General features: G+C 53.6%; 105 protein-coding genes, 2 tRNA genes, 1 rRNA gene, 3 pseudogenes, 2 riboswitches and 1 other annotated feature. Of the genes and pseudogenes, 39 read left to right on the forward strand and 72 right to left on the reverse strand.

Annotated elements, in window-relative coordinates:
• The first annotated feature begins 77 nt into the window (after positions 1-77).
• The 4 genes from BMZ81_RS08375 (at position 78) to BMZ81_RS08390 (ending at position 1,624) form a co-directional block, all read left to right on the forward strand.
• Positions 78-152, forward strand: a tRNA-Glu gene (locus tag BMZ81_RS08375).
• Positions 153-223: 71 nt separating this feature from the next.
• A 5S ribosomal RNA gene (gene rrf / locus BMZ81_RS08380) occupies positions 224-339 on the forward strand.
• A gap of 313 nt (positions 340-652) precedes the next feature.
• Positions 653-1,291, forward strand: a complete 639-nt coding sequence (locus tag BMZ81_RS08385) for a VanW family protein (protein WP_242942597.1) — start codon at positions 653-655, stop codon at positions 1,289-1,291.
• Between the two features lie 66 nt (positions 1,292-1,357).
• The gene (locus BMZ81_RS08390) at positions 1,358-1,624 is read left to right on the forward strand and encodes a magnetosome magnetite crystal formation protein family (protein WP_091130873.1); all 267 of its coding nucleotides are present in this window, start codon (positions 1,358-1,360) and stop codon (positions 1,622-1,624) included.
• A gap of 527 nt (positions 1,625-2,151) precedes the next feature.
• Here the strand turns inward: BMZ81_RS08390 and glyA are convergent.
• From glyA to BMZ81_RS08415, 4 genes are all read right to left on the reverse strand, one after another.
• Complete coding sequence (gene glyA / locus BMZ81_RS08400; RefSeq protein WP_278308883.1) at positions 2,152-3,402, reverse strand: serine hydroxymethyltransferase; 1,251 nt, start codon at positions 3,400-3,402, stop codon at positions 2,152-2,154.
• Between the two features lie 263 nt (positions 3,403-3,665).
• Entirely contained in the window at positions 3,666-4,253 is a 588-nt protein-coding gene (locus tag BMZ81_RS08405; protein WP_091130876.1) for a 5-formyltetrahydrofolate cyclo-ligase, read from the reverse strand.
• Complete coding sequence (gene dinB, locus BMZ81_RS08410; protein WP_091130879.1) at positions 4,250-5,464, reverse strand: DNA polymerase IV; 1,215 nt, start codon at positions 5,462-5,464, stop codon at positions 4,250-4,252. The genes BMZ81_RS08405 and dinB overlap by 4 nt, the downstream gene beginning before the upstream one ends.
• A 116-nt stretch (positions 5,465-5,580) precedes the next feature.
• Positions 5,581-6,285, reverse strand: a complete 705-nt coding sequence (locus tag BMZ81_RS08415; RefSeq protein WP_091130881.1) for an ECF transporter S component — start codon at positions 6,283-6,285, stop codon at positions 5,581-5,583.
• Positions 6,286-6,388: 103 nt separating this feature from the next.
• Positions 6,389-6,515, reverse strand: a riboswitch (FMN riboswitch).
• A 133-nt stretch (positions 6,516-6,648) separates the two neighbouring features.
• Between BMZ81_RS08415 and BMZ81_RS08420 the strand changes: the two genes are divergently transcribed.
• The 5 genes from BMZ81_RS08420 (at position 6,649) to BMZ81_RS08435 (ending at position 9,349) form a co-directional block, all read left to right on the forward strand.
• Positions 6,649-7,161, forward strand: a complete 513-nt coding sequence (locus tag BMZ81_RS08420) for an SLOG family protein (RefSeq protein ID WP_091130883.1) — start codon at positions 6,649-6,651, stop codon at positions 7,159-7,161.
• 217 nt (positions 7,162-7,378) lie between these two features.
• Positions 7,379-7,768 carry a helix-turn-helix domain-containing protein gene (locus BMZ81_RS08425; RefSeq protein WP_207645619.1) on the forward strand — a complete coding sequence of 130 codons (390 nt, stop codon included), beginning with the start codon at positions 7,379-7,381 and terminating at the stop codon, positions 7,766-7,768.
• Between the two features lie 20 nt (positions 7,769-7,788).
• Positions 7,789-7,938 (forward strand): hypothetical protein, encoded by a 150-nt coding sequence (locus tag BMZ81_RS14045; RefSeq protein ID WP_177187257.1) that lies wholly within the window; start codon positions 7,789-7,791, stop codon positions 7,936-7,938.
• Complete coding sequence (locus tag BMZ81_RS08430; protein ID WP_091130887.1) at positions 7,935-8,489, forward strand: hypothetical protein; 555 nt, start codon at positions 7,935-7,937, stop codon at positions 8,487-8,489. Before BMZ81_RS14045 ends, BMZ81_RS08430 begins: the two co-directional genes overlap by 4 nt.
• Before the next feature lie 14 nt (positions 8,490-8,503).
• Complete coding sequence (locus BMZ81_RS08435) at positions 8,504-9,349, forward strand: magnesium transporter CorA family protein (RefSeq protein ID WP_091130890.1); 846 nt, start codon at positions 8,504-8,506, stop codon at positions 9,347-9,349.
• Positions 9,350-9,380: 31 nt separating this feature from the next.
• Here the strand turns inward: BMZ81_RS08435 and BMZ81_RS14050 are convergent, their stop codons facing one another.
• The 4 genes from BMZ81_RS14050 to cysK all read right to left on the reverse strand — a co-directional run bounded on the left by BMZ81_RS14050 (position 9,381) and on the right by cysK (position 12,860).
• Positions 9,381-9,527 carry a hypothetical protein gene (locus BMZ81_RS14050; protein WP_177187258.1) on the reverse strand — a complete coding sequence of 49 codons (147 nt, stop codon included), beginning with the start codon at positions 9,525-9,527 and terminating at the stop codon, positions 9,381-9,383.
• Between the two features lie 11 nt (positions 9,528-9,538).
• Positions 9,539-11,542 carry a ferrous iron transport protein B gene (gene feoB / locus BMZ81_RS08440; RefSeq protein WP_091130893.1) on the reverse strand — a complete coding sequence of 668 codons (2,004 nt, stop codon included), beginning with the start codon at positions 11,540-11,542 and terminating at the stop codon, positions 9,539-9,541.
• On the reverse strand, positions 11,539-11,769 hold the full coding sequence (locus tag BMZ81_RS08445) for a FeoA family protein (RefSeq protein ID WP_091130894.1): 231 nt from the start codon (positions 11,767-11,769) through the stop codon (positions 11,539-11,541). The genes feoB and BMZ81_RS08445 overlap by 4 nt, the downstream gene beginning before the upstream one ends.
• 158 nt (positions 11,770-11,927) lie before the next feature.
• On the reverse strand, positions 11,928-12,860 hold the full coding sequence (gene cysK, locus BMZ81_RS08450) for a cysteine synthase A (RefSeq protein WP_278308884.1): 933 nt from the start codon (positions 12,858-12,860) through the stop codon (positions 11,928-11,930).
• 288 nt (positions 12,861-13,148) lie between these two features.
• Here cysK and BMZ81_RS08455 point away from each other — a divergent pair, with 288 nt between their 5' ends.
• Together BMZ81_RS08455 and BMZ81_RS08460 are read left to right on the forward strand one after the other, a co-directional pair.
• A complete protein-coding gene (locus tag BMZ81_RS08455) occupies positions 13,149-13,517 on the forward strand; it encodes a VOC family protein (RefSeq protein WP_091130899.1) in 369 nt (122 codons plus the stop codon).
• 9 nt (positions 13,518-13,526) lie between these two features.
• A complete protein-coding gene (locus BMZ81_RS08460; RefSeq protein ID WP_091130902.1) occupies positions 13,527-14,054 on the forward strand; it encodes a DUF4352 domain-containing protein in 528 nt (175 codons plus the stop codon).
• 36 nt (positions 14,055-14,090) lie between these two features.
• On the opposite strand, the gene BMZ81_RS08465 is transcribed toward BMZ81_RS08460, so the two are convergent.
• Positions 14,091-15,347, reverse strand: a complete 1,257-nt coding sequence (locus BMZ81_RS08465) for a diaminopimelate decarboxylase (RefSeq protein WP_091130904.1) — start codon at positions 15,345-15,347, stop codon at positions 14,091-14,093.
• A gap of 325 nt (positions 15,348-15,672) precedes the next feature.
• Here BMZ81_RS08465 and yedF point away from each other — a divergent pair, with 325 nt between their 5' ends.
• From yedF to BMZ81_RS14260, 9 genes are all read left to right on the forward strand, one after another.
• On the forward strand, positions 15,673-16,296 hold the full coding sequence (yedF, locus tag BMZ81_RS08470; RefSeq protein ID WP_091130906.1) for a sulfurtransferase-like selenium metabolism protein YedF: 624 nt from the start codon (positions 15,673-15,675) through the stop codon (positions 16,294-16,296).
• A complete protein-coding gene (locus BMZ81_RS08475; protein ID WP_091130909.1) occupies positions 16,293-17,435 on the forward strand; it encodes an aminotransferase class V-fold PLP-dependent enzyme in 1,143 nt (380 codons plus the stop codon). Before yedF ends, BMZ81_RS08475 begins: the two co-directional genes overlap by 4 nt.
• 1 nt (position 17,436) lies before the next feature.
• On the forward strand, positions 17,437-17,673 hold the full coding sequence (locus BMZ81_RS08480; RefSeq protein WP_091130911.1) for a putative Se/S carrier protein: 237 nt from the start codon (positions 17,437-17,439) through the stop codon (positions 17,671-17,673).
• Positions 17,674-17,685: 12 nt separating this feature from the next.
• Positions 17,686-17,859: a DUF6472 family protein gene (locus BMZ81_RS14055; RefSeq protein ID WP_177187259.1), complete on the forward strand. Its 174-nt coding sequence runs from the start codon at positions 17,686-17,688 to the stop codon at positions 17,857-17,859.
• Positions 17,860-17,870: 11 nt separating this feature from the next.
• A complete protein-coding gene (locus tag BMZ81_RS08485) occupies positions 17,871-18,389 on the forward strand; it encodes an NUDIX hydrolase (RefSeq protein ID WP_091130914.1) in 519 nt (172 codons plus the stop codon).
• 38 nt (positions 18,390-18,427) lie between these two features.
• The gene (locus tag BMZ81_RS08490) at positions 18,428-18,682 is read left to right on the forward strand and encodes a MurR/RpiR family transcriptional regulator (RefSeq protein WP_091130917.1); all 255 of its coding nucleotides are present in this window, start codon (positions 18,428-18,430) and stop codon (positions 18,680-18,682) included.
• A 75-nt stretch (positions 18,683-18,757) separates the two neighbouring features.
• Positions 18,758-19,267 (forward strand): recombinase family protein, encoded by a 510-nt coding sequence (locus tag BMZ81_RS14250; RefSeq protein WP_242942598.1) that lies wholly within the window; start codon positions 18,758-18,760, stop codon positions 19,265-19,267.
• A gap of 57 nt (positions 19,268-19,324) precedes the next feature.
• The gene (locus tag BMZ81_RS14255) at positions 19,325-19,903 is read left to right on the forward strand and encodes a recombinase zinc ribbon domain-containing protein (RefSeq protein WP_242942599.1); all 579 of its coding nucleotides are present in this window, start codon (positions 19,325-19,327) and stop codon (positions 19,901-19,903) included.
• A complete protein-coding gene (locus BMZ81_RS14260) occupies positions 19,840-19,995 on the forward strand; it encodes a DUF4368 domain-containing protein (protein WP_242942600.1) in 156 nt (51 codons plus the stop codon). Before BMZ81_RS14255 ends, BMZ81_RS14260 begins: the two co-directional genes overlap by 64 nt.
• Before the next feature lie 71 nt (positions 19,996-20,066).
• Here the strand turns inward: BMZ81_RS14260 and BMZ81_RS14060 are convergent, their stop codons facing one another.
• The 3 genes from BMZ81_RS14060 to BMZ81_RS08505 form a co-directional block, all read right to left on the reverse strand.
• Positions 20,067-20,222 carry a hypothetical protein gene (locus BMZ81_RS14060; protein ID WP_177187260.1) on the reverse strand — a complete coding sequence of 52 codons (156 nt, stop codon included), beginning with the start codon at positions 20,220-20,222 and terminating at the stop codon, positions 20,067-20,069.
• Positions 20,223-20,870: 648 nt separating this feature from the next.
• Positions 20,871-20,990 (reverse strand): hypothetical protein, encoded by a 120-nt coding sequence (locus tag BMZ81_RS13900; protein WP_143072758.1) that lies wholly within the window; start codon positions 20,988-20,990, stop codon positions 20,871-20,873.
• Positions 20,987-21,172 (reverse strand): hypothetical protein, encoded by a 186-nt coding sequence (locus tag BMZ81_RS08505; RefSeq protein WP_091130921.1) that lies wholly within the window; start codon positions 21,170-21,172, stop codon positions 20,987-20,989. Before BMZ81_RS08505 ends, BMZ81_RS13900 begins: the two co-directional genes overlap by 4 nt.
• Before the next feature lie 304 nt (positions 21,173-21,476).
• Here BMZ81_RS08505 and BMZ81_RS08510 point away from each other — a divergent pair, with 304 nt between their 5' ends.
• Positions 21,477-21,695, forward strand: a complete 219-nt coding sequence (locus BMZ81_RS08510) for a hypothetical protein (protein ID WP_091130923.1) — start codon at positions 21,477-21,479, stop codon at positions 21,693-21,695.
• Positions 21,696-21,779: 84 nt separating this feature from the next.
• Positions 21,780-22,376, forward strand: a complete 597-nt coding sequence (locus tag BMZ81_RS08515; protein ID WP_091130926.1) for a helix-turn-helix transcriptional regulator — start codon at positions 21,780-21,782, stop codon at positions 22,374-22,376.
• Between the two features lie 175 nt (positions 22,377-22,551).
• Here the strand turns inward: BMZ81_RS08515 and BMZ81_RS08520 are convergent, their stop codons facing one another.
• Complete coding sequence (locus BMZ81_RS08520) at positions 22,552-23,514, reverse strand: DMT family transporter (RefSeq protein ID WP_091130928.1); 963 nt, start codon at positions 23,512-23,514, stop codon at positions 22,552-22,554.
• A 240-nt stretch (positions 23,515-23,754) separates the two neighbouring features.
• On the opposite strand from BMZ81_RS08520, the gene BMZ81_RS08525 reads away from it, so the two are divergent.
• Positions 23,755-24,531 carry a DeoR/GlpR family DNA-binding transcription regulator gene (locus BMZ81_RS08525; RefSeq protein WP_091130930.1) on the forward strand — a complete coding sequence of 259 codons (777 nt, stop codon included), beginning with the start codon at positions 23,755-23,757 and terminating at the stop codon, positions 24,529-24,531.
• 94 nt (positions 24,532-24,625) lie between these two features.
• Here the strand turns inward: BMZ81_RS08525 and BMZ81_RS08530 are convergent, their stop codons facing one another.
• From BMZ81_RS08530 to BMZ81_RS08555, 6 genes are all read right to left on the reverse strand, one after another.
• The gene (locus tag BMZ81_RS08530; RefSeq protein ID WP_091130932.1) at positions 24,626-25,561 is read right to left on the reverse strand and encodes a transporter substrate-binding domain-containing protein; all 936 of its coding nucleotides are present in this window, start codon (positions 25,559-25,561) and stop codon (positions 24,626-24,628) included.
• 103 nt (positions 25,562-25,664) lie between these two features.
• On the reverse strand, positions 25,665-27,203 hold the full coding sequence (locus tag BMZ81_RS08535; protein ID WP_091130935.1) for an FGGY-family carbohydrate kinase: 1,539 nt from the start codon (positions 27,201-27,203) through the stop codon (positions 25,665-25,667).
• A 30-nt stretch (positions 27,204-27,233) separates the two neighbouring features.
• Positions 27,234-28,019 (reverse strand): BtpA/SgcQ family protein, encoded by a 786-nt coding sequence (locus BMZ81_RS08540; protein WP_091130938.1) that lies wholly within the window; start codon positions 28,017-28,019, stop codon positions 27,234-27,236.
• Between the two features lie 62 nt (positions 28,020-28,081).
• Positions 28,082-28,918 (reverse strand): sugar phosphate isomerase/epimerase family protein, encoded by an 837-nt coding sequence (locus BMZ81_RS08545; RefSeq protein WP_177187261.1) that lies wholly within the window; start codon positions 28,916-28,918, stop codon positions 28,082-28,084.
• A gap of 48 nt (positions 28,919-28,966) precedes the next feature.
• Positions 28,967-29,707: an amino acid ABC transporter ATP-binding protein gene (locus tag BMZ81_RS08550; RefSeq protein WP_091130942.1), complete on the reverse strand. Its 741-nt coding sequence runs from the start codon at positions 29,705-29,707 to the stop codon at positions 28,967-28,969.
• The gene (locus BMZ81_RS08555) at positions 29,704-30,471 is read right to left on the reverse strand and encodes an amino acid ABC transporter permease (protein ID WP_177187262.1); all 768 of its coding nucleotides are present in this window, start codon (positions 30,469-30,471) and stop codon (positions 29,704-29,706) included. The genes BMZ81_RS08550 and BMZ81_RS08555 overlap by 4 nt, the downstream gene beginning before the upstream one ends.
• Positions 30,472-30,823: 352 nt before the next feature.
• On the opposite strand from BMZ81_RS08555, the gene BMZ81_RS08560 reads away from it, so the two are divergent.
• Entirely contained in the window at positions 30,824-31,276 is a 453-nt protein-coding gene (locus BMZ81_RS08560; RefSeq protein ID WP_091130946.1) for a hypothetical protein, read from the forward strand.
• 410 nt (positions 31,277-31,686) lie between these two features.
• On the opposite strand, the gene BMZ81_RS08565 is transcribed toward BMZ81_RS08560, so the two are convergent.
• The gene (locus tag BMZ81_RS08565; RefSeq protein ID WP_091130948.1) at positions 31,687-32,301 is read right to left on the reverse strand and encodes a single-stranded DNA-binding protein; all 615 of its coding nucleotides are present in this window, start codon (positions 32,299-32,301) and stop codon (positions 31,687-31,689) included.
• A gap of 175 nt (positions 32,302-32,476) precedes the next feature.
• Between BMZ81_RS08565 and BMZ81_RS08570 the strand changes: the two genes are divergently transcribed.
• Positions 32,477-33,652, forward strand: coding sequence for a DUF2974 domain-containing protein (locus BMZ81_RS08570; RefSeq protein WP_091130951.1), 1,176 nt, complete (start codon positions 32,477-32,479; stop codon positions 33,650-33,652).
• A 284-nt stretch (positions 33,653-33,936) separates the two neighbouring features.
• Here the strand turns inward: BMZ81_RS08570 and BMZ81_RS08575 are convergent, their stop codons facing one another.
• The 8 genes from BMZ81_RS08575 to BMZ81_RS08610 all read right to left on the reverse strand — a co-directional run bounded on the left by BMZ81_RS08575 (position 33,937) and on the right by BMZ81_RS08610 (position 41,951).
• The gene (locus BMZ81_RS08575; RefSeq protein ID WP_091130954.1) at positions 33,937-34,971 is read right to left on the reverse strand and encodes a zinc-dependent alcohol dehydrogenase; all 1,035 of its coding nucleotides are present in this window, start codon (positions 34,969-34,971) and stop codon (positions 33,937-33,939) included.
• A 46-nt stretch (positions 34,972-35,017) separates the two neighbouring features.
• A complete protein-coding gene (locus tag BMZ81_RS08580) occupies positions 35,018-35,566 on the reverse strand; it encodes a YcxB family protein (protein WP_091130957.1) in 549 nt (182 codons plus the stop codon).
• Between the two features lie 6 nt (positions 35,567-35,572).
• On the reverse strand, positions 35,573-36,850 hold the full coding sequence (locus BMZ81_RS08585; RefSeq protein ID WP_091130959.1) for a TRAP transporter large permease: 1,278 nt from the start codon (positions 36,848-36,850) through the stop codon (positions 35,573-35,575).
• A complete protein-coding gene (locus BMZ81_RS08590; RefSeq protein ID WP_091130961.1) occupies positions 36,847-37,362 on the reverse strand; it encodes a TRAP transporter small permease in 516 nt (171 codons plus the stop codon). Before BMZ81_RS08590 ends, BMZ81_RS08585 begins: the two co-directional genes overlap by 4 nt.
• A gap of 142 nt (positions 37,363-37,504) precedes the next feature.
• Positions 37,505-38,566, reverse strand: coding sequence for a TRAP transporter substrate-binding protein (locus BMZ81_RS08595; protein ID WP_091130963.1), 1,062 nt, complete (start codon positions 38,564-38,566; stop codon positions 37,505-37,507).
• 47 nt (positions 38,567-38,613) lie between these two features.
• The gene (locus tag BMZ81_RS08600; protein WP_091130965.1) at positions 38,614-39,570 is read right to left on the reverse strand and encodes a transketolase family protein; all 957 of its coding nucleotides are present in this window, start codon (positions 39,568-39,570) and stop codon (positions 38,614-38,616) included.
• Between the two features lie 3 nt (positions 39,571-39,573).
• Positions 39,574-40,470 carry a transketolase gene (locus BMZ81_RS08605; RefSeq protein WP_091131096.1) on the reverse strand — a complete coding sequence of 299 codons (897 nt, stop codon included), beginning with the start codon at positions 40,468-40,470 and terminating at the stop codon, positions 39,574-39,576.
• Positions 40,471-40,508: 38 nt separating this feature from the next.
• A complete protein-coding gene (locus BMZ81_RS08610; protein WP_091130967.1) occupies positions 40,509-41,951 on the reverse strand; it encodes an aldehyde dehydrogenase family protein in 1,443 nt (480 codons plus the stop codon).
• A gap of 232 nt (positions 41,952-42,183) precedes the next feature.
• Between BMZ81_RS08610 and BMZ81_RS08615 the strand changes: the two genes are divergently transcribed.
• Positions 42,184-42,603, forward strand: coding sequence for a winged helix-turn-helix transcriptional regulator (locus BMZ81_RS08615; RefSeq protein ID WP_091130969.1), 420 nt, complete (start codon positions 42,184-42,186; stop codon positions 42,601-42,603).
• 145 nt (positions 42,604-42,748) lie between these two features.
• On the opposite strand, the gene BMZ81_RS08620 is transcribed toward BMZ81_RS08615, so the two are convergent.
• The 18 genes and pseudogenes from BMZ81_RS08620 to BMZ81_RS08700 form a co-directional block, all read right to left on the reverse strand.
• A complete protein-coding gene (locus BMZ81_RS08620; RefSeq protein ID WP_091130971.1) occupies positions 42,749-44,131 on the reverse strand; it encodes a TrpB-like pyridoxal phosphate-dependent enzyme in 1,383 nt (460 codons plus the stop codon).
• Between the two features lie 85 nt (positions 44,132-44,216).
• Positions 44,217-44,464, reverse strand: a binding site (T-box leader).
• Between the two features lie 114 nt (positions 44,465-44,578).
• Positions 44,579-45,862 carry a GTPase ObgE gene (gene obgE, locus BMZ81_RS08625; RefSeq protein ID WP_091130973.1) on the reverse strand — a complete coding sequence of 428 codons (1,284 nt, stop codon included), beginning with the start codon at positions 45,860-45,862 and terminating at the stop codon, positions 44,579-44,581.
• A 147-nt stretch (positions 45,863-46,009) separates the two neighbouring features.
• A complete protein-coding gene (rpmA, locus tag BMZ81_RS08630; protein ID WP_091130976.1) occupies positions 46,010-46,291 on the reverse strand; it encodes a 50S ribosomal protein L27 in 282 nt (93 codons plus the stop codon).
• Positions 46,292-46,333: 42 nt separating this feature from the next.
• Positions 46,334-46,666 carry a ribosomal-processing cysteine protease Prp gene (locus BMZ81_RS08635; RefSeq protein ID WP_091130978.1) on the reverse strand — a complete coding sequence of 111 codons (333 nt, stop codon included), beginning with the start codon at positions 46,664-46,666 and terminating at the stop codon, positions 46,334-46,336.
• A 3-nt stretch (positions 46,667-46,669) separates the two neighbouring features.
• Positions 46,670-46,981, reverse strand: a complete 312-nt coding sequence (gene rplU, locus BMZ81_RS08640) for a 50S ribosomal protein L21 (protein WP_091130981.1) — start codon at positions 46,979-46,981, stop codon at positions 46,670-46,672.
• A 153-nt stretch (positions 46,982-47,134) separates the two neighbouring features.
• Complete coding sequence (locus BMZ81_RS08645) at positions 47,135-47,851, reverse strand: hypothetical protein (RefSeq protein WP_091130983.1); 717 nt, start codon at positions 47,849-47,851, stop codon at positions 47,135-47,137.
• Positions 47,806-48,570: a recombinase zinc beta ribbon domain-containing protein gene (locus tag BMZ81_RS14265; RefSeq protein ID WP_242942603.1), complete on the reverse strand. Its 765-nt coding sequence runs from the start codon at positions 48,568-48,570 to the stop codon at positions 47,806-47,808. Before BMZ81_RS14265 ends, BMZ81_RS08645 begins: the two co-directional genes overlap by 46 nt.
• Positions 48,480-48,854, reverse strand: coding sequence for a recombinase family protein (locus tag BMZ81_RS14270; RefSeq protein WP_242942604.1), 375 nt, complete (start codon positions 48,852-48,854; stop codon positions 48,480-48,482). Before BMZ81_RS14270 ends, BMZ81_RS14265 begins: the two co-directional genes overlap by 91 nt.
• 36 nt (positions 48,855-48,890) lie before the next feature.
• Entirely contained in the window at positions 48,891-49,406 is a 516-nt protein-coding gene (locus BMZ81_RS14275) for a recombinase family protein (RefSeq protein ID WP_242942605.1), read from the reverse strand.
• A gap of 107 nt (positions 49,407-49,513) precedes the next feature.
• Positions 49,514-49,849, reverse strand: coding sequence for a hypothetical protein (locus BMZ81_RS08655; protein WP_091130985.1), 336 nt, complete (start codon positions 49,847-49,849; stop codon positions 49,514-49,516).
• Positions 49,850-49,864: 15 nt separating this feature from the next.
• A pseudogene (gene mobQ, locus BMZ81_RS08665) lies at positions 49,865-51,319 on the reverse strand (MobQ family relaxase).
• A 2-nt stretch (positions 51,320-51,321) separates the two neighbouring features.
• Positions 51,322-51,633 (reverse strand): DUF3847 domain-containing protein, encoded by a 312-nt coding sequence (locus BMZ81_RS08670; protein ID WP_091130990.1) that lies wholly within the window; start codon positions 51,631-51,633, stop codon positions 51,322-51,324.
• Positions 51,634-51,957: 324 nt separating this feature from the next.
• Entirely contained in the window at positions 51,958-52,758 is an 801-nt protein-coding gene (locus tag BMZ81_RS08675) for an IclR family transcriptional regulator (protein WP_091130993.1), read from the reverse strand.
• 507 nt (positions 52,759-53,265) lie between these two features.
• A complete protein-coding gene (locus tag BMZ81_RS08680; protein WP_091130994.1) occupies positions 53,266-54,225 on the reverse strand; it encodes an AEC family transporter in 960 nt (319 codons plus the stop codon).
• A 24-nt stretch (positions 54,226-54,249) separates the two neighbouring features.
• Entirely contained in the window at positions 54,250-55,752 is a 1,503-nt protein-coding gene (locus tag BMZ81_RS08685) for a tripartite tricarboxylate transporter permease (protein WP_091130997.1), read from the reverse strand.
• Between the two features lie 14 nt (positions 55,753-55,766).
• The gene (locus BMZ81_RS08690; protein ID WP_091131000.1) at positions 55,767-56,201 is read right to left on the reverse strand and encodes a tripartite tricarboxylate transporter TctB family protein; all 435 of its coding nucleotides are present in this window, start codon (positions 56,199-56,201) and stop codon (positions 55,767-55,769) included.
• Positions 56,202-56,331: 130 nt separating this feature from the next.
• Positions 56,332-57,351, reverse strand: coding sequence for a Bug family tripartite tricarboxylate transporter substrate binding protein (locus tag BMZ81_RS08695; RefSeq protein ID WP_091131002.1), 1,020 nt, complete (start codon positions 57,349-57,351; stop codon positions 56,332-56,334).
• 69 nt (positions 57,352-57,420) lie between these two features.
• The gene (locus BMZ81_RS08700) at positions 57,421-58,089 is read right to left on the reverse strand and encodes a hypothetical protein (protein ID WP_091131005.1); all 669 of its coding nucleotides are present in this window, start codon (positions 58,087-58,089) and stop codon (positions 57,421-57,423) included.
• Positions 58,090-58,365: 276 nt separating this feature from the next.
• Here BMZ81_RS08700 and BMZ81_RS08705 point away from each other — a divergent pair, with 276 nt between their 5' ends.
• Positions 58,366-59,574, forward strand: coding sequence for an IS110 family RNA-guided transposase (locus tag BMZ81_RS08705; RefSeq protein WP_091131008.1), 1,209 nt, complete (start codon positions 58,366-58,368; stop codon positions 59,572-59,574).
• 127 nt (positions 59,575-59,701) lie between these two features.
• Here BMZ81_RS08705 and BMZ81_RS08710 read toward each other — a convergent pair whose 3' ends face one another.
• From BMZ81_RS08710 to BMZ81_RS08725, 4 genes and pseudogenes are all read right to left on the reverse strand, one after another.
• The gene (locus BMZ81_RS08710) at positions 59,702-60,424 is read right to left on the reverse strand and encodes a 4Fe-4S binding protein (RefSeq protein ID WP_091131009.1); all 723 of its coding nucleotides are present in this window, start codon (positions 60,422-60,424) and stop codon (positions 59,702-59,704) included.
• A 256-nt stretch (positions 60,425-60,680) separates the two neighbouring features.
• Positions 60,681-60,962: pseudogene (locus tag BMZ81_RS08715) on the reverse strand (hypothetical protein); the annotation flags it as partial.
• 263 nt (positions 60,963-61,225) lie between these two features.
• Positions 61,226-62,002 (reverse strand): enoyl-CoA hydratase-related protein, encoded by a 777-nt coding sequence (locus BMZ81_RS08720; RefSeq protein ID WP_091131012.1) that lies wholly within the window; start codon positions 62,000-62,002, stop codon positions 61,226-61,228.
• Positions 62,003-62,448: 446 nt separating this feature from the next.
• On the reverse strand, positions 62,449-63,177 hold the full coding sequence (locus BMZ81_RS08725) for an ABC transporter permease (protein ID WP_091131013.1): 729 nt from the start codon (positions 63,175-63,177) through the stop codon (positions 62,449-62,451).
• A gap of 713 nt (positions 63,178-63,890) precedes the next feature.
• Here BMZ81_RS08725 and BMZ81_RS08730 point away from each other — a divergent pair.
• Entirely contained in the window at positions 63,891-64,730 is an 840-nt protein-coding gene (locus BMZ81_RS08730; RefSeq protein ID WP_091131016.1) for a helix-turn-helix domain-containing protein, read from the forward strand.
• Between the two features lie 57 nt (positions 64,731-64,787).
• On the opposite strand, the gene BMZ81_RS08735 is transcribed toward BMZ81_RS08730, so the two are convergent.
• The 5 genes from BMZ81_RS08735 to BMZ81_RS08755 form a co-directional block, all read right to left on the reverse strand.
• Positions 64,788-65,033: a DUF6061 family protein gene (locus BMZ81_RS08735; RefSeq protein ID WP_091131019.1), complete on the reverse strand. Its 246-nt coding sequence runs from the start codon at positions 65,031-65,033 to the stop codon at positions 64,788-64,790.
• Between the two features lie 79 nt (positions 65,034-65,112).
• Positions 65,113-65,244: a helix-turn-helix transcriptional regulator gene (locus BMZ81_RS08740; protein WP_091131021.1), complete on the reverse strand. Its 132-nt coding sequence runs from the start codon at positions 65,242-65,244 to the stop codon at positions 65,113-65,115.
• A gap of 80 nt (positions 65,245-65,324) precedes the next feature.
• Complete coding sequence (locus BMZ81_RS08745; protein ID WP_091131024.1) at positions 65,325-65,783, reverse strand: S-ribosylhomocysteine lyase; 459 nt, start codon at positions 65,781-65,783, stop codon at positions 65,325-65,327.
• Between the two features lies 1 nt (position 65,784).
• A complete protein-coding gene (locus tag BMZ81_RS08750; protein WP_091131026.1) occupies positions 65,785-66,471 on the reverse strand; it encodes a 5'-methylthioadenosine/S-adenosylhomocysteine nucleosidase in 687 nt (228 codons plus the stop codon).
• Positions 66,472-66,586: 115 nt separating this feature from the next.
• Positions 66,587-67,789, reverse strand: coding sequence for an acetate/propionate family kinase (locus tag BMZ81_RS08755; protein ID WP_091131028.1), 1,203 nt, complete (start codon positions 67,787-67,789; stop codon positions 66,587-66,589).
• Between the two features lie 198 nt (positions 67,790-67,987).
• Here BMZ81_RS08755 and BMZ81_RS08760 point away from each other — a divergent pair, with 198 nt between their 5' ends.
• From BMZ81_RS08760 to BMZ81_RS08780, 5 genes are all read left to right on the forward strand, one after another.
• Positions 67,988-69,196: a tRNA(Met) cytidine acetate ligase gene (locus BMZ81_RS08760; RefSeq protein WP_091131030.1), complete on the forward strand. Its 1,209-nt coding sequence runs from the start codon at positions 67,988-67,990 to the stop codon at positions 69,194-69,196.
• Between the two features lie 41 nt (positions 69,197-69,237).
• A complete protein-coding gene (locus BMZ81_RS08765) occupies positions 69,238-70,128 on the forward strand; it encodes a DUF3298 and DUF4163 domain-containing protein (RefSeq protein WP_091131033.1) in 891 nt (296 codons plus the stop codon).
• A gap of 109 nt (positions 70,129-70,237) precedes the next feature.
• On the forward strand, positions 70,238-70,573 hold the full coding sequence (locus BMZ81_RS08770) for a PadR family transcriptional regulator (RefSeq protein ID WP_091131035.1): 336 nt from the start codon (positions 70,238-70,240) through the stop codon (positions 70,571-70,573).
• A gap of 40 nt (positions 70,574-70,613) precedes the next feature.
• Positions 70,614-71,315 (forward strand): permease prefix domain 1-containing protein, encoded by a 702-nt coding sequence (locus BMZ81_RS08775; RefSeq protein ID WP_143072760.1) that lies wholly within the window; start codon positions 70,614-70,616, stop codon positions 71,313-71,315.
• The gene (locus BMZ81_RS08780; protein ID WP_091131040.1) at positions 71,312-71,971 is read left to right on the forward strand and encodes a hypothetical protein; all 660 of its coding nucleotides are present in this window, start codon (positions 71,312-71,314) and stop codon (positions 71,969-71,971) included. The genes BMZ81_RS08775 and BMZ81_RS08780 overlap by 4 nt, the downstream gene beginning before the upstream one ends.
• A gap of 67 nt (positions 71,972-72,038) precedes the next feature.
• Here the strand turns inward: BMZ81_RS08780 and BMZ81_RS08785 are convergent, their stop codons facing one another.
• The 4 genes from BMZ81_RS08785 to BMZ81_RS08800 form a co-directional block, all read right to left on the reverse strand.
• Entirely contained in the window at positions 72,039-73,103 is a 1,065-nt protein-coding gene (locus BMZ81_RS08785) for an NAD(P)H-dependent oxidoreductase (RefSeq protein WP_242942606.1), read from the reverse strand.
• A gap of 78 nt (positions 73,104-73,181) precedes the next feature.
• Complete coding sequence (locus tag BMZ81_RS08790; RefSeq protein ID WP_091131044.1) at positions 73,182-74,429, reverse strand: lactate dehydrogenase; 1,248 nt, start codon at positions 74,427-74,429, stop codon at positions 73,182-73,184.
• 151 nt (positions 74,430-74,580) lie between these two features.
• Positions 74,581-79,404 (reverse strand): nicotinate-nicotinamide nucleotide adenylyltransferase, encoded by a 4,824-nt coding sequence (locus BMZ81_RS08795; protein WP_091131047.1) that lies wholly within the window; start codon positions 79,402-79,404, stop codon positions 74,581-74,583.
• Between the two features lie 136 nt (positions 79,405-79,540).
• On the reverse strand, positions 79,541-80,830 hold the full coding sequence (locus BMZ81_RS08800; protein WP_177187263.1) for a lactate racemase domain-containing protein: 1,290 nt from the start codon (positions 80,828-80,830) through the stop codon (positions 79,541-79,543).
• A gap of 334 nt (positions 80,831-81,164) precedes the next feature.
• On the opposite strand from BMZ81_RS08800, the gene BMZ81_RS08805 reads away from it, so the two are divergent.
• Entirely contained in the window at positions 81,165-82,142 is a 978-nt protein-coding gene (locus tag BMZ81_RS08805) for a hypothetical protein (protein WP_091131052.1), read from the forward strand.
• 165 nt (positions 82,143-82,307) lie between these two features.
• Here the strand turns inward: BMZ81_RS08805 and BMZ81_RS08810 are convergent, their stop codons facing one another.
• On the reverse strand, positions 82,308-83,189 hold the full coding sequence (locus tag BMZ81_RS08810; protein ID WP_091131054.1) for a rhomboid family intramembrane serine protease: 882 nt from the start codon (positions 83,187-83,189) through the stop codon (positions 82,308-82,310).
• A gap of 170 nt (positions 83,190-83,359) precedes the next feature.
• Positions 83,360-83,452: riboswitch (SAM riboswitch) on the forward strand.
• A gap of 95 nt (positions 83,453-83,547) precedes the next feature.
• Between BMZ81_RS08810 and metK the strand changes: the two genes are divergently transcribed.
• Positions 83,548-84,735, forward strand: coding sequence for a methionine adenosyltransferase (gene metK, locus BMZ81_RS08815; RefSeq protein ID WP_091131056.1), 1,188 nt, complete (start codon positions 83,548-83,550; stop codon positions 84,733-84,735).
• Positions 84,736-84,794: 59 nt separating this feature from the next.
• Here metK and BMZ81_RS08820 read toward each other — a convergent pair whose 3' ends face one another.
• A complete protein-coding gene (locus BMZ81_RS08820; protein WP_091131058.1) occupies positions 84,795-85,007 on the reverse strand; it encodes a cold-shock protein in 213 nt (70 codons plus the stop codon).
• A gap of 275 nt (positions 85,008-85,282) precedes the next feature.
• Between BMZ81_RS08820 and BMZ81_RS08825 the strand changes: the two genes are divergently transcribed.
• The 3 genes from BMZ81_RS08825 to BMZ81_RS08840 all read left to right on the forward strand — a co-directional run bounded on the left by BMZ81_RS08825 (position 85,283) and on the right by BMZ81_RS08840 (position 88,698).
• On the forward strand, positions 85,283-86,299 hold the full coding sequence (locus BMZ81_RS08825; RefSeq protein ID WP_091131061.1) for a glycosyltransferase family 2 protein: 1,017 nt from the start codon (positions 85,283-85,285) through the stop codon (positions 86,297-86,299).
• 21 nt (positions 86,300-86,320) lie between these two features.
• Positions 86,321-87,835, forward strand: a complete 1,515-nt coding sequence (locus BMZ81_RS08830; RefSeq protein WP_091131062.1) for an O-antigen ligase family protein — start codon at positions 86,321-86,323, stop codon at positions 87,833-87,835.
• Between the two features lie 787 nt (positions 87,836-88,622).
• Positions 88,623-88,698, forward strand: a tRNA-Pro gene (locus BMZ81_RS08840).
• A gap of 66 nt (positions 88,699-88,764) precedes the next feature.
• Here the strand turns inward: BMZ81_RS08840 and BMZ81_RS08845 are convergent.
• From BMZ81_RS08845 to BMZ81_RS08875, 8 genes are all read right to left on the reverse strand, one after another.
• Positions 88,765-90,474, reverse strand: coding sequence for a recombinase family protein (locus tag BMZ81_RS08845; protein WP_091131067.1), 1,710 nt, complete (start codon positions 90,472-90,474; stop codon positions 88,765-88,767).
• Between the two features lie 94 nt (positions 90,475-90,568).
• Positions 90,569-90,712: a hypothetical protein gene (locus BMZ81_RS14065; protein ID WP_177187264.1), complete on the reverse strand. Its 144-nt coding sequence runs from the start codon at positions 90,710-90,712 to the stop codon at positions 90,569-90,571.
• 624 nt (positions 90,713-91,336) lie between these two features.
• Positions 91,337-91,756, reverse strand: coding sequence for a sigma-70 family RNA polymerase sigma factor (locus BMZ81_RS08850; protein ID WP_091131069.1), 420 nt, complete (start codon positions 91,754-91,756; stop codon positions 91,337-91,339).
• A 518-nt stretch (positions 91,757-92,274) separates the two neighbouring features.
• On the reverse strand, positions 92,275-92,448 hold the full coding sequence (locus tag BMZ81_RS08855; protein ID WP_091131071.1) for a cysteine-rich KTR domain-containing protein: 174 nt from the start codon (positions 92,446-92,448) through the stop codon (positions 92,275-92,277).
• A gap of 45 nt (positions 92,449-92,493) precedes the next feature.
• On the reverse strand, positions 92,494-93,279 hold the full coding sequence (locus tag BMZ81_RS08860; RefSeq protein WP_091131074.1) for an ABC transporter permease subunit: 786 nt from the start codon (positions 93,277-93,279) through the stop codon (positions 92,494-92,496).
• 12 nt (positions 93,280-93,291) lie between these two features.
• The gene (locus BMZ81_RS08865; protein WP_091131076.1) at positions 93,292-94,086 is read right to left on the reverse strand and encodes an ABC transporter permease subunit; all 795 of its coding nucleotides are present in this window, start codon (positions 94,084-94,086) and stop codon (positions 93,292-93,294) included.
• Positions 94,087-94,100: 14 nt separating this feature from the next.
• A complete protein-coding gene (locus BMZ81_RS08870) occupies positions 94,101-94,988 on the reverse strand; it encodes an ABC transporter ATP-binding protein (RefSeq protein WP_091131079.1) in 888 nt (295 codons plus the stop codon).
• Complete coding sequence (locus BMZ81_RS08875; RefSeq protein WP_091131081.1) at positions 94,985-95,602, reverse strand: TetR/AcrR family transcriptional regulator; 618 nt, start codon at positions 95,600-95,602, stop codon at positions 94,985-94,987. Before BMZ81_RS08875 ends, BMZ81_RS08870 begins: the two co-directional genes overlap by 4 nt.
• 252 nt (positions 95,603-95,854) lie before the next feature.
• On the opposite strand from BMZ81_RS08875, the gene BMZ81_RS08880 reads away from it, so the two are divergent.
• Positions 95,855-96,214: a helix-turn-helix transcriptional regulator gene (locus BMZ81_RS08880; protein WP_091131084.1), complete on the forward strand. Its 360-nt coding sequence runs from the start codon at positions 95,855-95,857 to the stop codon at positions 96,212-96,214.
• A 190-nt stretch (positions 96,215-96,404) separates the two neighbouring features.
• On the opposite strand, the gene BMZ81_RS08885 is transcribed toward BMZ81_RS08880, so the two are convergent.
• The 3 genes and pseudogenes from BMZ81_RS08885 to BMZ81_RS14280 all read right to left on the reverse strand — a co-directional run.
• Complete coding sequence (locus tag BMZ81_RS08885; RefSeq protein WP_091131086.1) at positions 96,405-97,760, reverse strand: relaxase/mobilization nuclease domain-containing protein; 1,356 nt, start codon at positions 97,758-97,760, stop codon at positions 96,405-96,407.
• Between the two features lie 144 nt (positions 97,761-97,904).
• The gene (locus BMZ81_RS08890; protein WP_091131089.1) at positions 97,905-98,198 is read right to left on the reverse strand and encodes a CD1845 family protein; all 294 of its coding nucleotides are present in this window, start codon (positions 98,196-98,198) and stop codon (positions 97,905-97,907) included.
• Between the two features lie 274 nt (positions 98,199-98,472).
• A pseudogene (locus BMZ81_RS14280) lies at positions 98,473-98,647 on the reverse strand (IS110 family transposase); the annotation flags it as partial.

Genomic DNA, 98,647 nt, shown 5'->3' on the forward strand with positions numbered 1-98,647 from the left:
TGACTCTTAATCAGTGGGTCCCCGGTTCGAGTCCGTGAAGGCGCACCAAACGGTGTACCGAAAGGCACACCGCATCTGGCCCGTTGGTCAAGTGGTTAAGACAGCGGCCTCTCACGCCGTTAACATCGGTTCGAATCCGGTACGGGTCACCATTTCCTTCTTGACACAGAGCGCGAAACACAATATAATACAGTTGTTTTCCGGTTTTTCCGGATGACATATAGTTGGTGCTGATTAGAATGAGGGTCCACCCGTTCCCATTCCGAACACGGTAGTTAAGCTCATTTCTGCCCACAATACTTGGCTGGTGACGGCCTGGGAAGATAGGTAGCGCCAACATCTGAGACTCACACACTTGTGTGAGTCTCTTTTTTGTTACTTTTTTGAAAAGAAATTTCCTTTCTGTGTGTGGTAGAATGGCAAAAACGGAGGAGATGGAGAAATGGTGAATCCAAGAGATAAAGCTCTGAGACCACCGCTCCGCCGGAGCTGGTTGCGTTTGCGGCTTGGGAAGGCGTGTTATGCGGGAAGACGCTATCTGCTGTGGTGTTCGCCCCAATTTCAATGGGCGCGGGAACAGAGGCGAGAGTTCCTTCCATGTATTCAATTTACCCATGCAACCCCACTGCTGCGGCAGTTGCGAGGAGAAGAGATGATACTGCAGGAAAATAAGATTGTCAATTTAAAGCTGGCCGTGGCGCGGCTGGACGGAGTTGTTCTGCATCCCGGTGAGACATTCAGCTATTGGAAGCTCATTGGCAAGCCCACTCGCCGAAAGGGCTATCAGGAGGGGATGGTGCTGTTTTTGGGACAGATTGGAAGAGATGTGGGTGGAGGGCTATGCCAACTTTCCAATTTGATTTTTTGGATGACACTGCATACACCTTTGACAGTGGTGGAGCGATACCGCCATTCTCATGATGTATTTCCGGATGCCAACCGGACACAGCCCTTTGGCAGCGGTGCTACTTGCGCGTATCCACATCGGGATTTGATGATCCGCAATGATACAGACCAGGATTTTCAGCTGTGTCTGCGGGTAGGGGCGACCCATCTGGAGGGAGAGTGGCGTGCCATGCGTCCGCCGGAGGTACAGTATAAAATCATAGAACGGAATCCCAGACTGGATCAGGCGGCCTGGGGAGGCTATATTCGGCACAATGAGCTCTTTCGCCAGAGCTTTGATGAAAGCGGGCTGCTGGAAGAGACATTTTTGTTTGCCAATGATGCCATCATGATGTATAGCCCGCTGCTTTCAGAACAGAGCGAAGAGGAGGCTTGTATTTTTTGAGACCTGGTGGTAAACTATATTCCATACGAGATACAACAGCGATGCGCTGGAAATGAGGGATTAGAAATGGATGCAAAGACAACGGGAATTGTTGCGTATTTAACCTGGATTGGCTTGGTGATTGCACTGGTTCTGGGGGATCGGGAGGGGGCAAAGTTTCACCTGAATCAAGCACTGGTTATCTGGCTGGCAGGACTTCTTGCGGTGATTCCGTGCATCGGCTGGATTTGGGGAATTTTTTGTTTCATCTGTGCGGTCATGGGATGCATTTCTGCTATCAATGGCGAGGAGAAAGAGGTTCCGCTGCTTGGAAGCATTAAACTTTTAAAATAATAATGAGGAGGCCGCGCAGCTGCGCGGCCTTTGCTTTTGAAGGGGGCTTATGGAAAAGATGACAGACCGGGAAGCATATCCAGCGGCTTGGGTGACACTGGCAATGCTATTAGGTATTTTCCTGTCCTGGAGGTATGTGCTGGGTGCACCTGCCATCAGTGGGTGCTGGATTTGGGAGCATCTTCACGTCTATTGCCCGGGCTGCGGAGGAACCAGAGCACTGATAGCTTTGGCTCACGGCCAACTACCGCTCGCCTTTTATTATCATCCGGCAGTTCCGGTGACAGCAGCTTTAGCGGCTGTATATCTGATGTCTCAAACGGTTTGGCGATTGCGTGGACAGCGTGGATGGGTCCTTCATTATAGCCCCAAGTGGCCGATTATGCTGGTGGGGCTGTTCCTTATGAATTGTGCGATACGAAATGTGCTATGGCTGGGATTTGCAATACCGATTTCATAGCAGTACAGAAAACGCAGAATGCCAGAGACAAACGAGGCACAGCCATCAGGCTGTACCTCGTTTAAAATTAGTTGTGATAAATGGGAAACTGCTGACAGAGGGTATTTACCGCACACCGGACGGTGTCGGCAGTACCTTCGAAATCTCGGGCAACCTCTCCCATCCATGTGGCAATCTTCCGCATCTCTGCCTCCTGAAAGCCGCGGGAAGTGACGGCAGGAGTGCCGACACGGATTCCACTGGTGACAAAGGGCTTTTCAGGGTCGTTGGGGATCGAATTTTTATTAACAGTAATGAAGACCTCGTCGAGGCGATGCTCAAATTCCTTGCCGGTGATACTGAAATTCCGAACATCTACCAGGCACAGATGGTTATCAGTACCGCCGGATACCAGACGGAATCCTTGCTCAACCAGCCCGTCAGCAAGGGCCTGGGCATTTTTGACAATCTGATGGGCATAGGTTTTAAATTCCGGTTTCAGTGCTTCCCCCAAACAGACAGCTTTGGCGGCAATAATGTGCATGAGTGGGCCGCCTTGCGTACCGGGAAAAACAGCGGAGTTGATTTTTTTATAAAGTGCTTCGTCATTGCAGAGAATCATACCTCCACGGGGGCCACGCAGAGTTTTATGAGTCGTGGTAGTTACCACATCTGCATAAGGAAAGGGGGAGGCATGGACGCCACCTGCAACCAGACCCGCGATATGGGCGATATCTACCATCAAATAGGCACCCACGGCGTCAGCCACTTCCCGGAACTTCACAAAATCAATGGTGCGCGGGTAGGCAGAGGCGCCGGCGAGAATTAACTTTGGCTTGCATGCCTTGGCAAGATCCATCAGCTTGTCGTAGTCAATGGTCTCGGTTTCGTCATCCACGCCATAGGGAACAATATGAAAATACTTTCCGGAGATATTGACAGGACTGCCGTGAGACAGGTGGCCGCCGTGGGCCAGACTCATACTCAAAACGGTGTCACCGGGCTGGAGAAGGGCAAAGAAAGCCGCCAGATTGGCATTGGCACCGGAGTGAGGCTGGACATTGGCATATTGACAGCCAAAGAGCTGGCAGGCGCGTTGACGGGCAATTTCCTCCACCACGTCGACTGCATAACAGCCGCCATAATAGCGCTTTCCGGGATAGCCCTCGGCATATTTGTTGGTTAGGCAGGTACCCATGGTCAGCATGACGGCCTCGCTGACGATATTTTCTGAGGCAATCAGCTCAATATTGCGGCATTCACGGGCATATTCCTCACGAATGGCCGCCCCCACCTCAGGGTCAAATTGGGAAATAAAATCCATAGTATCCTGAATCACAGCTGGGGCCCTCCTTTGTCATCAAGAAAAAATAATTGTTCAGTAAGTATGCCCGGTAAAAGGTCATAAAAAGCAAGGGCTCCGAAGATTAAGGTAATAACCTCCGAACCCTTTGTTTTCCAACTGAAAACACCTAATTTCTACCTTTAGCGTAGCAAATTTCCCCATTGCTGTCAAGACGAGGAAAGGTAATACCATTACAAAAAAGTAAAAGAAATTTCGACAGAATTTGACGCTTTTTCCAATCACTGGCCCCATGTTGCTCAGCCAAGCCTGGCCGGAGTGCCATCCTCATAAAGGCCAACCTCTGTCAGAACCCAGGGAACGGGGTAGTCGTGGGGTTCTACGGGAATTTCTTCTCGAATCAACTGTTCCCGACAAATCAAAACAGCACTGCTCCGATAGCCGGCAAGAAAACGATCGTAATACCCGAATCCGCGCCCCAGCCGCTGTCCTAAATGGTTGCAGGTCATGCAGGGGAGGATGGAAAAGTCCACTTCATCGACAGAGAGAAGCGGAGCTTCTGCCGGTGGCTCAAGAATGCCATAAGCACCTGGTACCAGATCGTCCAGACTGCAGATTTGCCGCAGCACCATGGTGCTGCGGTCAAGACAGGCGGGAAGGCAAAGGACTTTTTTTTGAGCCAGGGCATCCGCCAGGATGGGACGGGTGTCGATTTCACGGCTGGTGCCCACAAAGCAAAATACGGTTTCAGCCTGCTGGTATTCGGGCATGGCCAACAGATGGGCGACAATTTCCCGATCAGATTTTTGACGATACCGGGATGAAAGCTGTGTATTCAATGCGCGGATGGTTTTCCGCAGAGACTGTTTTTCCTCCTGCCTGGTCATGCCAAGGGATCCTCCTCATTTTCTAATTGTGTAGTGCCGAAGCAAATAGCACCAGTGCCATATTTCCCGCGGATGCGCTCCATGGCGGATTCCAGCTTTTCCTGCTTCTCGCGGTTGGGAGCCAATGCGGCGGTGAAGAGATTCATCTGCTCATATGCGTCCTCCGCTGGAAGCAGATGAATGGCAGTCACGGTCAGCATCCGAACGGGGAATGGCGGCTTCCATAGGGCAAAAACCAATTCGGTGGCAGCTGCTGCCAAGTCCCGGATTAGACAAGTGGGAGAAGAGAGCTGCTTTTGGCGGGAACGATCGTGAAATTCCGGATCCCGAACAGTTACATGGATTCCACAGGCATATAACCCGGCATGCCGCAGACGGCTGGCCACAGAATCTGCCAGAACCGCAATACTGTTGTGGACTTGTTCCGCAGTGGTAAGGTTTTCCGGGAATGTAGTCCCGTTGCCGATAGATTTTACAGGTTCCCGGTTTTCACGGGAGCGCACCGGTTCCCGATCTAGGCCATTGGCATATTCATGCAGTTGAAGTCCCATTTTTCCCATCAGGGAGGACAGCATGTCCTGCCGGCAGGCAGCCAGGGCGCCAATTGTGTCAATTCCGTATTGGTGCAGCAGTTTTTGAGCGGCTCCACCGACAAACAGCAAATCTCCTACCGGAAGGGGCCAGACAAGCTGCTTCCAGTTTTCCCGGGAAATGACCGTGGTTGCATCTGGCTTTTTATAGTCGCTTCCCAGCTTTGCAAAGACCTTGTTGAAAGAGACGCCCACAGAGAGGGTAAGCCCCATTTCACGTTTCACGCGCTCCCGCAGCTTGTCCGCCAGCGCTTTGGGATCACCGCCGAAAAGATGAATACTGCCGGTGACATCCAGCCAGCTTTCATCAATCCCAAAGGGCTCCACCAGATCCGTATACTGCTCATAAATTGCGTTCACCATGCGGGAATACTGTCGATACAAATCATGGTGGGGGGGAAGAAGCACCAGATCCGGACACTTTTTCTTCGCCTGCCAGATGGTCTCCGCTGTTTGAACGCCGAGCTTTTTGGCAGGTTCATTCTTTGCCAGAATAATACCGTGGCGGGAGGCGGGATCTCCACAGACAGCCACGGGAATTTTTCGCAAGTCCTCATGGGAGAGCATCTCTACAGAGGCGTAAAAACAATTTAAATCGCAATGTAAAATGATACGATCCATAGAGCATACCTCCTTTTCCAACCTATCATAGCGCATTTGGCTGTATTTGAAAAGAGTGGAACGGCGGCGTGGGCAAGCACGCCGCCGTTCCGAAGTAAAATGGATGAATTTTTCGCTTACAGAATCCCCATCAGCACCAGCGCCAATACCACAAAGGTGGCCAGCAGCGCCAGGGAAAACAGGATGAAACCGCTGTTGACTTTACGGCTTTGCTGCAGATCCGCCTGAGACTGGGGAACCAGCTTGGCTTTCCGCAATGCGATGACCACAGGCTTATAGAGCAGCAGAATCACGGCCATGTTCAACCCGCCCTTGACCAGGTTAAAGGGCAGGAATACAGTGGGCAGCATAGCGGCCACCATCTCCCGGGTAGCGCCGGGCATATACAGCGGTGTAATGAGATAGTTCCACAGCAGCATCACGGCAGTCAGCACTGCCACTCCTAAAGTCAAACCGATGATAGCGCCCTTTTTGGTATGGACCTTCTTATAGACGAAGGAGGCGGTGCAGCAGAACGCGCAGGTAGCCAGCACATTCATGATCCAGCCGATGATGCCGGTGTCGCTGACGGTGAACATCTCCACAGTGGCCACCACAATGGAGATCACAGCGGCAGACACGGGACCAAAGACGAAGCCGCCGATGCAGATGACCGTATCCTTCAGGTCCAGCTGAAGAAAGCCGGATACCTGAGGAAGCGCCTTGGAGAGGACCATCACCACATAGGCAATGGCGGTCAGCATCGCCAGGGAGGTAACGGTTTTGACATCCGTTTTGGAACGAACGCTGGCTTTGATGGCATTGGTATTGGGATCAGACATAAAAACAACACTCCTTTGTTTTGTTTGAAAACCCCTGGATCCGTTGTCTTCCCAGGTGAACAAACAACAAAGAAGTGCATCAAAAAAACGCACGTTTTGCCGTACCCATCTTCTTCCATCCAGACTGTAACTGTTGGTCCCGGAGTTTCACCGGGTCAGCGGACACGCTTGCGCGGCCGGTCGCGGACTTTACCGCCAGTGGGGAATCACACCCCGCCCTGAAGACAAACTATGCAGTTGTTCTCTGAAGATAGTATACGATAGCCCTTCCCAAAATGCAACCCCCAAATTTTGTTTCCGTTCTCTTTACAAAAGAGAACGGGTGTTCTATACTGAAAAAAGAACAGGAAAGAGGGGGACACCATGCGCGGAAGACAATCAGCTTGCTGCTTCACCGGGCATCGGCCTGGAAAATTGCCCTGGAAATACCAGGAGGACGATCCGCGCTGCCTTGCACTGAAGCAGAAAATGGCAGATGCAGTGGAAACGGCCTATGAAGAAGGCTACCGTCATTTTATCTGCGGAATGGCAATGGGATGCGACTTATACTTCTGCGCCTGTGTGCTTGAACTGCGGCGGCGGTTTCCGGATGTGACGGTGGAGGCGGCCATTCCTTGCCCAACCCAAGCGGATGCCTGGCCGGAGACACAAAGGCAGCGATATCTGCAAATGGTGGCTGACTGCGATTTTGAAACGCTGGTGTCAGAGCAGTACAGCCCATCCTGTATGCAGCGGCGGGATCGATATATGGTGGATCATGCCTCGCTGCTGATTGCCGCATTTGACGGATCTGCCGGCGGCACCCGCTATACGGTAGAGTATGCGATGCGCCGCGGGCTGGAGATTGTCGATCTGCCGATTCCGACGGAGCTGTGACGGCAAGGAATATGGTGCCCGGGACGGTGCTGTCAACAGGCGTATGGGCAGTATGCATGGTTTTAACCTAAGCGGAGTTTCACTGCAGGAAAGAAAGTGCACTGCCGCAATTCGCTGGCGTGCAAGGAGTGCAACTTCTGATTGCGAAGATGCTCAGGATAGTTTCTGGACGATGGATGCTGAATTTGATAGGATGGAACTATCAAATCAGGAGGAGATGACATTTGGAGAGAAGCTGCAGGGGTTGCGGCAAAAAGCGGGCCTGTCGCAGGATACGCTGGCGGAACAGCTGGAGGTGTCCCGGCAGGCGGTCTCCCGCTGGGAGCGGGATGAGACCATGCCGGAACCGGAAAAAATTGTTGCGCTGGCGGATCTGTTCGCTGTTACCACCGATTATCTGCTTCGCCGGACCGAACAGTGGGAAACGCCCCAACAGCCAAGCCGGGAGCGCAGGAGCGGACGTGATATCATGGACCGTCTTGGGTACCTGGCCAAAACGCGAGGCTATCTTCTGGGCTGGATACTGGTGGTCTGGGGTATTTTGGATTTGGTAGTATTGCTGCTGATGTGCCTTGGCATGACCGGGGTTGTGTCCGCTTTTTGGTGAAGGAGAGGCGTATGGTGAGTATGGATGCATTTGGACCGCTGATTGGAACCAGAGTGGGAGCACTGCTGCTGATTCCGGTTTTATATGCCATTTTGAAAATTGCGGCGGGGGCTCTGATTTTGCACTATGGCAAACAGTACGCGGACAGAGTAAAGGAGGATGAACAGTGAACCAGCTGTTTTGGGGATTTTTTTTCATTTTTGTGAATTTTAATTTGAATATCAATGCGCACACGCTCAACATTCTCCCGCCCTTTGTGGGGTATCTTTTCCTGTTACAGGGGATGAGGAGTTTGGAGACGGAAAGCGGGCTGTTTCAGACGCCCCGGCCCTTTGCTGTGGCGATGGCGGTCTATACCGGACTGGTGTGGCTGGGGGATCTGCTGGGGATACTCTCCAATGGAAGCTGGCTCGAAACAATACTTGGCGGGATTTCTGCTGCGGTCTCCCTCTATGTTTCCTGGTCTGTGATCCAAGGAGTCCGGGACATCGAGAAATGCCGGGGAACAGAATTGAATGGAGCAGCGATGCAGCGGGCTTGGGCGGTGCTCGCAGTGGCGGAGATTACTTGCTATGCCATGCTGTTCTTGGTCCCGGCCATGGCTGTGGTAGGGGCGGTTGCGTCTCTGGTTGGAATTATCATGATGCTGGTGGCGTTCTGGCGTGGAAAAAAACTGTATGAGCGGATCCCGCCTCTATCTGCACCGGGGCCGGAACTGTAAGGAAGTGAGTAAATATGCAGATGGTTCTGCCGTTTCGCAGAATGGCGGAAGCGGAGCCCTATATGGATGCCAAAGTGCTGGCATATCTCAATGAAGGGCAAATCGAGAGTTTTGAGAGTTTTGAGACGTTTGATATTGTGGCGTTCGACTGGTATGATGTGCACAGCGAACGGACGAAGAATGCACAGATGCTGCTGTATCTGGATCGGGAGGATCTGTTTATCTTCTGTGAGGACGATGCGGCTGAAGCCAAGGCGAGCGTGATTTTAAAAGAACTGACAGCAGAAGAACCAAGCGGAAATGAGCAGATGCTATATCGCTTTTTTGCCCGCCTGCTGAAGGGAGATATGGTTCACCTGGACTGGATGGAGGCGGAAATCAATGATGCAGAGGAGGGAGTACTCTCCGGTGTCCAGCCCAGCTATTTGAAAAAGATTACCGGATGGCGCGGAGAACTGCTGCGGCTGAAGCGGTATTATGAACAGCTGGACATGATTTTTGATGAAATGGCGGCTAACGACAATGGCCTTTTAAGCAGAGGAAGTGTCCAGCGGATGGTCATCCTAGGAAGGAGAACTGACCGATATCTGGATGCTGTCCAGAATCTGCGGGAGGCCGTATCTCAACTGCGGGAGGCCTATCAGTCCCAGCTGTCTATTCAGCAAAACGATTTGATGAAGCTCTTTACTGTGGTGACGGTTGTGTTTTTACCACTGACACTGTTGGCAGGCTGGTATGGAATGAACTTTGTGAATATGCCGGAGCTTACCTGGAAATACGGTTACCCGGCAGTGATTGGATTTAGCGCAGCAGTCGTAATTTGGCTGCTATGGTATTTCAAACGGAAAAAATGGCTGTAAAAAAAGCCGGACCGTATAACGGTCCGGCTTTTTAAGTGCGTTCATGGAGGCCGCGGCTGCTGCAGGAACCGCTGCAGCCAGCACAGTTACTGCTGCAGCCACAGCGGTGGTGGACACAGCTGCGCAGGGCAGCCATCAGCCAAAGGGTGAGGCCAATTAAAATCAAAAGCTCCAGCATCAGATGCCTCCTCAACCAAGTAATAGAACAAAGTGATACAGTAAGAAGGCAACCGCCCAGGCCACCATACACTGGCTGACAGCCACCCCGGCGGCCTTCCACCCCGAGTGCAACTCCCGCTTGACCGCCGAGATAGCGGCCACACAAGGGGTATACAGCAGAGTGAAGACCAAGAAACTAACGGCAGTAGCAGGGGTGAACAGACCGCTCAGGGCAGCACCGACATTGGCCGTGGAACCGGTAAGGATGCCCAGTGTGGAAATGACGGATTCCTTTGCGATGAAACCGGTAATCAGGGCAGTGGAAACACGCCAGTCGCCAAAGCCCAACGGCGCAAACAGCGGTGCGATCCAAGCACCCACTGTAGCCAGAAGGCTTTCAGCACTGTTATTTACCAAATTCAGCCTGGTGTCAAAGGTCTGCAGGAACCAAACAATAATGGTAGCCACAAAGATAATCGTAAAAGCCCGCGTCAGAAAATCCTTGGCCTTGTCCCAGCACAGCTGCCATACACTTTTGGCGGAGGGAAACCGGTAATTGGGCAGTTCCATGACAAAGGGAATCGGATTTCCACGGAAGAGCGTGGCGCCCAGAACCTTGGCGGCGATGATGCCAACCAAAATGCCGGTCAAATACAGGCCAATCATCACAAGCGCTTTGTAACGTGGGAAAAAGGCGGCAGTGAAGACCGCATAAATGGGGATCTTTGCAGAGCAGCTCATAAACGGGGTCAGAAGAATGGTCATTCGCCGATCTCGCTCCGAGGCCAGCGTCCGGGTGGACATAATCGCAGGTACAGAACAGCCGAAGCCCACCAGCATGGGAACAATGCTCCTGCCAGACAGCCCAATTTTCCGAAGCAGCTGATCCATGACAAAGGCCACACGCGCCATATAACCGGTGTCCTCCAAAATGGATAAAAAGAAGAAAAGGACCACAATAATGGGCAAAAAGCTCAATACACTGCCTACTCCCGCAAATACCCCGTCAATGACCAGACTGTGAACCACGGGATTCAGGCCATAGGCGGACAGCCCTGCATCCACAGCGGCGGTAAGAGTGTCAATTCCCATCGCCAAAAGGTCTGAGAGGAAAGCACCGAAGATATTAAAGGTCAGATAGAAAATGGCCAGCATCATGCCAAAAAACAGCGGGAGAGCCAGGTACTTGTTGGTAACGATGCGATCGATGGCTTCACTGCGGGCACGCTCCCTGGATTCACGGCATTTGACCACCGTATCCTGGCAGACCGATTCAATAAAGCAGTACCGCATATCTGCCAAAGCGGCATTCCGGTCCATACCGCACTCGGCTTCCATCTCCTGAACACTGTGCTCGATTAACTCCTTTTCATTTTGATCCAGTTCCAGTCTCTGATCAATGTCGGTGTCGCCCTCAATCAGCTTAGTGGCGGCAAAACGGACGGGAAGGCCGGCCATTTCCGCATGATCCTCAATCTGATGGACGACTGCATGAATGCAGCGGTGGACCGGGCCGGGCGAACAGAAATCATACACCGTTGGATAGACACGGTTTTTGGCTGTGGCCACAGCGATGCGGATTAATTCCTCCACGCCCTCATTTTTGACTGCAGAGATGGGGACAACCGGAATTCCAAGAGCTTTGCTCATGCCTTGCACATCGATGGTGCCGCCGTTGGCGGAAACCTCATCCATCATATTCAGGGCAAGAACCATGGGAATCCGCATTTCCATCAGCTGCAGCGTCAGGTAGAGATTGCGTTCAATATTGGTGGCGTCCACAATGTTGATCAGGCCGTCAGGGCGCTGGTTCAGAATAAAGTCCCGGGTGACAATTTCCTCCGGCGTATAGGGACGAATCGAATAAATGCCGGGCAGGTCCACCACAGTGCAGTCCTTCTGCCCGCGGATGGCCCCGGACTTTTGATCAACCGTGACGCCAGGGAAGTTTCCCACGTGCTGGTTAGAGCCGGTAAGCTGATTGAATAAGGTCGTTTTGCCGCAGTTTTGATTTCCAGCCAGTGCAAAGATCACGGTTCCTGTACCTCCACCTCAATATTCCGGGCGTCTTCCTTCCGCAACGAAAGAGAGTAGCCTCTTACCCGCAGTTCAATGGGGTCTCCCAGCGGCGCAATTTTTTCCACCTGAACAGTCGTTTTGGGGATAAGTCCCATGTCCAGTAAACGACAGCGCAGGGCACCTTTTCCACCGACGTTGGTAATCATTCCCTTTTGCCCCAATGGCAGCATATCCAGTGTCATCCGACAGCCCTCCTAAAAGTTAGCATCTTCTAACTATCGAAAGTTTACCACGGCTAACACTGCGCGTCAAATTAAAAAATAGACAAATTTTTGCGGGAAAATTGTAAGATATGGGTAGAAAAAAGCGGGACAGTCCATGGACTGCCCCGCCGGCGGAATTAATCTGCAAACATGGGAGAAGAAAGATACCGATCCCCGCTGTCCGGCAAAAGCACAACCAACGTTTTTCCAGCGTTTTCCGGGCGCTTGGCCACCTGGACGGCGGCCCAGAGTGCAGCGCCGGAGGAAATGCCTGCCAACACGCCTTCGTTTCGCGCCAACTCACGGCCAGTGGCAAACGCATCGTTATTTTGTACCGTCAGGATCTCGTCATAGATCGTTGTATCCAATACATCCGGCACAAAGCCTGCTCCAATTCCCTGAATTTTGTGGGAACCCGACTTTCCCTGGGATAGTACCGGAGAATCCGCAGGCTCAACGGCTACCACGTGCAGAGCGGGATTCTGTTCCTTCAGATATCCGCCGACGCCAGTAATGGTGCCGCCGGTGCCAATACCGGCCACAAAAATATCCATGTGGCCATCTGTATCCGCCCAGATTTCGGGTCCGGTTGTGGCCCGGTGTGCCGCAGGATTCACAGGATTGACAAACTGCCCGGGCATAAAGCTGCCGGGAGTATTGGCGGCCAACTCGCTGGCTTTGGCAATCGCGCCCTTCATGCCGAGCGCGCCGTCCGTCAACACCAGTTCCGCGCCATAGGCCCGCAGAAGGTTGCGCCGCTCCACACTCATGGTGTCGGGCATGGTAAGAACCGTTCGGTATCCTTTGGCTGCAGCAATGGCCGCCAGACCAATGCCGGTATTTCCAGAGGTGGGCTCGATAATGACGGCACCAGGCTGCAGCTTCCCGCTTTGCTCGGCCTCCTCAATGATTGCCAATGCAATCCGGTCTTTCACGCTTCCGGCAGGATTAAAGGCTTCCACTTTTGCCAACAGCTTTGCATGCAGGCCATAGTGACTTTCTAATTTTTTCAGTTCCAGAAGGGGGGTATGGCCGACGAGCTCTGTAATGTTTGTATAGAGATTCATGATACGCGTGCTCCTTTTTTCATTTAAAATATAGATGGAAAGAATTCGGCGTATCTGCAACAGCAATCCCGCACCGAGCGACGGCTGCGGCAGTAGTGGTGCAGATGGAAAACAGGCATTTGAATCTGCTCCTTAAAATATTGTATTCCTATAGATTAACTATGAATTAAGATAACACATCAAACAGAGAAATGCAAGATAAATTTTCAAAATTTACAAGCGGGTAAGAGGGGACACAGAGACTTGTCCCACGGGGTACGATATGCTATACTGCCGATGAGGTGATTTTTGATGTTGACATTCAACCATTTCAATTTTAATGTAACGGATTTGGAGAGGTCTCTGCGGTTCTACAAGGAAGCTCTCGGGCTGGAGCCTGTTGGAGAGAGAAAGGAAGCCGGAGATGGCAGTTTCATCATCGTATATCTGGGAGATGGAAAGACGGATTTCCGTCTGGAGCTGACATGGCTTCGGGAGCATCCACAAGCATACGACTTGGGCGAATGCGAGTTCCACTTGGCACTGCGGGCCGACGACTATGAGGCAATTCACAAAAAACATGCGGATATGGGCTGTATCTGCTATGAAAATCCGGCCATGGGGATTTACTTTATCACAGATCCAGATGGATACTGGATTGAAGTGATTCCAACCAGATAAAGAGCGGCTATGGCAAAAAGGGCCCTGATTCCGATTTTGTTGGCGCTGGTGCTATTGACTGGCTGCGGACAGAAGGAGGGATATGCCAAAGACGGATACGGGGAAGGCGGCATGGGCGATACCATGCACACGTATTTCTTCGACTACACCGTCAACAGTGCCGATACCCGCGATGAATTTGAGGGGTATACGCCTGTTCAGGAGGGCTATGTCCTGCTGGTGGCGGATGTGACAGTAAAGAATACGGGTACGTCAGGTATTGTCATGTATGATACGGACTTTCAGGTGCAATGGAACCAAAAAAGTGAATATGATGTACCAATCACTTACTATACTGACCATATCAGCGATGAACAGCTGCCGACGGAATATGAACTGGCAGCCGATGAGGAGCGAAGCGGCCTTCTGATTTTTGAGGTGCCTGCTGGAAAAAATGAATTCACCATCTCTTACCTGGAGCGATTTGAGGACGGTACTGACACGGGAGAGAAGGGGGATGCTTTTTGCGTTTCCTTCCAGGCGGCTCCCGAAATATAGAGGAACCCCCACCTGCTGTGCAGGTGGGGGTTCTTTTTACCAAACCAATGTCTGGAAATAATCCTCCACAGTCTCCGCTCTTCGAATCAGCTCCGTTGAGCCATCCTCCTTCAGCAGGATTTCAGCAGAGCGAAGTTTACCATTGTAATTGTACCCCATCGAAAAGCCATGGGCACCGGTATCATGAATCACCAACAGATCCCCGATATCGATTTTGGGAAGCATCCGGTCCACGGCGAACTTATCATTGTTTTCGCACAGGCCGCCCGCAATGTCATACTTGTGATCACAGGACTGATCTTCTTTGCCCATAACCGTAATATGATGATAAGCGCCGTACATAGCGGGCCGCATCAGGTTGCAGGCGCAGGCATCCACGCCGATATACTCTTTATAGATATGCTTTTCGTGGGTGGCGCGGGTCACCAGATGGCCATAGGGGGCCAGCATGAAGCGGCCCAATTCCGTGTACAAAGACACGTCATCCATTCCGGCGGGTACCAGAATTTCCTCATAGGCCTTCCGAACGCCCTCGCCAATGATGGCGATATCGTTGTCGGGCTGCTCCGGACGATAAGGAATTCCGATACCACCAGAGAGGTTAATAAAGGTGATATGGCAGCCGGTTTCATGTTTCAGATCCACTGCCAGTTGGAACAAAATACGGGCCAAGGTGGGATAATATTCGTTGGAGATGGTATTGGAGGCCAGGAAGGCGTGAATGCCGAATTCCTTGGCGCCCATAGCGGCCAGTCGGGTATATGCTTCCGCAATCTGGGCGCGGGTCATTCCGTACTTTGCATCGCCGGGGTTGTCCATGACCTGGAAACCCTCCCGTGTTTCGCCCAGAGTGAAAACGCCGCCCGGGTTATAGCGGCAGCAGATTTTTTCGGGAATACGGCCAATGGACTGCTCCAAAAAATCCACCAGGGTCAGGTCATCCAGATTGATGATGGCCCCCAGCTTGTCCGCCAATTGAAATTCTTCTGCCGGCGTATTGTTGGAAGAAAACATGATATTTTCTCCGGAGATATTGCAGCGCCCGGCCATCAAAAGCTCTGTCAGAGAGGAACAGTCACAGCCGCAGCCCTCCTCCTGCAGGATCTTCAAAATGGCAGGTGTGGGTGTGGCCTTTACAGCAAAATATTCCCGGTAGCCCGGATTCCAGGAAAAGGCGGCTTTCAGGCGGCGGGCATTTTCACGAATACCTTTTTCATCGTATAGATGGAACGGCGTGGGATACTGCGCCACAATTTTTTCCAGCTGTGCTTTGGTCACAAAGGGCGTTTTCATGAGAGAGAACCTCGAATCCTTCAGTGTGGAGCGGCACGCTTACTTTGCCGCAATTTAGAACCATTTTACGAGTTTATGGCGGCATATGTCAAGGAATTTGACAAAAAAGGGCGTATTATACGGAATTTTCAAAAAAGCGGAGGACATTTTGTCTGTTTTTTAATTTCAGCTGCCAATGAAAACGATCAAACCCTGCTTTTTCTCAGCGCTGCCAGTGAATGAAAACGCTGTTCTTCTGAAAAGACAACCCTTGTATTCAATGGAATCGTGTATTACAATAAGAATACAAATCAATTCCGCCGACGGCGGGAGAGGAGGCTGACAGATGCAGAGAGTACTCGTAAATGCTATGGGAGATCAATGTCCGCTTCCAGTGGTAAAGGCCACGCGGGCCCTGCGGGATATGAAGGAGCCTGGAGAACTGGAAGTACACGTGGACAATGAAATTGCGGTGGAGAACTTAAAAAGAATGGCGGCAGGAAACCATCTTTCCGTTCAGGTACAACAAAACGGCACGGCGGATTTCACTGTGGTCATGGCTGTGACAGAAATTTGCGGAGATCGCCCTATGGAAGAAGCTCCGCTTCCGTGTGCTCCGGTATCCCAAAAGGGCGGCAGTTTTGTGGTGGCTGTGGATACAGACATCATGGGGCGCGGCAATGAGGAACTTGGAAAGACCTTAATGAAAGGGTTCCTGTTTGCCGTCAGTCAGCTGCCGCAGCTGCCGGATACCGTATTATTCTATAACGGCGGCGCCAAATTGACGGTGGAGGGATCGGTTTCTCTGGAGGATTTGCGCAGCATGGAAGCCCGGGGAGTAAAAATCCTGACCTGCGGTACCTGTCTGAATTATTATGGCCTGACAGAGCAGCTGGCAGTCGGATCCGTTACCAATATGTATGAAATTGTGGAGACACTGGCTGGAGCCGCGAAGGTGGTTAAGCCGTGATCTACCTGGATAACGCTGCGACTACCCACCCAAAGCCGCCCGGTGTGGCAGCTGCTGTGGCGGCAGCTATGGACGGCTTTGGAAACTGCGGGCGGGGAGCCTACCAGGATGCGCTGTCAGCCGCCCGTGTGGTTTACGAAACCCGGGAACAGGCAGCTGAGCTGTTTGGCTGTTCCCGGCCGGATCATGTGGTATTTACGGCCAATATTACAGAGTCGCTGAATATCGCATTGTTTGGACTTTTGAATCCGGGAGATCATGTAATTTCCACGGATTTGGAGCATAATTCCGTCCTTCGGCCGCTGTACCGCCTGCAAAAAGCGGGAACAGCTGTTGATTTTGTCCCGGCGGACAGCAATGGTCAAATTGACTATGAGGATTTCACACGGCTTCTCCGGCCTCAGACAAGGGCGGTGGTCTGTACTCACGCCTCTAACGTCACGGGAGATTTGACGGATCTTGATAAAATCGGATCCTTCTGCCGCTCCCATGGCTTGCTGTTCATTTTGGATACGGCCCAGACGGCCGGTGTGTTTCCAATTGATATGGAACGGCAGCAGATTGATGTGGTGTGTTTTACGGGGCACAAGGGTCTTATGGGGCCGCAGGGCACCGGAGGAATCTGCCTTCGGGAACATGTGGAAATCCGCCCCTGGAAGACAGGCGGGACAGGGGTCCAAAGCTTTTTGGAAGACCAGCCGATGGAGTATCCGACCCGATTGGAGGCCGGTACACTGAACAGCCACGGGATTGCCGGCCTCCATGCGGCGCTGGCCTTTCTGAAGGAAACTGGATTGGAGACCATTCACCGGCGGGAGGATGCCATGGCCAGGCGGTTTTATGAGGCGGTTCGGAAGCTTCCAGGTGTCAGAGTTTACGGGAATTTCACAGCGCAGGAGCGAGCCGCGGTTGTCTCATTGAATATTGCGGACCTGGATGCGGCGGATGTATCAGATGAGCTGGGGGAGAGATTTCAGATTGCCACCCGTCCCGGAGCTCACTGTGCACCCAGAATGCACCGGGCACTTGGGACTGAGCGGCAGGGCATCGTCCGCTTCTCCTGGTCGTACTTCAACAGCGAGGAAGAAACCGATCTGGCGGCGGAAGCTGTGCGGATTCTGGCGGCGGAGGCACGGTAGCATGCGGGAGAAGACAGAAAAATTCGTGGTGACCTTCCGGACAACCGCCGGGGCCATAGCAATGGAACGCGCCTGCCATGCAGCGGATGTTCCCGGCAGGCTGATTCCGGTTCCCAGAAGCATCACCGCGGGATGCGGCATGTGCTGGGCGGCGCCGCCCGAGGCCCGGGCGGAGGTTGAGGAGTTGATTGTGCACGAACGCTTGGATGTGGACGGATTATATGCTATACTCCTGTGAGAGGTGATGAGCATGGCCACCAACTGTGAAGAGTGCGTGTATTATGACTATGATGCGGAAGCGGATGTATACAGCTGTACCATGGATCTGGACGAGGATGAAATGGAACGGTTCCTCCGCAGTGCCAATCAGGCATGTCCCTTTTATCGCCGGGGAGATGACTATAAGACCGCCGGACGGCAGTGAGGGAGCGAAGGATGGAACTGGTAGACTTGTATGATGAGAACCGTGTGCCCCTGGGACGGACAGCGGAGCGATATGGGAAAAAAGGTGCTGGAGAGTACCGCATTGTAGTCCATATCTGTGTATTTGACCGGGAAGGCCGCATGCTGATTCAGCAGCGGGCACCGGAGAAACGCATCTGGCCAAACCGGTGGGATGTGGCGGCGGCGGGCGGTGTGGATGCCGGGGAAACCAGCCACCAGGCGGCGGAACGGGAGTTTCGGGAGGAGCTTGGAATTGCGTTGGATCTGCAAGGCCTGCGGCCATCGATATCCGTGAATTTTGAGGCAGGGTTTGACGACTTCTTTATCGTGGTGCGGGATTTAAAGCTTGCAGATTTGAAACTCCAGCAAGAAGAGGTTGCTCAAGTCCGCTGGGTGACGCTGGAGGAGGCAGAGAGCATGGTGTCCAATGGAGAATTCATTCCCTATCCGGACGGGTTCCTGCGATTTCTGTATGAGATGCGTGGGAGCTTTGGATTCCCAACCAAATAAATCAGCGCCGGAAGATATCTTCCGGCGTTGCGCTTCATTTGGCGCAAATTACCTTAAAATGTGGCGCAAAGCTGATCGCGATTACGGACAAGGCTGCCTCCCCACCGGCATCCGGCGAGGATGTTGTCTTAACAATTAGTACCAATAACATGTGTTTTAATAATTCCCATGTCATTACGCAGTTTTACTCCGGACTCATCACGTACAGCGTCATTCAACGGGTGGGTACGGATGCCGTGGAGACAGGACAAAAGCATTTGGACGGAATAACCGGCACCAGGAAATTCTATTAATCGTATTTTTGCGCGGTGTTGCCTTAAAGCTGCTGGACGCATGGATGAAAAAGCGCCAACGCAGTCAGGAGAGATATGCTGCATTTCCGCAGTCTGATGAACGACTACCATCTGAGAGATTTGAGCAGCAAAATCAAGTCTGTGCTTTACTCCAAAATGAAAAGCGGCCAGTATATCGCCTCATACGCGCCCTACGGGTATCGCAAAAGCGACGAGGATAAACACAGGCTTGTCATTGACGAAGAAGCTACCGCCATCGTGCGCCGGATGTTCGATATGCGGTGCTCCGGCATTACCTACGGCAAGATCGCCGCTACACTGACTAACGATGGAATTCTTTCTCCGCGCTGGTATTGGGCGGTACATTACGGCAACGGCTCCTGCAAATACGCAAAATTGTGGATGTATACCACCGTAAAGAACATTCTGTGCAGCGAAATCTATTGCGGTAATCTGATTCAAAACAAAATCGGACACCGTTCATACAAGGATGGCACAATGGTTTGCAAGCCGGAAACTGAATGGGTTCGCCACGAAGATGCGCATGAGGCGATTGTTTCCCGTGAGGTATGGAATGCCGTTTAGGAGATCAACCGCCTGGCAAGCCTCCGCACTGTCGATAATAGGCCGCCAAAGCCGTGCATGTTCTCCGGCAAACTGATATGCGCCAGTTGCGGTGCAGCGCTGGGTGCAAACCGCGAGACACAGCGGAGAAAGAATGGCGAAGTCAAAAAATATATTTCCTATTTCTGCTCACGCTACACCGGCTCCGGGCGAAGTGCCTGTTCATGGCACAGAATCTATGAAATGACGCTCTCCGAGCTGGTATTGCGTGAAATCCGCGAATACTCCGAAATGCTGGAGCCTGACAAAAACACCCTGTTGGACAAGCTGAAAAAGCAGGTCATGGCAGATGACAATGGGCGTCAGGAGGATACCCGCCAGGAAATCTCCAGACTGCGCCGCCGCATACAGGAGCTGGAGCGCATGACAGCCAGGCTCTACGAGGATAAGGTCAGCGGTGCGATCAAGGAATCGACATTCGCCATTCTGATAGAAAAAACGAACAGGAGCGTATTCAAAAGGCGGAGCGCCTTGAAACGCTGTTGTCCGAGGTGGAGCGGCATGAACAGGAGGATGAAAATATTCAAAGCTGGGTGTTGGTCATACGAAAGCACCTACACATCCGCGAGCTTGAACGCGAGACAGTGGATGAGCTGATCGACCACATTGAGGTCGGAGAACGCGCCATCGTTTATGGCGCAAGGCATCAGGACATCAAGGTTTTCTACCGCTTTATCGGTCATATCTGAAAGGAGAGCAATTTGGTGTAAATGAACAGATAGTAAGCACATTCCCACGCAGAAATGAAAGCGATTTGCAGTCAGGTTGCTCTGACCTGGCGATTTTGAGAGGTTTGAAAACCCCTTCTCATACGATGTGTGTTCTTGAACAGGTTCTTGAAGGGCATCAGGTCGTTGCTCTCGCTGCTGTCGGTGTCCACGTTGCCGTTGATGGCGATGTAGCGGACGCCGAACATGGGGAATCGCTCCTCGATGTACAAGCCGGTGTGGAGCTGGTTTCGCCCGAGACGGGATAAACCAGATCCGCTGTTTGGGCAGGCTGGCAAGGGAACTGGGTGCCGATTATATCGATATCGTCTCGGCCGATTGATTCAAAACCGGGTTCGGCAATATTGCCGAACCCGGTTTTGCCAAAGGTCCTTTTTTCTGTGTTTGCCTTAACGGGTCTGACAATTTTGTCAGACCCGTTTTTGGTTCTAACTTTCCGGCAATCGTGCCAAAAAGTTCCGCCTACAGGCGGCATTGGGGACTGGGATTTCCCCAGCAAGCGCATTTTGACATCAAAATGTTATGCTTGTGACAATAAGAACGAGCTAGGTATCAACTGTACGTCCTGTCTGGAGATGGTCGGTAGCGTTGTACTGTATACCACTTCCGAAATATCCTCCAGCGTGACGTACTGACCGGTCTGTGTTGCGATGGGGTAACTCAGGAGAGAAGTGATATTTGTCATCGGCATACTCCAGTACTACATCACATTCCTCGTCTTCGTAATCAATGGTAGTCCTGGATTTCATACCAGCCCTGCGTGCGGATGGTGGAAGGAGGATTCTCTTAACCGTCAATGACGTTCTGCTCCAGAGCGGAAAAGACCTCGGTCATGGTCATGGGGCCACCGCACAGCCTAGGCATTCGCCGATTTTCACCATGACTTCCAGGGTGGGTATCCGCAGCTTCAGGTCCTTGAGATCGGCCAGGCTTTCCACCTTGCGGTTGAGTGTCATGACCCGGAATCCGTCGGGAACAATGCCGTTGACCGTAAGCCGAGGGAGGTCACGTCACCGATGAGCTGCTGGCCGCAGTCCTGCTCATAGAGCGCTTCCCGGGCCTGGTCAAAGGCGGACAACAGGAAGGGCAGCCGGAATGTGGCGACGGAGGGAATCCGCTCCTGGAAGATGGTACCCACGACAGCCATTTCATAGGTGTTGTTGCGCAGTCACAAAGCAAACAATTTCGGACATTTTTTGCGGATATCCATTGTTCCGTTCCCAGCGGCTTGCTATAATAAAACGTTAAATTTCCACCTGACTGAAAAAATTTTCTTTAAATCCAGAAAATTTCTTGTTTTTTTGCGCGTTTGATTTTTGAGGTTGAAAAAAACCTGCGTTTCAAAGCAAATGGTTTCAAAATATTTCTAACATAATAGATATTCGAAAATCAGACAGTTTGCCTGGGCAAACAGGCTCCGAAGAGCCGGGAAGGAGCATTCCATGAAACAAAAGATCGGTACAGCCATTCTCAATAGCAACCAGACCTTAAATCGGCAGATTATCCACATTGATGCTCCCAATATACGGCTGTATGTCTATTGGATCTTTTTACGGTCCGGACACAGTGAGAGCCTGCTTTCGGAACGCAATAAGCACTCTTTTTACGAGCTGCAGCCGATGCAGGAAGGGTTCATCCGTCAGACGGCGGAGACGGGATGAACCGCGCAGCAATACACAGTGGAAGCGGGGCAATTCATAATTGTTCTGCCTAACCGATATCATCAGGTGGGCGAGGCATCTGAGATGGGAGTGCGCTTCAGCGCTGCATTTCAAATTGGGAGCACGGCCCCTTATGCGCTGGCTGCGCTGGAAGAGATCCACCGTACCGCTGTCTTTACTGCGCTGGAGAGCGCGGGAGCCTATATTCAACTGATGAAGCAGGTTTCCGGAGGGAGCGCCCCCTGGGCTTCCCGAGAAATCTCCAATCAGCTGCAGTGCCGGCTACTGCAGCTGATGGCAGCTGTTCTGGCAGTGATCGCGCCGATTACCCAGCGGGATATGAAGCCGGGACGTTCCGCCCGGATGGTGCGAGAGGTACAGAAGTTCATCGCGGAACACATTGCCGACGGAATCACGGTGGAGGATGTTGCGGCCAGTCTGGGACGCAGATCCAGGCAGCTCAACTGGATTTGTCGCAGCCAATCCGGTAAGACCCGGAATCAACTTATTGGCGCGGAGAAGATCAATTACATCAAAGAATTGATCGGCACGTCCAGTCTGTCGTTTGTGGAGATTGCGTCGATGTCCGTTTTTTCCAGCGAATATGCCTTGAACCGCTTTTTCAAATATGCAGAAGGGTACACCTTGGGGCAGCATCGCCGGCTTGCCACACTGTCCTGACAAGAGCAGAATGATGCGGGGATAGGTCAATCTGTGTTGTCCCTGGAGCCTGTAAAATCTGCAGAAAACTGCCCCGCCTGTTTTTGGGCGGGCCAGTTTTCGGATCAAGAGAAGGTGCGCTGGCATGGGCGGCGCGAAGGCGTGCGCGCTATGCTCCACTTTTGTGGTGAGAGGGTCAGGGCCGTGGGATCTGCTTTTCCGTGGTAACCAAGGCAACCCCGATGCAGTTGATGATGAGGCTGGCGAACACATGGCCGGAATTCAGAGGGTCCCCTAGCATGATGGCAGAGCTGAACACACCCAGTACCGGGGAGAGCAGGGAGAAGATCATGATTTTGCTCAGCGGATTGTACTTGTAGAGCTGATTGGAAAAAATGAGGGCCGCACCGCTGGTTAGAATCAAAACCGCGGTGGGAAGTGCGGCAGAACGCCCGGAATCAAACGAGAGCGCCCCATTTCCGCATACTCCGATGACAATCAACAGGGTTCCGCTGATGACAGACTGCCAGCCTCCTACCCAAATGGCGCTGCGGCCCCGGGAAATGATTTTGACATAGGCGGCGCCAAAGGAGCCGGAAACCTGGCCCAGCAGCAGTAAAAGCGCTCCGAAAAGGGAGGTGGTCACACCGCCATGGAGATCTTCCCAGTTGAGGATTACTACGGCCACAACACCCAGAATGCAGCCCAGAACTTTGTGGGGGGTCAGGGCATCTTCCTTGAACAACAGGGCGGAAATCAGAATTCCGCAAAAAGCGCCTGCACTGGAAAGAATGGATGTCTGGATACCGGAGGAGAAGGCGGCGCCGAAGTTGAAGAAGAGATATTGTGCTACGCCCATAATCAGCCCCAGTTTCGTAAGCTGCCAAAAGTCCGCAAGACTTTCCGGCAAGAGGCGTTGGCCGCGAAAAACATGGTAAGCAAGACCAATGATGCCGGCGCCGCACAGACGGAGCCCTGCAAAATGGATGACTTCAAAAACATCTTCACCGGACACGCCAAACCCTGCATAGCTCATTTTGGTCAGGGGGCCGGAGATGGCCCAGAAGAACTGTACGATGATGATAAATGCATAAACGGATACTCCGCCGGCGTAGAGCGCTTTTTCCCGTTCTTCCCGGAGGTGGACTGTGTTGTTCATTTATCAATGCCCCCTGTTATTTGTAATCATAGAGCACTGCATTGAGCAGAAAGTGCAGTGCGAAATCTACGAAGAAAAATGCATCTCTTTAAATCCGTTTAAATCAAAAAGAATCAAAAAATTCAGGCAATTGCCTGGATTTCCCTGTAAAGCCTTGATTTTTCTGCCTTACTCTGATATAACATAGATATGAGTTTTCCTTGATGCGATTTACGAGAATGAATAAAGGCTGGTAAAAAAATGATTCGTGCCGAACGCATTGAAAAGATCAAAAGTCTTGCAAAAGGGCGAGAAATTATTACTTGGGAAGAGCTTCAAGACTGCTTGGGGGTATCGAAGGCTACGGTACAGCGCGACGCAAACATTTTGTGTAGTGCCAGTGTTTTGAGGAAGACTCGGGGCGGGGTAATTTTCATTCAGGAGCCCGATGCCCACGAGCTCTCCAACACCGCCCGGGAAGTTACCAATAAAGAGGCCAAGCGAAGAATTGCGACGGCAGCGCTGGAGTTTGTGCCCCGGGATTCGTTTGCGATGATGGATTCCGGGTCCACGGTGCTGGAGCTGGCGCGGCAGATCCCGCCGGAGACTCCCATGACCGCCATCACATATTCCCTGTCCACTGCGATTGCGTTGGACAGCAAACCCAATATTGAGATTTACTTTACCGGCGGAAAGCTCCGGAAGGATTTTATGGCCTGCCACGGCTACTTTGCCGAGAATATGCTGGGCCAGTTTCACGCCAGTGTCTGCTTTTTGGGTGCTGATGCGGTCAGTGTGGAAAACGGCATCAGCGAGCACAACATGTACGATGTACGGCTTAAGCAGATTATGATTGAAAACTCTGCCACGGTGGTTTTATTGGTGGATCATTCCAAATTTACCAACAGTGCCTTTATTCATGTGGCACCGTTGGAACAGGTGGATGTCCTGATTACGGATGCGAATCTGGACCGGGCAACGATGCAGGAGCTTTCCAAACGGAAGGTGGAGGTTATTCAGGTCCCCGGTGATGCGTGAGTGCTGCTGATTTTGCAGAAAAGCGGCACGCAAAAAAAGAATCGATGAAAAGAAAAGACGCCTTGGGTTGGAATCCCAAGGCGTCTTTGGAGTTTTACATGTCCTTGGTTTCTTCGGCCTGGAGGGCTTCACCAGATCCGTCGCTCAGAGGCTGGGCGTTGAGGGCCGTGGTCATCATTTCCATCTGGGTGTCGTGATCCAGGGTGGCGATGACAGCGTTGATCTTGTCCTTGAGTTCCGTGTTGCCCTTGGCAATGGGGATACCGGCGCACAGAGCGGAGAGTTCCACGTCAAAGCCCTTGCCCTCGTCAAAGGTAACCCAGGTCAGGTCGGGGTTGGACAGGCAGGCGGACTGGGCCTCAGACAGACCCGTGATGATGCCGTCGACCTTGCCAGATCCGACTGCAACAAACAGCTCTGGCAGACCGCTCAGGCAGGGCTCAGCCTGCACGTTGGGAATCTGCTGCACCAGAGGCTCCCAGATGGTGGCGATCTGCGTGGTGATCTTCGCACCGTCGAAGTCCTCCAGAGAGGTGGCATTGACATAGGGGCTGTCCTTCCGCACGACCATGATGCAGCCGTTATTCCAGTAATAATCGGAGAAGTCCACGGACTGGAGACGCTCCTCGGTCACACCCAGGGTGGAGATGCAGCAGTCCAGCTTGCCGGAGACAACGCCGGGAATCAGGCCGTCCCAGTCGGTCTTGATGATCTTGAGATCCCAGCTGTAGGTATCGCAGATCATGCGGGCAATCTGCACGTCGTAGCCGCAGACATACTGATTGGTGCCGTCGATGGGCCATGCGCCGTTGGAGTCATCGTCCTGAGTCCAGCCGAAGGGGGCCGCACTACAGTTCATGCCGACGCGGAGCACGTAGCCCTCGCCGTAGGTTTCTTCGGTGCTGGTTGCATCACCGCCGTCGTCAGACGGAGTGGTGTCATCCTGTTGCTTGCTGCCGCCGCAGGCGGTCAGGCCAACCAGCGTGAGGGTTGCCAGCAGTGCTGCCAAGAGTCTTTTCACGTTTTTCATACTGTCCTCCCAAAAAATGATGATATTAGCTCCTGTGGGATCCACAGGAAAAGCTACTGGAGTTGTGTCCCGGCTAAGTCCGGGAGTGGATGGCCATGCAGTCTTACGGAAGCTGGTGCATCAGATTCCGGGTGCGCTGGTAGAGAGCTTCGTACAGATCCAGATACTTCTGATACAGGGCATGGCGCTGAGGGTCCGGAATCACCGGCCGGCTCAAGGGCATGGCCCACTTGAGAGCCGGGAAGTCCGGAAGAATCCCGCATCCGATGGCGGCCATACAGGCGTCACCGTAACTGGCGGTCTGCCAGTCCTGCGCGACCTGCACCGGCATGCCGATGACATCTGCTGCAATCTGCATCCAGACCGGATTCTTGGTGCCGCCGCCGGCAATGATCACCCGGGCCGGCGTCAGGCCGTGATTTTGAAACAGCCGCATATGGGACCCCAGAGAGTAGGCAACGGCTTCCAATGCTGCACGGTTAATTTCCTTGCGGGTATGGCTGCCGGAAAGACCAAACATCACGCCTTTTGCATCCGGGTCATTGATGGGGCTGCGCTCTCCGTAGAAATACGGCAACATAATCAGACCGTTGCTGCCTGGAGGAACCTGTGCTGCCTCTTGCACCATAACGGAATAGGCATCCGGACCGCCGCTCTGGGCGGCCTGAACCTCCTGGGCATAGTAGAGATCCCGTACCCATTTGGTCAGGGTTCCGGCGCAGTTGGTTCCGCCGGTGGCGGCATAGCTGCCGGGAATGGTAAAGGGATAGCTGCCGGGGAAGTAATCGGCTGCGCAGGCATCCATCTGGCCCTCCAGGCAATAGATGTAAAACATGGTGGACCCGAACTGGACAAACAGGGTCCCCGGGAATACAAGTCCGCCAGCAATGGATTCCGCGGTGGAATCTCCCGTGCCGACAATGACAGGGGTCCCCTCCAGAAGTCCGCATGCCGCCGCTGCCTCGGCGGTAACGCCGCCGGCAATATCGGTCACATTGCCGATGGCGGCCACCTGATCGGCCCGGCAGAAGCGGGGGCCGTCCACCTCGTTGTATGTTCCGTCCTGCCGGTAGATCGGACGGAAAGCCGCCTTGGCCAGATAACTGTCGATGGTGAACTTTCCGGTGAGCTTTGCAGTGAGGTACGAAGAACCCGTCAGGAATTGATACGTGTTGGCATAGACCTCCGGCTCATTGTCCTTGATCCAGAGTATCTTGGTGGCAATGTCGTCCGACCGGGGGATATGGCCGAACATGGCACTCGCGCCGTCTTCGCCCAGCTCCCGAATGAGCGCTTCGATCTGGGGGCCGGAGCGTGCATCAATTCCATAAAGAATGGCCTTGCGCAGGGGGCGGCACGATTTGTCCACTGGGATGCAGTCGCAGCCCATGACGCTGGTTCCCACTCCTGCGATTTGTTCCGGTTCCACGCCGGCCTGATCCATCAGGCCGCGGCAGATCTTGCAAAAATCGGACCACCAGATCTCCGCATCCATCTCAAAATAATTAGGCTGCGGGTTCTCCATGGCGTGGGGAACAGAAAAACTGGCGATGGGGCGGAAGCTCCCGTCGATCAGAACGCCCTTGGATTCGTTTGTACCAATGTCCACGCCAAGGAGCAGCTTGTCTTTCAATGCACTCATATTGATTCCTGCCTTTTGCTTGCGGGGCGCTTATCGCCGGGCGATTTCCATAAAGGACTTTACCTTCTCCAAGTCTACCCGGCCGTCAGGACCCTTCAGGGCAGTACCCACGCAGGCACCATCTGCGATCTGCAAAATCTGCTCGATGGTATCATGGCGGCAGCCGGTGTTGCAGAAGACGGGAACGTTCTTTTTCTTTGCCAGGGAACACACTTCTTCCAGATATCCCATGCTGGTCTCCTGACCGGCTCCGGGGCCGGATACGCACAGGCCGCCCATGAAGCCGCCCTGGCAGAGCTCGTTCATGAGGGCTTCCGTGGTCTGGTCGCCCAGGCGGGCGTCGCCTTCGGGATTGAACTTGCACAAGAGCTGAATCTCCGGATGGCCCAGCGTATATTTAAGACGGACCATATCGCCGTAGTTGACGCTGTGCAGGCCGTATGCACCGGTATACGCGCCGCCGAAAGCGCTGCGCCCGAAGGATGCACCCAAGGCGGCTGCCATCTTAATGGTTTCTTCCGGATTGTAAACAACGTTTACGCCAAAGGGAACGCGGATATTCTTTTTCAGAGAGCCGATGACGGCTGCCATGGCCATCAGAGTGACCGTGCTGGTGTGCGGGGTGATGGGAAAGCAATATTCGTTGGCGATCAGAATGCCGTCCACGCCGCCGTCCTGCAGTGCTTTGAGGTCTGCCGCCGCATGCTCCATGATGGTGTCCAGAGAACCGCAGAATGCAGGCTCGCCGGGCAGAGCGTCCAGGTGCAGCAATGCGATAATAGGTTTATCGGTACCAAACAGATTTTTCGTCCACATGGGTGTCATCTCCTAAATGTTGTTCCCTGACCGGGGGATAAGCCGTGATCCGGCCTTTGCGATTACATATAGTTCTGCAAGATGCGGTAGGATTGTGCATCTGCTGCTGCCGGATCGTCATAGTACCGGCCGTCGGTGATTTCCTGCGTCAGAGCACCGTGGTAATGGTTGGCCGCAATGGCTGCCAAATAGCCCTCCAAGGAGCAGTTCCCGTCTCCCCAAGCCAGATGAAAATAGGGCGTTCCATCCACAAAGTGCATATGTGCGATCTCACTACCGAAGGCAGCAAACCATTCCTCCATCGTCTCGCCCGCCACCGCCATGGCGCAGGTGTCGATCATGGGTTTGATATTGCCGCAGCTTAGCTCTCGCAGGTATTGCTGCAGTGTGGGCAGACTGTTGACCAAGTTGGACTCCGCGGCCCGCAGGCTCTCCATCACCAGGGTAATGCCCAAGGACTCGGCCTCCTGACAGTACCAGGCCATGAAATCCAGGCTGCGCTTCCAAGCTTCTTCCCGGGACTCGTCCAGCAGGCCCCAGCCGGAGTGGCATGCCACCTGGGGGCAGTCCAGATCCGCTGCTAGTTCCAGAGCATGACGGAAATATCGCCTGCATTGGGCGATGGTTTCCCGGCCGGCTGCTGCGTATTGCCAGGGGCCCATGCAGTTGTCCGGTGTCACGCAGATCACACGCATCCCGGAGTTTCGAATGGTTTGGATCAGGGGGCTGCGCTTGGCAATGCCCTCTGCGGTCATTTGAACGTGAGGGGCGGCACAAAAGAGCTCGATGCTCTGATATCCGGCCCGTTTCTGCGCCTCCAGCATGTAGGAAAGAGAGTGGTAATGGTAGTGGATGCCCATGGCTGCCGGCTGTTCCGGAGAAAGGACTGCTTGCGCCATTTGCGTGCCTCCTTTTGTATGGAAAACCATTAGATTGGGAAGGGAATGTTATCCCTGGCGGTACCGGCTGAGGAACTCCTTGGTCCGGGCCTGCTGGGGATGATTGAATACCTGGTCGGGAGTACCCTGTTCCAGGATAATGCCGGCGTCCATGAAGACCACACGGCTGGAAATCTCCTTGGCAAACATCATCTCGTGGGTGACGATGACCATGGTGATGCCGGATTCCGCCAGAGAGCGGATGACTTCCAGCACCTCGCCCACCATCTCCGGATCCAGTGCGGAGGTGGGCTCATCAAACAAAATCAGGTCCGGCTGCATGCACAGGGCCCGGGCAATGGCGACACGCTGCTTCTGGCCGCCGGACAGCTGAGACGGCCTGGCATTGCGGTAGGCGCTCATGCCCACCACCTTGAGATATTTCCGTGCCAGGGCCGCGGCTTCTGCCTTGCTCTTCTTGCTGACTAGCTGGGCGCCGATCATGCAGTTTTTCAGGGCGCTCATATTGGCGAAGAGATTGAAAGACTGAAACACCATGCCCACGCGGGAACGGAACCGGTTTTTATCCTTGGGGCGGTAAGACACGGGGCTTCCCTCGAAGATGATCTCGCCGCCGCTGGGCGTTTCCAGCATGTTGATGCAGCGCAACAGCGTGGATTTTCCAGAGCCGGAGGACCCGATCACGCTGATGACTTCGCCCTTTTGCACCTCAAAATCAATGTCCTTAAGGACCTGATGGGTACCGAAGCTTTTTTCCAAATGCTTGATCTGCAGGATTGCTTCACTCATGACTGCGCGACCTCCACTTCATTTTCATCGTCCAAAGTCAGCTCATAGTTACGGGATCCCTCCAGCAGACGGCCCAGAAGATGTAGCAAGCGCGACATGGTGAAGGTCAGAATAAAATAGATGGCGCAGATGATGAGATAGGTTTCAAAGAACTTGAAATAGGTGCCTGCAATGCTCTTTGCGGCAAAGTACAACTCCGTAACGGCAATGACATTGAGCACTGAAGTATCCTTGATGGCGGAGATAAAGGTGTTGCCGATCTGCGGAATGAGGTTTTTGAAAGCCTGAGGCATAATCACGTAAAGCATGATCTGGCCGTAGCTCATGCCGACGGCCTGGCCGCCTTCAAGCTGACCGGGATCAATGCCGCCGATGGCGCCGCGAACAGATTCGGACATGTATGCGCCGATGTTCAGGGACAGCACCAATACACCTGCAGAAAAAGAGGGAATGTCCAGACCCCAAAGAGACATGGTGCCGTAGTACACGACGGTGGCTTGCACCATCATGGGAGTACCCCGGAAGATCTCAACGTAAATGGCCAGAACGGCTTTTACCAAAGCGGTCAGGCCCCGGGAGATGGGAGAAGCACCGGGATCTACCACAACGCTGCGGACAACACCCACTGCAAAGCCGATCAGGCATCCCCAAATGGTGCCGATGACGGCCAACTCCAGTGTGACGCCCAGACCGCGCAGGAAGTCTATGTAATACCGCTCTACGAGAAACATCACCCATCCGAAAAAGGTTGTTGGCAAATCCATGTTGATACGCTCCCCTCAAGTTGTGTATTCCTGAAATGGAATTTATACGCGGCGGTTCGCTGCGCGTTTGACAGAGATCTGACTTGCATACTTCTGCGAAGAGACAAGCAGAATATCTCACTAAATAAATCAATTTAAATCATTTTTTTAACATATTACACCAAGTTCACATAGTTGTCAATGCTATCTAGCGTAAAAAACATAAAACGAAACAAAATGGTTCAAAATAGAAAACGACGTGAATGAAAATGAACGAAGACTACAAACACTTGAATTTGTTGGATCAAAGCTTAAAAAAATCACAAAAAAGGAGAAATGTTAAAATGTAAACTTATCTAAAAAAGGTGGGCACATGAAAAACAACCATGTGCCCACCTTTTTTGCTAAAATTAGGTTGGAGGTGGTCAGTTTGAGAAAGGGTCAGAAGAGGCGTATATGGACTTCGGAGCAGAAATCAGAAATCGTACACAAGCATCTGGATGATCATATTTCAGTAAGAACGCTGGAAAGAGAATACCAAGCAGACAGAAGTATGATCTGCCGCTGGGTAAAGAATTTCCTCGCCGAAGGAAAAAGCTCATTTGTATACAAAGGCCATCCTAGCAATCCATTTGCGGCACTACATTCCAGTAAGCATCTTTCTGAAATGGAACAGTTGCGACTTATGGTTGCAAAACTGGAAATCGAAAATGAGCGGTTAAAAAAGGATACTTGGTGGAAGGAGTTGGTGCAAACAAGGAGTTCATTGCTGGAAACGCAAAGAATACGAGGTCATCGAAATTCTCCGCGTAAAATATCCAGTTAACTTTCTCTGCGAAATCCTGGCGGTGAATCAATCTGGTTATTACAAATGGAAGTCACGGCAAGGAAATCTCAATCAGTATGAAAAGGACAGACTTTTGAAAATCCTTTTCGGCATAACAAAAGGGTATCGATTCTAGTCAATGGCCAGAATCGATACCCTTTCAATGCTCGTTGAACGGTAAATTCTAATATTGCCCTTGTGCGGGGGAGCCTTTTGGACTCCGTACGTTTTTTTGTTTAGATTGAAAGCCACAAGGCCTACTGATAAACCCATAAGGGTGGCCACGTAATGACAGGTGCAGGAGGAGATGTAAGGCGAGTTGCATGAGAGCAAGCTGTATAAGCTGAAAACGGTATAAGGAGGGAGCGGCTGAATAAAGGAGCGGCCAGGACGTAGACTTTCCAATATTTTTACAAAGCAGCCTTGGCAGCCTCGTCAAGAAGGTGCATCATGGAGACTTCGTAGGCAATGCGCTCTTCGGTGCGCTGTCCCATAACCTTGTGATAAATACGGCTTTGGATTCGTCCTTCCAAAGAGAGGGCATCCCCCACGCCGAGGTGGCAGGACTGAATGGCCAACTGCCCCCAGGCAATGACAGGCAGATAATCCGCCCGGCCATATCGGCGGGAAACCGCCAGCATGAGATCGCAGATGCTGCGGCCAAGGGGGGTGCGGCGAAAAATGGGCGGCTTACACAGTGTGCCGGATAGGGTAATTTGATTGCGGAATTCCCCGCTTCCTGTTTCCACCTGCAGTGCGTAGACAGTCAGAACCAAACGGCTGCCGACACCGCTGCGATTGTTAAAAGAACGCAGCTGCCCATGGATCCGCACGGACGCGCCGGCGTTCACTGGGGAGAGCAGCGATTCAGGTACCAGTATCGGCAGGGTATCTGCCTGCCCGGACAAGCGGGGAATGCACAGGGAAAAGCGGTAAAACTGGGTTCCGTGGTTTTCGTGGGACAGCTGTGGAGCATCCAAAACCGTTCCTTCCAACCATACATCATTTTTGGATTCCGTCGTCATGTATTCGTCCACCTCTCGGTCGTATCAAGTGTGATATCAGACTTTATGAACGGCACGTCCCGAATAGACCTGTAAAATAAGGGCAAAGCTTGTCCAATTTCTCTTGTAGGCAGAGAAGAATATGGATATAATAACGGGAAGGCAGAACTGTGATTCCAGACAAGGAGGACGGCGCATGGCAAATCTGTTGGATTATCTGGACTGGCGGGGGGATCTGACGCTCCTGCAGGATCCCTTTAACGAGGTAGACAACTTAATTCTGGCGGAATTGTCCTTTGTGGATTTTAAAGAAACTGTCCCGGGGCCGGGAGAGGGAGAAAGCATTCCTCTATGGGCTGCAGCAGAGGCATTCTTTTCCCGCTTTCCTGCCCGGGAAAAAATTGACATGGGCGTGCTGGTGCCGGACGCTATCCCGGATATGCTGCGGAAGATGGCGGATTCCCGCCGGTTCCGGGATATGAAGCTAAATTGTTTTGTGGACTGGCTGGATGTCGGAAAGGGAGAGCAGTTTGCCGCCCTGACGATTGAAACGGGGGATGGGGCACTCTACCTGTCCTTCAGAGGCACGGACGATACGCTGGCCGGCTGGAAGGAGGACTTCAATCTGGCCTGTATGCCGGAGGTACCAGCGCAGAAAAAGGCTGTTCAGTATGTGAAAGAAGTGGCGGGACAATTTCCACGGAAGAAGCTTCGCCTGGGTGGACATTCAAAAGGCGGCAATTTGGCGGTGTATGCCGGTGTATTCTGCCCGGCGGCTATCCAGCGGCGGATGAATGCCATTTGGTCCAATGACGGTCCGGGATTTCATGAGGAACTCCTGGAGCTGCCACAGCATAAGCGGGTGGAAGACCGCATTCACTCGATTGTGCCAAAATCCTCTGTAGTTGGAATGCTGCTGGAACATGAGGAGGCATATGCGGTGGTGGACAGTGATCAACTGGGACTCTTGCAGCACGACGGTTTTTCCTGGCAGGTGATGGGAAACCATTTTATTACGCTGCGGCAGATGACGCGCCAAGCCCATATGAGTGATATGGAACTCCGAACATGGATACATGGGATGCCGATGGAACAGAGAGAGAAGTTTGTCAACGCACTGTTCCATGTTCTGACGGCTTCAGGTGCCGTTACACTGACCGATCTGAAAGCAGACAGCTTTAAGGCGGTGGGGGCGATTGTCAAGGCCATGAAGGATTTGGATAAGGAGACCAGGGATGGTTTGCTGGAGTTTATGCGCATTCTCTTCATGAGCAATCTCCGCCTGACACTGGAAGGAATCCAGGAGGAGAGTGAAAAGAAACGCGCGGTTTTACACTGGAACCTGAGAAAAAAGAGAGAAGATGAGAGCTGACTCCTTATGCTCAGCGGGGGAGAAGATTCTCAGGGGGGGTATCAAACTTCATGCGCCGTGGCGTACCCCGCCACGATAGAAGGCAAAGCCGATGGCGCATAAGGTTTCGCGCATGTGGGCCACCCCCGGCCACGCACTGAAATTTTGGGCCGTGCCCTCGGAGACGGCACATGGTCATTTTGCTATGTTTTTGCATAGCAAATATATCAGCAAAAGGAGCTCCCTGAAATGAGACCAGGGAGCTCCTTTTTATACAGAACCAAAGGGGAAAGGCTGAGAAAGGATTAGTCCTCGGGATACAGGACGACCTTCAGTCCTTCCTTTTTCTCAAAGCAGTCAAATGCCTTTTCCCATTCACTCATTTTAAACTCGTGGGTAGCGAGGGACTCCAACTGGAGCTTCCCGGCAGACAGCAGCTTAATGAGCTTGTCCCAAGAGGTCCAGCGTTGGCTCTGGGAACCCACCATATGGATTTCCTTAACCACCAGCTTATCCATGTCAATGGACATCTTTCGCTCACCGAACATCGCCATCTGGGTGTATTTGCCCATCCGGCGGACATACTCAAAGCAGGCGTCGATGGAGGACTGCGCACCAGCGCACTCAAAGACGATATCGGCACCATAGCCTCCGGTCAGATCCCGGATCTTCTGGACGGCATCTTCCTCCTGAACGTTGATGACATAATCCGCACCCAGCTGCTTGGCCATTTCCAAACGTTTTGCATCTGCATTTGTACCGGTCACGATAACCGTGGCGCCCTCCGCCTTGGCAAACTGTGTCATCAGCAGACCGTTGGGGCCGGGACCAGAGATGACAACCGTGTCATCCGCCTTAATTCCGGTAATTTCAATAGCATGGGCTACACAGGCGGCTGCTTCCATCAGCGCACCGGCTTTAAAACTGATATTGTCAGGTACCTTGTGGGACATCTGTTCTTCGATAATCACATACTTTGCAAAGGCACCATTTTCGCCCCATCCCATACCGGAACGGTTGCTACAATGGTTATAGTTGCCGGTACGGCAGTACATGCATTTGTTGCAAAGCCGTGCGGGAGCCTCTGCGGTTACGCGGTCACCCGGTTTGAACATGGTTACGCCTTCACCGATTTCCAGAACAACGCCGGAAAACTCATGGCCCAGAACCACGGGGGGACGATTGCGGAACTTATCCTCGCGGATATGGAGATCTGTACCGCAGACACAGGCGGCCTTTACTTCCACCAGGAGCTCACCGGCACCTGGTTTTTGAGGGTCCGGGAAATCGATGTAGGAGACATGTCCTGGTCCCTTTTCTGTTTTGACAACTGCTTTCATGCGAGTTACCACCTTTCCATGATTGGCTGCGGATATGCCGCAGATGTCAGATATGCTTGAACCAACGCTGAATCCCAACAGTCAAACTTGTCTTGCAGCGCAGACGGCCGGGAAGAAGACCGGCTTCCATCCAGATCTGCAGACGGTGATGCTCATCAGGGGAAAGTGCACCTGTAGGGGCAATATAGGCATGCCGTGAATCGGAGTAAAGATAGTAGGCGTCCTGCACCTGGTAGACACGCCACAACTGCTTCCAACCGAACTGCGCGGTTTGCGTATCCCCCTGACGGACTGTCACACCTGCAGAGGTGATGCTGAGCCGGTAAATCTCCCTTCCACTCAGATTTTCAGAGGCCTTCAACTGCATCCGGATCAAAAGCTGGATCAGGCGGCGAATGAGAAAAGGACTCAAAAGTCCCATGGCCACTGCCAGAATGACCAGACCATTTTGCCCTCTGCGCAGTGCATAGACTGCGCAGAGGAACATACCGGCAGGGAACAGGTTGGTCCAGTAATATTTGCCGTTTTTGTAGACGGTATTGAACAGATAGTACCGCCCAAACAATTCCGTGCTGTATTGTGTTTGGATGTCCATTCCGAATCAGGCAAAGCTTGCCAAAAGATCCGGCAGCCACAGGACAGACTGCGGCACATAAGTTACAAACAGCAGAACCACAATACAGACCGTGCACCAGGGCCAGATGGATTTTACCAGCTTGTTGGCTTCAATACCGGTGGCTGAGGCGGTGGTGTACAGGCAGGTTCCGACAGGAGGCGTCAGCAGTCCAACTGTCAGGTTCAGACAGACAATCATGCCGAAGTGAACCGGGTTAAAGCCGTACTGGGCAATGATGGGCATCAAGACGGGAACCAGAATGATAACGGCGGGAGTTGCATCCATCAGCATGCCGACTACCAGCAGCATCAGATTGATCAACAGCAGTATGACATATTTATTATCGGACAGTCCAATCACAAAGTTTGCAATCTTGGTTGGAATCTGGTCAAATGCAAGCGTATAGCCAAAAACGCCACCCATTGCGCCAATCATCAGAACGGCGGCTGCAGAAACAGCAGATTTCAGCAGGCACTTATACATATTCTGTACGGTAATAGTGCGGTAGATAAACATGCCCACCAGGAAAATCAGCGTAGAGAGCACGGCAGCAGCCTCTGTGGCTGTACAGATACCGGTGGCGATGCACAGCAATGCGACTGCCGGGGAGAGCAAAGAGAAAGCAGCATGCCGAAAAGCTTTCCATATCTCACCCTTGGCAGGCTTGGAGCCTACCGGCCAGTCCCGCTTGCGGCTGAAGAAGAATATGACGATAAACAAAGCAATTGCCAGATAGATACCGACAGATACACCGCACAGGAACAGATCCCGGACGGAGATACCGGCCTGGCAGGCATAGATGACAAACAGCAGCCCTGGAGGAATCATGGGACCAATTACAGCGGTGGCACCGATCAGGCCGGCGGAAAAGGTCTCGCCGTAGCCGTCTTTCACCAGGTTGGGGTACATAACGCTGCCAAGCAGTGCAGCCTCCGCATTTGCAGAGCCAAGGGAAGCACCCAGCATGGCGCCAAGCAAGACAGTGGCATAGCAAAGGCTGCCCTTGACCCGGCCGATCAGCACACGGGCCAGGTTGCAGAGCCGATCCACGTCACCGGACAGGCCCATCAGTTCACCAGCCAGTAAGAACAGCGGGATTGCCAGCAGACTGTAGTTATTGGCGGAAGAGAAGAGCTTCTGCGGAAGGGCCGTCATCATCTCCGGGTTCATAGAAACCATGTGGACGATGCCGGACAGGCCAAGCACCAAGGCAATGGGAACACCAATCAGAAGAGAGAAGATAAAAACAACAGCAATGATCATTCGGTGAACGCTCCTTCCTCTTCCACCTTGATTTCCGTGCCACGAATATGGCTGACTAGGCGGTTAATGGTGCTCAGCTCCATCAAAAAGCCGGAGATGGGAACCAAGCAGTAAAAAACGATAACGGGAATTTGCAGGGTCGGCGTCTTCTGCTTCAAAACCGTGGGTGTGGAGCAGAGTTTAAAGCCGTAATAGGCAATTGCAAACATCAAAACCATAATCATCAGGTCGCTGATGATGCAAAGGACTTTCTGAATCTTTGGAGGAAATGCTTCGCGGACAAAGGTGATACCGGCCATTTTATCGCTGCGCAGTGCCACACATCCACCCAGATACGTGATGACGACCAACAGGTATGTAGAAATCTCATCAATCCAAGGCTGAGGATTGTTGAACACATAGCGGGCGATGACACCTAGAAAAACAATGATCATCTGCACAAACAGAGCAATGGCAGTGACCAATTTGAAGAATCGGCTCAGCTGTTCTTCGAATTTATTGAATGCTTTCATGTTTTTACCTCTCGGCGTTGATAAAAGCTCCCAGGCGGTGCGGCGCGCTAAGGGCACCGCACCGCCGCCTTATGGCCGTAGGGAAGTTCTTCATTCGGGATGATACGAGAAAAGGAAACACAGTCCTTCAAACTCGAACAAGTTACTTGGAAACGGCTTCCTTAGCGGCTGCAACCAGTTCGGCAACCTCGGGGATCTCAGAAGAATACTTGTCAATGACAGGCTGAACAGCGTCATAGAGGGGCTGCATGTCGATTTCGCAGACGGTCAGGCCGTTATCTTGCAGCGTCTGGATGGCAGTGTCGTTCTGCGCAACAGAGCAGTCGTAGGAAGCCTTGGCAGCCTCAGCACCAGCCTCCATGATGATGGCCTGGTCGTCAGCGGAGACACCGTTATAGGCAGAGCTGGACATCAGCAGGACCATGGTGTTGTTGAAGTGGCCGGAGACGGTCATGTACTTGGAGACCTCATAGAACTTGGAGGTCACAGCACCAACAGCATCGGACTCGAAGCCGTCAATGGTGCCCTGCTGCATGGCGGAGTAGATATCGTTATAGGCCAGGGAGACAGGGTTCATACCAACGGCAGTGAAGATCTCCTGATGAACGGGGGTCTGCATGCAGCGGAACTTCAGACCCTTCAGATCACTGATGGAAGAGATTTCCTTGTTGGTGAACATGTGACGGAAGGGCTGATACAGGAAAGACACGCCAACAACGTCGATTTCTTCCTGCATACGATCCAAAAGCTTGCGGCCCATATCGCCCTCGGTCAGAACACTGTACATCGCGCTCAGGTCATTCTGCCAAATATAGGGCATATCGCAGCCGACCAGGACATTTGTGAAGTTGGCAACCGTCGGCGTGGAAGTTACTGCCACGTCCAAGGTACCCATCTGCAGCATTTCCAGCATCTCGGAGTCGCCACCCAGCTGGCCGCCGGCATACAGCTCCACAGCGATGCGGCCTTCGGTCTTTTCTTCCACATACTGCTTAAAGGTTTCAGCTGCTACTGTGTAGGGGTGGTTTTCATCATAGGCCACAGTCCAGGCCAGACGAAGGGTCTTTCCCTCAGCGGGGGTTTCTGTGCTGGCATCGCCAGCGGCAGCGGGGGTTTCTGTGCTGGATCCAGAGCTGGAGCCGCAACCGGCCAGGAGAGACATGGTCATCAGCAGGGCCAGTGCCAGAGAGAGCATTCTTTTCATTTTGGTACCTCCATCTTTTTCTTTTTTAATAAAGCGCAGACTGCTTCTTATTTAAGCAGATCCAACGCAATATTACAAACACTATCTGCATCCATGTGGTAGGAATCCCACAGCAGCTCCGCGGATGCCACACCGCCGAATACATCGGGAATACCCAAAATTTTGACAACCGCCTTTTCACCCTTTACGGCGGCGACCGTCTCAGCCACGGCACTGCCCAGGCCGCCATTGATATTGTGCTCCTCCAGGGTGATAATGGCTTTGGTTTCCTTTGCGGCCTTTTCTACGCTCTCGTGGTCAAAAGGCTTAATGGTATGCATGTCGATGATCCGGCAGCTGACGCCTTTGGCTTCCAGCAAATCTGCAGCGGCAATGGCACGCTGCATCATCACACCGGTGGCGATTAGGGTGATATCGGAACCATCCTTGTAAGTAATGGCCTTACCAATCTGATAATCCTCCAGTTCGGAGTAGAGAACGGGAGCATCACCGCGGCCAAGGCGGATGTAAACAGGACCAGGATAAGCGACGGCTGCTTTGACGGCCTTCACGGTCTCCAGATAGTCGGACGGAGCAATCACGGTCATATTGGGAATGGCGCGCATAATGGCCAGGTCTTCCTCACAGAAGTGAGTGGCGCCTGCAGTGCCGATGCTCAGACCAGAGTGAGTCGTAACAATTTTGACATTGAGCTTGGGATAGGCGATGGATGTGCGCACCTGCTCGCCGGAACGGAGGCAGGCGAACACAGAGAAGGTGCTGCAAATCGGCGTAAGTCCGCAAGTGGCAAGACCGGCGGCAGTACCCATCATGCTCTGCTCAGCGATTCCCATATTGTAGAACTTGTCTGGATATTTTTCAGCAAACTTGCAGGTCATCGTGGATTCGGACAGGTCGGCGTCCAGCACCACGACATCGTCAGTTTCTGCTCCCAGCTGCAGCAGCGCATCGGCGTATGCCGCCCGGGTAGAGCGCACCAGCGTCTTATCGTTTTCGAGTTTCATTGCTCAGCCCTCCATTTCTGCCATTGCCATGGCGGCCTGCTCCGGGGTAATGGCCTTTCCATGGAATTCCACTTTGTTCTCCATGAAGGAGACACCCTTGCCCTTTACCGTTTTGGCAATGATAACGGAGGGCTTGTCCTTCACGGACTTGGCGGCGTCCACGGCCGCGCTGATGGCATCCAGATCGTGGCCGTCAATCTCCTGGACATGCCAGCCAAAGCTGCGCCACTTGTCTGCCAGGGGCTCCAGGCCCATTACCTGCTCTGTGGGACCGTCAATCTGGAGACCGTTCCGGTCTACAAAGGCGATGACGTTGTCCAGTTTGTAGTGGGCACCGGCCATGGCGGCCTCCCAAATCATGCCCTCCTGCTGCTCACCGTCGCCCATCAGAACGTAAACGTAATAATCGCGGCCCTGGCGCTTGCCGGCGAGTGCCATGCCGTTGGCAACGGCAAGCCCCTGCCCCAGGGAGCCGGTGGTCATATCGGCACCAGGGACTTTGTTCATGTCCGGATGGCCAGGCAGACGGCTCCAGTTCTTGCGGAAATTCTGCAGCTCTTCCACGGGGAAATACCCACGCTCCGCCAAAACGGAGTACAGCATCAGCGTGGCGTGACCTTTGCTCAGCACAAAGCGGTCACGGTTCGGATCCCGTGGATTCTTGGGATCGATGTGCATTTTGTCAAAGTACAGCTCTGTGGCAATCTCCACAGCGGACAGAGAACCGCCCGGATGGCCACAGCCCGCAGTGGACAGTGTCCTGACGATATCTTTTCGAATGGTATGGCACGTTTGTTCCAGATTGCTCATAACGAGTTCCTCCTTGTCTTTTTTTGACTGCAATGCAATCAAAATGCCATGCCGGCATTCCGTCGGCAGTTTGAACTTGAGTACCCCCATCAGGGGCAGCGCAGGATGGTGTCTTGCATGATGCTTTGTCAGCAGGGCATTTGAGTGTCCTGATACTGCATCGTAATCCACTTCAGCTCCGTAAACTCCTCAATGGAGTAGTGCCCGCCTTCCTTCCCCACACCGCTGAGCTTAAATCCACCGGAAGGGGCAACCGTACTGCTGACAAAGGTGGTGTCGTTGACATGAACCTTTCCAATGTTCATCCGCATGGACAGGGAGAATGCCTTCTGCAGGTCATAGGTCAAAAGAGCGGAAGAGAGGCCAAACTGGCTGTTATTGCACAGAGATAGGGCATCCTCGGCGTCTTCGGCACGGATGATGGAGGTAATGGGTCCAAAACTCTCTTGATCGAAGATATCCATTTCCGGAGTAACGTCGGCCAGAACGGTAGGCTCATAAAAGGGACCATCGTGGTTGCCGCCGGTCAGAAGGCGTGCGCCCTTGCTTAAGGCGTCCTGCACCTGGCGATCAATCACCTCACACTGGTGGACGTCAATCAAAGGACCAATTACCGTATCATGATCTCTGGGATCGCCAACCTTAAAGCCTTTTGCACGCTCCGTAAATTTCAAACAGAATTCGTCGTAAGAAGGGGCCTCTACAATAATGCGGGAAGTGGCCATACATACCTGCCCCTGGTGGAAAAACGCACCGTAACCGGCCAGGTGGACGGCTTGGTCAATGGGATAATCCTTCAGGACAATCATGGGGTTCTTTCCACCCAACTCCATGGTATAGCGTTTGAGATGGGAAGCGGCCTGCTGGGCAATTTCAAGACCGACATCACTGGAACCGGTAAAGGTTACCATGCGGACCCGCGGGTCGCCTACCAGCTGTGTCCCCATCAGCTTACCAGAACAGGGAACCACATTCAAAACGCCGGCCGGCAGTCCTGCTTCGTGAAAAATCTTGGAGATGATGTAACCGGTGATGGGCGTGGCGGAGGCGGGCTTCAGAATGAAGGTGTCACCGGCGGCCAACGCGTAAGAAATCTTTTTAAGAGCAAGCAGCAGGGGATAGTTAAAGGGGGCAATTCCCAGCACGACACCGACAGGGCACCGCACGGAAAAAGAAAAGTTGTTGGGGGCGGTGGGGGCGTAGACCTCGCTGCCTACGCGGCGGCATTCGCCGGCGGCTGTCCGCAGGACCCCGATGCTTCCGGCAACCTCCTGGGTGGCTTTTTTCCAGGTGGAGCCACTTTCACTAATCAGCAGTTCAACCGCCTCCGCCTGCATGGTACTCAACTGCTCAGCGGCTTTCAGCAAAATCTGTTCCCGCAGAGCCACTGGGGAAACGGACCAGCTTTCAAAAGCTGCCTGGGCGGAGGACAGCGCATACTCCAAATCCTTCGGCCCAGCCGTTTGGACCCGTGCAATCAACTCGTCATTTGCAGGGTTCCGGTCATCTGTCCATTTTCCGTCGATAGAAGAGACCCATGCGCCGTTTATATATGGGATGTATTCTTTCATTGCAAGAAACTCCTTTCTGCTTCTACGCAATCGGATACGTGGCATACGCAACAAAAATATTTGCATTTTTTGTTTAAAATGCAAAACAATTTGACAATAACGAACGCCGTTTGTGTCGACTGTACCAAAATGATAGCAGAATAAAAGCACAGTTGCAAGAACGCACTTTTTTCTGGTATAATTACATAAAAGAAATAGACTTACAAAAATGTAATGAAAGGGTCGGGGGACGATGAAATTTAAGAACCCCAGAGAGGTAAGCCCGGTAGAGGTCGTGTTCAGCCTTATTGGCGGGAAGTACAAGGGGGCGATTTTATGGTATCTCGCGAAAAAAGGACCGCTCCGATTCAGCGAACTGGCCAAGGATTTATCGGTTAATCCCAAGATGCTGACACAGCAGCTGCGGGCTATGGAAATGGACGAGTTGGTGCTGCGCACCGTTTATCCGGAGGTTCCTCCGCGCGTGGAATACCGGCTGACAAAGATGGGGGAGAGCCTGTTCCCAGTTGTTCAGGCAGCCCATGTGTGGGCCATTGACTATGTGCTGTCGCTCCCGGAGGATCAAGCGCCCATCACAGACAAGATGCGGCCGCCTTACCGGAGAGGCTGGAGCGAACAAACGGACAAAAAACAGGACGCCGGGAATATGTGACCGGCTGATGGAAAGGGCAGATGCGAGGAAATGATCGCGTCTGCCCGTTTGCTTTCAAAGAACATACTGATGCTGGCAGGCCGAAACAGGCATTCCAGCAGAAACGCTCCCTGGCAGCCGGAGCTGCCGGGGAGCGTTTGAAAAATCAGTTCTGCCCAGGAACGCTTGGGAGGTGGGAGAAGCTTTCCTCCAGCTCGGCGTCAGTGGGGATATAGTCTGTCATCTCGCCGTTGTGAAATTTCTCATAAGCCACCATGTCAAAATAGCCAGTACCAGTCAAGCCGAAGACAATCGTTTTCTCCTCACCGGTCTCCTTGCACTTCAGGGCCTCATCAATGGCCACCCGAATGGCGTGGCTGCTCTCGGGGGCGGGGAGAATGCCCTCTACCCGGGCAAACTGCTCTGCGGCCTCAAAGACCTTGGTCTGCTCCACGGAGCGGGCCTCCATGTAGCCGTCGTGGTACAGCTGGGAGAGAATAGCGCTCATGCCGTGGTACCGCAGGCCGCCGGCGTGGTTGGCGGAGGGGATGAAGCCGCTGCCAAGGGTGTACATCTTGGCCAGGGGGCACACCATGCCGGTATCGCAGAAGTCATAGGCAAACTTGCCGCGGGTGAAGCTGGGGCAGGAGGCGGGCTCCACGGCGATAAAACGGTAATCCTTTTCGCCCCGCAGCTTTTCGCCCATGAAAGGGGAAATCAGTCCTCCCAGATTGGAGCCGCCGCCGGCGCAGCCGATGATAATATCGGGGACAATGTTGTATTTGTCAAGGGCCACTTTGGTTTCCAGACCAATTACCGACTGGTGCAGCAGTACTTGGTTCAGCACGCTGCCCAGTACGTAGCGGTAGCCCGGATTGGAGGTGGCAACTTCCACGGCCTCGGAGATCGCGCAGCCCAGGGAGCCAGTGGTACCGGGGTGGTCTGCCAGAATTTTCCGGCCGATGGCGGTGGTTTCGGAGGGGGATGGGGTGACGGAGGCCCCGTAGGTGCGCATGACCTCCCGGCGGAAGGGCTTTTGCTCGTAGCTGACCTTTACCATGTAGACCTTGCAGTCCAGTCCCAGATAGGAGCAGGCCATGGAGAGAGCGGTGCCCCACTGGCCGGCGCCGGTCTCGGTGGTGACACCCTTCAGACCCTGCTGCTTGGCGTAATAGGCCTGCGCAATGGCACTGTTCAGCTTATGGGAGCCGGAAGTGTTATTGCCTTCAAACTTATAATAAATTTTGGCCGGAGTCTGAAGCTTTTCCTCCAGGCAGTAGGCCCGCACCAGGGGAGAGGGACGGTACATTTTATAAAAGTCCCGAATCTCCTGGGGAATGGGGATTTCCCGGGTGTCATTATCCAACTCCTGCCGGATCAACTCGTCGCAGAATACGGGGCGCAGATCCTCAAAACCCATGGGGGCGCCGGTACCGGGATTCAGAAGAGGGGCGGGCTTATTCTTCATATCGGCCCGGACATTGTACCATGTCTTGGGCATCTCATCTTCAGACAGATAAATTTTGTAAGGAATTTTTTCAGTTGCCATTTTTGTTTCTCCTTTCGGTTTGCGGTTCCTTCCGGGAAAGAAAAAAGACCTCTGTCCCCATGAAGAAACCTGAGTGAATAGGTTCCTTTGGGACAAAAGTCTGAAAACTTCTGCGGTGCCACCCAAATTGACGATTATCGTCCGCTCGGCGATGTGCCAACACACATCCTTCCTTGGTAACGGGGGAAAAGCCCGTCGGTGCTTACTGGCCATATGGCGTTCAGCCCGCCCTCGGCAGTCCATTCAATAAAGTTGTTTCTGCTGCACTCCCACCAGCGGCAGCTCTCTGAAAGAAACGCACCTTTATCTACTCGTCTGCGTCATCGGTTTTGTTCTTTTGAACTTGGGCAAAGTGTACTCCGTCAAAGGGGAAGTTGTCAATCCCTAAAATAAAATTTTTGCACATTATACAAAACACGGCGGGTAAAAACCCACCGTGCTGTGCATTTACCGCTGATATTCAAATTCAAAGTCGTACATGGAAACGGTATCTCCGTCCTGGATCCCCATCTCCTCCATCTGCTGAAACAATCCGGATTCCCGCAGGGCCCTGTCAAACCACATACGGCTCTCATAGTCTGCAAAGTTGACGTTGGCCATCAGGCGCTGGAGCCACGGACCCTCTACAATCCAGGTGCCGTTATCAGCGCGCTGAATATCCAGCGGGGCAGAGGCATCCACTGCCGGCGTCTTGGGGACGTATTCCGGCTCATACACCGTGACTGGAGGAAGAACAGAGAGTGCCTCTGCCACCTTCTTCACCAGTTCACGGGTGCCCTGGTATGCGGCTGCCGAAATTTCATACAAGGAATATCCCAGGGTTTCCACATGCTGGCGCAAGCGCTCAAGGTTCTCAGGATTTTCCATAATGTCCACTTTGTTGGCACACACGATCTGGGGCCGCTCCGCCAGATTCACACTGTAGTGCTTCAGTTCCTCATTGATGGCGTCAAAGTCCGCCACGGGGTCCCGCCCCTCGCTGCCGGACACATCTACCACGTGCACCAGCAGACGGCAGCGGTCAATGTGCCGCAGGAAGTCGTGTCCCAGACCGGCACCTTCGCTGGCGCCCTCAATGATGCCGGGGATATCCGCCATAACAAAGGAGACTCCCTCGTCTACCCATACCACGCCCAGATTGGGGAACAGGGTGGTAAAGTGATAGTTGGCAATTTTTGGCTGGGCCTTGGAAACCACGGACAGAAGCGTCGACTTGCCCACATTGGGAAAGCCGATGAGACCCACATCCGCCAAAAGCTTCAGCTCCAGAACCACATCATGGAATTCTCCGGGCAGTCCCGCCTTGGCAAAGCGGGGCACCTGGCGGGTTGGGGTGGCAAAGTGCATGTTGCCCCATCCGCCTCTGCCGCCCTTGCAGAGGACAAAGGGCTCTGAACCGCTCATGTCCTTGATAATTTCGTTGGTCTCAGCATCCCGAACAAGCGTCCCGCGGGGAACCTTGATGGTCAGATTCTGACCGTCTCTTCCGGATTTCCGTGCACCTTGGCCGTCCATGCCGTTGGACGCCACATATTTGCGCTTATAGCGGAAATCCATCAGAGTGGACATATTGTCATCCACCACCAGAATGATGGAACCGCCGCGACCGCCGTCGCCTCCATCCGGGCCACCGGCAGCCACATATTTTTCACGGTGAAAGGCCACAACTCCGTTGCCGCCGTTGCCGGCCTGCACGGTAATGCGTGCCTTGTCGATAAATGATGTTGCCATGAGAACACACCTCCAAAGATAGTATGAGAAGATTGAGACGTGTGCATCCCAAGGCGCGGAGATTTCCGCGCCCTCGGATGCAGACGCCTGTGAGATACGGGGAAAAAGAGCCCCGAACGGTTTCGTTCGGGGCTCTCCACATCTGATTTACTCAGCCTCGTAAACAGAAGCCTGCTTACGATCCTTACCCAGACGCTCAAAACGGAGCACGCCGTCCGCGGTGGCGAACAGGGTATCGTCGCTGCCGATGCCGACATTCACACCCGGATGGATGTGGGTGCCGCGCTGGCGAACCAGAATGTTGCCGGCCTTGACAAACTGACCGTCTGCGCGCTTGGGACCCAGGCGCTTGGACTCGGAGTCACGGCCGTTCTTGGTGGAGCCGCCGCCCTTCTTGTGGGCGAAGAACTGAAGACCAATACGAATCATGATACGGACCATCCTTTCTGTAGAATGTAGATGGAGAAGACGTCAATCGTCTTCCAGAACTTCAATATTGTCGGGGTATTCGTCATGGAGCTCGGTGAAGTAGACCATCAGCCCCGTCAAAAGTGCCTGACAGGTACTCTCCGCCGCGGGGGCAAGTCCACCCGGAAGGCGGAGGGAAATAGACGCATCCGCTTCCCGAACCTTTACAGACGCCGCAAGACCCAGCACGTCATTAATGGTGGCTTCCACCAGCCGGACGGCACTGGTGACAGCGGCGCAGACGATGTCGGAGCCCGCCTCCGCATAACCGCTGTGGCCCCTGGAGTCAAATCCGGTAATCCGGTCTCCCTCCATGCGGAATATAACGGTGGTCATGCCTTAGACAGAAATCTTGGCGATCTCAACCTTGGTGTAAGGCTGACGATGGCCCTGACGCTTACGGTACCCCTTCTTCGGGTTATACTTGAAGATGTGAATCTTCTTGCCCTTGCCGTTCTTGACGATTTTGGCCTCCACAGAAGCGCCCTCCACAACGGGAGTGCCGAAGGTGGCCTTATCGCCGTCCAGAATGGCCAGCACCTGGTCAAACTTCACGGTATCGCCGGCTTCCTGGTCCAGCTTTTCGATGTAGACCACGTCGCCCTCAGCTACCTTGTACTGCTTGCCGCCGGTCACGATGATTGCGTTCATTACTTGTTTCAACTCCTTCACTACGGGCTCGCTGTCGGGGGCGGTTTGAAAAAACACTTTTAACCCATTCAAAGCGGCTTATCAAGTATATCAGTGAACATCTGGATTGTCAACGGGTTTTGGGAGAAAAACCAACTTTTTACAGAAAAAAGTTCATCCGCCCCGGACGGTGGAAAATTGGGTCAGCCCATCCAGTGTGACCGTGATGATATTACTCTCCAACGTATCCGGAAAGCCGGAGGCGGCACCGGTGCGGGTATCATAAACGGAATGAAACAAGTAATAGCCAAAACGGTTGCCATGCTTTTGCAGCCCCGTCATACCCTGGAGCTTTCCCGGCCAAAGTGTGCCATCAGCCGTAGTGGTGAGACTGGCGCACAGGTCGCTGCGAAACACGCCCATACGCTTGCCTGCGGGACGCTGCATAGAACCGGTGACCAGTTGCCCGCCGCTTTGGCGGCAGACACCCTCCGCCCGGAAGAAAATGCGCCAGAAGCCATTGTCCGGCCCATCCCGGTCCAGAGCCTCCACTATGATGCGGCAGCCGGTCTCATCCTCGTACAGGACCTTGCCAATGCTGCTGTCCGGGTCTGAAAGGTCGATGTCAACGCTGTATGTGCCGGGGACCTCTGTAAAGGAAAGACGGTAATCCAGGTCGTCGAACTGGTAGGAAAGGCCGTTTGCCCAACTGCCGAAGAAGTCAAAATAGGCCAATAAAGAGAGTAAAACAGCCAGTATCATGACGATTCCGCCACCCACAGCTGCCCAGCGGCGCTTGACTTCCAGCAAGTTCGGGGACCGGGGGGCACCGTAGATAATTTCCGTCATATCAACATCCAGTGCGGCGGCAATGCGCTCCAGCGCGTCCAAATCCGGCAGGGCCTTCTCTCATGCACGACGATCTTCTCAATCAAGGCGTTGAGCATTTCAGCGGTCAGCTCCTCCGGGTAGGCGTACTGGTGGATGAGGTCGATCCACTGGCCAATGCTGACTGTGGCCTGCTGCTCCGTGGCAAGCTCGGCTTGCAGCTGCTCGATTTTTTCCAGCACTTCCGCCTGCTCCGTCTGGTACTTCTCAGACAGGGCGTTGAAGTTGTACTCCGTGATGCGCTCTGCCGCCCAGTCCTCGTAGAGCTTGGAAAACAGCCTGTCAAGCTCCTTCTGCCGCTTCTGCGCCCGTTTCAGCTCCGCCTCCCGCATTCGCGTCATCCGCTGCTGCTCCCTATCGTTGGCGTGGAGCAACTGTCCTTTCAGGTGTTCCTCTCCCACATCCGCCTGTGCCGACCAGTATCGCAGGCGGCTGAGAACATAGGCGTACAGGGTATCGTAGCAGACGTAGTGCGCGGTGCAGTCGGCGTGCTTTGGCCCGTACTGGCGATAGGACGTACAGTTGAAGTAACTGAACGGCTTGCTGACACTCTTGTTGGTGGCAAAGCTCATGGAGCAGCCGCAGTCGGCGCATTTCACAAGGCCGGAGAAAATCTGCATGGTGGCGCTTTTCATCTTTCTGCGCCGGTTGGCAATCTGCACCTGCTCAAACACTTCCGTGGAGATAATGGCCTCGTGGGTGTTCTCTCCACCCGCAGCCATTCTTCCGGCGGCTTCCGGATTTTCTTCTTATTCTTGTAGGAAATGTTGGTCTGCACCCCGTGAATGGTGTTGCCGATGTAGGTCTCGTTTCTCACGATGCTTTTGACCTGCGCCACCGTCCATGCGTAGCGCTTCTTTTCCGGCGCGTCAGCGTAGATGTTGGCGAAGGTGCCGTAGCGGGAGTAGTTCAGCCAGCCGGGGATAGGCACCTGCTCATCCAACAGGATACCCGTGATCTTGGCAGCGCCCGCCCCGTGAAAGGCAAGGTCGAAAATCTTCTCCACGATCCAGCGGTTCTCCTCGTCAATGACCAGACGATTCTATACCTCCGGGTCACGCTTGTAGCCCAGCAGCGCGTAGGAGAAAATGCGCCCGCCTGCCAGAAACTTTGCGTGGAAGGAGTTCTTGACCTTGCGGCTGGTGTCCTTTGCCGCCCATTCGTTGAATAAATTTTTGAACGGCACAAAGTCCGAAAGCCCCTTCTCCGTGTCCTCGTTGTCGGAAACGGCAATGTAGCGGACGCCCTTTTCCGGGAACACGAACTCCAGATAGTAGTCCATTATGATATGCTCACGACCAAATCGGGATAGGTCTTTACTGGCAATGCAGTTCACTTTCTCCGCTTCCACATCTGCCATCATGCGCTGAAAATTAGGCCGATCAAAATTCGTCCCGCTCCATCTGTCGTCGATATATTCGTCTACCACATGGAGGTTGTTTTCTCTGGCAAAGCGCCGCAGGATCGTGCGCTGGGTCTCAATGGATACGCTGTCGCCGAAGCTCTCATCGTCACGGATCAGTCTCATGTAGAGTGCGGTATTGTATGGTTGTTTCATTGACTTCCTCCTTACAGTCGAAATAACCCACGCTTACAATACGTTTGCTGAGTAAAGCATACCATAAGCGCGGGTCTGATTCAACGATAACCTTGTAAAAACCTCTTTCAGCTTGCCTTTACAGCCGGGGCTTTCGCCCCTGCCTCAAAGCGGATGGCATCCGCCGCGATTCCGCCGTAGGACTTGCCCTGCGGTTTGAAATGCTCCCACACGCGGATGCGGGTCTTGCCGTGATAAAAGTACAGCGTGCCGTCCTCGTCCCGCACATAGAAGGTGGGGACGGAGGGCTTGCCGCTCATCATTTCGTCGTAGTAATCCTCCCAATACTTCCTGCAAGTGTCGAGGAAGCTCTGAGGCGGGTCGAAGATGGGATCGAAGCAGCTCTCAAGGTCGATCACCCCGGTCTCATCGGGGCGGGTGGTGCTGAGGTCAGTTTTTCTCATAGGCAAGTTCCTTTCTCATAATTTGATTTCATTCTTGCGGGTGCGGGTCTGTGCGCGGCGCTGCTCGTCATACTGTGCGCTCTCCACGGCGTACTGAATCTGGCGGATGCTTTTCAGGTCGGTATGTATGGCTTTCAGCTTTTCGGCCTCCTCTCGGAACTCCCGTTGCAGCCGCGCCCGTTCCTCCTGCCAGCCCTTTTCCGGCAGCGTGCCGCCCTCCGTCAGATAGGGTTTCAGTTCCGGCTGTGCCAGATAGAAAAAGTGCAGCGGACGCTCCTGCGCTGCGGCGTATTCCGCTCGCTTTTTCTTCCACCGGATGCCGTTCAGTTTGTCGTAGACAGGCTTGCCCTCCCGGTAAAAGCCCGCAAGCTGCACCAGCCTGTCCAGTTTCTTGATGTGCTTCTCCTTGGCGGAGAGGGACGCTTTCAGCGCGTCGCAGTTTTGCTCATGGATGGTCAGGCAGGCTTCCAGATCGGAGAGGGTGCTGATCTGATTATTGGACAGATAGTTGATGGCGGCACTGTAGCTTTTCAGATTTCCACGCTCCGGCGTTGCGTCCGGTGTAGTAGCGCCCAATCAGGTCAGCCACCAGCGGATCCCGTGGATTGGACATTTCGGTTTTTACCGCTTTCAGCCATGCCAGCAGCTTGGAGACCGTCTGCCGGATGCCGCGCAACGTGGCATTGGCGGAGCGCACCCAGCGGTTGAAGTCGCCCTTATCGGTGGTGATCCCTCTTTTCTCCATCGCCTGGACGCTGACGCCCTCATGGACGGTGGGGATCTGATCCACGCCCTGTCGGGCATAGCTGCGGTGGGCGATGCGGCAATCCAATTTCTTCTCCGCAAACTTGGCATTGCAGAGGTCAGCCCACGCCTGCCGCCACGCTTCCAGCGTTTCCGGCTTGCCCCAGTCGGTGGTAGGGACGGCATTGAACACATAGTTGCCCGCCTCGTCCAGGATGCGCTCCCGTGTTCGTCCAGCACATATTCCTGGCGCTGCTTGTTGCCCCACCTGCCGTCCGGCTCAATGGGACGAATGGGACACATGACATGAAAGTGCGGATTAGAAATGCCGCCGTCTGCCTTGTCGGGAGAGTGAACGGCGAAGTTCACCACCATGCCACGGCACACAAAATGCTCTAACAAAAATTGCCTTGCGAGGTCGATGTTCTCCTGCATGGAAAACTCGTTCTGCAAGGCAATGTCAAAGCTGTATGCAAGCTGGGCTTTCTTCCCGCGCTCGGCTTTCTCCACGGCGTTCCAGAGAGTTTCACGGTCTGCGTACTCTGGCGGGACGTGTGAGGGCAGCAGGATTTCCGAACAAATCACGCCGCCCTTGCGGGTGTAATCGCTGTCCTCGCCGTAGTATTCGCTGTGCAGCTTTTCTCCGGCACGGTATGCAGCAGAAGCCACGGTGGATTGTTTGGCGCTGCGCTTGATCTGCGTCACATGAAAATGAAATAATGCAATGTTCAGTCACCTCCTACATGATCGGCGTGATTGCCGATGGCTTCCGTGAGTACCCTTTGTACGTCTGGCAAGGCAAAAACCTGTTCTGCAAAAGCGTAGAACTCGGTGTCGCTTAAATATTTCGTCTGCGGCATGACACTCTCAATGGCTGCACCATGGGTGATAAGCCTGTACGCCCGTTTACGCCGATCTCCTTTTTCATAGTAGGCGGCACGGTTCTCAAGCTGCTGCTGTTTGTGACGAAGCTGGACAAGCTGGCGCTCATTGTCAGCAATTTCAGCGTTCAGCGCGGCAACAGTTTTCTGTTTGGGCATGATGTTTAACCTCCTTCGATGTGATGGGATGGATAGGATAGAAAAAGACCGTCTACTTTTTCCGTAGACGGTCTGGATGACAGTGTGGGATTTTCAGACTTTGCGGCGGGAATGGGCTGCGTCAGCAGGCTGTTCCCGCTACAAAGTGGGCAGGGATAGACGCACAAGCGTCGCAAGAGGTGCAGCCCCTTGTTCGGAACGGAGTGACGCAAAACAGCCCGGACATTCGAGTGTCCGGGCTGTCTGCCTCGCAGAGCGCACGATACAGGCGTCAGCCTGTATAGAAGTGCGCCCTTTCGTTCCTCAAAGGTTCTTAGCGCTTCCTTATCCGACATTTCGAGAGGCGATATAACGGGATCGCACCAGCATCTCCGTAATCTCCCGCGCGGAAGCCTGCAGTTCGCGCACGATCTGATCCCGAACGCCTCCTCCCATCCGAAAGCACGGGCCGGAAACGCTGATAGCCGCAGCGGGGTAATCGCTATAGTCAAAGATCGGTGCCGCATAGCAGCAAAGCCCATCCTCCAGTTCCTCGTTATCGCAGGCGTAGCCATTTTGCTTTGCCTGCAACAGTTCCTGACGCAGACAATTCCGATCAGAAATCGTATGTTCCGTGAATTTCCGCATGGAGAGGTTATCAATGATCCGGTTCAGCGACTCCTCCGGATAGTAGGCAAAGATAATCTTTCCATTGGCTGTGCAGTAAAAGGGAAGGCAATGTCCGATCCGCGTACAAGTCCGCATGGAGTGTGCGCTGTCGATCTTATTGAGATAAATAATGTCGCTGCCCAAGGGGGTCGCCAGATTCACAGTCTCCTGAAATCTCCCGTTCAGAGATACCAGAAAAGGTTGAGCAAAGGTAGTAAGATTGATGTTGGAATTTGCCCCCAGCAAAAATGAGGTCATTCCCAGGCGATACTTGCTGGTCTTAGGATCCTGCTCTAAAAAGTGTTCATTTTTCAGGGTCGTTACCAAAGTGGATGTGGTAGACTTGTGCAGCCCCACCTGCTCACTGATCTCCTGCAGGCTTAACTCATCGGCACTGAAAAAGCAGCGCAAGATCGCAGCGGCACGGGAAACAGACTGGATCGGACCCTTCATCTCGCCTGTCTCGTTGATAGGCATCGTGCTGTTTGCCTCCCTCACAAATACTGTGTACCGCTTGCTTTCCAAAGTGCTTGCTTTGTATGCGGCCTGAATATGGTAATTGTAGCATTGATTCCCTCTTTTTTCAAGGGAAATTTCGCGCAATCCTATATTATCGTACCACTTTCCAATTTCAGCTGTCTTATTGTATTGTTTTTGATGGAATACCACAAACGGCGCAGAGACCCATTCGTCCCCGCGCCGCCTGTATGGAAAAGGAGGATACTGCAATATTTACTCTTTGCCTCCGCAACGGCTTTTCCCGGAGGGAGAAAGTCGTCAAATCCCTCACCGGAAAAAGGATATCCTTTGCGCTAGCAAAGATACTGCAAATCTGAGCAGAACCTGGTGTGCTTCTCTGCAATGCTGCTTAGTTGCCGCAATCAAGAGGGTATGACTCTCAGGGTGACGGGATAACGGGCAGAACCCAGCGTCAAAGGAGCCCTCGGAATCTCTCGTCAGGGAAACTGCCAGTTCCCTGCTGTCTTATATCCAGCCCAGCGTCCGCAAAAGGAACACTCCCAGCGTCAGGGAGGCAACAGCGGCACACGAGGTTGTCAGCACCGCATCCGCTGCGATTTCCCCGTCGCCGCCCAGCCGTCTCGCCAAGATAAAACAGTTCACCGCGGACGGTGCCGCAAAGAAAACATACACCGCCACCAGTTCCGAGTTTCGGAATCCCAGTGCAGCGGCACTGCCCACCACCACCAGCGGGATCGCCAGCAGACGAACCAGAATTGTCGGGATGGAGTAACGCATCCGCTCCCAGCAGCCCTTGAAGTCGAACTGTGCGCCCAGCATGATCAATGCCAAGCCGGTGGTCATATCCGCCAGCTTGTCGATGGTGTTATCCAACACCGTTGGCAGATCCAGCGCCAGAATGCCGATGAGAAGGCTGAGGAAGGAGGCTATGGTCAGAGGATTCTTCACTGCCTTTACCAGCGCGTCTTTCACGGCTTTTCCGACCCCGCTCTCAGGGTGTTCCTCCCCAGAGAACATCACCAGGATCAGAACTGTGAGGACATTATAAAGGATCATGCCGAATGGGATCAGCGTCATGGTCGGGGCTGCTCCCTCCGCCCCCATCAAGCTGGTGGCCAGAGGGATACCCAGAATCGCAAAGTTTCCCCGGAACATATCAACCGCTACGGTCGCCGCCTTTCTGTGGTCATGTATCACACGCGGAACAAGCAAAACCAGCACCGCCGCTGTCAGCAGGATGGCGCCCACTGTGTAGAGGATCAGGTGCGGATTGAAGGTCTCCTTCAAATTGCAGGACAGCATACTGCGCAGGATCCCGCAAGGGATCGTAATGTAGAAAACGACCTTGGTGCTGTCTGCCACAAACGCCTCACTCACCATGTGGAGCTGCCGCAGAAAGTATCCCACGGCGCAACACAGGAAAATCGGCATCACGGCATTGAAGCTGAACAAGAAATTACTCAAGAAACTCGCCTCCAAGAAAAACGGTTATTCCGCCGCCTTTTTGGGGTTCACCTTCTTGGCAATCACGGGAACCAAGATCAGCAGGAGCATTGCAATCAGCAAGCCCAGAGAGATGGGCTTCGTGAAGAAGATAGAGGGGCTGCCGCCGTTAATCTTAAATGCCTGAGAGAGGGCCGTCTCCAGTGTGCTGGTCAGCACAAAGGCCAGCAGCAAGGGCGCGATGGGATATTTGCTTTTGTTCAGGAAGTACGCAACAAAGCCTGCAATGATCATCACATAAACATCAAAGATGTTGTTGTTTGCCGCGTAAGCGCCCACCACACATAGTGTCATGATGATGGGAGCCATGATGCCAGCAGGAACCTTCAGAATCTTCGTCAGGAAGGGGATCACTGCAATGGCAATGATAATGCAGATCACATTGCCGATGTACATGGATGCGAGCAGGCCCCAGCAGAAGTCCGCCTGCTCCGTGAAGAGCCGAGGGCCGGGCTGCAAGCCCCACATCATGAGGCCGCCCAACAGGACTGCCGCCGTGCCGGAGCCCGGAAGCCCCAGGGAAAGCAGCGGCGCAAACGCGCCGGCGGCCGCCGCATTGTTGGCACCCTCAGAGCAGGCGATGCCTTGCACAACACCGGTGCCAAAATCCTTGCCCCGCTTGCTGACCTTTTTGCCCGTCATGTAGCAAAGGAAGGAAGCGATGGTAGCGCCGGCACCGGGAAGGATCCCGATAAAGCAGCCCAGAAGACCGCTGCGCACCGCGTTAGGCGCCACTCCCTTGATCTCCTCCTTGGTCAGGAGACTGCCCTTGATGGTGAGTTTTTCGCCGCCCAGGAAGTTGAACTCCGCGCGGTTGGTCATCATCTCAATGACTTGGGAGAAACCGAACATACCGATCACGATGGGGATGAAGGTCAGGCCGGAGTACAGGTTGACGTTACCGCCCGTAAAACGGAGCTGGCCGTTTACCGGATCCATCCCCACGAGAGCTAACATTGCCCCAAGGAAAGTGGAGATAAGGCCGTACTTGGGATCTTCTCCCATCATCCAACCGATGGAGCAGAAGGCCAGAAGCAGCAGGGAAACCATCTCTGCCGGACCAAACTTCAGGCCAACCTTGGCCAGAGTGGGAGCCAGCACCGTCAGGATGATGATACCGATGGTACCGCCCAGGAAGGAAGCAAAGTTCGCAGCGAAAAGCGCCTTGCCCGCCTTGCCCTTCTTGGTCATGGCATAGCCGTCCAGTGCGGTCATCACGGCCGGAGCGTCACCGGGGATATTCAGCAGAATGGCACTGAACGCACCACCGTACATATTGCCGTAGTAAATACCAGCCAGCATAATGATGCCGGTGGTAGGATTCATATGGAAGGTCAGGGGTAACAGCAGGGAGCAGCCTGCCAGGGAACCAATACCCGGCATGGCACCCACCACAATACCCATAAAAGCACCTGCCAGTGCTGCCAGGATATTGGCAGGCAGCAGAGCCACTGAAAAGCCCTGAAACAGAAATGCAAAGTTTTCCATGATTCGCCTCCTCCTTACAGCAGTTCGCCCAGCAAGCCCTCAGGGAAGGGAACGTTGAGCCACAGGCGGAAGATCCCGTAGACCGCAGCGAACATGATCACTGAAACCAGAAGGGACTTTCTAACGGAATACTTCTCGATAAACTTCAGCCACAGGAAGGCAACTACAATACAGGCGCCCAACAGACTCACCAGATAGTTGCAGAGCAGGATTGCGATCATTGCCCCCACCGGGATCAAAGCCTTTTTGTCAAACTTCTCGGCCTTTTCTCCCTTTTTGATCTTGGAGATCAGCATCAGGACGGAAAAGAGCGTCACAAGGCCGCCGCACAGCAGGGGCATAAAGCCGCCGCCGATGGAGATTCCTTTCCAGATCCCGTAGCGAAGGATTCCTGTGAGCATATAGGCAATGCCAGCGATGATGCTGACAATTTCAACAATGTATGTCATTCTCACTACCTCATTCAGATAATTTCAAGGGGACATATGGCTCCGGACTGGAAAGAGCGCGGAGGAAAACCCCCGTGCTCCTTCCAATCTCATTCAGAAAGCGCTAAGAAACGTTCAGAGAGTGTTAAGATTACTGTGCCAGCAGGCCCAGTGCGTTCAGAACCGCCTCGTACTTGGCAGCCTCTTCGTCAATGAAGGTAGAGAACTCCGCACCGGGGATGAACTTGCTGGTTAGGCCGTTGTTGGCCAGATAGCCCTGGGTCCAGTCCTCATCCTCGATGACCTTGCTGAAAACGTCGCACCAGTAATCAACCGATTCCTCGCTCATACCGCCAGGCCCAAAGATACCGCGGAACTGCTGGAATTGCACGTCCTTATAGCCCAGTTCGGTAAAGGTGGGAACATCTGGGAGAACAGAGATACGCTCCGGGCCGAAGGCAGCCAGCAGGGTGCATTCGCCAGCCTCATACTGGCTGATGGCCTCATTGGGGTTATAGATGCCGGCGTCAATGTGGCCGCCCAACATAGCGGTCATAACCTCAGCAGAGGAGTCATAGGCAATGTACTCCAGATCCACACCGCAGTACAACTCGATAAGGCCGGTGCAAACCTCGTCCTCGGTACCAGAGCCGGAGCCGCCGACAGTGATCTTACCGGGATGCTCCTTGGCATAGGCAATGAACTCATCCACAGTCTGGTATTCCGCAGTGGACAGGACACCGATGGTATACTCATCCATTGCCAAGTTGCAGATAGGGGTCAGATCCTTATAGGTGATGCCGTTGCCAGTGATCATAGGGCTGGTGATCTGAGCAGAAACATAGGTGGTGATGGTAGTGCCATCAGGCTTCTTGGTGACAGTGTAAGCATCGCCCACAGCGCCGCCACCACCAGTTTTGTTGTTGATGGTGATAGAGCGATTACCCAGCAGTCCCAGCTTGCCCATTACGTTGGCCGCAGTACGAGCATAGAGGTCAGAACCACCGCCTGCACTGAAAGGACACACAAATTCCACATCGCCGGAGAGAGCAAATGTCTCTGCGCCAGAAGAGCTGGCGCTGCCAGAGCCGGTGGAATTGTTGCCGCTCCCACAGGCTGCCAGGGAAAGGGTCATGGCCGTTGCCATGAGCAGTGCAAGAAACTTTTTCATAGTTTACAATCCTTCCTCTTTCTCTTAATTTTTGGTTCTATTTCTCCTGCGGGCTCCCCCGCAGTGGGATCACTTTTCCGCGTCCTTCTCCACCATCTTGCGGATCAGCATTGCCGCGCGGTCCGTGTTGAAGATGCCGCACATGCAGGGCTTGAAGAGCTCTGCCGCAGCCTGCTCCGGTGTGCAGCGGCCCTTGCGGCACTTCTCTACCATCTCATTGATGAAGTTGACAGAGACCATGGAATGGCCGCACATGGTGGCGATCTCCAGAATCTCGTTGGAGGGCAGCAGATCGGTGCGGCCGATACGACCCAAGGAGGACTCCACCGTATGGGGTTCCAGACCGGCCTTGTGGCAGCACTCCTTCACATGGTCCACGAGGCCGGAGACCACGATGGACATGCCCAGGTCTTCCGCCTTCAGATCCACCAGCATGCCGATGACGTCAGACTCCTCCTTGAAGGTGGCGGTGATGACAGCGCGATCCTCCACGTTGTCGATCATGTGCTGCCGACCCTCCAGATTGTCGTTCAGGTGGAACTTCTCCATCTGATACCACTCGTTGCCGCCGCGGCAATCACCCATTGTGACACAGTGGTTCTTCTCGCAGAGCTGGAAGAAGCGGCGCAGCTTGGGAGCCGAGCCCTCGTGGTTGATATCCTTGCTGGGCATACAGAGGATGACAAAGTCATGCTTCAGATTTTCCTCGGTGCCGACGCGATGTAACGTATGAGACATTATTCTTTCTCCTCCTATTACAATAAGTTTTGGTTGGAAGCCCAGCATCCGGCTGGGCTTCTTTCCGTCTCTTGCCTAAGCTACAATAAGGGAAGCAACTGGCTGACCACGCCCTCCTTGGGCTTTTATGTCCGCAAGCAAGACTGTCAGCCGTCCCCTTATTGCAGCGTTCGATTTGAGCAGGTTGAGCCTTGGAGTTCGTGTCACCCAATAGATTGAATCGGCAATGAGAAAAAGATGGATTCCGGTTGCGATTCATAGATTGGAGGAATACAAATGAACTCTGTAGGCATCGACATTTCCAAAGGAAGAAGCACGGTTTCCGTCATGCGTCCCTTTGGTGAAGTCGTCATCTCGCCCTTTGAAGTCCGTCACACCGACAGTGAACTGAGCGAACTGGCAAAGCAGCTCAAAAGCTTAAACGGTGAGACCCGTGTGGTAATGGAGGCCACAGGGAACTACCATGCGCCGGTGGCAAAACTGCTCCACGACGCAGGGCTATATGTTTCCGTTGTCAATGCAAAGCTGGTGCATGGCTACGGGAACAACGATTTGAGGCGTGTCAAGACCGACAAGAAAGATGCCGTAAAACTGGCGAACTACGGTCTTGACCGCTGGCTTACTTTGCCGAAGTATATCCCAGAAGAAGATACCCGGCTGTTGCTGAAGAGCTGCTACCGACAGTACCGGCAGTATTCCAAGGTGCAGACGGTTTTGAAGAACAATCTGATCTCCTTGCTGGATACTGTTTTTCCAAACACAAACCACCTGTTCAGCAGTCCTGCCCGTGCGGATGGAAGCGAGAAATGGGTGGACTTTGTAGCGGAGTTTTGGCATTGCGAATACGTCTGTGAACGCTCTGAAAGAGCATTCGTCAACCAGTACCAGCGGTGGTGCAGAAAACATGGCTACAATTTCAGCGAGGAGAAAGCACACACCATTTACGCCGAAGCCAGCGGACATATTGGCGTTATGCCAAAAACTGAGACCACGAAGCTTCTTGTGGGGCAGTCCGTGTCCCAGCTTAGAGCAACCTCTGCTGCCCTTGCCGCACTCAAACAGGAAATGCAATCATTAGCCTCCCAGCTGCCGGAATATCCCGTTGTTATGGATATGTTTGGCGTTGGTCCGGCTCTGGGGCCACAGCTTATAGCTGAAATTGGGGATGTGCGTCGTTTCTATTCCAAGAAAGCGCTTGTGGCCTACGCTGGCATTGATGCCCCGCCAAATGACTCTGGCGATGTGACCGGCAGGCACAAGAGCATGAGCAAAGTTGGTGCTGCCTCTCTGCGCAGGACGCTGTTCCTTGTCATGACCGTCTACTTGCAGAAGTTGCCACAGGATGAACCGGTCTACCAGTTCATGGACAGGAAGCGAGCTGAGGGCAAGCCCTACCGCGTCTACATGATGGCTTCCGCCAACAAGTTCCTGCGGATCTACTACGCCACGGTGAAGGCATACTTGGAGTCTTTAGAGCAAGTCTGAATTCTGTTGAATAGGCATTGGGCTGGTCGCCGTTTCAAATTTGAGATGCAAAGCGGCTTGGATTAGTGCGTCCTTTTTCCTCTACTCAAAATTTTTGATCTTCCTTCTTGACAAAACTTAGCAGGTCTTACTTCTTTTCCTGATAGAGGGGGCGGCCAAGACCCACGTTGGTCTTGCCGTTGAGGGAGCACCAAACGCCCAGCTTCTTCACGATCTCCATATGGGGCAGGTTACCCTCCTTGTCCACCTTAGAGCAGATGTCCAGGCTCAGGAAACAGTCCAGAGTTTCAGCGGTCTTGTAGATCGTGCGAAGAACCGTTTCGGCCTTCTCACAGGGGACGGTCATCTCAACAATGGCGCTGAGCACCTTCTCATTGAGAAGCTCTTCCTTGAATTTGCCGGTCTTGGGATCGCTCATCATGGTGGTGACGGGGTTGCACTCTTCAAATTCAACGCCTTCGGCAGCCACGGCCATCGCGACCTTCTCCGCGTCATAAAGACGCGCGCCATAGCAGGGACGTCCCAGCTCCACCGCGATGCCGATGGTGCCGTCAGGGAAACGGCCAGTGACCTCGTTGGTCTTCATCTCTTCCGTTCCGCGACCGGAGATGCCGGATTCCGGGGCAATGGTCAGCACATCGCTCATCAGGCTGCGGACGCTCCGGGGATATTCCAGCGGCTGCTGATAGATGGCCTTCTTGGGACAGACGTTGGCACGCAGACAGACACCGCACTCCACACACTCGTCAAAGTCGATATCCACCACTTTATCCGTCTTTTTAATGGCGGACACGGGACACCGGTTCATGCACAGCCCACAATTGACGCACAGGTCTTTGTTGATACGCATACATTACTTCCTCTCTTCGTTGATTCACTGTCGTTGCTTCTATCTTTGCAAATCAGATCTCTCTTCCGATTATACAAGCAGCCATTTCCCGGAGCAACAGGTAAGCTCTTCCCGCCGCTCCGGGAAAGCGGCGTTTCTTTTACTTTTCTGCCACCAGACGCAGATAGGTCTCGGTACGCTCTTCGGCGTCCCGCTGCGCCTTGGCCAACAGCTCGTCGGCGATCTCCGGGAACTTCCGGTAGAGGGAGGAGTAGCGCACCTCGCCGGAGATCTTGTACATGTTGGGCAGCATCAGCATGAGACCCTGGCTGGCAGTATAGGTGCTGGCCAGCGCGCCGCCCTCGTGCTGCATCTCCCGGACTTCCACCGTCTGGCCGAAGATGTTCTTCCGCCCCTTGGCGCTCCACTCGTCGATAAGCTCCGCCATGGTGGAGGAGGGAGTGATGGGATAGATGGTGGTGACCTCCGTGAAGGCATAGGAGGCGTAAGCCGCCGCCGTATTGCCGTCCATCGTCGCCCGCTTGAGTGCCTTGCTCATTAGAGTCTCCTCTTCTTGCGCATTTACACTGCTTTATTACTACATTATAGAATATCATTTTTTATAATAGTATGATAGTACCAAATTGACTGCGTTTCAAGCTGTTTTTTCCATTTTCGGCATCTTTTTGCGTTTTGTCTTGCCTTTCCGCAGTAATTGGCGATCTTTTGTGCTATTTCTTTCTGTTTTATGCGTTTTTTTATCGAATCCTGCCGAAAAAGTTGTCGGCAAAATCACGAATACCGTTCTACCTCGTCAATTACTCAGAAATCCGTGAGCTGGGCCGGGCGTTTCTCCAAGAAGGCAGTCATTCCTTCCTTCTTATCGTGGGTCGCAAAGGAGAGGCCAAAATTGATAGCCTCCAACTCCAGGCCACTGGCAAGATCCGTGTCCATGCCGCTCTCGATGCTGGCTTTCGCCAGGGAAATGGCATAGCTCCCCTTGCTGAGGATGCGTTCCGCCATAGAGCGGCACTCCGCCAGCAGGGCATCCTTGGCTACGACCTTATTGACGAGGCCGATGCGGTGGGCTTCCTGGGCATCAATGCGGTCACAGGTGAAGCTCAGTTCCTTTGCGCGGCCTTTTCCTACAAGACGCGCCAGACGCTGGGTACCGCCAAACCCAGGCAGAATTTCAAGGCCGCATTCCGGCTGCCCCAAAACAGCGCTCTCCGCTGCCACCCGAATATCGCAGGCCATTGCCAGCTCACAGCCGCCGCCCAAAGCGTAGCCATTCACCGCGGCAATGGTAACTTGCGGCATCTTCTCCAAGCGAGAAAAGGCCTCGTCTGCCAGCAGGGCCATCGCCCGGCCAGCGGCAGGCTCCGTATTCACCATCTCTGAAATATCTGCTCCCGCCACAAAAGCCTTTTCTCTGCTGCCGGTCAGCAAAACCACTCGGACATCCTTCCTGCCCTCCAGCTCCGCAAAGCAGTTTTTCAGTTCCGTCAGAGTCTCGCTGTTTAGAGCGTTTGGCGCCTTTGGACGATCGATCGTCACCAGAGCAATCCCATTTGCGACTTCCAGTTTGATATTGTTCATTGTATTTCCTCCTATGCCTTGACAAAGTAAAGTTGTGTCGCACATATTCTATATTGTAGTATAATATATTGTAATATAGTTCTTTGGGTTGCCAATAGAAAAATCACATTTTTCCCTCTTCTGCGTAAAATCATAACCACCAGTAAACTGGTGGTTTGGCCTGCCCCTGAAAGGGGCTATTACCGGCTTAGCCCCTAAAAGGAGCGTCGAATTATAATATCGCATCACACGCACTGCCACCCGTGAACGGGTAGAATGTATTATTTCCAGCATGACGCTCTCTTTCAGCGGCCTACTCACAAGTATTTGCTTTCCTTCGGAAAGCCTCATGCTAAAGCTATTTTTCTTCCCCCGGTAAAACCGGAGGTTGTATTCTACGCCTAAAGGCACCAATACAAAAAGTACCCGGCGACATCCCGCCAGGCACGGTTGTGGGTTTTCTCAATTTACTGCACGATGCGGTAGTAGGTGCGGGCGGTTAAAAGGTAGACGAGCCCATAGATCACAGCGAAGACCAGAAAGGTGCCCGCCGTGGAGAGCAGGGTGACGCCGTTCTCGTGGAGGCCGAACAGGATGAGAAGGTGCAGCATCAGCTTGAAGTCAAAGGCCACATGGACGGCCGCCACCAGCAGCGGGGCAAAGAACACCACTAGGATCTGAGAGCCGATGGACTTCTTTACCATTTTCCGCTCCAGACCCATGTCCTGCATGATGCGGTAGCGCTCCCGATCCTCATAGCCCTCGGAGACCTGCTTATAGTAGATGATGAGCACCGCCGCCATGATGAAAAGGAGCCCCAGGAAGAAGCCACCGTTGAGGGAGAAGTACTCTCCGGAGAATTCCTCCCTGCCTTCCGTCAGGGCGATCTCCCAGCTGCCCACTTCCTCCGCGCCGTAGCCCTGATCGAAGGTCAGCTCCTCCGTCAGGGTCAGCTGGGTGTCCTCGTCCACGTTCAGATCGCAGAAGCTCTGAAAGACCATGGCGTTGGGGTCGCTGCCGGGAACGCGGGTACGCTGGGCTTCCACCTGGGCGTTCCAGACCGCCCGCAGCGCCGCATCGTCCTTTACCGTCAGCCAGACGGGAGAGTTGATGTTGACGAAAGCGCTGCCCACCGCCGGGAAGTCCCCGGTGAGCCTGGCGGCCTCCACGGTGATCTCGGAGTATTCGCCGCTCACGGCATCGCCCTCCATCGCCGCAGGATTCAGGGAAAAGCGCAGCGTTACCGGAGCAAAATCCGCGGGTTTCTCCCCTGTGACAACTTCTGCGTCCGCCGCCGTCAGGAAGTAGACATCCTTGGTGTCCGCCTGGTACTCATACTGGCGGATGTATGGTAAAATGGGTTCATCGGATAACGATGCCCGTTCACCATAGGGCGCTGTTTCTGGTCAAACGGTTTTCCGCTGGAAATGCCGCCTGTGATGCGTAGGTCACAGGCAGCACCTTCGTCTTTTGCCGTCTGGTGTGCTTTTTCGTGAAACGGCGCATTACCACGCCGAACGGCAAATGCCGTTCGCTGCCGGATAGCGCTCTGTTCCGTGTGGATAGGCACACGGAACAAAGAAAACTTTCGCTGTTTTCACTTGCCTTGATTTTTACCTTCGATTTTGCCGCTCTTTCCGAACGTCGTTCCTGCCCGGAGGTCTGCTCCTGGCGTTTCGTCCCCATTGGTACGCTCGCGCTTTCGCGGTCATGGCGGATACTTCGCCGGGGGACGTATCCCGTTCGGATGGTTATTCGATTTTCAAGGTGCAGGTGCGGGTACAAAACCATTGTAGCGAAAAAATAGCCCTTTCCCGTATATCCAAGAGGTAGGAAATCAGGCAAAAAAGCGCCGATTTCCACGCTTATGGATGAGGACAGGAAGGGCAGGAAATGAAGGGGGGACACGATGCAGGTAAAAACCGACGCATCGGAGAGAATCAAGGATCTGCGGGTTGAACAGCATTTGACGCTGGAACAGCTTGCGGCGCTGACGGAGCTTTCCAGCTCTGCCATCGGCAAGTATGAGAGCGGCGATTCCAAGGACATTAGTGCGTTCGCCATTGTGAGACTGGCGGAAAAGCTGGGCGTTTCCACGGACTATCTGCTGGGCGTGACAGAAAATAAAAATCACCCAAACACAGAGCCGAGCGCACTGCATCTGAGTGATGCTGCGGTGGATGTATTGAAAACGGGAAAGTTCAACCATCGGCTGCTGTCGGAACTGATCTGCCACAAGGGATTCCGGCGCTTTATGCTGGATGCGGAGATATACGTTGACCGGATCGCGGATATGCGGATCAAGGATATGAACACCGTCCTTGAAACCACCCGGCAAATGGTCTTACAAAAATACGGCGAGGACAGCGACGATCTTTATCTGCAAACGCTAAAAGCAGCGCAGGTGCAGGAGGATGAATACTTCGGGCATCTTGTTACGAAAGCCTTGAAGGATATTCTGCGAGACATTCGGGAGGAACACAGGGACGATGCGCTGACGGCTGACGATGAGCTGTCCGTTGCAGAGGTGCAGGAGCGGTTGACCAAGGTCATGAGCTTTGAGGGCAGCGCAGAGGAAAAGAAAGTGCGGTCGGTCCTTGCCACCCTCGGCATCGACTATGACAAGCTCACCAAGGAGCAGCTTGCCGCGCAGATAGAAATACTCAAGCTGTCCAAGCACATGAAAAGCCCTATCAGCCAGCGGGGTAAGCTGCGTTCTCATGGCAAGGGCAGAAAGAAGCGCAGATAGCAAAAACAGGAGACCATACCTGCCCGCATGGGGTGGGTATGGTCTCCTGTCGATTTCTCAGTCCTCAAGCTGGTGTTCGCGGGAGTTTTTGCAGTATTCCTCGATGTCGCCGTTTAGCACAAGGTCGGCGTATTCCAGCGGCTTGTTGTAGATCAGCCAGTCCAGCTCGGAGCGGTCAAAGCGGTTGTCCGCGACCTCACCTTCCACAGCGGTACAGTCGATGGAGATCATGCTGCCGTCTGCGAAAAGCAGCTCCACGCAGGCCGTGTCGATATTGAACGCGCAGGAAATGATTTTGCCCATGTTGAAAACCTCTGTCAGATTTGATTTTCAGCAAAGCGTCTGTAAGCGTGGGTTTTGGGTGGTTGGTGTGAAAGTATCCTTAACTAAGGGAAAGCCCGGTCTCCCAGGCGGATACCGCCTGCCGGGTGACGAAGAGCTTTTCCGCCAGTGCTTCCTGGGTCATGCCGCAGGTGGAACGGAGCCGCCGGATGTGTTTTCCCACCGATGCCATCGGTGCACCTCCTTCTAAAAAACTGGCCCCAGTCTAGCACAGACTGGGGCTGGAAGTCACGCAAAGGCTGTTTGCGCCGCTCAATAAGCCAGCTTTTCCACCGTCCAGCCGGCAATCAGTTCCGCGTAAAACCGGCAGACGGCTTTCCCGGTCTCCAGGTCGAGGTTGATATAATTTCCGCACTCTGCGGGGCTTTTCCCGGGCATCTCGCCAGAGAAGGACGCGGCGGCAGTGAATACCTCCTGCAGCAGGGTGATGGCCCCCTCACAGGAGAGCAGCCGGTTGTCAAAGAGGAAGTAGAACCCGGTCTGGCAGCCCATAGGGCCAAAGTAGATGACAGCCTCCTTGTCCCCGGAGTTCCGCAGCAGCGTGGCAATCAGGTGTTCGGCAGAGTGCATCTCCGCGTTGGTCAGAAGATCGCCGGTGTTTGGTTTCTTGAACCTCAGGTCGAAGGTGACAACGTCTCCATCCCGGCGGGAGTAGTACAGCCCGGGTGCCAGCTTGTTGTGGTCTACGGTAAAGCTTGCGATGCGGTTCATGTTAAAGCGCCTCCTTTTGCAGTGCCTGGGCCAGGGGCAGAACAACTCTGCCCAGATTTTCCAGGGCCTGTCCAAAATCAAAATACTCGTCCGCCTGATTGTCGGAAAACAGATGGTCGGAGACGGATTTGAGAGACACGAGCTTTACGCCGTTGCGCAGGCACACCTGGGCGATGGCGCCGCCCTCCATTTCCACCAGCATGGGATGGAAGGTGTCCCGAATCCAAGCAGAGCGTTCCCCCTTGGTGGCGAACCAATCTCCAGTGGCCACCCGGCCGGTGACAACGGAGAAACCGAGACGTTGCAGAAGCAGCGCACACCGCTCCGGTTCCCAGGTTGGGAATGCGACCTGATTGACTGTGGAAACCAGCCCAATGGGATCTCCAACGGCGGTGGTGTCTACATCGTGCTGGACGAATTCAGACGCAACCACCAGGGATCCAATGGGCAGGTCTGTGGCACACCCGGCGACTCCTGCGTTCAAAATCAGATCTACGCCGTATTTCAGGCAGAAAATTTCCGCCGCCATGGCGGCGTTCACTTTGCTGACACCGCCGGCACAGGCCAGGATGTGGGGGGCAATTTCAAAGAAAGGCACGCCAGAGACAATTTCACAGGGCTCCAGCTCTTTCGCTCCCGGCAGGGCATGAAGCTCCACCGGCATGGCGAATTGCAGTCCAATTTTCATGGGTTCCTCCTCCAAACGAGTACAATTCCGTATTTATTTTACCACGGCCACTTGAGTTCGGCAATGCAAAAAAACAGGGCGTGAACAGCTGTTCACGCCCTGTTTGAGTATCTGATCAGCCCTTAACAATGGCGGCGGTGTCCATGGCGATCATGAGCTCCTCGTTGGTGGGGATGAGGAGAACCTTCACCGTGGAATCGGCAGCAGAGATGACAGCCTCCTTACCGCGAACGTTGTTTGCTTCAGCGTCCATCTTCACCCCCATGAATTCAAGGCCGGAGGCAATATCCAGACGCTGACTGACAGAGTTTTCGCCAACGCCTGCGGTAAAGATAATGGCGTCCACACCGCCCATGGCAGCGGCATATGCACCAATCAGCTTCTTCACGCCATAGTTGAACATGTCGACGGCCAGACCAGCGCGCTCATTGCCCTCCTTGTGGGCGTTTTCCAAGTCACGGAAATCAGAGGAGACACCGGAGACGCCCTGCACGCCGGACTTTTTGTTCAACACATTCAGCATTTCGTCGATGCTCATGTTGTACTTGTTCATCACATACTGCAGAATACCTGCGTCCAAGTCGCCGGAACGGGTGCCCATAGGCAGGCCGGCCAGGGGCGTGAAGCCCATGGAGGTATCCACGCTCTTGCCGCCGTCCACGGCGGTGACGGAGGAACCGTTGCCCAAATGGCAGCTGATCAGCTTCAGCTCCTCGGGTTTCTTGCCCAGCATAGCGGCTGCACGGGCTGCCACATACTTGTGGGAGGTGCCGTGGAAGCCATAACGGCGAACCTTGTCGTTTTCGTAATACTCATAAGGCAAGGCGTACATATACGCTTTGGCGGGCATGGTCTGGTGGAAGGCGGTATCGAACACACCGACCATGGGAACGCCGGGCATGCAGGCCTGGCAGGCCTTGATGCCGGTGATATTGGCGGGGTTGTGGAGCGGAGCCAGGGGGATGCAGTCCTCCAGAGCCTGCATAACCTCATCGGTGATGAGAACGGACTGATTGAACGCCTCACCGCCATGCACCACCCGGTGGCCAACGGCGTCGATTTCCTTCATGGAGCCGATGACGCCGTTCTTGGGATCCACCAGAGCGTCCAGCACCGTCTGGATGGCCTCGGAATGGGTGGGCATCGCCACATCCACGGCGTCCAGCTTTTCCTTGCCGTCCACCTGGGGTTTATAGGTGAACTTGCCGTCGATACCGATGCGCTCGCAAAGGCCCTTGGCCAGCAGGTCGCCTGTCTCGGGATTCAGCAGCTGATACTTCAGGGAAGAGCTGCCCGCGTTGATGACGAGAATGTTCATAAATTCACGACTCCTCTTCTTCCGTGGAAAACCTTGCGGGTTTTCCTGAATTGATATAAAATAAAAAATATTCTTTTGACTTTCCATATCAAACAGACGGAAAATCACACATTACTTATTATAACAAAGAATTTCCAGGTTACAACCGCCATTTTTACCGAAATGTCACTTTTTTGTCATTGATTCGAGGTGAAATCTGTGCAAATTGCAGGTATTATCATAGAGTACAATCCTATGCACAGCGGACATATGCATTTGCTGAAGGAGACACGGGCCCGGCTGGGAGCAAATGGAGCGATTATCTGCGTCATGAGCGGAAACTTCGTGCAGCGGGGTGACTTTGCGGTGCTGGGCAAGCTGCCCCGGGCGGAGGCGGCTGTCCGCAGTGGGGCGGATTTGGTTTTGGAGCTTCCGCTGCCGTGGGCTGTCTCCTCAGCAGAGCGTTTTGCTGATGGCGGGGTTCAGGCCTTGATGGCCACGGGACTGGTGACGCATTTGGCATTTGGAAGCGAATGCGGCGACGCGGCAGCCCTGCAGCGGGTAGCCTCTGCGCTTGTTAGCGAGGTTTTTTCCCACCACCTGAAGCGGGAGTTACCTTTGGGAAACAGTTTTGCCGCCGCACGCCAGAGAGCCGCCGCCGCACTTCTCCCGCCGGAGGATGTGTCACTGCTGTCGGCTCCCAATAATATCCTGGGAGTAGAGTACTGTAAGAGCCTTCTGCTTCATCACTCCGCAATGCAGCCGCTGACAGTGCCCCGGCGCGGAGCGGCTCACGATGATGAGACAGCGAGGGAAGAACATCCATCCGCCTCTGCGCTTCGTGCCCGTCTGCGGAATGGGGAGCGGGACGCCGCGATGGTCCTTATGACGCCGGCCATGGCGGAGATTTATCGTCGGGAGGAGGATGCAGGCCGTGCTCCCGTGTTTGGGAATATTTGTGAGAGGGCGGTTTTGGCTCGCCTGCGGTCTATGACGGAGGCAGAGTTTTCCATGTTGGACGAAGGGCGCGAGGGACTTTGCAACCGGCTGTACGCGGCTTCCCGGAAAGCCGCTTCTCTGGAGGAACTGCTTGCTGCCGCCAAGACAAAACGGTACGCCTATGCCCGGCTGCGCCGGATGACTCTTTGGGCTTACCTGGGACTGATGCCGGCAGATTTCCCTAAAAACCTGCCATACCTGCGGGTGCTGGCTGCAAATCGCACCGGCTGCGGCTTGTTGGCAAAGATGCGGAAGTGTGCGGTGCTGCCGGTGCTGACAAAGCCCGCGGATGTACGGCGCCTGGACACGGCCGCCCGGCGCCTGTTTGCACAGGAGGCTCGCGCTACGGACTTGTATACACTGGCGTATCCCAATCTTGCCGCCGCAGCAGGCGGAACAGAGTGGAAAGAGGGACCTGTTATTCTGTAATTCTGTAAACCCTCCGGAAACATCCGGAAAGGAGCGTCAATATGACGACATTCATTGCGCTGCTTTTGGCAGTTAGTATGTTGAGCGGCTGTTCCAACGCTTCAGTTACGAATATCAAGAGCACACCTGCTGAATTTTCTGTGTCTGCAATTTTAGCAGAGGCGAAACCGGAGGCAGTCACCTATACGGTGGAACTTCAGACGGTGGAGAATACTGCTGAAGCGGAAGACGGTACGTTGCTGGTTCATTACAAATTTGAACTGCCGGTGATGACTGCTGTCCGGAAAGATGGAAGCGAGATTCTCCAAGCAGCGAACGAGACGGAGCGTGCGGCACTGCTTATCGTTGAATCCTTTAACAGCCAGTTTGCGGACTGGCTTGACAGGGGAGAGTTTTCGGCTTTGGCTGCGGCTGCCGAGGAGGACCGCACGTGGCAGGTGCTTAACGGAGGAGAATGGATCGGTGCCTATGAGCTGGGACTGACCTGTGACCTCTACCAGACCGGAGAGCTGATCAGTGTTGCGGCGGAATATTACAGCTACACTGGCGGGGCCCACCCAAACACCAGCTTGCTGGCATGGAACTTTGATCTGACAACAGGACAGTTTTTCACACCCGCTATCCTCGCGGCAGATGGGCAGGACTTCCTGGCTGCGGTTCAGGAGGAAATTGTCCGTCAGGCCAATATCCCATTGGAGGACGGTACGGTTCCGGCAGCCGGCTATTGGGAGGATTATGAGGAAATTGCTGCAGACTGGAGCAGCTATGCGGTTTCTTTTGACGAAACTGGTATGAAGGTGGCGTTCTCGCCCTATGAAATTGCCTGCTATGCCGCAGGGCCGCAGGTATTCAGCCTGCCATATGAGTTATTGCTGCCGCATCTCAGTGATCACGGCAAGGTAATTTTGGAGTTGGGGACAACAGAAGACTGAATGAAAAGGCGCGGACCATCGGTCTGCGCTTTTTATACTTGACATACCTAGAATATCTATGTATTCTGTACATAGATATTCTAGGTATACAGAGAATCGGAGACGCAGTATGAGAAAAAAACAGAACATGGAACATACGCAGCTGCTGGTGCTCTCTCTGCTGGCAGGAGAGGATATGTACGGCTATCAGATGATCGTGGAGCTGGCCCGCCGCTCCGACCGCACCTTTGAGATGAAGGAGGGTACGCTGTATCCGGTACTCCATGGGCTGGAGCGGGACGGGCTGGTGGAAGCGTACCAACAGGAGACACACACGGGCCGGGTGCGGAAATATTACCATCTGACACGCCGCGGCGCGGCACAACTGAAAGAGGACGCAGCGGCCTGGAATACCTATGCCGGTGCGGTGAACGCGGTGCTCCGCAGCAGCGCGTCCATGGCGTGAGATGAACCGGCGGGAATTCTGCAGCCAGGTGCTGCAATCTATGCACCGGCTGACCAGAAGAGAAGAGGAGGCTGTCCGGCAGGAATTGGAGGGCCATCTGGAGGACCACATCTGTGCCCTGATGGAATTGGGCTATGACGAGGCCTTGGCAGAAGAGCGCTCTGTCACCGTTATGGGGGACCCGGCAGAGATCGGCCGGGCCATGGACCGGCAGTACCCGCCCTTCTGGCTGGCCGTCAAGCGGGTGGTCATGGCTCTGACGCTGGTGGCTGTACTTCTGGTGGGAATGCCGCTCTGCCAGACGCTGGACAACACTGCGGAAAATCTGAGGGCCTGCTTCTGCCCGGAAAAGCTGGCGGTTGTCCGGGATTTCAACGACCAGCTTGGGGCGGTGGAGGAGCTGGATTTGCAGGTGGAGTGCGGCGATGTGACGGTGCGGGTCTATCAGGTGGGCCTGGAGAATCCGACAGGAGGCGGCATGGCCTATCTGGCCATAAGCGCTTGGGACAGACGTTTCTTCGCAGAGCAGGTGCCGGGGGATGCGACTGCCGCATTTCTGTGGAACCGATTGGAACTCGTCACTTCTTCGGAGATGAAGCCCGTGGGCGGACATGGCTGGAAGTGGGCTTACATCTATGAGATTCCGGTCAATTACGGCGACAGCGTTCAAATGACATACGACCGGTACGGAAAGAAATTTGACCTGACGGTGGAGCTGCCCTGGGAGGTGCGTGGAGAATGAAATGGAGACGGAAGAAACGCATTCCTACCCGTCGGCGGCTGACCATGCGATGGATGGCGGCACTGCTGCTGTTGATTTTAGTCAGCCACGCGCTGGGGGTCTACTGTCTGACGCCGGAACGGGTCCTGCGGATCCTGGAACGGGAGCAGAATACCGGTGACACGGTGTTTTTGGCAGAAACAGATGTACCGGATGATGAGGGGAACAGCCGTCTGCGGCTCTCCGGAGGGGAGAATGCGGTCATTCTTGCCCGCTATGCATGGTCGTGGAAGCACGGGTGGTACACCAATCTGGCAAAGTATGCGGAGCGGCGGCAGGAGAAGCCCTTCTCGGCGGCGGTCTGCCGCATTCGCTCCGATTACGACCCGGACAAGGGGCAGACAACGGATACCTACTGCGTTTTTGGCTGTGTGGAAGACCCGGGAGTGACGGAGCTGGTGGTTCAGTTTCACGCACTGGAAGGCGGCTTTGACCAGACGGTGCGCCTGACGGCGGCGGACTGGATTTTGGACGGGACAGGGAACCGTTTTTTCCTCTGCGTCCTGCTGCCGGAGACGGACAACTGGAGCAGAGCATGCAGTGTCACCGGTTATTTTGCCGACGGCGCCAGCACGGGAACATTGGAGCTGATGGGCGCAGAGCCGCGCTGGGAATGAACGCGGCACGGCAAGCCGGCAGTTCAAAATAAAAGAGACTGTACCAGAGCGGATACAGTCTCTTTGCTTATTCTTGCAGATGGTGCAGCAAATTGGCTGCGAATGCCTCCAGCCGTGCGTCAATTCCCGGCAGAGCCAGGGCGGTGCCCGCGTCGTTGGCGGTCGCCAGCAGACAGAACCGGGAGGGCAGCCAAAAGCCCTTGTTCATATTCAGGGCGGAAACCAGCTGGCTTGCCACGATATCTCCGCCGGAATAACCGGACACCACGATGCCGAATACGGCCTTGCCCGTGAAGGGGGCGGTGCGGTACAGGGCGGTCAGCCGGTTGATGGCGGCGGTCAGATTGGCGGAGAGAGCATCGTTGTAGTTGGGGCACAGCAGCACCACCGCGTCTGCCTCACGGATGGCGGGATAGACCTCCTGCACCATGACGCCGCCATAAAAGCAGTCTCCCTGCTCGCCATAATGGAGACACATGGTATAGGGGCAGCCGGAGCAGTCCTCCAGCGTGCCGTTTCGCAGTCCGATTTCCGTAATGGAGCAGGTGTTCTCCAGCTGCTTGCGCACCCGGCTCCACAGGGCCAGAGTGTTGGAGGTTTTGTGGTTGGAGGCGTGGAGCACCAGGAGCTTGGGCCGGGAATGCCGGGGAGGGGAGAAGTCCAGAATGCGCCGAACCAGGTCCGCGGAAGCCAGGTCCGCGGCCTCTGACAGCCCGCAGCCCGCGTTTTTTGCCTGCACAGTAAAGTTTTGCAGAGTTCCCGTGCACTCCACCAGCGGGCGGCCGGGAAACCGACAGCCCGCGAGATTTGCCGCAAGCACCAGCTCCCGGCCAATGGCCTTGGTGTACAGATCTCCGGCGCCGTCGATCAGGATGCCGCCAACGCTCCCGGCAAGGCACCCGGGGTGTGCCCGCAAAAAGGCCAGCAGATCATAAAACCCATGGCTGACGCCGCTCTCCGGCAGGGAGACGGCAAAGAAAAGGCGGCGCTCCGCCAGCGGATCCGTCAGCCAGGAGACCCGCTGAAAAGCGTGCCCGGCCAGCGCGGCGGAGAGAAGGCGCTCAAAACGTTCTCCGGCGGGGGAGCCGGGGCAGATCACAGTCAGCATGGAATCACCTCTCCTCTTTGTCATTTACTCCGTTTTTCCTGAAGTACGATTCTGGCAGGCACGGCGCCAGTCAATCCTGGGAATTGTGGGCGGCCGCCTTCGTCAGATAATTGCCCTCAGCAACGTCTCCGTCTCCTGAAGGCGGGCGAACAGCGCGTCCGGCAGAGAGGCGGTTTCCAGTTCCAGACCGGCGGGAGTGAAGCGGTTTCGGACGCCGAACCACACATCTCCCAGGCAGACAGAGCTGCAGTGCCACTGTCCCCGCAGCGTCAGCAGCAGCTGCAATGCCCCGGAGGACAGCGCCGGAGCCACATATGGCTTGAAACCGAGTTCCCGGATCCGCAGATTGGCCTCCAGAACCTGCTGCGTCAACTCCTGGGAAAGCGCGTCATCGTAGTGGGCAATGGAGTTGGCAATGACCAGGCCCTGGCCATGGGGACCAAAGCTGCGGCCTTCTTCCAAAAAGGAGCGGAACCGGGAATCCTGTTTTGCAATATATGCTGCCCTGGCGTTCATCACGCCAAGACCGAAACCCTGAATCTGCTCCGGCCGCAGACCGCCGCCGTCCCATATGCCGTCCGGCCCCATATTGGAAGCGAGATAGGCGGCCTTACACAGGGGGTCTACCGGATCCGAGAGAATGGCAAACAGCCCCCGAAATGCGGAAGAACGCGCCTGCCGGGCATAGGCCTCTATAATGGTGCGGTTGGCGTCAAACTGGGTCATCCGCACATCCCGGATGCCGCTGCCAACCGGAGGAATACTGCGGGTGGCGGAAAAAATGACAACATCACAGTCAAACAGGCGCTCGGGAGGGATGGGTTCCACCGGAGGCAGCGATTCATAGTCCCATGGCCAGGAAACCTGCCCCATTTCGGCAGCCCAGCGAGCCACAGTATGTTCGCTGAGATCGCAGATACCGATATGCTCAATACAGTCACGGCCAAGCAGCTTTAGGGCAGTCAGCAAAGTCCCCCCCACATCACCCACTGCCAGCAGATTCACCCGGCACTTCGCAGCGTGCGTGCCGGGCGGCTCCAAAATACTCTGCCACTTAGGATGCTGTATATTGACTGCCCGAAGAGTCCGGGTACTAATCCGGCGTTGGATGCGCCGGGACAGCGTTGGAATTTCAACAGACATCCGGTTCGGGTCCAGCCAAGTGACATCCTCCTCCGCAGCAGTCAGCTGCCGGGAAGATGAGACGCAATAGGCTGCCAGACTGTGCTGCGGATCCCGGGATACCAGAAAGACCACGGGTACCTGGGCAGCGGGCATTTCCGCCGCTTCCAGGGGAAGGTTTGGAAGAAGGGAGGCAAAAAGCTGATCGTGATAGCGATAGTAGTACATGGACACACCCCGTTTTTTGATGGCATTAAACAACCAGACGGCCGCGAGGCACCCATACTGTCTGTTGCAATGCGGCAGTGAAGAACCGAGTTGGATCAGAAGAATGGAAAAATACCGGAGAATATGAAAAGCAAGCCGCTGGAAACTGCGCTTATGTCAGCAGATTCTGCATGCGCAACAGCATTTGCAGATCGCTTTCCAAGCAGGACGAGGCCGGGAGATTGGCGTCATAATGCAGGCAGTTGCCCTTATCCGGGGACAGCGGAAGTATCACCGCCTCGGCAAGACGAGAGAGCGTCAGGTTCCGGGCATAGCGATCACGATAGGAAGACTCCAGTGCTATCAGAATATCCCGGGAGTTCTCAATACAAATCCGGGAAAAGCTGAACACGGCATCCCGGTCGCATTCCCGGTAAAACCGCGGGAAAGCATACGGTAAAATCAGATTGACTGCCGGCATCAGACCTGGAACGGAGGGAGAGCTGCCGCTTACCGTATCACCGCCGATGAATGGATACATCGTGGATTCCACAAACCAGGCACGCAGGTTTGGAATAAAATAAGCGCAGTCTACAGCCAACCCTTTGTCCGATATCAGATCGCGTCCCCTGCCGGACAACAGGCCCACCAGAACACGGTCAATCTCCACGACCTCCTTGCGGAACAGAGGCTCCAACGCCTGAATCCGGTTACCGGAGTGAAGCAGATCGTCTACCAATACAACAGGCCTGCGGAAGGAATGGATGGTGCGGACCTGGCTTTCCAGCGGCGCATAACCGGGGAAGGCTTCAATTCCAAAGGACTTGAGATCCGGTGCAAAGACCTTATCGGTATGAAGCGTTTTGGTAACGGTGTTGGGGATTGCATTGCCACGAAGAATTTTACCAAAGGGGACGCACATCTTCGGACCCAGCACGCGGGGATGAGTGGGTTCTGCCGGGACACCGTTAAGATCTACAATCTTCCGCACCAGGCGGTGATAGATTACCTCGGCGTTCAAAGACAGGACCAGAGAGCCGGGATATAGGCCGCAGATAGCCCGCTGAATGCGGGAATGCGCTGTTTCCGTGGCACGAAGAACCCGCCGGTCAGAGGAGAACGGCTCCTTTAAGGTGGTGGAGATGTTTTGAATCAACACGGCCGGAGATCGCATGTCCACCAGCAGTAGGGAATGGGAGCCGCTGACGCCTCCGGTACCGATAAAGCCCTGCCGTTCCAAAAGGTCCAGAATTTTGGGGGGCGAGTGAAGGGAGGTCGGGTACCAGACAGCATAGCTGCAGTCCTCGTCCATGGCGCGGGACAAGGCCTCTGTTAAAAGGAGCTGCCCCACATCATAATTTCCGCCGGGAAAACGGACAATATGGAGGCCGGTTAAAAGCTGAATGCGGCCTGCGGTATGCCGGCGAATTTCATTGGCTAATTGAGCGTTTCCCAAGGCTTCATACAGCCCGCCAGAATTCACCGTCCGCATGGTCAAAAAGCCAAGTAACCGCGGACGGGCTCCCAGATCCCGCAGAACCAGGATGCCGTCCCGGCGGTCTATGCTGGGGGCGGGATGCCCGCTTCGGGCAACGGCCTCTGCCAATTCCCGCTGCAGCGATTCCTCGGGTGCCTCTGTATAGGAAAAATCCAGATAACTGACCCGGAGCAGCTGTTTGTACTGGGGCTCACGGAGGTAGAGGCTGTTTCGGTAAATAAAATTCTGCACGGCGGGGTCGATGAGGTTCGAGATATCCCGCCCCAAGTCAATATTCTCCCGAATCCGGGTGGAACTGATGTCCTCCAGATAGGTTGGCAGCTGCAGTTGGAGAACCTTTCCGGTGATACAGGAGAGATCCACTGGGATTTCCCGCCCGTCGGCGTCGCTGGAGCGCCGGAAGACGATGTGATTGAGATGGTGGACGGATCCTTCCGAAGGGGCTGTCCGGTAGGAGGAGGCGTTGGACACAACATCCGATCCCACCACCAGATACAGTGACCGGCCTGCAAATACACGTTGCAGACGCTCCAGATCATCCGGGGTTGCCAGGTTGACGGGCAAATCATGAGGGAATAGATAGACGTCGAACTCATCGGCCACGGACATGCTGGCAATCTGCCTGCGGAGAAGAGAGGGCTGCGCTTTTTTAGACCAGGAAAATTCGTCGATGGCAAGCTGTACCTCAAAGCCCAGATCTCTGATTTTCCTTACAATGCCCTTGTGGCTGAGAGAAAAGGGATCAAAGGTTCCTGGAAAAAAAGCCACCTGCTCCCGCGTTTCAAACTGGAAGGGGCCGCTCTCAATTTTGTGCTGAACGATAAAGCGGTAAATGTGGCTGAGTGCAGCGGCAGTATAAAAAAAGGTCAGCTCTTTTTCCGACTGCTCCCCAATTAGAAACAGAATCTTTTTCGCGGTCAGGGTAAAAAGGGAGGTTTTGTCCTCATAGGACAGAATATCGGAGGCAAAGAGATCCTCCCCCAGTATCCGCAGGGCCTCCTGCAGCACGGAATCCCGACAGGAGGCCAGTCCCTTCAGCAGGAGCCCCGCCATCTGACGCCGCCGCCGCTCCAGCGTGGCCGTCGGCTCCTGAAAGCGGGGACCATAGACGGCGTAGGACTCCAGCATAGCACCGACTGTAGAGAGCGCAGCCGCTACCACATTGTTGTTGACGGAGGGGAGCAGCTGCAGCATTTGATCAACTACTTCGTCCAGTTCACGCGGTGTCAGCCACAGGACAAAGCGGCCCAAATACTTGGGGATATACTGTGAGATCTCAGCTTGGCCGGTTTCCAGCGCCTTGGATAATTCCACGGCAATTTCATTCCGATGGCCCGGTGTCAGAAGCGGGGCGATGGAGAGCAGCGCCTCGCCTGCCATGCGCCGAACCACGATGTTTTCACTGACTTTAATCAAGTTGGAAAAGTGGGTGGCAATATGAAGCATATTGGAACGATTGCCCTGCTCTGCCTGATACAGCAGATACTCTACGCCCACAGCTTTTAAAATCCAAGGTGTGGCAGTTTTCAAGTTTTCCAGGAAAACGTTGCTGATGGCTTCGGGGGAAGCCAGGAGAGATTCTTGCTCTGCAGCATCCAAGGCAAGTGCATGCCGCAGCTGCATCTGTAAAAACAGCAAGGGAATGCTGTCCCCACAGCCATTGCCCTCCACGGCTGAGAGAATAATCTGATACGATGGGGAAGAAGGCGACAGAGCCGACAGCAGGTGGCGGAATAACCGCAGTGCAGCCGCCTGTTGGGACAGATCACCGTGGGAGAGCCACCAGGCGGCAAAGCCCGACAGTTGGACAAGATCTTCCGGTAATACCCGGTTCAGCGGCAAATTCAATACAGCATCCAGCAGTGCAAAGGCGGCGTCGGGATCCGTTTCCTCAGGCTTTTGATAGTGGCGGAACAGCTCGCCGGCAAAGCGGGAGACGTCTGACTTGGAAGACGCCTCCAGAAGAGCATCCACCACTGTTTTGGCCTGGTAGCGGATCATGCTGGTCTGCCGGGCTGTCAGGCGGCGATCCGGGTGGATGAACTTTTCCAGGTATTCTGCCCACAGCTCAAAGGGTCGGTTCTCCTCTGGCGCGGGGGCAATCCCGGCAGGCAGTTCCTTCTGATAGCCGGAGTGAAATCCAGCCAGAATCCTGCCAATCAAAGAGGCGGCCTGCCGGCGAATATCACCGTCCAGCAGTAAAAGCAGATCATACAAAAACTCCAGTGTTTGTTCCTTTTGCGCGGTGTTCCAGTACGTAAAGTACTCTTCAAAAATCGACACGTAAGCCCGCAAGCGGGCACTGTCCTTTTCGCTTCTGGCGGCCTCTAGAATTCCGGCAAACAGCTGCTCGTGTCCCAGACGATGCATCAGGCGGATGTTGTGATCCACCGCTGTGCGGCGCAAGGCTACCACGACATCGTCCGGGCACAGCAGCGCCGCATTTTGCCGTGGGAGAGGAGGCCCACCCGCTGTTTTCAAAGTTGTGTCCACTCCGAAGAGCAGCAGGTACTCTTCAAAATCGTGGAGCTTGGCATAGACATAGCGATACCGTTTCCGTTTGGCATCGTCCACGTAATCGAGCTTGCTTAAAATGACATCAAATGCCTCCTGCAGGGAATAGAGCTTGGCAATCTCGTTGCCGCCCTCATCCCGGGACTGCTTGACTCGAAAGTCAGCATATACCAGGACCAGAGACTCAGAGGAGAGGTTCTCAATTTCCAAATCCCACACCGAGTGGTTGGCAGCGATATGGCCAATGGTGGGGAGATCCCGCTGGGCAAACCAGAGATTGGTATAATAATAGTGAAGGTAGGGGACCCGCTCTCCCTGTTTGCAGCCGAACTTGCCCAGATCGTGACCGGCGGCGGCAGCGGAGATCAGCGCCAAGTCAATCAGCCCGCCATTTGCGTGAAACGCGCGGGAAATCGTCATGGCCACATGGTGGACGCCGGCAATATGCTCTAACGTTCGGTAAGGGGTAATTTCCCGGCCGATCCGAAGCAATTCATAGATATATTCCTCCCGGAATCGTGTTTGAAACTGCCGATATTCCTCCTTTGCACCGCTCTGCTGCAGTTCAGCTTCTGTACAGAAGGCGAAATCCAGCCAAGGGTCAAAGGGCAGCAAATGCCGCTCCAGAGAAAACAGCTCCTGAAGAAACTGCAAAAAGCATAAAGCGCCGTCCCATTGGGCAGACGTGTGCGTATGGTCAGCAGCTGGAAATAAAAGGGCAGATGCAACCTGGTAAACATAGGGGAGCCACCCCTCTTTCGGTTCCGGCGCCAATTGATCCAGCAGCGGCCGGAAGGCGTCGAGCACGGCGCTGCAGGAGAGCCTGCCGCGGATTGGCAGCAATGGGGCCAACAGTGCCTGCCAGTCCGCCCCATTAAACAGGCGGGCTGCACTGCGCTGCCCCATTCCCAGCTTCCGCAAAAATGCCGGGGCCTGAAAAGATTCTGAAATCCGCAAATAAGTCTGGGCTGTCTGCTTTTCCATAGATGCCTCCCTTTCGTCCGGAGACGGATGCTTTTTCCTTTAGTATACAGCACGGGTTAAAAAGATGAAAGAGAAATCAAAACAAAAAAGACAGGCGGAGCTATCCGCTCCGCCTGTCCCATATAAGCGAGATTGCTCAGTTTAGTACGGTATAACGACCAAAGGGGACAAAGGCCACTGTTGCATTGGGACCGTACTTCTCCAACAGACGGTCAAAGACCTTCTGGACATTGGCAGGACCGCTGGCGCACAATCCCACATCCTTAGCAAAGTCCAAATTCTGATCAAGGGTGATATACTCCGTCGCTTTGCGGACCATCACCTCGTAGACCTTGTACCAGATGCAGCCAGCCCACAATTCGTTTTTATGGCTGTAAAAGTCCTTCAACGCAGCCTCATTGTGCTCTGCAGAAGGCGGCATATAGGCCTTCAGCAGATCCATCAGAGCGAAGCCCTCCAATGCGCCGTAACCGGGGCATGGGCTGGCAAAGAGAATGGTACCGTCATCTTTGGTGACGGGATCCACGTTGACCACGGCCCAGCTGGTGTGGAAGAACAGGTGATCGGTAGGAGCGGTGGAGCCGCAGATCACAATATCTGCCTTCTCCGTCACAGGGAACTTATAAATCTTATCGTACTCTGCTACGGATGCCCGGTGTGACTCCTCCGGTTCACCGGCATTGATGGCCACAATGTCAAACCGGTTACTGACAATGACGTTGATTCCCATGGTAATGCCGCACATGTGCAGTGCCTCGTATTTGTCCAGCTGCATGGCAGCCTCATTATTGCCGGGCACACAGGTGGGGGAGAGAGACATGATATGGTTCATCTCAATGGTTTCGTTGTTGGCAGTGCCGGGAATCACCATACCGGATCCGCCGTACCCCCACAAAGTTGCCTGGGTGGTGCCTAGCGTGATTTTCACATCGGCCTCGTCCACCCATTTATGCACCCAAATGGGAATGCCGCGGGTGCTGACACCCTTGAAGGCATAATTATCCGCCTGGCTCACATCGTTGGAGCATACTGGCAGACCGAGACTATAAAGCTTATCACCCAGCTTGGTGCGAACTTCATCATCATTCAGCGGGCCTACCTTACCGGATCCGATGACAATTTTGATGGAGCAGCCGGCTGCCTGAAGCTTTTTCACCAGAGGTAACAGAAGAAGATCTGTCGGCGCAGCGCGGAACTGGTTTTCGATCATCAAAACGACGCTCTTTCCGCCGGCAACCAGTTCGGAGAGCTTCTTGCCTCCAACAGGATGCTCAACGGCGTCCAGCAGGGCCTGAGCAGGATCTGCCAGGGGAGCGGGTTCCTCGGGAACAAACTCCAGAAGCTTGCAGCTGTCAGGAATGCTGAGAGGCAGAACAGTACCGCGATCCTCCGCAGCTTCAAAGGGAATGTTGATAATTTTTGACATACAAAAACCTCCTTGAATTTCACGGTAAATTCTGAATGTGATAGTGGAAATAAACGTATATTTACTTTCAATCATAGAACTTCAATGTAACAAAGTCAATAAAATCAACAAAAAAGAATGCAAAAAGCGGAATAATTTGACTATTACGAACAAAAGCACTTGAGGGTTCTACATGGACGTACGCAGGCGGGCTGCGAAATGATACCAGGGAAAAAGTGGACGGTTACGGATCAAAGAAAGCATTTAAATTTTGTTAAATTGGACGAAAGAAAACTCCAGCGAATTCAATAAAAACGCAGTAGAATAAGAGAAAATGCAAAGAGGAGGGATGGTCATGAAGTGGAGGCTGGCAAAACGTCTGCTGCTGGTTGGGATTGCACTGGTACTGCTATTTCAAATGACCTTCCTTCTGTACTTCCGTGACTTTTACGGAGAGGCGGAAAAGGCCTTTTTTGTGCCGGGGCTGTCAGAGAAATTTGTTCCCCAGGGGATGGCGGCTTGGGGCGGGGGCTTTTTTATCAGCGGCTATATGGCTGATACCAATGCCGCGCGTCTGTACCGGGTGGTGCCTGGGGGGGAAGCCAGGGAGATTCGGCTGTGTCGGGAGGACGGAGAGACTCTTTTCAGCCATGCCGGCGGTGTGACTGTGGGGCGCCGCTTTGCCTACCTCTCCGGCGGCGGGCGGTGCTATGCCTTTTCCACAGAAGAAATGATGGATCCCAAACGAAAGACCGCTATTGCAGTTGGAAGCTTTTCCACCGGGAACCGAGCCTCCTTTTGCTGCCTGTGGGGGGAATATTTACTGGTGGGAGAGTATGCTTACGGCACCCGGTACCCCACAGCGGCGTCCCATCACATTGTGACACCCGCCGGAGATCAGAACACAGCGCTCGTCATGGCTTTTCATGTAGATGATGACGCAGAGCTTGGAGTAAGGGAGAAGCCCTTTATGGTCTGGTCCATCCCGGAACGTGTCCAGGGCATGGCAATTACCAGCGACGGACGCGTGGCCCTCTCTGCTTCCAGCGCATTGGGGGCGTCCCAAATCTACCTGTACGATGCCGAACGTGCGCTTGGAGGCGGCCGGGGAATTTTCTGGGCTGAAGGGACCCCGGTGGCCCTGTACTATTTAGACAGCGACGACTGCACGGGGATTCTTCACATGCCGCCCAAGGCAGAAGAGACGGTGTTCACCGGAGGACGGCTGTATGTGCTGTTTGAGTCTGCCAGCCGCCGCTTCCAATATGGCAGGCTGGTGGGAGGCGACTATGTGTATAAGCTGTCTCTGCCGCCAAAAGGGAACCAAGGCTAGAAGGATGTGCTGCCAGCCGCCGCGCGCAAGTATCCTTACCGTGACTGGCAGCAGTGTGGTTTTCCTACTGCCTTGTGGAGGTCTGCCCAACTGCAAACTCCCCCTTGAGCGATTTTCATCATCTCAAGGGGGAGTGCATTTTATGGAACCCTGCGGGGGTAAGGATTACTCTGTAAAATGGATGTGGTTAAAAATATGCTCTTCGCAGAAGCAGTGATAGCCTGTACAGCGGGAACAGTAGCGGAACTGCAGGTCCGGGAAATCGGTGTCTGTGCGGCCACAGACCTCACACTTATGTCGATATCCCTGTTCACGTGCTTTTTTCTCTTGCTGCCGGACGGCGGATTTAAAGTGAATGGTCTGATGGGAACTCTGATGCCGGGCCCGCCCCCGCCGATAAGAGATTTCATCCGTAATATTCGTCCAGAAAAAGACAAAGAAATTTAGAAGCGCGATGATGGGCAGCAGTGCGCCCAGGAGATCCCAGGCAAAAAGACTGCTCAGCACCGACAGGGCAAAGAATGCGGCGTCAATCCAGGCCAGCCATTTTACCTTTACCGGAATGATGAAAAACACCAGAAACTGCGTGTCTGGATACAGCATGGCGAAGGCAAAGAACATGGAGAGATTGACATAGTTTGTCCCGGCAATTCGGATATTTTGCCCCGTCACAAGACCCATGACGATTCCGACAATCAGCGTGAGAACAACGCCGGAAAGATAGTAGAGGCTGAATTTAGCGGTGCCCCACTCCCGTTCCAGCGTGGAACCAATCATGTAGTAAAAATACAAAAACAGCGCAAGCCACAGCACATCGCCTGTACTGTAATACCCGGGCATAAAGATGAAAGTGACCAGCCGCCACAGTTCCAAATGCTTCACGGCGTCCCAACTGAAGGCCAGAAAGCTGACGGCGCCGTATCCGGCAAAAACAGACAGCAGATAGACGATCATATTTCCGGCAACAATAAACTGCATCAGGTTTGGAATGCCAAAGCGGGGATGGTTGTATGCAAATCGCTCCACCGCAGCGTTCAATTTTCTCAAAATGAAACCCTCCAAAACTTGGAATCAGAATATGACATGATGCATTATACCCGTATTGTGGAAAAAAGTCATGTATAATTTTTTAACGATACCTCTTTTTTAACAAATTTCATCATCTGTATATTGACAATCGGAAAAATTCTGATAGGATAAAGAGGACAATTTCATATCCCTTATCAAGAGTGGCGGAGGGAACGGCCCGATGAAGTCACGGCAACCTGCATTGTAAGGTGCCAAATCCGACGGATACCGACAGATGAGGAGCAAGAAAAGAGTTCTTTATTGCGCGTTTCGTCGGTGAAACGCGTAATTTTTTTCTTCCGCTTGAAAAGGGATCACAACAAAGGAGAGAAGCGTTATGGCAAGACATTATCTGTTTACTTCTGAGTCCGTGACAGAAGGACATCCCGACAAGGTCTGTGATCAGATTTCCGATGCAGTGCTGGATGCAATTCTGGAACAGGATCCGCAAGGCCGCGTAGCCTGCGAAACCACCGCATGCACCGGCTTGATCCATGTCATGGGTGAAATTACCACCAGCTGCTATGTGGATATCCCAAAGATCGCGCGGGAGGTGGTGCGGGACATCGGGTATGACCGCGGCAAGTACGGATTTGACTGTGACACCTGCGGCGTCATTACCTCGATTGACGAGCAGTCCGCAGACATTGCCCTGGGCGTGGACAAAGCCTTGGAGGACAAAGAGAGCAGCGACAGTGAGTTGGGGCATGGCGCCGGAGATCAGGGCATGATGTTTGGCTATGCCTGCGATGAGACGCCGGAACTGATGCCCCTGCCCATCTCTCTGGCCCAAAAGCTGGCGCTGCGGCTTACCCAGGTGCGGAAGAGCGGCCAGCTGAAGTACCTGCGTCCCGACGGAAAGAGCCAGGTTACCGTGGAGTACGATGAGCAGAACCGTCCCGTGCGTGTGGACACGGTGGTAATCTCCACACAGCACGACCCGGACACCACGCTGGAACAGATCCGTGCCGATATGATTACGCACGTGATCAAGGAAGTCATCCCTGCGAACATGCTGGACGAACAGACCAAGTACTATGTCAATCCAACCGGCCGCTTTGTCAAAGGCGGGCCGGCAGCAGATGCCGGCCTGACGGGCCGGAAAATCATTGTGGACACATACGGCGGCAGTGCACCCCATGGCGGCGGCTGTTTCTCGGGCAAGGATCCCACCAAGGTAGACCGCAGCGCAGCTTATGCCGCCCGCTGGGTGGCAAAGAACATTGTGGCGGCAGGACTTGCCCGCCGCTGCCAGGTGGAGCTGGCTTACGCCATCGGCGTGGCGCAGCCGGTCAGTATTCTGGTAGACACATTTGGTACCAGCACTGTGGGGGACGACAAACTGGAGGCAGCTGTTCGCAATGTGTTTGACCTGCGTCCAACGGCTATTATCCGGGATCTGGATCTGCGCAGGCCCATTTACCGCCAGTTGGCGGCATATGGCCACATGGGACGGGAGGATCTGGGGGTTTCCTGGGAAAAGACGGACCGCGTGGAGGCCCTGAAGGCTGCTGTGGCAAAATAAACTAGGCGAAGAATAAAAATTCCCGCTCTCTCAGAGAGCGGGAATTTTTGGTGAAAGCCTTACAGAGCGTGAACGTTAACAGCCCGCAGCTTATTGCGATCCTTGGGATCCTGCTCAGTCTCGAAGGAGACTTTCTGACCCTCGGCCAGGGTGCGGAAGCCGTTGCCCTGAATAGCGGAGAAATGTACGAATACGTCGCCGCTGCCGTCATCGTCAGAGATGAAGCCAAAACCCTTTGTTTCGTTGAACCACTTTACAGTACCATTATGCATGATGATACCTCCTGATAAAAATGTTATTCCAGAGCAAAAAAAGAAGCCACAGCCGACGCAAGTCAAAATGGAAATTGACTTACAGAGCTGTAGCAATCAATTCGTACATTTAGAACACAAACTGCATTATAACACATCCCACACAAAAGTCAAACAGAATTTGCAAGATTCCATAAAAAATCCAGCTGAAAGCAGGTTGACCTCAGATGTGGAATGGGGTATTATACAAAATAAGTGTTCTGATTGTCCAATAAAGTGCCTGAAGGAGTGGTCGTATGCCCAGCATTTCCATCATTGTCCCTGTCTATCAGGCAGAAAAGTATCTTCAAAAGTGTGTGGAAAGTGTGATAAAGCAGACATTCCCCGACTGGGAGCTGCTGCTGATTGATGACGGATGCACAGACGGATCTCCGGCCATTTGTGATCGGTGTGCGGCGGAGGATGCTCGCATTCGGGTATTCCATAAGAAAAAAAATGGCGGTGTCAGCGCTGCGAGAAATTTAGGGCTGGCAGAAGCCAAGGGGGATTACATCGCCTTTTTGGATGTAGATGACCGCTATGAATTCCGCTGCCTGGAGACACTGTGGTGCCTGCGGGAGCAGTCCGGGGCTGACACAGCTGCCTGCGCGCACCTGAACTTATGGGCGGATGGACATAAGGCTCCGGAACTGGTGCTGCCGGCAGGGGTATATGACCAGAAGGAAATTCGGGAAAAGATAGTTGTCTCCCTTTTGGGAGAGCGTTTAAAGCAGCCGGTATTCAACGGTTTTATCTGGAGGTATCTCTATTCAGCGGATATTATCCGCAGGGCACAGATTGCCTTTGAGGGAGCCTATTTAGAGGACGAGCTGTTTTTGATGGAATACTTTTGCAATGCCAGCAAGCTGGCGGTGACAGAACAGCCGCTGTACCGATATTTTATCAATCCCTCTTCTGCGACCCATAAATATATGAGGGAATTCCTGCAAATTTTCCGCCGCTATATGCAGCGGAAAGAGGAGATTGCCGGGCAGTACCGTTTGGATGAGACCTGCCCTCAGTGGCGGGAGAACTCCAACTGGGCAGGCCTCCTGATTGCAATTGGAAATGAATATGCGAGGGGAAACGACAAGCCTGTCCGCCAGCGGCAGAAAACCGTGGAGGAGATGTGCCGTCAGCCGGAGATGGAAAAGGCAATTAAGACATATACTCCGGAGGGCCTGAATCCCAATAAGCAACTGGTGGCGAATCTGGTGAGGGGGAGGCATTTTTTCCTTCTGACGCAGATGTACCGTCTGAAAAACCGTATTTGAAGAAATGAGGATTATTTCGGAATGACGATTCTGCGCGAGAGCTATTTGTACCATCTAGGGGTGGCACTGTGTGCAGCTTATATGGACAGCGGGGTTCACCGCTGCCTGGTGGCCTTAGGTGCGTGGTGCAACCGACAAATTGATGAGAGTACGGTCCTTCATATCCTCTGCAGGGAGGGGGCTGTTGCAAAGGGCTGGGGAGAGAGTTTTCTCTGCCGTTTCCTGACACGTTTGATCAATCTGCCGGCCTGGCTGCTGCACAAGCTGTACGCAGCCCTGCGCCTTACATTTGAAGACAGCGTTTTTGCCCGGCTGGCCTTTGCTGTGGGGGATGAGACTGCAGTTGCGGAATCCTGGCTGATTATGCTGCTGTGGGTGATTCCCTTTTCTCATTGGAATAACGCATACAGCCTGATGGGATTTTCCATGTTGCTGGTGCTCTTCCATGCCGGCGCGATGCACCGGCAGCATTTTCGCCTGAATCTGAAGAATATTGGCTTTTATCCGGTACTGCTGTTTGGCGCCATGTTCTTGGCTGTGGCGTTTTCTTATGCGCCGTCGCTTTCTCTGCGATTTTTATTTTATCATATTTCTGCTGCGCTGTGCGTGCTTGTGACAGTCAGTGCCGTCCGCTGTACAGCGGATTTAAAGCGATTGGCTGCAGGCGGAAGTGTCTGCGTAGCCGTTTCTTCCCTATATGGGGTATATCAGCGGATCCAAGGTGTGGAAGTGAACGAGTCTTATGTGGACTTGGAAGTGAATGCGGGGATGCCTGGCCGGGTGGAATCCTATTTTGATAATCCCAATACCTTCGCAGAGGTTTTGATTTTGCTGCTTCCGCTGGTGCTGGCGCTGATCCTGTGCACTCGGTGCCGCGCCGGCAAGTTGGCTGCTTGCGGTGCGTTCGTGCTGGGAATAGCTGCTCTTGGCATGACATACTCCCGGGCCAGTTGGGTGGGCATGGCATGTGCGATGGCGGTGATGGTGTTCCTTTGGAAGCCCCGCCTGATTCCGGCGTTTGCCATTGCCTGCGTCCTGGCAGTACCATTCCTGCCGGACACCATCTGGAACCGTATTCTCACCATTGCCAACCCTGCGGACAGCTCTACTGCCAGCCGTATTCCATTGTATGAGGCGGCTGTGGAGGTCATTAAAAATTCACCTGTTTCCGGAGCAGGACTGGGAACTGCCGCTACACAAGCATATATTGGAGACTTGAACCTGTATCATGGGGAAGCACCGTTTGTCCATGCACACAACTTTTACTTGGAAGTTTGGATTGAGGCTGGAATTTTAGGTGTAATTGGCTTTGTGGGAGCAATGCTCTGGAATATCAAGCGGGCGGCACATATGGTCCGTCATTGTAGGGATTCTGCAGCAAGAACAATTACCTGTGCGGCAGCTGCTGCTCTCTGCGGATCAATGGTTTGTGGCTTAGCGGATTATTTGTGGAACTACCCGCGGGTAATGTGTATTTTTTGGTTCGTATTTGCAGTGGCCCTTTCAGGAACGAAGGTTTGCCAGGAGAATAGCTAGCGGAGCGAGGAGTGTCCCCCTGACTCCAACAGGAGTCAGGGGCGTCCTTGAAGAAATAATAAATGGACTTGACTTTATCGAATAATCAGCTAAAATATAAACGATATGATTTTCGGGATCTAATATCATGCATCATGAACTTGGATGGATATGCTTGATGAGGATATAATGTCATATCGAAGACATAGCACGAGTAACTTTTTTGAAGAGCGATGTGCCGCTATTCGGGACGGAAAAGGCAAAACTCACGAAGCCATTGACATGCGGGCACTAGTGGGAATTTATTACGGACCGAAAAGCATCAAAAATTGCAGTCGGCCACAGAAGGGGGAAAACTTTGAATCGCACGAGTTTTGTACTATCATCAAGACAACGAAATATCCGGGATTAGCGCAGTTGGTAGCGCACGTGATTTGGGAGCGCGCGGGCCTCATCCATGAGGGAAAAAGCGTAAGCCCACAACGCGCTGAGACACTAGCAGAAGCGGGAACCAGTTCCGCAAAGCCGCTGGTCAAAAAACGGCGTTGACCACATGTTTGACCACAATTGGAAAATTCCATAACCGGGTGTAGCGCAGTTGGTAGCGCGCTTGCTTTGGGATACTATACGACTTATCATTCGGCTTTCTTTCTATCTGTCTACGCCTCTTGAAACACGGGCGAAAGCGGGATTTCCGAACCGCTTTCACCCTCCGAAAAACCTCGCATGACCACATGGACGCCCATAGACACTGACCACAGTTTACTTTTCACTTTTTCTGTGCTATGATATTGCAACAACTTCATAACCGGGTGTAGCCCAGTTGGTAGGGCGCCTGCCTTGGGAGCAGGAGGTCGTCGGTTCAAGCCCGGCCACTCGGACCATGCAGAGTGTCCTTATGGGATCTGAGTATCCTGTAATGGACACTCTGCATTTTTTATTTCAAAAATTCATACCGCAATTTGTGACGGGGCGTAGCTTAATGCTACGCCTTTTCTTGTTTGCATGAGGATGTCCTCCTCGGGGATATTGCGGCGGTCAGGCACTTCAAAAGCGCCAACACAGTTATAGTGAATGACAACCCGCTGGGTGGTAATGCCGTCTTTCTTTTCTGCATGGTACACATCGATGTGGTCGATCAGCTCGGCAACCATGCGTTGGGTAATTTCCGTTGCATCGGTGTACCGTCGGACGGTTTCAAGAAACTGGTCAACGTCCATTTGTCTGCCCTCCTGCTTTTTGAGCTCCAGCCGCAGGGCCTTGATCTTCTTGGAGTTTTCGCCTTGCTCCTCCTCGTACCGCTTGGACATTTTGGCAAACCGGGCATCGTCGATCTTGCCGTTTACGTTGTCCTCATAGAGCCTTTCAAAGAGGGCATCCAGTTCTTTGTCACGGGCCACCAGAGCGTCCAGCTCCCGCCGTTTCCGTACACGGTCATTCTCCGCCACCTTTGCGGAGCGGCCCACCATAGCCTTTATAAAGGCGTCCTCGTACTCATTGGCGAAGCAGGCCAGCCGCTTGACCTCGTACAGCACCACGCGCTCCAGAAAGTCCAGTCGGATATAGTGGGTGGTGGAACATTTGCGAAGCCCGGAATTGTGGTTCTGACAGCTAAAGAATTTAATATCGTGGTTGTTCTGATTGAAGTGGAAGTTCAGATTGCCGCCGCACTCGGGACATTTCAAAAGGCCGGAGAACGCGCTCCGCTCTTGGGTAACGCTGGGACGCTTGCGCCGGGTATTCTTCATCAGCGTCTGTACCTTTTCCCAAGTGGCCCGGTCAATGATTGCCTCATGCACATTGAGGAAGATCGCCCGATTTTCCTCGGGGTTCTCAATCCGTTTTTTCATCTTATAGGATTTGGAGTAGCTTTTGAAGTTGATCACATCGCCACAGTATTCCTGCAAGGTGAGGATTTTCTTAATGGTGGTGTGGCCCCACTTGGTAGGCTCCAGCGTACTTTTGGAGCCGCCCCGGTTGGTTCCTTTGCTCCGCCAGTAGTAGGTGGGATTTACAATCCCGTCCGCACCCAGCGCGGCGGCAATCTCGGCAAGGCCGAAGCCATCCAGCGCCATACGATAGATACGGCGCACCACAGCGGCGGCCTCTTCCTCCACGACCCAAAAGCGGGGATCATCGGGGTTCTTGATGTAGCCATAGGGCGGCGGGGAAAGCGGTACACCAGAATTACCTTTCATCTTGTTGACGATACGGCGTTTCTTGGAGATGTCCTTGGCGTAGTATTCATTCATAATGTTTTTGAACGGGGTAAAATCGTCCTCGCCCTCGTCACTATCTACGCCATCGGAAACGGCTACCAGCCGTACATCATGGAGCGGAAAGAACTCTTCCGTCAGCTTGCCGACCTCAATGTAGTTACGGCCCAGCCGGGAAAGGTCTTTCACAAACACAGCCGAGATATACCCAGCCTCAATAGCCGTCAGCATTTTCTGAAAGCCGGGACGCTTCATCGTCGTGCCCGTGATACCGTCATCTACAAAGAAAATAGTATCGGTGTAGCCCTTTTCCTTGGCGGCCTTTTGAAGTATTTTCTTCTGGTTGCTAATGCTGTTGGACTCACTATCCATGTTGTCATCGCGGCTCAGGCGGCAATATAGAGCGGCAGTACCTACTGCGAAATTCTTGTTTGACTGTTTCAAAATATCCTCCTTTCAGCCGTCAAACAAGAGGTTTTATCCTACCTATATTATACCTCCGTTGACCGCCCATGTTAAGGATGTCCGTGAAAGGGGGTTAAGCTGGCTCCAGTTCCGCCAGCATCAGTTTCAAGAGAATATCGCGCATCGGCTCTCCGTCCTCCTTGTAGACGGGCGTGACGATGAATTTTATCTTATCGACTTGATATACATATTCCTCCCGATCAATGGGATCTGTCATAGCATCCTCCTGTTCCGTTGTTGTTTGATACTACCAGTCTCCCGTTGTCCTGTGGGGAAACGCGGAAAGGCGGCGCTAAAAGCGCCGCCCTTTGACCTTGCCCCACCTCTGGCCACGATGACCAGAAGCAGGGAGACTGTTTTATTCCATTTCAATCCACAATGGAGAGAGCCGACGGGCCGGGTCAAGTTTGGGCTGTCACAAGACAGAAAGGCCCCGGATCGGCGGCTCTCTGATTGATTTGTACGCCGTATTTGCCACGCATCCCCGGCGCTGGGAGTATTCCAGACCGCCGGTGGCCCCGGCTGCATAGCCCCGCGATACCGCTGCCCGTGGAGGGCTGGCGCATACGGCAGGGACTCCCCCTCAAGTCCGTGGGAGGGCGTGAACAAGTTTCATTATCCCCCGCGCTGTCCTTGCGCCCGGATTGCCAGCACCGGGTTAAAGGCTGCGTAGATCGCTCGGCCAGCTTGTCCATCACCTCCTAAAGCTGGCTGTCGTGGCGGCGCACCTTACGTCGCTATCACGCGGATTTCGTATCTGGAGTACTGTTTATTCAGTTGTCAGCGAGAAGAAATGTACCTCTCATCTATCAGGGCACTTAGGAGGTAAAAGTACTCCCTGTTAGAGAGAATTTTTCAGAATATTTTTCAGGCTGGCCAAGCCCCGTTCAATCGAACAGCAGACCCGGCTTTTGCCCACGCCCTCGGCAGCGGCAATCTCGGCCTTGCTCTTGCCGAGGATATAGTGCTGATAGATCCGCCGGGCCTGAACGGGCGGGAGCTGGGCCAGCGCGTCATAGAGGGCAAGATCGCGCTCCTGCTTCTCCATGTACTCATCCGGGGTCATGGGGCCGTGGAGCACGTCGGCCTCGAAGCCGGGATCGGTGTCCAAGGAGCACTCACCGTTTCTGCGCTTCTGGCGCTTGTAGCTGTCACACAGACGGCCACCCATAGAGAGGACGGCGGCGATCTCGTCAGACACTTCCATCGTCATGTTTTCGGTCATATAAGGATAATACCGTTTCAGGTTGATCGTAGTCATAAAATTGTCCTCCATTTCAAATTCTTTGGTAGGTGCGGATCGAAATGGAGAACAGGCGGCCCACGACACCGGGAAGCCTCTGGCCACCGTGACCAGAAGCAAGGGCGGGGGCATACAAAAACGCCCGCACAGCATGGCGCTATGCGGACGCACGAAAAATTATTGCATTTAATGTACTGGCTAATTTCATGTTTGTAGCCAGACGATCCCGGAGGGGGAGCTACGCTTTTTTTAGCGGTTGAAGATCATGCGGGCTATGGAATAGCGAAACGGACACGGCGATACCTCCCGGATACCGCCGTGTCCTCAAAAAAGGGCGACTTTAACACGCCCCCCCGTATTCCAGTTTTTCAAAACGGAAAACGGCGGCTGAAATGAACTATTTCAACCGCCGCGACATCTCAAGCGCAAGATCGTTGTAGTGCAACGGTTTTGTGTCTTGGTGCGCTTGTTTTCAGGAGCAAAAGCAAAGAGCCGATAAACCGCACCAAAAAGATAACGGGTTATCGGCTCTGCGTCTATGCGTCTGGCTCTGTGATAACTGTGGTATTGAATTGTTTTACGCTGATTATTATTTCCTGTTTGCACTTCGGACAGTATAGCGGAAAATTTTCAAGTACTGTATTATCACAGATTTTAATTCTCGTTTTGTTGTTGCAGTTGGGGCATAATAGCCATTCGGTATTTTTCATTCTTTGTTTTTCATCAGATAGTAGAATATCTATGGACAATTACATTTACAACTCACGCAGTTTCCACCGCCTTGTAGAAACCATTACACACGCGCCCACAATGAGTACTGTTAAGACGATGGAGGAAAGATAGACGCCATTTAGTGCTACTTCATACACATCATAGTACCGCAGAGGGGTCAGATAGTCTAAGAAACGGTTCCCAGCGTACTCGGCGGTGATGGCGACAGCATAGGCGGCCAATACGAAAACCGTACCGACACGAACCGCAGCCTTATAAGATTTGAAGAGGCTGGCAAACAGTAGGCCCAAGGCAAAGAACAGAAGTTGTGTCAAGAACATTCCAACCACAGTTGCAGTTCCAGCTCCCGGCTGTTCCAGTCCCCCCATCGGGAGAATGACCGCAAAGTAATTGCACACACCGCTGAACAGGGAAAATACCAGCAGGTTCACCGATGAAACAATCACCTTTGCCAAAACTATGGTTTTTCGCTCCACAGGCTTTGTGAACAGATATTCGGATGTTCCAAATTTCTTTTCCCTCGCCACACAGGACAGGCCCAGAGAGATTGCATAGGCAAAGGCCAACAGCCCCTCCCAAAAATAGATACACGCGTACCAACCAAGGGCAGTCGTGAGATCCCCTTTCACACCGAACATGATCATGATCAAGCGAGGGAATTGGCCGACTGTCCGGGCCATCTCATCCAGACTGTCCTTCAAGGATAAAAGTTCAAAATAGCAGAATCCGCACAGCAGTAACATGATCCCCAGCCAGATTAGCAGGGTCTTTCTGGTTTGGCGGAACTCGTTTTTCACCAATGTTTTCATCTTTGCACCCCCTCATGAGCGGAACTGGATGTCTTTTTTCAAAAAGACACGATAAGACAGCACCAAAAACAGGGCAAATAGCAGCACACACCATCCCAAGTAATCCAACTCATAAAAGCCAGATTTGGAAATCTCAGCCGCACTAAAGAACGAGTACGGGGATAGAAAACTAATGGCACGGTTGCTGACAATGTTGGAGAAGCTGGTGACGCAGTACTCGACAAAGACAATTAACCCGGCAGTCAAAAGTGGGCTTCGATTGCGTGAAAATAGAATTCCTACCAAAAGCCCCATAGCTGCAAGGAACAGCGTGACCAGCATAAGGGAAAGAGCGATCAGAAAGAACTCTCCCCAGTCAATGCCGGAGCGGAACAGGGCCAGCGCCAAAAAAGAGGCGAGAAGATATACCATGCTCACGACCACTACGCCGAAAAAAACCGTGAACGCCTTTGCCCAGTAAATCGTTTTTCGGGTATGGGGCTTTGTAAACAGATATTCGGAGGTTCGCTCCGAGCACTCCTTGGTGTGAATGGCGATACCGAAGTGCATCCCGAAAATACCGGACGCAATCATAAAAAAGCTGGTAAGAAACGCATAAATGCCCAACGGCGAGGTCAGATATTCCATGGACACGCCAACGCCCTTGTAAAAATCACTCGTACCCAGCGTTTCATAGAGGTCTCCGGTGGAAACATCCATAAAGCTGTAATAGGTAGGCGTCATCAAAAAAACACACAGAGCCAAGGCGATGGCCCAACCCAAAATATATTTGCGGTGCCTTTTCAGTTCATACTTAAAAATGACCATGCCCGACACCTCCTTTATTCATAGTAGTGCATGAAGATCTCTTCCAGAGAGGGCTCTTCCAAAAGCACATCGTCCAGAGAAAGCAGGTGGATTTTATCAATGATGGCCGTGATATTTCCGTTATACATAAAGGAGACAGAGGTCTTATCCGCAGTCTCCGCATAGTTCGCAATGCCGGACAAATGAAAGAAATCGCGAGGGATAGCCTCCTTTGCGCTCAGAGAGACTTTCTTATAGCCGCTCTCACGCAGTTCTTTGATGGACTGTATGCCAATAAGCTGTCCTTCTTTCAGAATGGCCACCCGGTCACACAGTTTCTGCACCTCACTCAGTACATGGGAGGAAAAAAACACGGTAGCGCCCCGGCAGTTTTCCTCCTTCAGAATATCGTAGAATGCCTGCTGGATTAGCGGGTCTAATCCGCTGGTGGGTTCGTCCATAATGATCAGTTTGGGCGAAGTCATGATGGCAGACACGATACCCACCTTTTTCTTGTTGCCCAGAGAAAGGTCTGCAATCTTGCGGGACAAATCCAGATTGAGCCTGTCGGCAAGCTCCTTCATCTTTGCCTTGCAGTCCATGCCGTACAGATCGGCGGTGTACTGCAAAAGTTCACGGACTTTCATGTTTTCGTAATAGCTGTTCTCGCTGGGCAGATAGCCCACATCCTTGGCAATGACGCTGGCCTTGGAGTGACAGTCCAAACCGAAGATAGATGCACTGCCTCCGGTGGGACGGATCAGCCCCATTAGGGTGCGGATTGTGGTGGACTTACCCGCACCGTTGGGGCCGATAAAGCCGAAAAACTCTCCCTGGTTGACAGAGAAGCTGAGGTTATTGATTCCTCGATGCTTCCCATAGTGCTTGGTCAGTTCATTCAAGACAATCGCTTGTTCACTCATTTCAAATACTCCTCCTTATAAAAATTTTTCCGCAAAATCGCGATGTTCTTTTGAAAATCATCCATGACGGTATCAAAATCAAAAGTGTCCGCTCCACGGCATCGGGCCGCATAGCCCTCGGCCATCAGCAGAAGCATTTGGAATACAGGGCCAGCATCTTCCGGGTTCTTGAATTTCAAAGCGTCATCTTCCCGCAAAATCATATCGTTTCTGAACTTGCAGGTTTCTTCCGTCAGGATGGCCAGCGAATCCAGTACATCGGGAGAAGTTTCCTCCCAGACGCTGGAAATAAATTGGAGAATGAAGGGCTGTGTTTTGAAACTCTCCATTTCTATTTTGCTGGAAGTCATGATCCTGTCGAACAAATCTGTTTGGGAATCGAGTGCTTCCTTATCAAATATTCCCTCTATGATTTTCTTGCAGTATTCCAGCAGGTAAATGTAGAGTTGCTTTTTACTGCCGAAATACTGAAACACAGACGCTTTGGAAATGTGTGCGGCTACCGCAATATCATTGATTGAGGCTTTTTCATAACCAAACTTGCCGAAGCACTGGAGCGCCGCATTGAGAATGGTCAATCTCTTTTCTTCGGTCAGGGCCAAAAATTTATCCAATTCATTTCCTCCTTTTTACAAAAATAACCGTTTCGGTTATTCAGAGTATAGCACTAATAACCGAATCGGTCAAGCGGTTGGGAGTATAATTCAAAAATTTCCCTTTTATATTGTTAGGCCAACGAAGATTAGTCTCGAAAGTACTGGTGTGTTCAAGTCAGCAGTTTCATGCAATTAAATATGATATTGCATGAAATTATAAATCGTTCAAATACTAATACCCGAAATGTAAAATTACATTGGGTGATGTCTATGCAATTTGAACGCGACGAGCGAAAGTTTGATTTCCACGATATAGGGCGCGAGATCAAGCGCAAAAGAGAAGCCAGCGGCATGACACAGGAGCAACTGGCCTGTATCATTGACCGCGATCCCCGTACCGTCATGTACCATGAAAACGACGGCCAGCATCCCAGCCTGAACATTTTCTATCAGCTGGTGACAAGGTTCGATATATCGGTGGATCAGTTCTTTTATCCCGACATGAGCGCAGATGACGCTTGCAAAAAGCGCATCAATATCATGCTCAACTCTATGGACGAAAAGGACTTGCGGTTGGTGGAAACCATTATCCGCTCAATTAAAGAAGCGAAAGAAACGGAGGAAGCGTAAGGAAAGGCGCGGCCTCCGTTTTTTCGTGGGGTTTCCGGGGGTGCGCGTTAGCGGCAAGCAATGCAAGTGTATGGACACTTGCTTTTTTGCGCCCCCACCGGGGCGGCAAAAATGCTTGTTGGGGTTGCTCCCCAAACCCGCTGTACTTCTGGCCACCGTGGCCAGAAGCACTCTTGTCTGTGTCACAGTCCTATCGGGTCTGTTCCTTATTGCGCTGGCCGTCCGTCAGGCCGCGCAGATGATCCACGCTGCCCTTGACCGCCACCAGCTCCCGCATCTCCTGTTGGGCCTTGCGGTAGTCGGCGTAAAGGGCTTTTTTCTTTTCCGTCAGTTCACAGCGGGACTTTTTGAGTGCGTCCATTTTGGGGAGCTTGGCCCCACCCAAAAGCTCACCCAGCGCGGCCTTGGCCGCCCGGCAGTCGGCAAGCTCGGCCTCATGTGCGGCAAGATATTTCTTGCTGTACCGGGCCGCCTTGTAGCCATCGAACACGGGCCGGGTCTTGGCGTAGCTCACCACAGCAGCCATAAGATCGGATACCTTGGACAGCTCGGCCTCGGTCTGCTGAATCTCTCCGGCCAGCGCATGAAAGCGATCCGTGGCCGCCTCGGTCTTGGCCGCCAGCTCGTCGTATTCCATCAGATTGTTTTCTTTCAGAAATTGCAGGGCGGCGGCCATCTGTTTCAAGTTGTAGACCTTGGCCCACCGCTCATAGGCCGGGCCTTTGCCGTGGCTCATGCGTTCCTGAATGTCGATCAGCAGATTGACCCGCTGGGGCGCGGGACGTGAGCCATGCCTGGGCTCGGCCTTGCGGGTGGGAGACTTGCCCTCAATGACAGCCTGAACATCCTCCGGGCCGTAGCCGTCCCCCAGCGTGGATGCCCGGAAACGGGTTGCCCGCTCCTGTCCTGACACTCGGAACGAGATCACGCCGCCCCGCCCGCGCTTCACCTCAATACCCGCCTGTTCCATGCGCCGCAGGAAGTCGGGAAGGTCGGCGGGGCGCTCGGTCAGGGCCGTGTCAATGGCAAGGCGTATCTGCTCCTTATAGGAGAGCTTTTGATCCCCGCCCAGCCATTGCCCATAGTGCAGAAAGCGGCCCTTGCTGTGGAGTTTGGGGTTGGAAATGACGGACAGATCGTGCTCCAGACACACCCGGTCAGAGAGCCGCCGCAGGGCAAAGGTGGAGCCGATGAAGTTGCGGAACTTCCGGGAGCGGTCATAAGCCGTGGAGTTGTAGTAAATGTGGTTGTGAATATGATCCTTGTCTATATGGGTGCAGACAAAGAATTGATATTTTCCCTTTGTCCAGCGCATCGCCGTTTCGTAGCCGATGTGGTTAGCCTCCTCCGCCGTCACCTCGCCCTGCGGGAACGCCTGACGGATCTGGTAGCACAGCGCGCCGCGCTCGGCCTTGCGGTCTGTTTCCCCCTCATACTGATTTTTTACCACCATAAACTCTGCGTGGGCCGTGGCGGGATCACAGAGGTAGGAGGACACCGCCCCCAGCTTCTCCGGGTTCAGGCCGTAGTCGAAGCGGTCTTTCAGACTTTGCAGAGCCGTCCGCTTGGCGGCCTGCTTATGGGGTTTGATATAGGTTGTGGCCGTGGGCGGCCCTCCTCTCTAATGTGGCAAACGGCGGCTGTGGTTAGCCGCCGTTTCTGCATCTTCTGGCCACCGTGACCAGAAGTATCAGCCTGTGATGAAGCCCCGCAAGGCGTAGTTGAGATCGTCCAGCTTGCCCAGCAGCCACCCGGCAAGAGCCGGCAGACCAAAGGGCGAAATGGCAAAGGCCATGATCAGCCCGGCGACGCCTGTTTGCATATCGCCCTCCCAAACAATAATCAGCACACTCAGGATGCCCAGCAGAGAAGCGGGGATCGACAGAACGCCAGCGGAAAGACTCAGCAGGAACGAGAGCGCAGCCACAAGCAGGGTCAGCACCAGCACGAAAGGAGCGGCGATGATTTTCAGAATGATCCGCATTGGATTTACCTCCTATTTCCTGTATATGTCTATTATAACTCTGAAAAAATCGGCACTCAAGGATGCTTCACTTTCACCTGTTACTGCCTTTGAAATCACAGGCTATGATTGTGTGAAATGATATGATATACTTATAGTAATTCAACAAATCTTGCTAATGTAAAAGTCAAGGGTAAAATAAAAAAGTTTAGGCTCCAACAGCCTAAAAAGGGTGCAAAAACCAAACCCACAGTGGTTGTGGATTTGAAAATAACCTGTATAATGAGATCTAGATTTACTGTTGCTTTAGTGTTTCCATTGCTCTGGCATAGTAGATCCGGAGAAACTTATTAACGCCGGCCATCTTGGCTACGTTATAAGGTTTTCCTTCCTGCTCCTTCTTTAGGACGAATTGAAGGACAGGGTCGTCTTGAGGTCGTGTAAGTTTGAGCGCCTGCATGACCTCAAAA

The organism is Oscillibacter sp. PC13 (genome assembly GCF_900115635.1).
Taxonomy (GTDB): domain Bacteria; phylum Bacillota; class Clostridia; order Oscillospirales; family Oscillospiraceae; genus Oscillibacter.

Coding starts and splice junctions, on each gene's coding strand:
- BMZ81_RS08385 (WP_242942597.1), top strand. CDS start 653: ATGATACTGCAGGAAAATAAGATTGTCAATTTAAAGCTGGCCGTGGCG.
- BMZ81_RS08390 (WP_091130873.1), top strand. CDS start 1,358: ATGGATGCAAAGACAACGGGAATTGTTGCGTATTTAACCTGGATTGGC.
- BMZ81_RS08405 (WP_091130876.1), bottom strand. CDS start 4,253: ATGACCAGGCAGGAGGAAAAACAGTCTCTGCGGAAAACCATCCGCGCA.
- dinB (WP_091130879.1), bottom strand. CDS start 5,464: ATGGATCGTATCATTTTACATTGCGATTTAAATTGTTTTTACGCCTCT.
- BMZ81_RS08415 (WP_091130881.1), bottom strand. CDS start 6,285: ATGTCTGATCCCAATACCAATGCCATCAAAGCCAGCGTTCGTTCCAAA.
- BMZ81_RS08420 (WP_091130883.1), top strand. CDS start 6,649: ATGCGCGGAAGACAATCAGCTTGCTGCTTCACCGGGCATCGGCCTGGA.
- BMZ81_RS08425 (WP_207645619.1), top strand. CDS start 7,379: ATGACATTTGGAGAGAAGCTGCAGGGGTTGCGGCAAAAAGCGGGCCTG.
- BMZ81_RS14045 (WP_177187257.1), top strand. CDS start 7,789: ATGGATGCATTTGGACCGCTGATTGGAACCAGAGTGGGAGCACTGCTG.
- BMZ81_RS08435 (WP_091130890.1), top strand. CDS start 8,504: ATGCAGATGGTTCTGCCGTTTCGCAGAATGGCGGAAGCGGAGCCCTAT.
- BMZ81_RS14050 (WP_177187258.1), bottom strand. CDS start 9,527: ATGCTGGAGCTTTTGATTTTAATTGGCCTCACCCTTTGGCTGATGGCT.
- BMZ81_RS08445 (WP_091130894.1), bottom strand. CDS start 11,769: ATGACACTGGATATGCTGCCATTGGGGCAAAAGGGAATGATTACCAAC.
- BMZ81_RS08455 (WP_091130899.1), top strand. CDS start 13,149: ATGTTGACATTCAACCATTTCAATTTTAATGTAACGGATTTGGAGAGG.
- BMZ81_RS08460 (WP_091130902.1), top strand. CDS start 13,527: ATGGCAAAAAGGGCCCTGATTCCGATTTTGTTGGCGCTGGTGCTATTG.
- BMZ81_RS08465 (WP_091130904.1), bottom strand. CDS start 15,347: ATGAAAACGCCCTTTGTGACCAAAGCACAGCTGGAAAAAATTGTGGCG.
- yedF (WP_091130906.1), top strand. CDS start 15,673: ATGCAGAGAGTACTCGTAAATGCTATGGGAGATCAATGTCCGCTTCCA.
- BMZ81_RS08480 (WP_091130911.1), top strand. CDS start 17,437: ATGCGGGAGAAGACAGAAAAATTCGTGGTGACCTTCCGGACAACCGCC.
- BMZ81_RS14055 (WP_177187259.1), top strand. CDS start 17,686: ATGGCCACCAACTGTGAAGAGTGCGTGTATTATGACTATGATGCGGAA.
- BMZ81_RS08485 (WP_091130914.1), top strand. CDS start 17,871: ATGGAACTGGTAGACTTGTATGATGAGAACCGTGTGCCCCTGGGACGG.
- BMZ81_RS14250 (WP_242942598.1), top strand. CDS start 18,758: ATGCTGCATTTCCGCAGTCTGATGAACGACTACCATCTGAGAGATTTG.
- BMZ81_RS14255 (WP_242942599.1), top strand. CDS start 19,325: ATGTTCTCCGGCAAACTGATATGCGCCAGTTGCGGTGCAGCGCTGGGT.
- BMZ81_RS14060 (WP_177187260.1), bottom strand. CDS start 20,222: ATGTTCGGCGTCCGCTACATCGCCATCAACGGCAACGTGGACACCGAC.
- BMZ81_RS13900 (WP_143072758.1), bottom strand. CDS start 20,990: ATGACACTCAACCGCAAGGTGGAAAGCCTGGCCGATCTCAAGGACCTG.
- BMZ81_RS08510 (WP_091130923.1), top strand. CDS start 21,477: ATGAAACAAAAGATCGGTACAGCCATTCTCAATAGCAACCAGACCTTA.
- BMZ81_RS08515 (WP_091130926.1), top strand. CDS start 21,780: ATGGGAGTGCGCTTCAGCGCTGCATTTCAAATTGGGAGCACGGCCCCT.
- BMZ81_RS08520 (WP_091130928.1), bottom strand. CDS start 23,514: ATGAACAACACAGTCCACCTCCGGGAAGAACGGGAAAAAGCGCTCTAC.
- BMZ81_RS08525 (WP_091130930.1), top strand. CDS start 23,755: ATGATTCGTGCCGAACGCATTGAAAAGATCAAAAGTCTTGCAAAAGGG.
- BMZ81_RS08530 (WP_091130932.1), bottom strand. CDS start 25,561: ATGAAAAACGTGAAAAGACTCTTGGCAGCACTGCTGGCAACCCTCACG.
- BMZ81_RS08535 (WP_091130935.1), bottom strand. CDS start 27,203: ATGAGTGCATTGAAAGACAAGCTGCTCCTTGGCGTGGACATTGGTACA.
- BMZ81_RS08540 (WP_091130938.1), bottom strand. CDS start 28,019: ATGTGGACGAAAAATCTGTTTGGTACCGATAAACCTATTATCGCATTG.
- BMZ81_RS08545 (WP_177187261.1), bottom strand. CDS start 28,918: ATGGCGCAAGCAGTCCTTTCTCCGGAACAGCCGGCAGCCATGGGCATC.
- BMZ81_RS08550 (WP_091130942.1), bottom strand. CDS start 29,707: ATGAGTGAAGCAATCCTGCAGATCAAGCATTTGGAAAAAAGCTTCGGT.
- BMZ81_RS08555 (WP_177187262.1), bottom strand. CDS start 30,471: ATGGATTTGCCAACAACCTTTTTCGGATGGGTGATGTTTCTCGTAGAG.
- BMZ81_RS08560 (WP_091130946.1), top strand. CDS start 30,824: ATGAAAAACAACCATGTGCCCACCTTTTTTGCTAAAATTAGGTTGGAG.
- BMZ81_RS08565 (WP_091130948.1), bottom strand. CDS start 32,301: ATGACGACGGAATCCAAAAATGATGTATGGTTGGAAGGAACGGTTTTG.
- BMZ81_RS08570 (WP_091130951.1), top strand. CDS start 32,477: ATGGCAAATCTGTTGGATTATCTGGACTGGCGGGGGGATCTGACGCTC.
- BMZ81_RS08575 (WP_091130954.1), bottom strand. CDS start 34,971: ATGAAAGCAGTTGTCAAAACAGAAAAGGGACCAGGACATGTCTCCTAC.
- BMZ81_RS08580 (WP_091130957.1), bottom strand. CDS start 35,566: ATGGACATCCAAACACAATACAGCACGGAATTGTTTGGGCGGTACTAT.
- BMZ81_RS08585 (WP_091130959.1), bottom strand. CDS start 36,850: ATGATCATTGCTGTTGTTTTTATCTTCTCTCTTCTGATTGGTGTTCCC.
- BMZ81_RS08590 (WP_091130961.1), bottom strand. CDS start 37,362: ATGAAAGCATTCAATAAATTCGAAGAACAGCTGAGCCGATTCTTCAAA.
- BMZ81_RS08595 (WP_091130963.1), bottom strand. CDS start 38,566: ATGAAAAGAATGCTCTCTCTGGCACTGGCCCTGCTGATGACCATGTCT.
- BMZ81_RS08600 (WP_091130965.1), bottom strand. CDS start 39,570: ATGAAACTCGAAAACGATAAGACGCTGGTGCGCTCTACCCGGGCGGCA.
- BMZ81_RS08605 (WP_091131096.1), bottom strand. CDS start 40,470: ATGGGGGTACTCAAGTTCAAACTGCCGACGGAATGCCGGCATGGCATT.
- BMZ81_RS08610 (WP_091130967.1), bottom strand. CDS start 41,951: ATGAAAGAATACATCCCATATATAAACGGCGCATGGGTCTCTTCTATC.
- BMZ81_RS08615 (WP_091130969.1), top strand. CDS start 42,184: ATGAAATTTAAGAACCCCAGAGAGGTAAGCCCGGTAGAGGTCGTGTTC.
- BMZ81_RS08620 (WP_091130971.1), bottom strand. CDS start 44,131: ATGGCAACTGAAAAAATTCCTTACAAAATTTATCTGTCTGAAGATGAG.
- obgE (WP_091130973.1), bottom strand. CDS start 45,862: ATGGCAACATCATTTATCGACAAGGCACGCATTACCGTGCAGGCCGGC.
- rpmA (WP_091130976.1), bottom strand. CDS start 46,291: ATGATTCGTATTGGTCTTCAGTTCTTCGCCCACAAGAAGGGCGGCGGC.
- BMZ81_RS08635 (WP_091130978.1), bottom strand. CDS start 46,666: ATGACCACCGTTATATTCCGCATGGAGGGAGACCGGATTACCGGATTT.
- rplU (WP_091130981.1), bottom strand. CDS start 46,981: ATGAACGCAATCATCGTGACCGGCGGCAAGCAGTACAAGGTAGCTGAG.
- BMZ81_RS14265 (WP_242942603.1), bottom strand. CDS start 48,570: ATGGCTGCGGGTGGAGAGAACACCCACGAGGCCATTATCTCCACGGAA.
- BMZ81_RS14275 (WP_242942605.1), bottom strand. CDS start 49,406: ATGAAACAACCATACAATACCGCACTCTACATGAGACTGATCCGTGAC.
- BMZ81_RS08655 (WP_091130985.1), bottom strand. CDS start 49,849: ATGAGAAAAACTGACCTCAGCACCACCCGCCCCGATGAGACCGGGGTG.
- BMZ81_RS08670 (WP_091130990.1), bottom strand. CDS start 51,633: ATGCCCAAACAGAAAACTGTTGCCGCGCTGAACGCTGAAATTGCTGAC.
- BMZ81_RS08675 (WP_091130993.1), bottom strand. CDS start 52,758: ATGCCTATCAACGAGACAGGCGAGATGAAGGGTCCGATCCAGTCTGTT.
- BMZ81_RS08685 (WP_091130997.1), bottom strand. CDS start 55,752: ATGGAAAACTTTGCATTTCTGTTTCAGGGCTTTTCAGTGGCTCTGCTG.
- BMZ81_RS08690 (WP_091131000.1), bottom strand. CDS start 56,201: ATGACATACATTGTTGAAATTGTCAGCATCATCGCTGGCATTGCCTAT.
- BMZ81_RS08695 (WP_091131002.1), bottom strand. CDS start 57,351: ATGAAAAAGTTTCTTGCACTGCTCATGGCAACGGCCATGACCCTTTCC.
- BMZ81_RS08700 (WP_091131005.1), bottom strand. CDS start 58,089: ATGTCTCATACGTTACATCGCGTCGGCACCGAGGAAAATCTGAAGCAT.
- BMZ81_RS08705 (WP_091131008.1), top strand. CDS start 58,366: ATGAACTCTGTAGGCATCGACATTTCCAAAGGAAGAAGCACGGTTTCC.
- BMZ81_RS08710 (WP_091131009.1), bottom strand. CDS start 60,424: ATGCGTATCAACAAAGACCTGTGCGTCAATTGTGGGCTGTGCATGAAC.
- BMZ81_RS08720 (WP_091131012.1), bottom strand. CDS start 62,002: ATGAACAATATCAAACTGGAAGTCGCAAATGGGATTGCTCTGGTGACG.
- BMZ81_RS08730 (WP_091131016.1), top strand. CDS start 63,891: ATGCAGGTAAAAACCGACGCATCGGAGAGAATCAAGGATCTGCGGGTT.
- BMZ81_RS08735 (WP_091131019.1), bottom strand. CDS start 65,033: ATGGGCAAAATCATTTCCTGCGCGTTCAATATCGACACGGCCTGCGTG.
- BMZ81_RS08740 (WP_091131021.1), bottom strand. CDS start 65,244: ATGGCATCGGTGGGAAAACACATCCGGCGGCTCCGTTCCACCTGCGGC.
- BMZ81_RS08745 (WP_091131024.1), bottom strand. CDS start 65,783: ATGAACCGCATCGCAAGCTTTACCGTAGACCACAACAAGCTGGCACCC.
- BMZ81_RS08750 (WP_091131026.1), bottom strand. CDS start 66,471: ATGAAAATTGGACTGCAATTCGCCATGCCGGTGGAGCTTCATGCCCTG.
- BMZ81_RS08755 (WP_091131028.1), bottom strand. CDS start 67,789: ATGAACATTCTCGTCATCAACGCGGGCAGCTCTTCCCTGAAGTATCAG.
- BMZ81_RS08765 (WP_091131033.1), top strand. CDS start 69,238: ATGACGACATTCATTGCGCTGCTTTTGGCAGTTAGTATGTTGAGCGGC.
- BMZ81_RS08770 (WP_091131035.1), top strand. CDS start 70,238: ATGAGAAAAAAACAGAACATGGAACATACGCAGCTGCTGGTGCTCTCT.
- BMZ81_RS08775 (WP_143072760.1), top strand. CDS start 70,614: ATGCACCGGCTGACCAGAAGAGAAGAGGAGGCTGTCCGGCAGGAATTG.
- BMZ81_RS08780 (WP_091131040.1), top strand. CDS start 71,312: ATGAAATGGAGACGGAAGAAACGCATTCCTACCCGTCGGCGGCTGACC.
- BMZ81_RS08785 (WP_242942606.1), bottom strand. CDS start 73,103: ATGACAAAGAGGAGAGGTGATTCCATGCTGACTGTGATCTGCCCCGGC.
- BMZ81_RS08790 (WP_091131044.1), bottom strand. CDS start 74,429: ATGTACTACTATCGCTATCACGATCAGCTTTTTGCCTCCCTTCTTCCA.
- BMZ81_RS08795 (WP_091131047.1), bottom strand. CDS start 79,404: ATGGAAAAGCAGACAGCCCAGACTTATTTGCGGATTTCAGAATCTTTT.
- BMZ81_RS08800 (WP_177187263.1), bottom strand. CDS start 80,830: ATGTCAAAAATTATCAACATTCCCTTTGAAGCTGCGGAGGATCGCGGT.
- BMZ81_RS08805 (WP_091131052.1), top strand. CDS start 81,165: ATGAAGTGGAGGCTGGCAAAACGTCTGCTGCTGGTTGGGATTGCACTG.
- metK (WP_091131056.1), top strand. CDS start 83,548: ATGGCAAGACATTATCTGTTTACTTCTGAGTCCGTGACAGAAGGACAT.
- BMZ81_RS08820 (WP_091131058.1), bottom strand. CDS start 85,007: ATGCATAATGGTACTGTAAAGTGGTTCAACGAAACAAAGGGTTTTGGC.
- BMZ81_RS08825 (WP_091131061.1), top strand. CDS start 85,283: ATGCCCAGCATTTCCATCATTGTCCCTGTCTATCAGGCAGAAAAGTAT.
- BMZ81_RS08830 (WP_091131062.1), top strand. CDS start 86,321: ATGACGATTCTGCGCGAGAGCTATTTGTACCATCTAGGGGTGGCACTG.
- BMZ81_RS14065 (WP_177187264.1), bottom strand. CDS start 90,712: ATGACAGATCCCATTGATCGGGAGGAATATGTATATCAAGTCGATAAG.
- BMZ81_RS08850 (WP_091131069.1), bottom strand. CDS start 91,756: ATGACTACGATCAACCTGAAACGGTATTATCCTTATATGACCGAAAAC.
- BMZ81_RS08855 (WP_091131071.1), bottom strand. CDS start 92,448: ATGAAAAATACCGAATGGCTATTATGCCCCAACTGCAACAACAAAACG.
- BMZ81_RS08860 (WP_091131074.1), bottom strand. CDS start 93,279: ATGAAAACATTGGTGAAAAACGAGTTCCGCCAAACCAGAAAGACCCTG.
- BMZ81_RS08865 (WP_091131076.1), bottom strand. CDS start 94,086: ATGGTCATTTTTAAGTATGAACTGAAAAGGCACCGCAAATATATTTTG.
- BMZ81_RS08870 (WP_091131079.1), bottom strand. CDS start 94,988: ATGAGTGAACAAGCGATTGTCTTGAATGAACTGACCAAGCACTATGGG.
- BMZ81_RS08880 (WP_091131084.1), top strand. CDS start 95,855: ATGCAATTTGAACGCGACGAGCGAAAGTTTGATTTCCACGATATAGGG.
- BMZ81_RS08890 (WP_091131089.1), bottom strand. CDS start 98,198: ATGCGGATCATTCTGAAAATCATCGCCGCTCCTTTCGTGCTGGTGCTG.